Raw genomic sequence first — 114,395 nt, forward strand, 5'->3', positions numbered from 1 at the left:
CAAGACGTTCGGCAAGCATGTCGAGTCGAGACACCTCCGGATGCAAACGTTTACGGGTGGTTTCACTCAGTGCGAGCATATCACGGTCGAGACGTTTGCGTGTATTGTCGATTGCTGCTTGTGGAAGATAGGGGAGACGTGCGCTGATATATGCGAGTTGCTCGCGTGATGCGGAAATCATGGCAGATGCGCTATGGTGTATTTCGGTTGCCAGAGCCTCAAGATGGTCAAGGGCTTCTGTGCCACGTGAAATAAGCCATTCGGCAGCTGCTGTGGGAGTCTTCACACGCATATTTGCAACATAGTCAAGCACAGTCACATCACGTTCATGACCGATACCTATTATAACGGGTAATGGAAACTGGGCTATGTTGGCGGCGAGGTCATAGTTTTCGAATGCGGCAAGATCACTTGTCGCACCTCCTCCTCTAATGATGACAACACCGTCCCAGTCGTCTTCTTCTGCGGCAATGGATTCGAGAGCGGCAATTATTGATCCCGGAGCTTGCTGGCCTTGCATTACAGCGGGAAAAAGCTTTGTCGAAAATCTTAGATGGCGCGGGTTAGTGTAGAGCTGATGGATGAAATCACCGTAGCCTGCCGCGCCGGTAGCGGAAATTACGGCTATGCGGAGAGGGATTTCAGTCCATTCGAGCGAGCGGTTTAGTTCAATGACCCCTTCCTTCTGAAGTTTTGCAAGAATCTCAAGTCGCAGTCTCACAAGGTCGCCCATAGTATACACCGGGTCAATGTCTGTGATATTAAGCGAAAGCCCGTAGGAGGGATGATAGTTGACCGAGACGAGCACTCTGACCTTCATTCCGCTTCCCAGACGGCTGCCTGTAGTCGCCATGAAATCACTTTCGATACGAGCGAGTGCCGAACGCCAGATTGTGGCACGCACACGTGCTATCGGTTCGCCGGTGGCCGGATTTTTCTGGATAAGTTCAAGATAGCAGTGCATGGCACGGCGCACGTCGGATGTCTCGGCGGTTACCCATACGTTGCGTAACGATGGCTCGGATGAGATGAGAGATGACAGGCGTGAAGTGAATTCTTCAAGTGTCAGAGTGTCTGTGGTCATTGGAATTTGGTTTTATCGTGCAAAATTAATGCAAATTTGGTAGGTTTGAAGTTATAAATGGTAAAACATTACACAATCACAAATGTTAATTTTGTAGTTGTGTCCGCAGTGGGCCTTAATATAACTCAGTTTGAATTATAATTTTACATTTATGGAAATAAATCTTAAATCGCTTCATTCTCCTGCTGATATCAAGTCGTTGACAATTGATGAATTAAATGATCTGAGCGGGGAACTGCGTGCAAATCTGTTGAAAAAACTTTCGGCTCACGGCGGTCATGTCGGGCCTAATCTGGGTGTGGTAGAGGCAACCGTAGCCCTTCATTACGTCTTTAATGCTCCGGCTGATAAAATCGTGTTTGATGTCAGTCACCAGAGCTATGTCCACAAGATGTTGACAGGACGAATCGAGGCTTTCATTGATCCGGCTAACTATGATGATGTGACCGGCTATACGTGTCCGAGGGAAAGTGAATATGATCTATTTGAAATCGGCCATACATCTACATCGATTGCACTTGCATGCGGGCTTGCGAAGGCTCGTGATCTTGAAGGTGGTAAAGAAAATGTGGTCGCTTTCATCGGGGATGCATCTCTCGGTGGCGGTGAGGCTCTTGAAGCGCTGGACTTTGCTCCCACGCTGGGGACAAACTTTATTGTGATTCTTAATGACAATCAGATGTCGATTGCCGAGAACCACGGTGCGCTCTATGACCATCTTGCAGAGCTGCGCAAGACAAACGGAACTGCCGCAAACAATATATTCCGTGCGCTTGGCTATCAGTATATATATGTGGAGGAGGGTAATAATATCCAGTCTCTGATAAAGGCATTTAAGGCGGCTCTTGATGCGGATCATGCGGTGCTTATCCATATCAACACCATGAAAGGTGAGGGCTTGCCAGTGGCGGAGGCCAACAAAGAGGCTTTTCACTATACCACACCGTTCAATCTCAAGACAGGTGCTCCACTTGTCGATGATGAAGAGGAGGACTATGGCGAGATTTTCGCCCGTGAGATGCTAATTCGTATGCACGCCGATCCAAAGGTGGTGACTATAACGGCCGGAACTCCCGGTGCGATTAATTTTACACCCGAGCGCCGTATGGCTGTGGGGCGGCAGTTCATAGATGTCGGTATCTGTGAGCAGGCGGCGACAGCCCTTGCAGCCGGACTTGCCAAAGGTGGCTGCCGCCCGGTATTCGGTGTGATGGCGACCTTTCTACAGCGAGCCTACGATCAGCTGTCGCACGGCATTGCCATAAACGGCCTCCCTGCAGTCATAGTCGATTTTGCCGGGGGTGTATGGGGAATCCCGGATATGACCCATCTTGGATTTTTTGATATACCGTTGATCTCCAATATTCCTGATTTTGTCTTTCTCGCCCGGCGTATGCCGAGGAATATGTAGCCATGCTCGACTGGGCAATAAGTCAGACAGAGCATCCGGTGTTACTTAGAACTCCGTCGGGAGCTGTTGTTCATTCCGACCGTTCGGTGAATATGGATTTCTTTAAATATGATGTCGTTGCTGATGGCGATGAGATTGCCGTAATAGGTGCCGGTGATTTCTTCGGCATTGCAAGTGAGGCGGTTGATATTCTTCGTAAAGAAGGGAAAAACCCGACTCTTATAAATCCGCGTAATCTTTCTCAGCTCGACAAGGAGTGTCTTGACCGACTGAAAGACTATAAGACAGTTGTGACTCTTGAGGATGGTATATTGGACGGTGGTTTCGGGCAAAAAGTGGCTACCTATCTTGGCGAATCGCCGGTGAAGGTTGTGACACTCGGTCTGCAGAAGGAATTCCTTGACCGTTACAATGCCGATGAGGTGCTGAAAGCCAATAAATTGACTCCTGCTCAGGTCGCAGAATCGGCAAAGGCTTGATTATTCGATTTTGGCCGTTGAATAGAATAAGATATATATCGCTTATAATCAGTGATATATCCCTTGGTTTGTAAAATAAATTTGGAAATTTAGGTAAAAATATCTATCTTTGCATTCGGAAAATATTATCCGAATGTCGCGCATGTGGCGTAATTGGTAGCCGCGTTAGACTTAGGATCTAATGTCTTAGGACGTGGGGGTTCGAGTCCCTTCATGCGCACGATGCTTAGTCTCTTGATTATTTGATAGTCAGGAGACTAATTTTTTTGCCTGTTTTATTGCGGGTGATGGCGTAAGTATGGATTATTCAGCCTGCTGATGAAGCATACAGGTTTTCAGTTTTAATCTATGTGAGTTTTGGATTAAGAAATCGTGTATGCTTTGGCAGCTCATTAACTGATTGTGGTCTGCACGGCTTTTCTTTTGAATACTTTGTGCTGGACTATTAAGGCTGCGGTCATTACGGTGATGCCAGTGATGGTCCATGATATGGGATAGATGATTAAGAGTCCGTGGAATGAACTGTCGATCCCTCTGAATATGGCTACCCATCCAAGTCGCAGGACACATGTGCCGAACACGGTTAGCAGCATAGGGGTCACGGAGTAACCCAAGGCTCTCATGTAGGAGCCGGGGATTTCATAGAAGCTTGCAAGACACTGGAACACGAGTACCGTGTGGAATCGGATTGTGGCGTAGCGCATCACTTCGGGAGAGCTTGAGAAGATGGAAATACAGGTATCACCATACCATGCGATAAGGAGATTGCACGTCCCGCCGATCACTATGCTGTATAGCATGCATATGCGCAACACCCTCTTGCAGCGGTCGTAGTTGCCTGCTCCGTAGTTTTGTCCCGTAAAAGCTATGACGGCTGCGCAGAATGATGTGATTATGTAATAGCAGTAAGCCTCAAATGTCAGAGCCGCCGACGAGCCAGCTATGGCATCAGCACCGAAACTGTTGATTGCAGATTGGATAAAGATGTTGGAGATTGAAAATACCATGCCTTGCAGCCCTGCAGGTACGCCGATCTGAAGCATCTTTTTAAGGTCTGGTTTAGACAATCGCCATTTTCTCACATTAAGCGACAGCGCTACGGGATCAGACTCTCGGACGAGGAAATAGACGATGATGGCAGCGTTGATGCCTGTGGATATGACCGTGGCCCATGCCACACCGGGACACCGAGATTGAAAACGGCGACAAAGAGCCAGTCGAGGAAGAGGTTGCAAAGTGTAGACACGAGGAGCGAGTAGAACGGGAGACTCGTGTCGCCGACGCTTCGCATTATTGCAGACCCAAAATTATAGATCATCATGAATGGCATGCCGCAAAAAAATATGCGGAGATATTGTTCGGCGAGGTCGATGACATCGTGGGGTGCGCTCATTGCTTCGAGAATCGGGCGGGCGAGCGTGATGCCCAGAAACATAAGCAGGAAGCCCGACACCAGAGAGATAATGGCGACGGTCGAGACCGATTTCCGCACAGAATTGTGGTTCTTCTGACCTAAATATGTTGCTATTACGGCATTGGCTCCCACAGCCACGCCGAGAAAGAGATTGACAAGGATGCTGATTATCGGTCCGTTGCTGCCGACTGCGGCAATGGCCTGGGTGGTTGAATAGTGGCCGATGACGGCAACATCAATAGCGTTGAATGACTGCTGCAATATGCCACTGGCAATCAGTGGTATAGAAAATAAAAGAATCTTTCCGGACAAAGGTCCGTGGATCATATCCACCTGCTTTTTCTCCCGTGAGCGTATTTCCATAATTTACCTTCAAAAACTCGGCGCAAAATTACGAAATTGCAACAAGAAACAAGGCATACATCAGTCTCATTTTGCCAAAATGGCTAATTCCGATTCTGTTTACGACAGATGGAAGAACGCATCATTCGCAAAGCGAACAATGCGCTATCGTGTCATATTCCATATTCTGCGTGGAAATAACTCAATGATATACAATCTTTTCAGATTTTCGATTTCAGGAAGTCGGCGAGGGCGGATGAGTTGAAACGAGGGATGCCGTCGGAATTGATGATCCCCTGTCGATCAATGAAATAGTATGATGGAAATCCGTGGATTTTCAGCGCACCCATAATTCGGTTTGCCATGTCGTCGTCAGGGATAAATATCTGGACGGCATTATGGATTGTCGGAGCAAGCTTCGTCCATGCCTCCATGTCTGATTTTAGCCAGATAATAGCAAAGAGAATGTCGGAATGCTTGAAATGGTCTCTGATGCTTTCGCTTATGGCGATAGACTCCCGACATGGACCGCACCACGTCGCGCTGACATCGAGATATATCGGACGTCCTGAAAATCGACGGGAGAGCCAGTCGATTGGATTTACGCGGTCAAGATCTATAACCGAATCTCCCTCAAGCACACAGATATTTCCGTCCGTTATACCGGATATGTCTAATTCTGCGGGATTTTCTTCGCCGTAGACTCTGTCGAAATACGCGGGATTCGAGAAGTCATCGCGTCGTGGTGCGGTTTCGCTGTCTGATACCACATACATGATGTCTCTGATCACGCCTTTGGGCAGACGGGCGGCATATTCGGGAAAAGACCTGCCTAATGCGCTAAGGTGGTATGGGAATATCATCACCTTGGCATTATCTGGGTTCGTAAGGTCGAAAATCTGGTCGGTGAAGAATGCAAGCTGCTCGTCTGGATTCTTTCCGCGATAGCTGCATGCGAGGTTGGCGATATCGTAGATATTTCCGTTGTAGAGCATTCGTGCGGTTTCCGGTGAAATGGAATTGGCGGCTACGTAGTCGTCAATCAGTTTTCTGCATGAATCTATGGCCGCCTTGAATATGGGCATGTATTCTGCAAGAGCCACTGTATCGGCCGGGAGTTCAACGTTGTAGGAAAACGGTGTCACGTCGGCAAATGCGTGGGCATACTCTTCGTTAAGTTCCGCGCGGTCACCGCTAAGATGAAATTCGAGTGGCGATTTCGAAGCGTCAATCTCGATGAATATTGAATCGCCGGGTTCGGCATAGGCGTTGACAAAGAGGTTGCGCTTATAGTTGAGCGTGAAAGTGTGGCCGAACGACAGAGGGATGCGTTCGCGAAACTCTACTACAGAGTCGAGGTCAACCACACGCCTCTCGCTTTTGGGAGAGATGTCGCATTCGTTTATGATAATGGTTCTCGCGCCTTTAGGTGGAATGTTTATGATTCGTCCGGCAACTGTAATTGAGTCAACCGTTGCGGCTTTCGCGGTGATGGCCGGAGAAATTGTCGCAAACAGGACCATGAAGAGAGGAAATAAACGTGACATTTTTAAATGTGAGAATATCGAATGATGACGTATATTTGACATCCCAATATACGTCATCTGAAATTATTGTCTGAACAGGTTGCCCCACGGGTAACTGCCGGGTTTCATGGTGACATGAGTCCCGTTGTCGGCCTGCATGCGTATCACTCCGGGGGCGATTTCCTCCGTGATGGTAAATGAATTCCAGCCTAATCTGTTGAGAATGGCAAATGCTGTAGCTCCGCCTTCAATGACCAGCTCGGCAGGGCGGTGGCAGCTGACAAGTGCATGGCTTATCCGCGCCATTGTCTCGCGGAGATAGACTGCTATGTGTTTGCCGGTGCGGTGACGATCGCGGACGGCAATAATCATTGCGTGGGAGTCATTATAGTCCTTCACGAGCCGGGCAGTCCAGCCGTCGGCGCTTGTCTTTTCGTCGTAGACCTCGGTCGGCATGTAGGATGTGGCGATTCCGCAGTCAATCGGTTTGCTCTGCGTGCTTCCGCAGATGATGAGGCTGTCGGCAAGATTAAACGCGCACAGACAGTCGGAAGTCTCCCTGCAGGCCGGGAATTTCCGGCGGAGGAAGGCGGTGAACATGTCGGCTGCGCCGGCAAGAAGGATGTCGTCGGCAGCTGTCTCGACGGCCTTTGCGACATCGTTTTCGCTCTCTGCGTCGGCACAGGTGATTTTTTTTTCTTCACACATCGGCAGACGTTCGATGAGCCTCGACGAGAAGGCGGGAAATTCGGGGTCGAATGAAAAGTCGGTCTCGTGGAGGGGCTTCCCGCCGATATAGTAGACTCCGTCACGAATCGTGCGGCCTTTCGACGGGTTGGCAGGTAGATAGAGAGCCTTACGGTAACCGGTGTTGGCAAGAATGGCTTCAAGCTCTGCGACTACGTGTCCGCGCAGGGCGGAGTCGGTTTTCTTGAAGAGCGAGTCAACCTCTGGCATAGCGCCGAGTGCTCCGGCAACCCGAGCGCTTCCGGCTGCCGCCTCTTCCTCGGTCATCGAACGGGTATCGGTAGCTATGACGAGCACATCGCAGTCAGATGCGCTTTCTGGCTGCATGGTCAGTTTTACACGAAGGCCGAGACGGTGGGCTATGCCCGCCATCTCGGCTGCTCCTGTAATGTCGTCGGCAATAACGGCAATCATTGCTGATTATTTATTCCTTTACACCTAAACGATATTTGGCCATGCGGGTCGCATAGTCGATGCTGAGCACCATAGCGTCGTCGCTTGCGAGCCCTTTCCCGGCGACGTCGAAGGCTGTGCCGTGGTCGACGCTGACGCGGATAATCGGCAGGCCGAGGGTGATGTTGACACCGTTGGCGCTTTCCATTTTGCCGGTTTCCTTGTTCCAGTTGAAAGCGCAGACTTTGAGTGGGATATGGCCCTGATCGTGATACATCGCCACACAGCCGTCATATTTGCCGCATTTTGCTTTGGCGAAAATAGAGTCGGGAGGCACAGGTCCGTCGACATTGAATCCACGCGATTTCAGCTCTTCAATAGCCGGGATGATTTCCTCGGCTTCTTCGAAGCCAAACATCCCGTTTTCGCTGCTGTGGGGGTTGAGACCAGCGATGCCGATGTGTGGATTCTCGATTCCGAATTGCTTGCAGGCATCAGAAATAAGTTCGGACACTTCGATGATACGTGCTTTTTTCACGAGGTCGCATGCCTTGCGCAGAGGGACATGGGTCGATACGTGGATCACACGGATATTCTCGTCAGCAAGCATCATGGCATACTTTTTGGTATTGGTGAAAGTTGCATAGAGTTCCGTGTGGCCGTCGTAGTGGTGACCGGCAAGGTTAAGAGCCTCTTTGTTGAGCGGTGCTGTGACAGTTCCGTCAACTTCGTTGGCCATTGCAAGCTCGATGGCTTTTTTGATGCTGACGAATGCCGCATTGCCACATTGTGGCTGCACTTCTCCGAATTTGAACGTGCTCATGTCGACGCAGTGAAGATCGAATACGTCGATAGTGCCGTATTCGAATCTTGCGTCGCTTACTTTGTCGACTGCGTTGATTTTGAAGTCGAATCCGAGAAGTTTTACAGCCTCTTCCATCACAGCGGCGTCGCCTGTGACAATAGGACGGCATTTTTCGTATGTCTCCTTATGGCTGAGGGCGCGCACGACGATTTCCGGCCCGATGCCGGCGGGGTCGCCCATAGTTATAGCTAAAATCGGCTTCATGATCAGTAGAGTGAGATATAGATGTCCTTTGCATCCTGTTCGGTTACTTCGCGTGGATTGTTTTTCAACAGACGCTGTACTTCCATAGCTGCTTTTGCCATTCGGTCAACGGCGCTTTGCGGGATGTTGAGTTCCGACAGCTTCTGTGGTATTCCGACCGCTTTTGACAATTCATAGATGAAATCAACTCCGTTCTGAGCTGTCTCGTCGTCATCCTTGCCTTCCGGCGCGCCACAGGCAATAGCGACTTCGGCATACTTTTTCAGGTTTGCGGAACGGTTGAACTTCATCACCGACGGGAGAAGTATGGCGTTCGACAGTCCGTGTGGAATATGGAATTCGCCACCGAGCGGATAGCTGAGCGCATGGACTGCGGCGGTGTTGACCGGACCGAGTACGAGACCTCCGTAAAGCGAGCCGAGAGCAAGCGCCTCGCGGGCTTCGACATCGTTGCCGTCTTTGACCGCGCGGAGCAGATTGGCTGCAATGAGTCTGATGCCTTGAAGCGCATAGATGTCGGCAGCCGGGTGTGCGAATTTATTTGTGTAGGCCTCAATACAATGTGTCAAGGCATCCATTCCAGTATCGGCTGTGACCTTTGAAGGAACAGTCATGGTGAGCTTTGGATCGACGTATGCGGCATCGGCGAGAAGATATTCGCTTACGATGCCTTTTTTGAGTTTGTCGCGCTCGTCAAGAAGGATGGCATTGGGTGAGACTTCGCTGCCCGTTCCGGCTGTGGTAGGCAGACATGCAAGCCAGAGACCTTTCTTCTTTATAAAGCCTGTCCCGAAGCAGTCTTCCGCAAGCTGGTCGCTGTCGGTGAATGCGGCCACGAGCTTTGCAACGTCAAGGACAGAGCCTCCGCCGATTCCGACAACGCTGTCAGCTCCGAATTCACGGGCGAGCCGGAGGATAGCGTTGAAATCGTTCAGCGAAGGTTCGGCGAGTATATTCTGGAATACTTCCACGCTGACACCGTTCTCTTTAAGCTGTGACAGAGTCGGTTCGATAAGAGGTATGATAGGAGGTGCGGTCAGCACGAAGAGGCGTTTGTGGCCAAGTTTCAGATAATCTTCAACAAATTTTTGAATGCAGTCAGAGCCGAATACTATTTTCTGTGGCTGCAAAAGTGTGATTGGTTTCATATCTATATATAGTGATTGTTTATAGAGTTGGTTCGACATCGAGCTGGGTCTGCTTTTTCTTTTCTTCAAGATAGCCGTAGATGGTCAGCTCCTTGTCGGCCAGCGGTGCTGCGAACAGGTAGCTTGCAAGATAGCCTACGACGAGCACGATGATGTGACTGTAGACTCCAAGCATGTATTTATGATGTGTGAAATTCCACGATCCGAGATCGAGAATTGTTTCCTTGACACCTGTGCCGTGTATGTCGACTTTTGTCGATGTCAGAACTGCGTATGCCGTGAAAATTACGGCGGCGGCGATGCCGACATAAAGTCCCTGTTTGTTGGCACGACGACTGAACAGCCCGAGCAGGAAGATGCCGACTATGCCTGCCGAGAATATGGCGTAGAGCGAGAATAATGCTCCGAGCACACCCTCTCCGCCCCACGAGATATAAAGGATGGCCACACCGACCGCGCCGATGCCTGAAAGCACTACCATAGCGCGTCCGAAGCGAAGCTGCTGTCTGTCGGTCACATTCTTCTTGAAACGGACATAGTAGTCCTGCACGGCGATTGCCGAAAGACAGTTGAGGTCTGTGTCGAGGCTTGAGATTGCGGCGGCGGCAAGGGCTGCGATAATGAGCCCGCGGATGCCGACAGGAAGTTCATTGCTTATGAAGTAGGGGAAGACTTCGTCGCCTTTTATACCGTCGGGCAGAGCCGGTGCGCCGGTTGAGTGGTAGTATGCGAACAGACATGTGCCGATAAACATGAACATGGCCCAGATGGGTACGCTCATGAGCACACCTATATAAGCCGCCTTTTTCGCGTCACTATCGTTTTTGGCTGCGAGATAACGCTGCACGATTGTCTGGTCTGTGCCATATTTCTGAAGGGCATAGAAAATGCCGTTGAGAACCATCACGATGAAGGTAAGTTGTGTAAGATCCCAGTCGTATGGCCCGACATCAATTTTATTGTATTCATTTGCTATGCGTATGACTTCTCCCGGACCTCCTTCCGGTAGGAAGAGCAGCAGCACTACACAGATGAGTCCTCCGCCTATGAGCAGGCCTCCCTGAGCCACGTCCATCCATACGATTGCTTCCATACCCCCAAGGAGGGTGAGAATGATGATGGTTACTCCGAGTATGAGGACGATTGCGTAGATATTGATGTCAAGGAAGGTCGAGAGTGCCATGGAGACGAGGAAGAAGACTGTGCCGGCCTTGGAAAAATGTCCGAGAGTGAATGCAAATGAACTATACATTCGCGCGAACAATCCGAAACGGCGTTCGAAATATTCGTAGGTCGACAGGCGTACGACTTTTCTGAACAGGGGGACAATTATCCCGATAAGGGCAAGTAGGACGAGCGGCACCATCAGTCCCTGTACGAGCAGAATCCAGTTGTCGGCATAAGCTGCGCCGGGATAGGCAAGGAAAGTTACGCTTGATATGAGCGTAGCGAATATCGACATGCCGACAGCCCACGCCGGAATTTTACCGCCGGCGGCAAAATATGTGCTTGTGTCTTTCTGACGGCGGGCAAAGTAGGCACCGACTCCGATCGCCGCTGCTACTGAGCACAGGACAATCGCATAGTCAATCCAGTGGATGTCGTTCATAATTTCGCGATTATGGCTTGTTCTTCGTCAGATGAAAGTCTTGTCAGTGGCATAAGCATCCACGGTTCGCAGAGACCTTTGGTCTGCATCATCACTTTGAGTGCGCTGAGCGACTGGCCGAGAGTGCGTCCTGCCTGATAGATTTTTGCAATCTCGTTTGTTTCGTCCTGCAGACGGTTGGCTGTGTCCATGTCTCCATTGACGGCTGCCTCATAGAGCTGGTTGAACATTTCAGGGACATAGTTGCCTGTGCTCGGGACAATGCCGTCGCCACCGAGTGACAGAGAATATGCCGACTGTGCGGCCCATCCGCAGAAATATGCGAAGTCTTCGCGGTCTTTGGAGATAGCGATACATTGCTTCATGCGTTCAAGATCGCGTTCGGAATCTTTCAGGCCGACGATGTTGGGATGGTCGGCGAGGCGCTTGACGACATCGACAGGGATTGTCATGTGGGTTGTCGCGAGAATATTGTAGAGCATAAGCGGGCCCGAGATATTGTCGGCAAGCGATTTATAATAGCCATACATCTGTTCCTCGGTGAGAGAGTAGTAGGAGGGGAGGGTTGCAACTATAACGTCTGCTCCTGCTTTCATATAGGCTTCAGCCTGTGACAGCTGTTCGGAGAAGCAGTTGCCTGTAAGTCCGGCATAGATCAGGATGCGTCCTTTAGCAGCTTTTACGGCTGTCTCGACGAGGAGCAGTCCGTCGGCGGCTGAGACGCTGTTGCCTTCGCCTGTTGTTCCCATGAGGAGCGGGGCAACATTGTTGGCGGCAAAAAATTCGATTATTCTTTCAACGGCAGGGGTATCGAGTTTCCCTGTTTCTGTGACAGGAGTCACCATAGGCACTACAACGCCACGGTAGTTACAATTTTTCATAAGGTTGTTATGTTTTAGATTTTAGGATTCCGATAGTTAACGTGATTGCCGTAGGTCAGGTCAAAAAAAAGCTTGCCGGCTATCTGTGATGAAGTGTGTGGAACAATATATGGCAAATGTAGTAAAAAAGATTGAGCCATGAAACTATTTGAGCCTCAAAATTTCATGAATTCTTTACGGGTGTAGCTGACGCATGGTAAAATACAATATCCCCCTGTGGAATGATAGGCTGAATAAACAAAAAACTCACCGCTCATTGAGCGGTGAGTCCGGGTAGCCCATAGGAGAATCGAACTCCTCTTTCAAGAATGAAAATCTTGCGTCCTAGCCGATAGACGAATGGGCCGTTCCTTAACCAAGATAGCTTGTCGGGAAAATCTTCAAGAAGCCTTTCGGATTAAGCGGCGAGCTTTGCGATGTGATGAGCAAGCTTGCTCTTAAGGTTTGCGGCTTTGTTCTTAGAGATTGACTTCTTAGATGCAAGACGGTCAAGCATAGCGCTCACTTTGCGGTAAGCTGCTTCAGCTTCAGCCTTGTCAGTAAGTTTGCGAAGATTGCGCACAGCGTTGCGGGCAGTCTTTGCGTAGTAGCGGTTGCGAAGTCTGCGTGATTCGGTTTGACGAATTCTCTTAAGTGATGATTTGTGATTTGCCATCGGTTAATTAATTCTTTGTTTCTTGATTAAGTCTTGTTAGTAGCCCATAGGAGAATCGAACTCCTCTTTCAAGAATGAAAATCTTGCGTCCTAGCCGATAGACGAATGGGCCTTCCCAAAAGCGATTGCAAAGTTACGCACTAAGTTTTAATCAAGCAAATTTTTTAAGATATTTTTAGAATTTAACTTGAAAAAATATCGTGATAGGCATTGGAATCGTCTATATACCTTAATTATATAAGATGATTTTATGGTTTTAGGATCGTTTGTAGCTTCAATCTGACAGCCGTTTTATTGATTTGTGAAGTTTCATGAAATTAAACATTCGATGTTAAAAATATATTGTTTGAAAAATATTATTGCGATTTTATTTGAACAATGTGCAAAAAAAGAATAATTTTGCAAAAAAGTGTAAACATAGTATTCCCGATTATATCGTAGAATCGATGCCTTCAATAACCTTTTATTATCACGTAACAAATAAACAGTAATGATGAAAAAATTATTAGTTGCTTTTGTGCTTGGTCTTGCTGCTTTCGGCACGACTATTTCTGCGGCTGACAATTGCTGCATGGCTCCGGCTCCTGTTCCCGGAGTGAAGTCGACTTTAGGAGTTTTCAACCATCTTGGCCTTGGTGTCGGAGTCGGAACCAACGGTATAAGCGTTGAGGCCGCGACTCCTATTACACGTTTCCTTGCGCTGCGCGCAGGTGTGCATTTCATGCCTGATTTTAAATTTGGCACGGATGTTGATGCGTATTACAATCATCCGGTGACAGGAGAATCGGTGAGTGAGACTATTGATGTTGACTGTGGGCTTGGACGTACACAGGGTTCGGTGATTCTTAATGTGTATCCCATACCTTCAAGTTCGTTTTTTATCGCCGCCGGTGCTTATTTCAGCGGAGACAAGCTTATCAAAATTAAAGGTCACAGCGATGCAATGATGAATTACGGCGGTATGATTGAGGTCGGTGACTACAACATTCCTGTCGATAAAAACGGTGATGTGCGCGGTGGTCTTAAAGTGAAAGGTTTCCGTCCTTATCTTGGTCTTGGCTGGGGACGTTCGATACCAAAGCGTCTGTTGAGCTTTAATTTTGAACTCGGTGTGCAGTTTGAAGGCAAGCCCGAGGTTTATTCTGAGACCGGCGACCTCAAGGAAATTACCGAAAATGAGGCTGCCAATGATTTTCAGGATATCATAAAGCACCTCAAGCTTTATCCGAATCTTACTTTCCGTCTCAGCGGTAAGATATTCTAAAGCCACGGAGAGGATATGAATCTTCACCTTGTGGCATTAAGAACCACAAAGTACAGCGACACTCAGACCATACTTACGGCCTATAGCCGTGAATTGGGCCGGGTGTCGCTTGCTATGCCTGCGGGAAGGGTAAGTCCTCAGCGAGAATGAAGGCGCTTGCCATGCCGTTGAGCGTCATCGAATGCGTCAGTGAGCCTCGACCCGGACGTGAGATTTTGTCTATGCGTCAGGTGCAGCAAGGCGTGGCACTCAAGTCGTTGCATTCCGATCCCATAAAGCAGATGATAGCCATGTTTCTGTCAGAAGTGCTTGCAGTGACGCTTCAGGGTGGCGACCCGGACGAAGCTATGTTTGATTTCCTTGTCGCCTGCATTGAAGTTCTTGATAAAGCCGATGCGGCCGGGACTGCAAATTTCCATATATGCTTCCTTTTTAATCTCGCGCGTCATCTCGGCATAGAGCCGGATGCGTCGACGTATGCGGAAGGTTCCGTCTTTGACATGGCCGACGGGCGTTGGCGGCGCTCAATGCCTCTGCATAGAAATTTCCTTGCCACCGCAGACTCGGAGATTGCCTATCGTCTGTCGCGCATGACATTTTCAAATATGCACCGTTTCCGCTTTAACCGTAGGGAACGAAATGCTATAGTTGACGGCATTCTCGGATATTATTCGCTTCACTATGTGTCGATGCGTCATCTGCGTTCGCTTGATATACTCAGGATGATGCTGTAAGAATCTCTCAAAGCCTATCGTCCGGATATTCTCGGCAAAGAGGCCATGCGTTCATGCCTGAGCGATTCAAGCGCTCTGCGATGGGCGCGATATGTTATGTAGCGGTTGATTAACAGCCCGGTTATTGTGACGATTATTACGAGCAGGACAATTCCGAGCCATAAGAGGAGGGTGCGTTCGTCAAGTGGTGCCATAGTGAAGGGTGTTTTTAAGGATATGGATATTTGGGTTTCTGAAGAGATATTATTAAAACATCATTGGTGTTTTTTAGGTTTACAGAGACCTGATGAAAATTAAGCATATTCTGATGCCGGTTCACATAATACATGGATAATGCTTTTCGGTCGATTGAGCTTGCTTTGTGACGCAGAGTTTTCAGATATGGGTGGAAAGAAGGCTAAATCTCTGTATTAAACCTTGTTTAGATGACTGAAAATGTCATTAAAAATAAAAAATGACATTTTCATGTCTGAAATATCACTTTTTTTTGGAGGTTAAAATAAAAGTTACTACCTTTGTGGTCGCGAAAACGCCATGTTACGCATTTGATTGTTCGGGGTGTAGCACAGTTGGCAGCGCGCCACGTTCGGGACGTGGAGGTCGGAAGTTCGAGTCTTCTCACCCGACAAAATTTTGATAAATGAGTGTAGCTCAGTGAGTTACACTCATTTTGACAAAATAGCCGGGACAAAAACGGGACACGCCGTTTTTTTCGTCCTTAGTATCCACCGACATTTTCGGGTCTGAAAATGTCAAAAAAAATGTGCTCGAAAAATTTTTCCTCGCATAAAAAATCGTACAATAACCCCAATATCACCCTTCATAGCGGTGTTCAGATAGCCTGTCAGTTCACCCTTCCAACATACAGAGAAAACGAAGGCTGTGATTATATCGAGTTCTATGCCTATGACCCGGCTCGGGGTAAAATGCGTCGTAAAAGAATTAAACTAAACCGGATTAAAGGTATAACCAATCGCAGAACGTATGCCCGTGGAGTGATGAAGCGGTTAACGGAACAGTTAAACAAGGGTTGGAATCCGTGGATTGTCAATGACACGAGCGACCTGACTGTATTCGAGGAAGCAGTAAGCCGCTATGAGGCACACATAGAAAAAATGCTGGCGAGCGGTTATTTCCGCAAAGAGACATATAGCGGTTACAAGTCCTATGTCAAGATCATGCGGGAATATATCTCAAAAAAGAACCCGATCTACTATGCCTATCAGTTCGACCGCAAGTTCTGTGTTGACTTTCTTGACTACGTGTTCATAGAACGTGACAACGGAGCGCAGACGCGAAACAACTATCTGAATTTCCTCCGGGTGTTTTGTGGATTTCTTGTAGACAAGGGTTATCTCGACAGTAAACCGACAGATGGAATCTCTCCGATCAGCAAACGGCTCTACAAGAAAGAGCGGGAGTGCATACCTCTTGAGGTGGTAGGGTGTATTGCCGAATATTGCCGGGAGAAAGACCCGGAATTTCTTTTTGCCTGTTATCTGCTGTATTATTGCTTTATCCGGCCAGTAGAAATGACACGTATTAAAGTGAGGCATTTCAACCTTAAAGCCTGTACATTGACAATACCGGGTGAACTGAGCAAGAATAAGGTGACGCAGACAATAACACTTCCAAAGAAGGTCATCCAATATGGAATCGACCTCGGTGTATTCTCCGCACCGATGGAATATTTCATATTCTCGTATAGGCTGAGACCCGGAGAAAAGGAAATCGATCCAAAGCATTTCCGGGATCACTGGGACAATGTGCGCCGTGCCCTGAAACTCAAAAGGGAGTGGAAGTTCTATTCGCTTAAAGATACAGGAATCACGGAAATGTGCGATAAGAATGTAGCGCCCCGGCATGTAAAAGACCAAGCCCGGCACTCGTCATTGGCGATTACGGATATCTATTTACAGAAGAGTGCGAGTAAAGCTCCCGGCAACCGGGACATTATCGGATATAACGGAGCTCTTTAATCATCGATAATGGGATAGAATTCTCCTTTAAGCAGCTGCGACATGCCGTTTTCGGTGAATGTCGCAGTTATTTTTTCGCACAGGTAGCGCCTTCCTTTGATATGGAAAACAGACCTGACGGAAGGCATGGAGGAGGAAATAAATGATATCTTGAGCTTTTCACGTGGATTTATTTTAATGCCGGAAAGATAGGGCGCATATCTGTTGTCCAATGAAAAGCGTTTGTCAACGGCCGGACACAGGTCTGAAGGAGTGAGCCCGGCTTCTTGATCAGATGTGTTTCCATTCCAATAGGCAAGATATATTTTGTCATAATATACCGGGGATGAATCCTGTTCTCCCTTGAGGAGATTACTGTAGGCAACGGGCTGCCGGATGCCATCGGCATCAAGCTCTTCATTTTCGTTAAAGTCTGCCGGTGCGAGAAAGGGGCAATCTCCATGTTCGGAGTCAGTGTAGTCGATACAGGCTGGCACACATTGAAGCTCTATGTCATTGTCGGAATCTGGATCTTGAATGACATTACCGAAGCGATTAAGATCGAGCCATCTATAGAAATACATATTGGGAAATTCTTTTAAGTTAGCGTAAACCACACGCCATATGCCGTAACGGTGCGACTCGACAATGTGTATCAGCATCCCGATATTTTTCCCACGCTCCGTATCCTTACCTGTCGGGGAAGGACCGAGGATTCCAAAAGAGGCCGTGCTCCAATCAAGGAATTCACGTTCAGTCTGAAATTCCTTGTAATATTTGTTTTCAGACCTTATCAGGTCAATGAACCATTGGCACTGTTCGAATTTCCATTTTTCGTCACCACGGTCAGCGTAACTTAGATTTGCCAGACCTTTGAAGGTGCAAAGTCCGTCATTATATGATATTTCAGAGTCGAAGGAATCGACCACCTGATCGATTTTAAATACAGGGAGTGATTCCGTAATAACATTGCAGAATGTCAATCCGATATGCTTAGCCTTATGGTCAATATCGATTTCACACACGAGGATTTTTTCCAACTCCTCGAAGAATTCCGATACAGACCAATGCGGGAGGATACGTCCGTACTGAGGAATGTCCCAAGCTGCCGGGAGTGTATTGCAGATGAGCAGATAAAGCTCCGGGGATGCTTCCCATCCGGAGAAATCATAGGTGTAACCGACTGCCTGACATATACGTGTGGCAATGACAATAAGATATGGCTGAAAAGACAGCTTTCCCGTGTCCTTTGCGGACTGAGCCCAGACGAGGGCACCGCCGGAATCATATATCATTTCATTCTGAATGCTGCCGGATTCATCGTATACCCAAGGCAAGGCGACCTGAGCTGCACCATGTCCGATGTCGTTCAGGTATTCTGACGGAAGGCGTGGCAATGATGAAGCAGGATAGCCACCGAGATCAAGATCGTTTATATAGATTTCATCGAATGTGGTGTTGAAGTTCTGGACACTGCGTCCTTCGAGGAACTGACATTTCACCTCGATATCGGTAGCGCCAACGACGGTGACAACCCCGTTTTTTGAAAATCCGCGGTCAATGACAGATGCCTCAAAAACTATATTACGAGAATCGATGTCCATTCGGTCAATATGTCCGAAAATATCGAGATTTTCGGGACAGTCAGCCAATGGCAATGTTATTGAAAGGGTGTAATCGTCAGCGTCAGAGAAAGAGCGGTTTTCCGAGATATAATCGAAAGAGCTTCCTTTCTTCAATACTGCATTCTTTCCATCAATGATTAGCTGCATTTTTACGGGATTTAGGAGATTTATTGTTTATGAGGCGTGAATATTCGTCCTCTGCCTGTTTTATGCCCTGATCACCTGTGACGGTGTTGACCGTAATAAACGGTTGGTTGAGCCTGTCGGTAAGATTGTCAACAGTGCGTGACATCTGCATGGCAGCGGCCACAATGAGTGCTGGGCTTCCGTCATTTTCGGCAATCCGGACGAGGGAATTGTTTGCGGTGATGGCGCGTGACACATCATCAGGACGGAGTGACCCGACTGTGTTGGTCCGCTGCGCGTAGTCAAGAGCCTCGATCATCGGACGTGCGACGGGACTGGCGAGAAGCTTCTGTGAGGCCACCCATTCACCGGCATGAACGATGCCGGCCGGCTCGTACTTACCTCCGGGCTTTGTGAATCCGCCTTCGGCGTAGCCCTGAGCCTCGGCCGCCTGCCGCTGTTTCTTGATGACTGCAATCTGGGCAAGACCTTGGGCTGTGGCCACAGCGGCGGCCATAGCTCCTACAATCTGGGATGCAGGGAAGGGAAGCACCTGCGCAGATCCGTATGCCTTAAGGGCATTCGCCGCGGTATCGGCAAAGGCCTGAGCGACTTGCATTGCATATTGCTTTTTTGTGACATCATTTTTTATCTTGGCTATTTTTTCCTCTTTTTCCTTCTCAAGCTTCGTGACTTTATATGAATTGCCCTGAGCATTCTCGATTTCCTTTTCGTAACGCTTTTCGATGGTGTTAATCCGGATTTCAGCGTCAGCCTTGGCATATTCAGTGGCGACCTGCATCCCGGCTGTAACGGCGGCGGAGACCGCTGCAGTGCATTGGCCTATACGTTCAAGAGTGCCGGCAAGAGATCCTTCGAGTCCATCAAGCAGGCACTTGAAGGAATCGGCGATGTTATAGAGCATGGCGTTCCATTCTCCTGCGGAGCTGCGGAGTCCGTCAAAGATTGTTTTCCGGGCTTCTTCTCCGATGGAGGCAAGACGGTCATAGAATTCCTCTGAAGAGACCAGTCCTTCAGCGAGCGCATCCTGTAGCTGTTTTTTTTCGGCTTCGTACTTTGCCGCTGCTTCTGCGGCCGAAGCAACAGGAGAAGATCCGGGGAGTTCGGAACTGTATTTATCGGACAGACCCTTGAGATACCTGGCATATTGCTCGGCTGAAACGATGTTGGCTTTCAGCAGGGCGTCAAGAGTGGCCTTTTCAAGCCTGAACCTTTCGGCCGCACTCTTCTTGTCATAAGCCTCACGGAAGGTGCTGACGGCCTTGAAATAGGTTTTGTTCAATGTCAGCTCACGCTCCTTCTCAAGAGACTCGATTTCAAACCGAACGTCGGCATGCTCCTTCGACCCTTCCGTGTAAAGGGCGAGCTTGTCGTCAAGGGCTGTACGACGAATACGGTACAGTTCTGTCTGAAGGGCTATCTCGTCCTGTACCGTAGGATCGGATTTGACATCAAACATGTGTTGCGCATCCTGTTCTTCGGCATTTTTACGACGGTTGATAGACTGTAGTGCGAGGGCGGTACGGTTCTGTTCATATTTCTCGTCGGATTTCTCACGGTCAAGGAGGAGCTTCTGGTAGTCCTTGTCGTCCTGCAGATATGTGTCTTTCTGGTCAGAGAATGTTTTTTGGAAATGCGATATCGAGGAGTCATAATATTTCAGTTCATTCTCGTGCCGGCGACGCAGGAGTTCGTCATATTCGATAACTCCAGATTTGTAAAGTTCGAGCACCTGACGGTCAGAGGCGGAACGCTGGGCCTTGTAAGAGTCAAGCTCGGCCTTGAATTCTTTTTTTGCCTTGGCCGCAGCCCGGCGTTCTTCGGCCTCTTTTTTCTTACGTTCTTTGTCGGCTTGAACCTGCGAGACATAACCTGTAGGGGATGGATTCTCTACAGATTCGGGAGTGAGCCCGGACTGTGGCTTTGATGCGGCAGCAAGAGCGGCAGGACCGAACTTTTGGATCAAGTCCTCATTGGCTTCTTCCAGTGCCCGGCGCTTATCATACAAATCCTGTACTTCATTGCCTTTGTCGATAAGCGCATTTTCGGCCTCTACATACGCGGTCATAGCTTCGGCGTATGCAGCGTGCTGAGCCATGCCTGTAGACATAAGGCCGGTGGCATCGGGTGTTTTATCGACCTTTAATCTGGCAGCGTCCCTCTCTTCAGCCAACCTAATCTGTGTTGTTTCTCCGTCAATGATATTCTGTTCAATTTCAAGTATCTCCTGCTGGTTCTTATACACGAGATCAGCGGCTGCCCTCGCCCTCGCATTTTCGATGATTGAACGGGTTAGTTCATCATATCGGTCCTTTGCGTTGCCGAGCATGATGTCTTCAGCGGATAGGTTCTTAAAATAGTCAGGATAGAGGGAAATCAGTTCTCTCGAAGCTTTTATTCTTTCTTGTTTTGATGTCGCTTCACTCATTGCTGCCCTGTACAGCATGTCAAGACGGCTTTTTTCTTCTTGAGCATACTGTTCCGAAGCCAGAGAGATGTCCGATATGGATTTTTTATAAGCTTCGGCCTCTTTGCGCAGACGGCTCTGTTCTTCAGCAGCTTTCTTTGCCCTTGACGAGTAAGTCCATAACAGACCGATGGCCGTGGTGATTGCCGTTATCATGAGGCCTATAGGGCTTACAGAAATCGAGGCATTCAACAAGCGTTGAGCGACAGCAGCCTTAGTGACATTTTTGGTCAATTTATAATAGGCTAATGATGTGGCAAGGACGAGTGGCCGCACCAAAGCTTTCAGGCGTAAGCCAGTCTGTTCAACTGCATTTTCGATAGCCTTTGCGGCTACGTATGCCTTTACGGTGGCAATGTAGGCAAGGAGTGTAGCCGATAGCGTAAGTATAACCCCCTTGTATTCAAAACAAAATTTAATGAGTGTCAGAAGCCCCCTCGTCATGGCGGAGGTTGACGATATCATGTGAGACATCAGGGGGGAAAGGCGCTGGCCAAGCTCGACGCGTAGTTCGTTCACGGCGTTTTTTGCCTTTTCGAGTGAAGCCTGTACAGTTTCGTTCTGGACTGCAAACTCCTTATCAATGGATGTTCCCTCCGCAAAGGCAACATTTGCGACTTCCTGCTGGGCTTTTACCTGATCAATGTGGGTGGCAAGGGTAGATAAGGCAGCAATGGCACGAGAGCCGTTCTCGCCCATGTCTTTGAACATCGGCGACAGTGTGTCCATACCACCGGCTTTCTGGAGGGTTTCGAGGAAAAGAATCAGGGCGCTGTTGACATCAGTCTTCAGCATCTGTGTGAATTTCTTGACATCGAGGCCTGCGACCTTGGCGTATTTTGCAGGTTCTTGCATCATCCGGACGATGACTTGAGAGAGTGCTGTGGATGAAGCTTCGACCTGTTGGCCATTGCTGTCAAGGACTGCTCCAAAGGCCATTATCTGTGGGATTGTCATATTTGCCTGTGCTCCCACACCTCCCATTCGCGAGGCGAAATCGGCGAGGTAGGGTGCTGATGCCGAACAGTTCTGCGACAGTTCATTTATGACGGAACCCACTTTAAGCAGGGATTGTTCCGTACCGTAACGTGATTCGTCACCGAAAACCCCGGTAAGTTTGGAGAGTTTAAGCGTAGCGTCCGAACCAAGGTCATCAAGTGCGACATTGATTTTATCAGCTGCTTTGACAAAACCGAGGATATCGTCCTTTGAGGTTTTGCCGAGACGGCCGGCTTCCTGTGCGAGTTTGTTAAGATTCTCGCGTGAAGTACGGGTGTCGATTTTCTTGAACTCCACGTTCAGGTCATCGACAGCTTCCGCTGTCATCCCTGTGAATTTGCGGACATTGGCCATTTCCTGATCCATGTCCGCATAGGCATCGACCGCACCACGCATGATGTCGAATGCGTTCCCTCCCCATTGCTGCAATAGGTCAATGGCAGGCCAAGCCCCCAAAGCCCAGTCCTGAAACCGAGACCATGCTGACTGCTGTCCGTCAATCTCATCTTTTAATTCTGCGAGGCGCGCTTTCAGACTCTGAATCTGCTCGACATGTGAATTCCATACTTCCGTGCCCGGAGTCAGCCCCTTTAACTGTTTATTGAGGGTGCGGAGCGCCTTTTCGAGTTGCCGTGGAGTGGCCGTGTCGAGACTGCCGAGGGCTTGGGTAACGCCCTCGGTAGCGGATTTAATTCCTTCAAGCTGTTTTTTGTATGACGACAGTTCTTTCCGGGCCTTTTCCAGTGTCTTAGGCTCGAATTTGTCAAGTTCGGTCTTGGCATCTTTTACCGCACGTTTAAGATGCCCGATTTCAGTAGAATATTTCTTTAGCTGTGATTTAGCGGCCTCCAGTTCCTCAGGTGAAGCACCCGAGGCTTTCATCTCGTTTATCGCGGTTTTTGTCCGGGCTGCATTGTCCATGACAGCCCAAAGGCGTGTGTTGTAATCGTTCAGCTGATTTTGGGCATTCTCAAGAGCCTTGGGGTCTTTTATCTTGTTTTTTAATTCCTCAATCGTCTGTTCTGTGGCCTTGATTTTCGTATCAAGCTCGGACATCATCTGTTTTGCCTGAGCGCCATTAACATTGAGGGTTACAGTAGCAGTTTCGTTTATACCACTCATAGTCGGAGAGATTAATTTCCGACAAAGTAACCGACTGTCAGACGGAGATTAAAAGACACAAAAAAAGCCCTGCCGGATTATGGCGGGGCTTGCAATATAGTAGTCCTGATGATTAGGTATGACAGAGGTTGACCCGGGTTGGCGGGACTCCATCAAGAATATAAAATACTATGATGGAAGCGAAATCGGCCTCTTCTGAGACATTCTGTTCATCCCGGCCTCCGAGGTAGGCTTCGAAGCTGTGGCCTCCATGTATCACCTCAGGCAGACGGGATGATTCAGGTAGAACGGCAGTGGCCACACGCGCAGTTCCGACAGTGACGGTTACGGTGCTGCCATGCAGGTGAAGCCCTACGCGGTCGCCGGGAGTAATGTCAGAAAAAATTCTGACCGACCTACGGCCTTTCACGAAGATATTGAACACTTCGGCCGTACAATCACTATGGGTATTAACGATTTCCTGCACACGTGAGACACAGGGCGGTTGGGATGGCCGAGATGTCCGTATGTGCTTCTTAGGTGCGCGGAAAAGAGACATTATCCCTGCTGCGACGAGGGAAAATAATGTGACACCGGGTGTAGAAAAACGGAAAGGCATATAACAGTAAATTTTATCAGACTTCTTTCATAATCCATCCGCAGATGGCATCTTTGTCCTCATAGTGGGCGCGGAATCCTTTTTGAGCAAGGTAGTCGCAGAGCATGTTCTCGTCGAAACGGCACATAGTACCCATATGTAAAATCATTGTCTGCGTGTCAACGAGTATATGAGCCTCGTGGTCGTAGGTCTCAGCAGGTTCGTAGTTGGCAAGGTAGGCATCGACAACGGCCTTTTGCCCTTCGGATAGTAGGTTTAATTCTCCCATTTTGCTTGATTTAGTTTGGCGTTAAAGGCAGGATATAAAGACGGCTGCCGTATCCCGTCGCCAAACTAAAACAAGACTTGTCTCCGAAGAGCAAAGTTGTAAGGATACAGCAGCCGTCTAAAGCTGTTTTATGTAAGGGCATAAAAAATGCCCGAAGAATGTTCGAGCCGATGACCGAGGCTCTGCGGTAGACATACGTCTTATTTTAGTTGGCATTGCAAATATACGAAATTTTTCCGATACTACAACAAAGCAACATAAGGTTTTTTTGTTGAATTGGATACAGGTAAATGCCTGTATCTTAAAACTGTTATCAACAGATTTCTCCTTGAAAATCTACATTTTTTTGCGTTTTTCCAGTGGTTAAAAATGCAAATATACTATTTTCAAGCAATTAAAGGGGTTAAAAGGGGAAAAATTCCCCTTTTTCCGACGGAAGACCCCCCGCACGCCCTACGGAGCGAGGAGCGCTCTTCCTTTTGATTTTTGCGGAATATGCAGGGAGTGCCGTGCAATCAGCAGAAAAATTTATCCAGCGGAGATATAGTGCGCACGGTAATGAGACCAATGTGTGAGTGCAGCTCACGCTTTGGTATACCGCTCTGCCCCTTGTGGGCGTGATGGCTCGGTGAAGCAGTGAGGGGCGCGAAACGTGATGTGGCCGTAGAAGTGAAATGGAGTAAGGGAGTGAGTAGGCGGTGCATTACAGCATGCCAATAAGGCCGCCTCGCTGCCGGCGATTCCCGAATGGCGATAAAGGCGAAGGACGGAGGCGTGTGCCGATGGGATTTATCGGCAATCGGAGAGCAGCCCGATGAACCCTCGGCATAGGCTTCCGGCTGTAGGCAGCCATGCAGGGATTAGGCGGTAGCGAATGCGAGCGTAATGCTCCGTGCTGTTATCGGGCCAGTGCCGTAGGTGATAAGCCCGATAATGGCAATACTCTATCCCGCAAGGAATATGAACGCTACGGCCAATGGTAGTGATGTGCCCCTATGCGCTTCACCGAGGGGGGAGGGGTGGGCGACTCTTTTATATCAGATCTTCTTGAATAGATATGACAATGGCTTCCGGGATATGTCGGAAGCCATTGTCATTTTAGGATATGTATGGAGATGCGAGGGGCTGTCGCTGTTTAGCGGGAGGCGGGTTATACGGCGGGTATTTCTTCCACGCTGTCATAGCCCTGCCACGGCTTCCAACCACTACGGTACCACACACGGCTATACAAGTTATGTCCACTGGGGGCTTTATAGTGAGGGATGTACAGCTGGGCGATGAAGAGGCTTGCATTCAGCGTTACAAGCACACCATAATCGTAAGCTCCCGAAGGAACACCGACAGAAGCACCACGAACAATAGCATATGTTCCTGATTCAGTCAGCAAATCAATATCAGTTGCTGTTCCACGAAATGTTACCGTGTCCGTCAGATACCTTTTAAAGATAGCATTGGTGGCCTCTACAGTTCTATCGCTCATGCGGCAACCACCTCCTTTCGATATTTCAGACTACGGTTTTCCAAGCTTCCCAGCCATTGACACCACTTTTGACTCTGAAATACAAATGGCCTCCGTCTCCGGCTCGAAAGACAAGCTGATATACATTCAGATGGAGCATTATCATTCCTCCAGCCGTCACCGGCCAATTTGACCCAGTACTGTCTAACCGATATATTCCGCATCCCGTTATATCGTTCAAATCGCCTGACACTAATTCTGAATGAATTTGCAGCATTGCGGCATTTGATTTTTTCAGATCTCCGGATGTGTCCGCGCAAAGGACGGACAGTCCGTCGAGGGTTGCCTGTGCCGGCAGTGACTTCAAGACATCCTTTAGATCGTAAATCCTGTCGTTCATGCCGCACTCCTTTCTCCGCAGATTGCGGGTGAGAAGTGTAACATATTGGGAATGTGGATTTTACCCCCCCCCGATTTTGCGAGAAGGTCGGCCACGTCCTCAGGCGCGGGAGTCCACATCAGGCTGCCGGTCTTACCGCGTTCGACCATCACGCATTTGACCTTGGAGGCCGATGTCACAGCGTTGGGTACGGCGTATATGTGCAGGGCTCCGTCACCGTCGGTTCTGTGTATAATCATCGTTCCGCGATAGATACCATCAGAAATCTTTGACAGACGTGTTGCCCCGCGAGAGCCGTCACCACCATTGTGGATGGCTTGCAGATACTCTTTCTGACTTCCAAGCTCGCCGAAAAGTGTGATTGTGATGATGTCGCCAACGGCGAGTTCTTCGGTGTATTCAAGCAGCGCTAACGTATACTCTGTGGTTTCCTTGTCGGGGTGGCTGTCCTTGACGATGTTCCTTCCGCTGACCACCCCAAGCTCTTTCAGCCGTGCGGTGATTGCGTCGATGTCGCATTTCTTGAGGCTTCCTCCGGCAGAGGTCATTACGAAAGCATCGCCTTTGGCAGTGGCGGAGGGGTTGACTTTTGTCGCGTCGATTGTTCTTTCTGTACTCATCTCTCCTTAGTTTGATTTGTTGTTGTTTGCGTTTGCTGACTCAGGGGAGATGGTGCAGATTTGCAACAATCTATCAACCAATAAATTACCCCCCCCGAAACCTAAATCTTCAGGTGCAGGTGTCCAGTCCGAGGCGATGTTGCCGCGTTCGAGCTTGATGTCGCGGACGCGAAGCTCGCAGAAGTCAGCACAGTTAAGGTATATAAGCTGGTCGCTGATGTCTTCCTGAGTGAAGTTGTTTGTGTGGAGTTCGAAATAAAGCCTCCTGCGTTCGCCTCGGGTCATGGACTGAGACGCTGTCGTGCCTGTCAGAGGGTATTTAGTAGTTCCAAGGCATATCCGCGCGGAGAACCGAAGTTCTGTAAGAGCCTCCACTTCCAAGCTGAGCATATAGACCGAGTTCGGTTCGAGCCTTTTCAAGACAGCTGTCTCCATTTTGTACATCAGAATTTTATACGTTCCCGCTACTGATGCGGAGGTGTCCAAAATTTTCAAGTGCGCTCCGCGTGTTCCGTCAGGCCACACATATCCCTCGCATACCTTTGGATACTCGGTGTTTACCTGCCAGTTGGTAGAGCCTTTATTGGTGTTCCTGAGCAGATTCCTTCCTCCGACCTGCACGGTGGCCCTTAGAAGCTCCATGAACCTTTCGGCCTCCATGCGTTCGAGCACTGTGCCGGACTTGTCGACGAGGAGCAGCTGGCTTCCCTCGGGCAGCTCGGTAATCTTTACCGCGTCATTCGGGGTCTTTGTCCTGTTGTTGTCTGTTGCCATTTTTTTGTTGTCTGTTTTTTGGTTGGTATTGTCGTTGATTATATTTCTGTGCCATGCGGTCAGCCCGTGCGGCATACCTCGATGTCGAAGCCCCCGTAGTTGGGGGATGCGTCGTCGGAGACCCACACGGTGACGAGGAGGTCGCTGCCGGATGCCGCCACTGATTTCAGGGATGGTTTGGCGGGGCATTCCGTTGGCTTGTCGGCCACGCCTCCGTAGCCTGTCAGCCTTATGAGGCTGTTGGCGGGGGTGAGGCCGTAGCTCGCCGGGAATCTCAGCGTGTAGCCGGCTGCGGGGGTTGAGCCTTTTGCCAGCGTGACCCCCGCCGATGTGCCGGGTAGAACCGGGAGGTGAGCGTGGCGGGCACGGATGCGGATGTCGAGCCGTCGGTGACGCGCCCGGCGTAGACCGTGGCGGGCTGCCTTACGCCGTTGACCTCGAGGATGCCTCCGAGAAGGAGGCGCATGCGCTTGGCGGTGCTGTCGTAGAGGGCTATCAGGTAGTTCTCGGTGTCCTTGGTGAGCGCGAACCCGTTGCCGAAGTAGCGGGTCATCATCGCGTCGGCCACGAATGTCGCCTGTGTGAGCTTCACGGTGGCCGAGGCGCTGTCGCCGGTGGCCTGTAGCTCGAAGGAGATCTCATGGCGGCCTTCGGGGACGGCCACGGTATAGGTGCGTGTGGCCGAGCCGGAGTATGAGCCGTCCGCGTTCATGGCGCATGCGGCGACCAGCAGCCGGGAGCTGTCGAGGAGCGCGCCTTTCACGTCATACGTGGCCACGGTGCAGTAGACGTAGGCGGTCTTGAGCATTACGGGAGTCATCTCTGAACCTGCGGCGCGGGGCGAGGCGTCGGGATTCAACTCCGGGCCTGTGATATCAGACTTCATGAACACGTCGGCCGAGACGGTGATCCTTACCGAGCCTATGCCGGTGGCGGTGGAGGCGGAACGCTCCATGACCACCCTCGTGTCGGTGGCCGCAGTGGTGGGGCTGGCCGCCGCGCTCATCGTGACGGCCTTTCCGTCAGGGGCGGGGAGCGTCTGTCCGGCGGCGGGCATGACAGATTCGTAGGTGTAGGAAGAGCCGTCGAGCCTCGCGCACTCGCTTCCGTCGGCATCATAGATGCGGACGGCCTTCCCGTCGGGGTCAAGCAGCACGCGTTTGCCGTGGGGGTCGCCGGCGGAGACGGAGCCGGAGACCCTGACGTTCTCGAATGTGCCGGTGCGGGCGGTGACATGCCCTTCGAACACCTCGAAGAGGACGTTGCCCTCTGCGTCGCGCATCTGTACGTATTCGGCCATGAGGTTGCGCACGTAGGCAAGCTCGGCGAGCAGGAGTTCGGTGGCGATGAACCTCTGCTGTTCGCCTGTCACCCAGTGGTCCTTTCCCGGGCCTCCGGCGGGGAGGGGCGGATAGGTTGTGTTCTTGACGTGGGTCAGCTTGCATGCGCATGCGTAGAGGCGGCCGGAGTTGTCGTCGCGGGCGAGCACGAGGTCGCGCCGCTCCTCGCCGTCCTTTCCCTGCATGAACACGTAGTCATCGGGGTATTCGTCCCACAGCCGGGGAAGGGTACGTAAGGGCCGTTTGTGACGACGGGGATGTCGGCGCGCGCCACTTCCGACGTGCCTTTTGTGACGGAGAACGCGAAGCGCGACGGGCGCACGGGGTAGACGAGCTGCATGGACATGCCGGGGACGTACTGGGCGCGGTTGCCGTCGACGTAGAACCACATGGCGAGTCCGTGGCCGGAGGGGTTGTCAATCTCCGAGACTGCATCGCCGTCATGGCGCATGAGGCGGCAGGAGAGCGCCACGGGGGAGTAGGCACCTGTCATGGTGTCGTATCTCACGGCGGTGACCGAGGGGACGAGCGTCCATGTCACGGAGTCAGCGCCCGGCTCTCCCGGCTGTCCGTCGGATACAAATGGTATTGTAACCGTGTAGACAGTGATTCCTGAAAGAACGAGGTACGCGGTAACTCCGGAGGCTTGTACATTGACGGATATTCCGTCATCGGGGCTATAACTGAAATCCGGCGCGGAATCATTGCCCAGACCGTACGAACAGGTAACGCTTATCCCTTCTGTCCCCCAAGAAGATGGAGGCACGGTGACCGGGGTGTCATCTCCTGTCTGACGGATCACGCGCAGGGTGATTCTATCGATATCCGAGACAAGGCTGCCCCCGCTCCATCTCAGAGGGACAGAGCTGCAGGAGGGGACGAGGCGGTAAGAGACGGCATCCTTTCCGGGGACAGGCGTGCGGTTGAACCGGATTGTGCGTACGGCGGAGGCTTTCATGTGTCAGACGGCGATTATGGTGAGCGATATGTCATTGCCCTGCACGCAGTCAGCACGGGTGACCGTAAAGCTTGAGACCGCCTTGTCCTTGGTGGCCGGATTCAGTATGTTGCCGGCAAAATCGGTCATTATGAACAGGAACTGAGTGCCCGGGATCGGTGATTTTGATTTACGTGTGACGAGCTTAGGGGTGTAGACTACCTGAGAATTCCCGTTTGTGTCCTCGTCGATGGTCTCGTCCTCCGGCACGGGGTAGGGTTCGATGTCGTAGGGGTCGCTGGTGTCCATTACCGATGCCATGTCGGAGATCTTCTCTCCATTTTTCTCAGCTTCGACACGGTACATGGCGGAGGTCTGGACATCGGCTTCGGCAACTGTCAGAGATTCGCCGGTGGCTATCTGGATCCATCCGGGGGTGAGGGATGAACTACTGTCGCTGACATCCATCTTATACCATTTGAAAGTCCATCCCGAGTCAACCGCACCTCCTTTAAGGACCTTTGCCGTCAGACGGCATGATCCACCCTTTTCGGTGATGGCGAAGTTGTCCGGGGAGGCGATGGTGACTTTCGCGCTGTCACCTGACCGCTGCGAGATTGGTATCGGGTATGATGCGCGGATACGGTCAGCGACAGTGCTGTTGGGCGGATTCACTACGGCTACCATATTTATGACAATCGAGGCCCAGCCGGTTAGTTCGGGGAGATTCCGGAGTATCTGCAGTCCATGATATATGTTGCCGCTTCCGGGTGTAATTTTTTTGAACACTCCGGCGTAGTCAGTGTTGAGCGTGCCACCGGCCTGAAGTCCGGATGACAGGCCGTCAGATCCGAAGAGTATGCGGTCATCGCCGATATAATATTCCATGTCGGCGGGTGTGACCGCTCCCTCGCTGCGGGAGTTTGTCAGGAGGAAGTTCAGCTCAGGCCGGTAATAGGGGCTTGTGGTGTCCTCGAAGGACGGCAGGACGGATGTGCCCGCTGTCTGGGAGGCGTATTCCTGAAAGAGATCGCCGGCCGGAGACATTATATTGGCCACGTACGTACCGGACTTCATGTTGAATTTTATGGTACGGGTAGCTGATGCCTTGCTGATCATAGGTCAACCTCGCTTTCTTTGTCATTTGTCACCGTGTCATTGTTACCGGGGACGGCCTTGTCAGTGCCATCCTCTGTGCTGCTGTCGCTGTCCTGATCTTTGTCTTGGATGGATTGCCCTGATCCGTCAGGTTCGTCCGCTCCGTCAGGTTCGTCCGGCATGATGAACCGGTCATCCGTAGCGACAGGGAGGGGTCGGAGCACTGAACCGTCCTGTTCCTGACGCGCTTCCCAAGGCTGAAGGGGGAGCGCGCCGATACGCCCGCAGATCTGAGGAATCTCATAGAGTTTTCCGAAGGCGAGCATGTCTGCCTGCCACAAGAGATAATTCCCGTCAGAGAGTTTCAGACGCAGCCTGTCGACGTTGAGATGGGCTGCGACAAGCGGATTCGCTTTTATGTATAATGCCATATCGAATAGATTGAAATTGTGAATGTAATATCATGTCAGCGGACAAGAAGTATCTTTCCGTCCACGGTGAGTATGCAGCCGTCCACGGTCAGCGCTTTAAGCGGCTGGCGCGGAGTGACATCAAGGGCGAGCACTCCGCCCAATGAGTCCGACATGAGCGATGTGGACAGGCGCGGTGCGATACCTGTGCCTATCTGCTGATATGTCAGGGTGGCGGCGGCCTTGTTGGTGGCCATGAACCAGCATACATCGAAGTTCTCCGAGACCTGCGAATCAGTGAGTATGCTGATTGTGTCACGCACCTCGCAACGTGGAAATATGTACGGAGTGCGCGGGATATTGTAGGGGGCGTCCAGCATGTCGAACCAGTATTCCGGGATGCGGCGTACGAACGTGACTGTACGGACGGGGGTCGAGGGGGTGACGGTCTGCGAGGCCGGATTGCCGGAGGCGTCATACAGCGCCAAGCAGCGGACGGTCAGGGAATCGCAGATGAGGGTTCGGTCAACAGTGAGCTTGGAACCGTCAGCCGAGATTTCACCCCAGTAGTCGAGAAGGCTGTCGCCGACGGCGCTCCATGTGCCGTCATCACGCAGGACTTCCCAGATGAACTTCCGTTGGGAGGCGGGGATGTCTTCCTTCCCGATGCTCAATCTGGCCGTGATGACCTGAAGGGGGTTATGACGTACGGGGTTGTATATGACCTGAGGGGGTGTGTCGATCTCAAAGCGCATGGAGGCCGCTTCCGTGTTGCTGCGCAGGATCTTGGACAGATTGAACCTGAATATCTGGCCTGTACGCGGGTCGACGAACTCTGCCTGAAACGTCAGTGTCAGCGGGAGTGCGGGGTCAATGTTGTGTCTGACCTGTATCTGGCCGGCGTCTGACGATCCTTCCGCCCCTATGATGTAGCCGGGATCTGTGGTGGAGATGATGCTTGTCTTTCCTGCGAGCGTGGCGTACCATCTGATGTTGGCGAGGCGGGAATTGATGTCGCCGGAGGGGATGATTCCGTCAAGGTCAATGACGGAGATATTGGCCCTGACGGTCAGCGGTGTGAGGGTGTAGTCCGGTGTGTATGTACCCGTGTTGGCATCAAATGTCTGTCTGTCCGGGACTGAGCCTGTCACCGTGATGGACTGCGAGGGCTGCAGGGGCTTATAATTGAAGTCGAATCTTCTTGTTACTTTCATGTCGATATTGATGTGCTGTATCAGTATTCAAATGATGTGGATGCGACGGGCTCGGAAGGAGAACCGTCGCGTAACGTGACGGTGGCCGTGAAGCGGAGTGTCTTGGGGGTGTATCCGTTGAAGTCACAGTCGTCGCGCGTGATTGTTATGCTTTTTCCCGCTCCTATGCGTTTTGCCGCCCATGCCGCGTCAGATGCAGGGCGCGGACGGCCTTCCGCGTCCTCGGAATAGCGTGTCCAGACTACATCTGCGTCAAGTATGTCGTCCGTTATGTCCTGATTGTACATCCATGCCACGATTTCCAGCGGGCATTCGAAGGAGTCAGGATCAAAGAGGTAGTCCGTGTCACGGAATTCGACGGTGAAGTAGGGATTGCCTTCAATGAACATCCAGTCCGTTGATGACCATTCAGGAATCTGGCCAGTGCCGGTGACGAGACAGCGGAAACGGCAACTGCCGTACCATACGTCCGATGTCTCGATAACTCCGGTGGCGGGGTTGAGTGTCTGGTAGTAGTATGTGGCCTGAGGGTCATATATGCCACGGTCAACGATCGATACGCGGGAGGCTTCGAGATGCAGCCTGATGGCCTGTTCAAGAATCTCAAGTGCGGTGCGGGCTTTGTTAAGCGCGGTGTCGGCTTCGCGTATGGCCTGTTCGATGTCATCAGTGAGATTGGCCTGATATACCTTGCGCAGCAGCTTCAGCAGCTCTTCAAGGATGATACCGAGGCGCATGGGGGAGATGGAATCCTGAATGATTTCGTTTTTCAGGGATTCTATTTTTGCTTTAAGCGCGGAGACATCGAGCATGGGTGGGAGTTTTTTATGACAAATTTAGCGGGAGGGCGCATGGTGATAAAAGACAAATCACTATGTGTAGCCTTTGCGACGGTAGTAGGCTGTGTCGGCACGGAATTTGTCAGAGTCAAGGGAGGAACAGAACATGCCTTTGAATTCATCGGCAAGGGATTCGGCCATGAAGTCGCGGAGGTTAAGGACGGATGAGTAGTATTTTGTGCTGAACCACCGCCGGGGCTCGCGTGGATGGCCACTCGTCTCGCCTCCACCCCATTTCGGGCCTCGTTTTCTCGGTTCGTCAAGCTTGTGTTCCCTGCGGTAGTCAGCATCAAGGCACTTCACGTCACCGGTATTCCCATGAGGGATTTCGCGTCCTGTGCCGAGATCCTGCCAAAGTCCGTATTCAAGGAAGGTTTGCGACAGTGTGATGTCATAGAACCGGCCGTCAGCCCTGACTTTGAGTGCGAGGGGGGAGCGCCACAGTGAGCCGGTATGATATACGCCCAGCTGTCTTATGCGCTCCTGCCAGATGTCGATCATGGTGCTGTTCCAGCCATTGACGAATTTACGCCTTTCTTCTTCGGCTGTCATTCGGATTCCCATTCGTCAGGATTGTATGTGAGGTCAGTGTATGTGTCGACTGCGATCTGGAAGAAGGCGCAGGCGCAGCCGGTGAAGAAGTAGCGGTCAATCTCGGTGAAGGAGATGCGGGGGTCAATGAATATGCTGTTTTCCTCAAGGCGGATCTTTTCAAGGCATAGGACTGTCATGAACTGCCGGAAGAGCTCGCGCATGCCCTCAAGCATCCGCTCGCGGGCTTTTACGTCGGCGACGGGATGGCGGCGGGCGAGAAAGATGGTTTTGACCCGGCGGGTGTGCGGGGTGTTCTCGATGTCGAGACCTCCCTGAGATTCGTCGCTGACGGCGACGAATGCCTTTGAAGAGTGCATTGTCCCGAGGGCTTCATGGAAGCCTTCGAGGGAGGATACGCGCGCGAAACGGTATTCATGGGCTTTCGCAAGACGGTTTCGGGCGGTGAGACGCTCAAAGAAGGCTGCTGCGTCCCAGTGGAAATTCGAGTCGTTCATTTCTGTACTGGTGTTATTTTTTGTTGTATCTGCGGCGGAGTTCTTCATATTCGCGGGCCTGTGCATCAAGCTCCGTGAGCGCCCTCATTGCGTCAAGGGCGAGGATTTCGCGCTCCTTGGTGATGTCACCCTTGGTGAGTGCCCTGATCTGTGCGTCAATGCCTCGGCGGATTTCGTCATAGGTGGGTGGGAGTGGTTCTTCGTCATTCCCGACTGTCTTAAAGAAGTCCGGGAACTGGACCGATACGAGGTTCTTGACCCCTGCCCACCAGAAAAATATCCCGAGGGTGGCGGCGTCATCCGGGCGGATGTCTTCCTTGCGGTAGAGGATCGCCGCCATCTGTCTCAGCAATGTGTCATCTGGATCGAGCTGGTAGCGCTGCCAGAGTGTTTCGCATGCAAGCCATGAGTCAAATGACAGTCCGGTGGAGAGGTCCGCGGGTATGGCTTCCGCTCCGTCAACGCTGTCGAGCCGGACGGGTTCGAGGGGCGGCAGTCTTATCCAGTCCAAATGCGAGATGGCCGATGCCAGTACGGCTGCAGTGAGTGTGAATTCACGGCCGGCGTGCCGGAAGATGTCGCCGGAGGTGCAGGGGCATACGAGGGTGATGCCTGTCCAGCGGAGGAAACAGAGTGTCTGTACACGCGCTACGGTATTGGCGACGTAGGCTTCACGGGAGGGGAATGCGGTATGGAGGCTGGCGCGGTTGACGGACACCATTGCCGACAGCAGGAAACGGAGCTGTTCCTGTGTCAGCTCAGTCCATGAGCGCGGAACTGTAACGTCGATTGTCATCAGAAGAAGAATCCGCCCTTTACGGTGTTTTTGAATGGTTCGACCCTGAGTTTATCGCCCATTTCAGATTCCCAGATTTCACGGATTTCAGAAGAATATCCGATTTCCCGGATCACGGGTTCGACAAGATGCCATATTTCATGGGGGTCAGGGCAGCGGGTTTTCTGGTCGCGCGAATGGCAGGCAATATACCGCAGCTCGGCACGACGGATCATCTGCCATAGATTCTTTTCGTCAACAGATGCTTCCGGATTATAAATGGCGCCACGAAGCTTAAGCATGAGCTTCCTGCCGAGATATTCATGTTCAAGCTCTGTCTGAAACCTGAGTGCGATGTCACGCATGGCCCGATAGGCGGAGAGCAGGTCCGTATCCCTCTTACAGCTCTGTGCGTCATCGAGCCCGAACAGGAATGTTGCGAGCCAGTAATCCCCCATGGCGGTGTCGCGCCATCCGGGGGTATCGAGAAGCATCATGATCAGGGTCTGGAGGTTTGCGTCAACGGAGGACTTCAGGGAGGCGACGAGGCGTTCGACGCGCTCCTTTGAGGCCGGGGCACGGCCGTCAGTACTTATGACGGCGAAACCTGCGGGGCTGAGTGTGATGTCCAGCGATGGCACCGCCTCGGCGAAGGCTTTGCATACGATTATCTTCTTGGCGAAAATTCCGACCGAAGGGGAAGGTTCATAGCCTTCGCCTATAAAATTGCCGGTGAGCCAAGCTGCGGCGGATTCGAGCCACGGCCTCAGTTTGTCAATGAGCAGATCCTCTCCTTCAACTTCGTGTATGACATTCGGTATCAGGGAGCGTAGCTCGGCATTAGTCATTGTCTGTATCATTGTTTTCAGATTTTGCGGATACTTCTTTTGCGTCGGAGTGTTCGTCAAGAGTGGTCAGCTGCATGAAGGGGCAGTCAACATGCACTCCTTTCCACTTGTTGAAGCGTATTATTATTTCATGTACGAGGAAGAGAATGTCATGATAGGGCTTCTGGAGGGCCTGTGCGATGGTGTAGAGTTCACGTTTGTCCGATCCGGAGTTGTTTGTCTGGGCTTTCCCGGGCACTGAGCCGACGAGGTTCGAGTGGACGCGCATGGTGAAACAGACCATGTTGACGGCTTCGGCGATGTCGCTTTCCCAGTCGCCCCCTTCCTTTGTCCTGCTGTCGATGGAGGTGACGGTTATGTCGGGCGATTCTCCCTTGCCGTCAAGGGAGATGCTTTTCGGTGTGAACAGCACTGCTCCGGTGTTCTCCACGTTGGTGAGGAATTCGAGCATTTCCTGTTTTTTCTCGTTCATCAGTTCTTCCCGCTTCTTGTGGTCGACGATGTGCCGGCTTGTGAAAAGGTTGTCCCAGTAGCGGGGGAGACCTCGATGACGTATTTTATTGGGCGCGGCGTTTTTTAATTTGGATGTCTTGGCTTCTCCGATCAGCCGCTTTATGTTGTACCAGCTTCCTTTGAAAAGGGCTGCGTAGTGGGGGATGGGATAATACATGGAGTCCACGCCCGGAAATTTGGTGAGGATGGCGAATTTACGGACGGAGGTGACTTTATCACCGGCGCTGTTTCCGCGTGTTGCCCGGAGGCCCATGCGCTGCTGGAGATCCTTCCACGGGGAGCGCGGGTCAAGAAGGTCGATTACCTCGACCGTGTCAGATTGCGAGAGATTGCGGAACGGGGCGAACAGTATCTTGGTTATCCGGCCTGTCTTCGGGTCAGCGGGACAGAAGCGGCAGTAACAGGCGGGCTTGCGGTGAAGCTCGACAATCCTGTCGCCGGCATCATTCAGGATTATGACGGTGACGGCGAAGTTGAAGTGTTTGAGGTCCTGACATACGCCGAGGAAGTAGTCAGGCATGGGATTGTCAAGGAGGAAGTCCTCGACTTCCGCCCTGACTGCTTCGGTGGCAGCCCCGGTACAGTATTTAAGGCCGCTGCCATAGCAGACTTCGGCATTGAAGATCTGGCATGTGGAGAGGGTCTCGTCCTTTTCGATAAGGTCAATGAGGTTATAGGGCAGCATGTCATCTGCTCCCCATGTGACGTATTCGATGCCGTCAGGGGTACGGGTGATGTTGCAGTTGTCGGCGTCGCGGAAAACGGCGGCGGTGGAGGTGACGATTGCTGCCCTGACGTTGGTACGGGGGACATGATGGACTGAGAGGGTGTCGAAGCTGTAAGGCTGTGGCCTGTCGGCCGTGTGACTTGTCTTTTTCATTACTGGAGAGAGTGGACTGGGTTTTACAGGTAGACATCGAAGTCATCAATGCCTATGATGCAGACGTCATGGATGGTGCGGATTTCGCCGGACCGTACGGATTTGACTGACCTTGTGCCCTTGTAGCGGTCAAAGCTGAGCGATATGATGTCGCTGAATTCGATAAGGCGGCCTTTAACGGTGACGACCCGGAGCGAGACGCGCTCGCCACGGTCAAGCATGGCGCGTGCCTGTGATATGTGGATGGCTTTTTTCATTGCTGTGGACGGTGGTTTTCTGACTGTGCCGGTGTCAGGTGAATTCGGCTGTAAATTCCTGTGTGAATATGTGTGTGCGACCGGGCATGAGTCCTCCCATTTCATCCAAGGAGAGACGTGGACGCTTCCCGGGAAGCGGAATGTGAATTTGAGGGATGTTAGCGTGTCATCGCTGTTGTCGGCCTCGAGTGTATGGTCAGTTATTATGACGGGACATTCCTCAATGGATGTGCAGAGGCTTATGTCACGCGAGCCGATGAGCTGTTCGATTTCACCGGCCTGTGCGACGGTGAGTGGTGCTGTCTGCACTTCATAGGTGCGCTCGGAGGTGCGGTTATACTGGGTGAACCTGTCGGAACATACGGCTGTCTCCCGGTCAAATATGGTTTTACGGCTGACTGTGCCGACTATATCGAGGTATTCGACGGCGTTGAATATGTTGCGGAAACGGAAGGTGAGATAAAAGGGGTGGTCAACGATGTAGAAGAGTTTCTGCCGGCGGCCATGGCTGACGGTGAAGTAGGCGGCTTTCTCGACGGGGGCGTTGTCACCGGCCGGGGTGGCCGCGGCGAATCCGATGATGTCACTGACGGCGAATGAGAGGTGGTCAGCGCCGGGGGTGCGGGTGAATGTGCGTTCGGCCGAGGTCAGCGATCCCGCTGCGTCAAACCCTACGAGGCGGACACGGTAGGTGGCCGGCCCGTCCGGGAGGTGGGCGAGGGAGACGGCTGATCCGGTATGCACGATGGTGTGCCCTGAGGCGCACAGGAATGACAGCGCGGGGTCAAAGTCAGCGGGAAGTTCGTATTCGCAATGCAGGGCGGTGAAGGTGGCGGCCACGTCATCAAAGCGTATCTCTATGTCATCGGACATGAGGCCGAGGGCGCGGAAGCGCTCCTCGATGAGCGTGCCGATGTCGGTGAATTCGACAATGCCGTCAAAGGGATAGAGCGTGGTGGAGAATATGATGTCATGCGCGGCGGCAGGACTGCGCACAATCTCGACCGTCAGTTTCGGCCTGTCGGTACTGACGCGTAAGGAGTACAAGGCCGATGTAAGGACGGGCAAATCCGGGGACGGGGGGTTGAGTATCACTGTTGACATGATGCAAATTTATTCTGCGTGGGAGCGGGGATAAAAGACAAACAAGGCGAGTGGCACTACCACATATCAGGAGTGCCACTCGCCGGCGCGGGTTTCCCCCTGCGAGGACGTGGTAAATGCGGGAGGGAGATTTATTCCCTCCCGCGTGGAATCATTCAGGCTGTTCGTCATTCAATATGTATCGTGCAGCTTTTTCAGCTCTTGATGCAGCCCATACAATGGCCACAGGGTCATTTTTAAGAGCACGACGCCAGCCTTGTATATATGCCACGGAATTTCTGAAGGCTTTTTCCGTGTCAACGCCTGTGCGGTGGCACAGCATGGCAGCGGAAATCTCGGCTACAAGTTCTTCACGCGAATAATCTTCAGAACCGAAAAACGTTATACCCTGCGACGCTTTCCGATTGCAGCGTGATTCGGTTAGTGTGGAATGGCTTAATTCGTGGAACGTGGTTGAGTAGTATTCGGCGATGTCTGCAAACTGAGACGGATTCGGGACTTTTACGCTATCGTCAAATGGTCTGTAAAACGCTCTGTCAGATGCAGAGTTATCAAAATTTATATTTTCCCGGCTGATATAGGCTGAAATTACGGCTTCCGCTGTATTATCAAGTGTATGCGTGTAACCTGATGTGTCGATTTGCGGGCAATCTATGCCGTTAATATCGCTCTGATGAAATACGCGGTACATTTTCAGCATTGGTATATTTTTTTTCATCGGAGATTCTGCTTCGTTCTCATCTTTCGAACCTATCACTATATTTGAGTCAACAGTGAGTGTCTTATAGAAAAAAATAGCTTCTGATTTTGCGCCCTTACGGATGTGACCGCCTCGCTCTTTCACTTGTTTAAATGTGAAATAGAAACCCGGACGTTGACCGAGAAGAAGCTGATTTAAGAGGGAATAAGGCTTGTTAGTGGCACCGCTACGGCAGGAGAAAGAAGCCGCCCAAGGCTTTTGCCATGAAATTTCGCCCTTATCGAGCATTTCTATGATTTTGGCGGTGACTTGTTCGTATATTTCAGATTTCATTAGGAAGAAAAGTATTGAATTTATAAAAAAGAAAGGAGAATGAGTATGTAGATTATTTTATGGAAACACTGGCCTGTGCCTTTGCCCGATTGCATATTGCGCCTGTGCGCTGTATTTCCCACAGAAGGAGTTCAAAGGCTCTACGCGCTATATAGAGACCATGACGCTTTTGCAAACTAAAAGCATAATCCATGGCATTTGCCGCATTTGAAAAGATTATTGACTCTGTGGTGGTACGCTCGGCCATGTGATAAATACCTACTGACAGGCGACCTGCTACATAAGTGGCATTTATAAAAGATGGTACGATAAAGTTGTTCGGATTCTGGATGGTGTTGGCTGTCTGTTGCATGGTAATCATTATTTTTTCATGTTATTTATTTGTGATGTCAGCATCCGAAGAAGATGCGGAAGAATGCTTTATTGACCTCTACCTCGAAATGAGCGGAGCCGTTATTAGACGTGCGGCCATTTATCGGATTGGAGGAGAGGTGAGCAGCTTTTATAAGCTCTTGGGATTTATTGATTTCAGGCTTCTGTGAGCCAGCGGGCTGTACTTTATTCATGATTTTCTTTTCCATTTTTCGTCCTTGTTATCGAGTTTGATTTAGCTTTTACATTGCAAGGAGAGGGTGGACGAAAGCTCCAGAGGCAAATTTTTGGAGGAAAATACTCTGCCGCAGGGAGGAAGATTTTCAACCAAAGCGAAGCCCAATTTGCATGGTGCGTGTCTGCCCTAACTTCGCGATGTAAATTGCGTCCAAATCAAACCGGATGCAAGGACTCCGGGAAAATGGATAGGAAAACAAAAAAGATGTACAGCCCGCCGGATCACAGAGGCCGGTGCATGCAGAAATCAAGAAATACCAAGAGAAATGAGTCAGGGATAGAAACCGACAGGCCGAGACTCCGGCTCGGTGCAACGCATGATAGCCCGGCCCGCAGGGAGACTCCATGAAAGAAAAAAAGGCCGTCCACCGGCGTGACCGGGAACGACCTGAGGAGAGATTTTTAAGGAGAGAGGAGAACGGTGTGTCAGGAAGGGGGTGAACGTGTCTTGCGCATGGAATAGCCCACTGGAACGGCTATGGCGATAACCAGTATGAACAGGAGATATATAAGGGGGTGTTTAAGGATGATAGCGGAGATCCGCGCGTGTCCCGGGTGTCCTGCTGCATGGCGGATCCGCTACTGGCAGAAAGATCTATGTTATCCTGTACAGAGGCGTTGGAATGCCCGCCGGTGTCAATCGTGGCCGAATCCTTTGTTACGGCATGCCCGACGGTGATTGTCATCGGTGCGGGAGGAAGTCCGGGATGTAATGTGTCCGGGGGATAGAATACGATTTCCAGTCCGGACAGTTCCATTGCGCGGGTGGCTGCGAGCAGGGTGTGGAATCCATTATCAGCACGATAAACATGTGTGGCGTCAAGATCAATCCGTGAGGAGTCCGCATAGTCAGTGCGGGTCTGCCTTGAGGAGTGGCAGGAGCAGAAGGAGAGGAGGAGAATGAGTATCAGGATCGGATACGGGCTGGTCAGAAGTCGCATAGCTTGAAGGATGGACATGCTTTGTTTGCAAATTCGTGGTGACAGTGTATGGTCGCTCCGGGATATCTCAGCTGCAGAGAGGCCACAAGATCATGCAATGATTTTTTCTGAGCCGGTGTGCGGGTGTCCTTGGGTGTCACTCCGTCAGTGGCGCACCCGCCGATGTAGCTGATTCCGATGGAGCATGCGTTCTGGCCGAGGCAGTGCGCTCCGACGACGGATTCCGGGCGGCCGGGATGGACGGTGCCGTCGCGGGAGATGACGTAGTGATAGCCAATGTCACTGAACCCCTGCGCAAGATGCCACTGCCGGATCTGTTCTACTGTAAAGTCCTGACCTTCCGGGGTGGCGGTGCAGTGGAGGATTATTTTGGTGATGCTCCGGCGATAAGGGGCTATTCCTAGCGCCGACCATGTCTTAGGGCCGACGATGCCGTCAGCCTCAAGCCCCTGAGAAAACTGATATGTTCTGACTGCTTCTTCGGTGACCGGGCCGAAAATGCCGTCAGCAATGAGCGCGAGGCTCGATTGCAAGGTGCGGACATCCTGTCCGCGGCTTCCTAAGCGTAGTGTCTGCATGATGGATCGGGTTTTGTACGGTGTTCAAACAGGGTCATTATCACAGGATTTTTTTATTTCGATATTCATAAGCGAGCCGGCTATGGCGATGATTTTGGCGAAGAGGATGAGGGTGACGTTGCTCAGCTGTCCGACGGGAGGGCTGAAGAAATCGTAGAGGATGAGCGCCACGGCCACTATGATCAGTGTGATTCCGAGAATGTGGCGGTGGGTCTGAATGGTGGACTTTTTCATTGCGGAGAGTGATGGATGATTATGGCGCAAAGTTACGCCGGGATGTATTTACGGAAAAAGACAGTACGAGTCACATGACGCCGGATACGTCCATGAATGAGCTGCCGAAGTAGGGGAATTTCTCACAGCCGATGTAGAGGGTGTCGAAGGCGTCGGTGCCATCGGTGCGGAGTTCGAGGCGGTCATCCTCGGTCTCGGCCAGTTTTTCGCCTGATTTGTCCTTATGGAAGCCGTTGCGGCCACGGTGACTCCGGCGGACTGTACGGCGAGGATCAGATCGTCATTGTTCTGGCGGTTGAAATATGGTGTGAGACGGTTTTTGCCGGCAAAGGCGTTGTTGATGAGATGGTATTTTTCCTCGTGGCGCATTGGATTGCCAAGCGGAATTGCCACGATGTGCCATCCGTGTTTTTTGAATTCGTCGATTATGGTGTACCTGAAGTCGACCGAGTTGACCGCATAGTTAGATCCGAGAGCGGTAGTGTCATAATAATAAACCACCGTCTTACATTTGTGATGTGCGTAATACCGGCAGAATTCAGCTATCAGTGCCGGCAGTTTGCGTTCGTATTTAACATAGAACGATTTCAGGATATTCAGGCGGTTCAGGCTCTCGTCAGCCTGTCCGGCTACAATCCAGTTGATGTTGGCATTGTAGTCCATGCCGATGCAGATAGGACGGTAGGGGCGAGGTCGCGGTCAGCACGGCAGTCAAGTGCGTCAGGCTGGAAATCGTAGCCGAGATTGTCGAGATACCCGAAATCGCTGTCGTTGTATTTGTGATCCTCTTTCATGGATGAGTAGAAGCCATCGCGGGCAATGCCTATCTTCCGACACATTATCGAGGTCTGGAAGGTGAGGGGCGTGAGGTCGCGTTTCATATCGCGAAGGTATTGTTCGCCCAGCAGTTCGACGTTTTCGACCGAGGAGTATTCGCGATAATATGTGGCCACTGAGCGGAGCTTGTTGATGTTTGCGTCAAGGCGACGGAGATGGCCACGGAGGTATGCGGGCGGCTCGATGCCTTTTTCCTCATTTCGAGGATTTTCTGTTTAAGCCTCCATTGCTCGTAGACTCCTGCCTCGATGGCTCGGATGATTTCCGGGTTCATCTTCTTTTCGTATTCGAGAAACCATGAGCCTTTTTTACTCTGCGGCATGTCGGAAATAATTAGGACAGCATGGTTGAAAGAATGGCGAGAGAAGTGAGTCTTGATACCACCATTGGCGGGGAATGTTTCCTCATGTAGAGCGACCGGGTCAATGAACTTTGCCTCGTCGATAAGGAGCCAAGAGAGAGTGAGACCGTTTGATGAACCGGCACGGTCCTGAGAAATCATAATGGCTACAGAGCCATTATAGAAAGAGATTACATTTTCCCACTGGTGCGGCTCGATAATAGGAGTGGCGAAGGACTTAGGCGGTCGACGCCCTACAACGTAGTGAACGCCTTTTTTATAGCCCATCTCGCCCATGCGGCAAAAAGAGCCGGAAGTGTGTTTGTGAGGCCATGCTTGAATGTAGGCACGACAATGCCGCCCGAAGACCCGGACATGCGTTGCATCATCTTTAGGGCGTATGGGGCCGCTATGGAGTCGGTTTTACCAGTACGACGCCCGGCGACGATAACAGTAGTTCTCGCAGCTACAAGTTGGGCCATCATCTGCGGGCGGTTGAAGTATGTCGGTTTAGCCTTGGGGTTGGTCAGTTCCATCGGAGAGAGGTGCAAAAAGTTGTTTTTCTTCGAGGTCGGCTTCTTCGAACTCGACATCATCAATGTCACGGAAATCGCGCGACAGCTCCTTGGTGAGCCTTGCGATATAGTTGTAGGCATCGGGGATGGGTTCAAGCCCGAGTACACGGACATCGAGTGTGGCGCAGAAGGGCTGAATGACGATATCGTCATATGGCATTGTCATCTCATCCTCCATGTCGACGCGGTTATATTTGGCGTAAGAGGCTGCGACGCGTTCCATAGTTTTCGTGTCCTTGCGTGCCTTGGCCATTGCATACGTCTCAAGAAACATTTCATTTGCACGCGCCCTGTGGAAATCGCGGGATTTCTGCGAGAGGAGAGGCACGAGCTGATGAATGATATTTATATCAGAATAGGCCGTCGACTGCGAGACATCATATCGAGACATGATGGCGTCGCGCAACTGGCGGTCTTTCATTGACGGATTCGCGAGCCAATAGTTATACATCTCGCGGAGGCGCAGAACGCGCTCAGCGAGGGCGAGCGGGTATTTTTCGCGCAGCTCGTCTTCGGCGGCAAAGAGGTCGACCTTGCAAGCCTCAAGCGGAGAGAGGAGATTGGGCATAAAGGTGTGGGATTTTTGCGCTATTCGTCATCTTCCATATCGAGCAATGCCCGCTCTGACATCTCCAGAGCCACGGGCGAACCGACACGGGCGAGCATGGCCATCTGTTTGCGGTTCTCGATTTTCTGTGAGAGTTTGCCTTTGAAGTAGGCCTTGCGCGCTGGAGAGTCGGCCATTGCGATATCGCTCTTGAATTCCTCTTCGGGAAGGTCAAGGGTGATCGCTATTTCGGTAGGTGTGATGTAGAGTGCCGCCATCTGTTCAATGGTGGTCAACTGTCTGGCTGAATATATCATGGAATGGTACTGATTGGCGGGTTATTACATAATCGAGCTGCTGATACAGGCTGTCAAACACGGCAGTGTCGGTGGTGATGAATCCGGATTCGTAGCGATTGCCACGGGTAAGGTTCTGCGACATGACGACGGCCACTTTCCATTGCTCATTCGATACGAGCAGGATTTTTGAGTGGTTGTCGGCAAGGTGGCATCGTCCGATTGTCTGTGCGATGAACGGCCATAGCTTCAGTGTCTTGTTCGTGGCCTTGAAATCAAGCACGATGTCAAGAGAGCGCACAAGGCCTTCCTTTTCGATGAAAAATATCCGGCGTAGAAATTCTTCAGAAATCGAGAAGGAGGTCATCCGTATGTCCGCCGGGCCTGTCTGGGACAGCGTCCATCTGAGGATGTCGGCTACCTGCAGCGCATTGCTCAGATATGCCTGACAGCCTTTCCGGAGAGCGGTGACAGGATGTCGGCTATTGATTCACGGCGGTTGATCATATCAGTCCGGCTGCTGCCATTTTTTCACGGATGGTGACCGTGGGGGAGTCAATTTTCGCATACGTGGCCCGGATGCGGTCAGCCAGTGCGTCATCGGGATTGGCGGGGTCATATTTCCCGAGGAGCAGATGTATTACGCGCGCGGCATTCCGTGATTCTGAACGCGGATCGGTGACGAGCTGCACTGATGCGGGCGGTGTGCCTTTGATGTAGTGGTCATACCGATTCCAGTTCTCCCGGTAGAGTGTGTCGAGGGCGATGATTTCCTTTGCCCAAGGGTAACGGTCAGAGTCAGGGCATGTGGAGTTCTCGGGCGTGATCATCCGTATCTGCAGATGGCACTCGCGTATTTTGCGGTGAATCTCTGCGTTATCGAGATACAGCTGCCTGATTTCGTCCGGCAGTTCGTCATGGTCAGCCCGTTTGCCTCGCTGCAGCTCTGTCCGTCCGGTCAGCCCTTGAGTATTCCCAAGTCCATGTGCGCGTGCGATGGCGTCAACTTCGGAGAGCATGGAGCTGACCTGACTGTGCGTTATGTCGGCGAGACGGTTTTTGTATATCTTATTCAGGTGATATTCGATAGTGCCGGCATGACGCGCGAGATTGCGGGTGACGTTGGCGTACAGGATTCTGTTCCTTGTGACCCGCAGCAGTAGATCCGCTCCTTCATGGAGGGAACGCTGCGAGGGTTCTGTTTCAAGCCATTCCTTGATTTTAGGGGTGAGTTCGAGGTCGATCATACATTAAATGGTGTTTTTACTTTGGCTCATCCGGCAATGCTCCGGTGGCTCAAAGCTTGTTGTTTATTCCGGCGACAAAGAGTGTGTTCCTGCCGTGTGCCAGTAAAAGTTCGTGCATGCCCCTGAGGGTAGAACCGGTGGTGACAAAGTCATCGAATACAATGACATTAGGCTCTGCCGGGAGTATGTTAAGCGTGAAGACCGCGTTGATTCTCTGCCGTGAACGGCAGATGGCGACATCCTCGTAGAAGGGGATCTGCAACCGTTCGCCGATCTGCCGGCATATAAGGGTGGCAAAGTTGTGCTCCTTGTGGCGGCGTTTGGGTGAGGTGCAGATACACCAGTGGCCGGCGGATATGGCCGTGCCGAGGTAACTGATGAGAAAGTCCGACACGGCTTCCGCGAAATGCGGTATTTCAGCCGGGTCAGACTTTATCTCGGAAAGGGTTCTTCCCATGAGTGACTTTTGCCACAATGACAGAAACCATAGTCCGGCCCGTGGCGTGATTCTCGGGCGAAAGGTGAAATTGCACCTTGCCTCTGTGGTTTTGTCCCATGCCTTGCGCTTGCTGACGGCGAAGATGTCCTTGACGGACGAACGGCCATCGCGGGACGGATCACCGAGGGCCGGCGAGCCGTCAGCCACCTCGAAGTCCGCGAGGATGGAGGTGATGCCGGCCAGCAGCCCTGCGGTGTTCCCGTCAGCGGGTTCAGGCTGCTTCATTGATGATGCCGTCCTCGGTTTCGATAGGACCGGTATAGAAGGGGGTCTCCACGGGGTCATCCGCTTCGACAAGGATTGTCGTGCCGGCTGTGCCGGTGGCGCCCTGTCCGTTGTCACGCGAGGGAGATACGAGCGCTCCGTCATATTTCTCGCAACCGATCACGCGGTATTTGCCCCTCATGTCCTCGACGAGCACGACGATGCGGGTGTTGATGAGCGATGTGGAGGCGCTGGCGGCTTCCTCGTCAATTTTCGGATGAACGAACGAGCCTGTGACCTTGAATGTGCGCGATGGTTCTTCGCCCTGTGGCTCGGATTTGAACTCGGCTTTGCCGGGAAGGTGGTCCAGCGCATGCCATTTCTCGCCTTCGGCGAGCTTGAATGCCCCGGTGTAGACTGATGACGTCGGGCGTTCGTATTCGTCGACGGGGATTTCTGGCCAGCCGACAATCGCGCCGAGGGCTATGTACCAAGCACGGCGCTTAATGCCCGGTGTGACGGGCGCACCCTGACAATATTTCATATCGCGCAGGGTGCTGAAACATTTGTTGTTAGTAGCTTCTGACATAATTCTGCATGATTAGCGGTTAGGCGGCGAGATCGATGAAGCGGAAACGGCGCGGGTCGATGGTGCGGAACTGGAATCCGAGCCACATGTCGGAGGCCATGGAGAGGTCATAGTGGCCTGAGCGCATGATATCGACCGATGTCTGGTCAGCGTCATTGTAGGTGCCGTAAAGAAGGTTTGATGTCTGGGTGACGATTGCCTTGTCTGTGCCGTCAAGTTCGGGTACGGGTATAAGTGTGAGCTTATGGCCGGAACCTTCGACATAGGGCTGGTCATACTGCTTGTTGTAGACGAGGCCGTTGTGCGTGAGAAGATATGATTCGTTATAGGCATCCGCGAATGAGGTGGGGCAGAGCATTACGTTGTTCTCACGGCGGAGGAACTGGTTCGACGAGAATACGATCTCCTTGGCGATGTCACAGGCATTCGCGTTAGTGACGGCCTCCCCGACCTTGTAGAGATTGCCTTTGGCGACGGATATGTTGCCGTCCTCGATTTCCTGCTGGGCGATGGTGAGAAGGCCGTCGCAGAGGTCAAGGGTGGTGTCACCGTCGGGGTCGCGCTTTCCGGTGAAGGCGCACTGTGCGATGTGCTGACCGCGGGCTTTCACGAGCTGTGCGAGCACGAGGAAGGTGGTGCCGGCTTTTTTGATGGCTTCGGTTATTACGGGGTCATGGTAACCGAGGGGGATGTCGAGATAGTCGACGGGTGCGAAGGTCTCGATCACGTTGCCATGAAATGTCTCGATTTCGCGGTAGTCGATGTTTACGGATGCTTTGGATACGCGGTCGCGCTTGAAGGGGGCGAACTGCGATTTGCCTGATATTTCTCCGAAACGGCGTTTGCCACGGAGCTTCTTGACAGGCACGAAATATTTCAGTACGTCAGCGGCAGCACGGATGGGGAGCTGTCGGAGGACGGGATCCCACTGTATGCAGGTGTCCTTATACTGCTGAAGCACTTCGTCTGTGATGACGATTTTTGCTGAGTTGTCTGACATTGTGGAGAGAGATTGAGGTTAGAGGATTAGACGAGTCCGTCGCAGAGGGCGTCGCAGATTTTATCGATGTCGAGGCCGTTGAGAGGATTTGTGTCCTTGGAGGTGTCGGTGACACCGGTGGTGGCAGAGGCGGGCTCTTTGACGAGGTCAGCGATCTTTGCGTTGAGCTGGTTGATGGTGCTGTCTTTCTCGGTGATTTTTGCATTGAGGCCGTTGACGGCGGCTGCATGCCCTGACAGGGCGTTCTCAATGCTGACGGCCTGTTCTTCAGTGATGGTGAGCTTGCCGTCAGCAACAGTGACCGTGACACCGAGAAGGGCGGCGATGGCTGTGAGCGGTTTTGACATTTGATGATCGGTTTGTGCTGCCGGGGGCATTCGTGCCTCGGCAGCGGGTTTGGATTGTTGAGAGGTGAATAACTGCGCGAGACGTTCAAGGAATGATCCTTTCCTGACACCGACCGGGGGCATGGGGATTCCCTCTTTTGCGAACGCGTCAGCCACAACATCGGTGATTTCGGGGGCTGCGTCCTCCGGATCATCGGTGATTTCATCGACAAAGCCCCATTCGAGCGCCTGTCTGGCGGTGAGCCATGCGCCTTCTTTCATGAGGGCGAGCAGCTCGTCCTTTGGCTTTTTGCAGCGCGAGGCGTACATGCCGGCTATACAGCCGTCGATGGTGTCATTGTCCTTTCTGAGTTTTTCGAGGTCGGCGATATGGGCGGCGAGTTCGTCGGCGTTCATATAGTCCCACTCGAAAACCACACTCATGCACTTGTGCACGAGGAAGAGGGCGTTTGCGTCGATGGAAACGTGCTTGGCCCCATCGAGGCGATGGTGGCTGCGGAGGCGTTCATGCCGACGTAGTGGCAGTGGACGTTGCCATGTAGCTTGAAGAGAGAGGAAATCGAGAGGGCTGTGTTGACACGCGCTCCGGTGGAGTCAATCAATACGCAGACCTCTTTGTCCTTGTGTCTGTCAAGGACGGCGTTGACCATGTCGGCGGAGAAATCCCAGTCGCCGACATAGCCCTTGAGGTAGAGATTGTAATTTTTTGGCATAGCGGTTGATTGTCTATGCCGCAAAATTATGTGGCGCGGGCTGCGTGGTAAAAGACTATAAAGGCTGTCAGATGATGCAGGGGAGCACTGATTTCTGTGCGATGTGGGTGACATTGTAGGTGCGGACTGCGGGGCTGCCTCCCGGCTCGCCTGTGGTGTCCGAATAGTTCATCACCGGGAACCGTCCTTCGCGTGTGCCTACGAGATATTGTTTTCCTCCCGCACCCGTGACCACGAAGGCGATGTGCTCGCCTTCGGGCAAAGGGTGGACAGTAGTGAATTCCAGTGTCGATTTTTCCTGTCGTGAGCCATTGACCTTTGTGCCTTCCCAACGGAGGGTCGGGCGGCCGACGAATGCGACCTGTTCCGACGGGGCTGCGATGGCGATCATGCAGCCGCAGATGGATTGCAGCATCAGTCCTGAAGGAAGGTCAGTGCAGCGGACAATCTGAATTTTTCTGATTCCGGGAAGGGTGTGGAAACTCATGGCTACGGGTGTTTCGGGTGGATTGGACGGGATGTGCGTTCTGGTAATTATCGCTTTTGAAGTCAATGGGTATTAACATATTTTAACTGCGATGCGCTTGACTTTTTTTCCGCATGCGTGAGTACATCTGGCGGATGGTCTCCCAATTGCGTTCGGAGCGGTCAATGCCGTGGCGGTCCATGAAGTCATAGATGATGTCGGTGATCTGGACATCGTGGCTGAACAGTTCGTGGAGCTCGTTGAAGAGCGTGGCCTGAAAGAGTTTCTTACAGGCGGAGATCAAGGCTGACTGTCCTGTCGGAGAGAGGTAGTTGAACGTGGCGGGATTCAGCCCCTTGAATGTCGGTACTTCCACTGGTAGTGATGAGTGGCCGTGGTCATGCTGACTGTGGCCGGGTGACTTGCGTAGTAACGAGGCGAGGACGGCGCGGGGGCTGAACCCCTTGGAAACACTACTCTCCCCGATTCTGAATCCCAGAAATCATGACGAAGCCACTGTTCAAGATATTCAGGCGGATTGATGTAGACTGAAAATTGCGACATGTGATAATATACTATGGTTTATGTTAACTGATTATATATGCAAATTTATAAAAATTCGATAATTAATTAAATTACATTCTCAAACAGTTAAATATAAAACCGGGATTTCCATGCGGTCAGGTGCGATTTTGCTGTGCATTCGTGCGCTTTCGTGCATTTGTCAGTATCCCAATACATTACGGGCGTACTTTTTTGTGCGGAATGTGCTGCGGAAGTGTACCTTCCAAAGTGTGATTTGTACATCAGTGCAATCGTGCGCAAAAGTGCAAAAATCGTGCGCTATCTAAGTGGCTGATTTACAAATGTAAACACCTATTCTGTACGAATGTACTCTTTTTTACTCTTACAATAGGCGGGAGAAAAAAATAATTATAAGGATTGTTCGCTATGAATGTAAAATGGTTTATAACAGCTCGTTGCATCCAATGTCCTTTGCGGGCGGTACGTGGCATGCGACGGCTGCCGGGTGATACGCGCCTCCCCGCACCCCTCCGCACGGAAGCCGGGACTATGTGCGCCTGTGCCATTTCCGCACGTGTGCACAATGGTTTCCAAAATCCTGCCTCCGGGGGTGCGGGGGCGGCGGAGTATCATTAAAACAGATGTTGCTAACTCGATTACAGAATGTTTGTCTATTCAGCAGAGAATGTCTAATTTTGTGCCTATAATGGGCTTTTAATGCGTTTACGTGATACGTGAAAATGTATTATATATGGGAATACCGACGGCCTGAAAAAAGAATACCTCGGCCTGAAAAGAGAATACCCCAGCCTGAAAAAAGAATACCGAATCTGATAGGTAATCGCCGTCTATATATTGTACTTTAGATTTCAACCCATCCCTATTATTCCAACAAGAAAGGAGCGCGGCACATCGTTGTGAAACGATGTGCCGCTTGTCATGAGGGGGAATGGATGAATGTTCAGGTGTTCCGGCGTTCGAGCAGCCATCCGGCTTTGCCGTCATGAATTATGGTGCGGTAACCGAGATACATCATGGCTTCGGCTACGTCATTAAGCTCCATGTCGACCATATCTGCGAGATCAAGGATTATTTCCTGTGAGGTCATGACCCGGAAGCGTGTGCGTTCAGTGGGGTCAAAGGCGCGGGTCGGACGGTACTGCGTGTTGATGAAGCCTTCGATCACGCCGAGAAACCGGGGCTTGCGTGAGGCGTTCTTCTTAACCTGCCGGGATTTGTTATTTCCTTCTGTATTCATAGGTACGGATTTTGTAGTTTGTTTTCGGTTATATAACTGTCGATGGCATTGCGGAGCCTGAATAAGTCACCGGCATAATCGAGGGTGATAATTCCATTGCATTCAATGTGGCTGGTGACTTCGATTTCATATTGCCCGTAATCCGGTTCTCCGGACTCTGTGTAATGGGTGCGTTTGCCGATGGTGATGTCCGGCATGGGGGTGGTGCGGCTCATAGCCCTCCTCCTTTCCCTATCGTGTAGTCCTTCATTACCGGGGTGAGATGGATGGTGAATGGCCGATTGTCGGTGAATGCCTTTGCTCCTGCTTCGGTGACAACATATATCTGCGATGAAGCTCCCATGTTGAGCTTGCCGGCGGTAAATCCGGATGTACGGACGGTCATCGGCTTCAGACGCTTGTTTTCCGTGCAGAGGGATTTCATTTCCTCTGTCAGATACTGCGGAATCCGGGATGCCTCGCCGTAATGGACAAGGGCATTGTTATAACGACGAAAAACGGAATCAGCGAGCAGCCGTCCGAGCTTTGTGGTGGACTGGAGTATGTTGACCGTAACAAAGTATTTCATGCCTGACCTCCTTCCTCGCTATCGACAGGGTGTAGGATGTAGTTGAATACGGTAGTGACGCAGACCGGGCATACTTTGCCACGCTCGACGAGATAGTTGTCGAGATCGGCTGTTGTGAGGCCGGATTTACGGACGCGATTTGCGAAATAGGCGACATTGCCGTCCAAGCGCTCCCAGTTCTCAACGATATGGCTTGTAACCGCGAACAGCAGGTCATCTGTAAATCCCATCATTTGTCACCTCCTTTCCCGGCAGAGGATATGAATGCTCCGATTATGGACAGGGGTAGCCCTATGAGTGTAATGACGGCAAGAAGAATTCGTGAGTTGTCAGATCCGGTGGCTGCCGTGTGCATTCCGGCGAATATTGCCGAAATGGCGCATAGGACGCATATACCGGTAACGAGGCGGGACGGGTACAAGCGCACTTCACCGATTCCCATGCCATCGAGAGGGTGCGGGAGAGGCGGGCAGTGATAGGGGTGGAATACCGGGCGCTGATAGTAGGGCCTGTTAGGATTACGAGGGGCGAGCTTGATGGTTTGCCCGGAACCTTGAAAAGAATGGATTGTTGCATAACTTCGACGTTATGGGTTATAGCATATAGGCAGACTAAAAAACGGCTACCTTTCCGTTGCTATAACCCATAACGTCAGTCCCCGGAGGGCGATATTAAGTGTTCGGAAAGGTAGCCGTAGAGCTACTTATGTGAATTGCTACCGACGCGAATGTCGGGAGCAAGAGGGCATAAAAAATGCCCGAAGTTATGTCGAGCGTCTAAACCTCCGCTCCGGGTAACGGACAAACCGTTATGGATTATAGCACTGCAAAATTACTATAAGAAATTTACAATGGCAAATTTTATAGGAGAAAAATTTGAATTCAAATCAATTATTGAAGTTCTTGGATATTTATAGTAATGTCAACGGTGTCTCCGTCTTTCATTGTGCTGAACAGATGTTCACTCATCGTGTATGGCGTTTCTCCATTCAGTGAACTGAATGTGAGAACCACGGGTTCCTCGCTATCAATACGATAGAACATATTGAGAGGATATTCCTTTTGAGTGCCTCTTAGTTTACCTTTAAGCTTAGTCCAAGAATTAAGGCTCAGAGCTTCGATTATAGGAGTGGATTTGAGCGGTATGTCAAGTGCCCCGTCGATTATGGAACATGGGAGATAATTCTGAAAGACAGTATCAAAAGAACGAACTACTACAGATTTGGAGATCATGTTATTCCGGACTTTTACACCTACAAGAACTACCTCCGGGGAGAAGAGCGAAACCGTGTATGGGATAAATAAGGAGGCATGGTGGCAGTAGATTTCTCCGAAAGCCTTAGCCCAGGTGATTCGCAATGAAGTATTCATTTCCATAATGGCGTTTTTATGAGAGAATAGATAGCAACTCTGGTTCATATATGACACGTATGTCAAAACCATCAGTGCGAAGTTCTTCTATTTTTCGCAGTTTTGATGGACCTGCGCCACTACCGACGATCACGATGTTTGTTTTCCTAGATATGGATGTATTTATATCTGCTCCTAACGCCTGGAGAATCTTTCCCAGTTCATCGCGGTTAGGATAGGCCGAGAATATTCCGGTGATTACAGTACGGGCGTGGAAGAAAGGGGTGTCTTTGTTCTCAATCAAAGAGTCATCAATAGCATCAAGAGTGTTTCGCTCATATTTCTTGGCTTTCATCTGGGCTCTTGCCGCAGTGATTCCGCCCTTAAAAGTACTTGTCTGCATTGAGCCATTCTCTGCGAGCATGATTTTAGCACAAGCCAAAGCATCATCGAGGGCATCATGGTGGCACCCCATTTCTATATTATGCTTTGCACATGCGTCTTCAAGCGAAAGACCAGTCATTTGGTAGGTACAGAAAAAACGGAATTTTGATGGATCTGTAACACAACAATATCGATTCATTTGCTCGTCCCAAACGGAGCTGTCGAATTCTGCATTGTGGCAAACTAACACATCATTGCCTATAATTTTCTTAATTGTAGGCCATAGCTCCTGAAAAGTTGGGGCGACGGCTACCATTTCGCGAGTGATACCATTGACCGCAGAGTTGTCCTTATCTCTGTGATCCGGTATGGGATTAATCATGGAATAGAATTTCTGGACGATGTGTCCTGCTACGACTTTAACAAGACCAATAGCACATGCGCTCGAACGTTCCGCTGTGAATGTCTCAAAGTCCAGTGCGGTAAAGGAGTGTAATTTTAGCATATAAGAATGGATTGGGTTCGCAAATATACAATAAAAAGGAAACAATGCAAAACACCCCCGCCGGAATTGGCGAGGGTGTGTGTCCGGCCTTGACGGACATTGTCAAATTAAACAAGGCTGAATTAGATAGAGTCGGCAGCTCGACGGATGCGGTCCGATAAATCGCAGAGTGCCTCTTTGAGCTGCATGGCTTCATCAGTGGTAAATCCACCGGCGCCACCGTTACCGTCGATTCCATCGAGTTTGTGATACAGCCACGAACTCGACTTGCCGAAATAAGTTCTTGCAATCTCGCGCCATGAAATAGCTACGAGGATGTCGGACATTTTACTTTTTACGTCCGAAATCAGTGTTTTTGTTTGGATGACTGTTTCCATATCGTTTTATTTTTAAGCCCTCCCCCTCGATGAGAGGGAGGGCGGTTTGTCAGGGAAGGTCTGTCAGTTCATCGACGAGTTGCTGAATGTAGTAGAGCAGTTGGGGATAACCGTTTGGGAAACTCTTTTGATAGTTTCGGATGGCTCTTATCAGCTCCTCCTCTTTTTCTGTCAGTTCGATTTTTTCTTTTCGTATTCTCATTGTGATTACTTGTTTAATTTGACACCACAAAATTACTACGAATTTTCGTATTAAACAAATTTGAAGGTCAAAAAGATTACGAAAATTCGTATTTTTTCATACGCCCCGTTTGCAATCGTTGAGAGGAGTTTTCACAGGGGAAATTGGGGGGTCGAGTGTCCCGCAGAAAGTTCATCGGGCGTCGGATACTTGGCTACCAACAACGACAATTCAAGGCGATACCGCTCAAATCCGGAATTGCCGTAGGCGTGATACACCTCCCTTGGAGAAAGTAACCCGCGGCGTTTCATCTCCTCGAGGGTACTTTTCTGAATGGCCTTCTCAGTTTCGCGGAGTAGAGCGCATTTGAGGTCATGATGAGCGAGCGGAGGAATATCGACCTCACGAGCGATTTGCAGCCGTAGAGGTTCGACGGAGAATTCTCGCAGACGAATCCCGGCAACATTGTTGTCGGGTGCAAAAATTCTGGGCCGGAACAACCATTTTGTCAAATAGCTGCCTATAATAAACCCTATTGCGAGAGCGCCGATTATACTGAGAATCGTGGTAATCATGAGAACAGTGTCGGTTGTGGGTTAAGACGCTCATCTTGCAGCTTTGCAAGCTGTTCATCAACTTTACGGATTCGGACATTGGCGGTGTTGATACACTCTTTGGACTTGGAGATTACCCGAAGGCATTGTGCCTTTTCGTCGAGTAGAGCTTTCTCTGCGCGGTTCTGCTCTTGCTGACGCCGGGCAGATTCGTTGAAATGTACATAGTCTACAGCCAAGACTCTGCAAAAGTGGAGTGGTTGTCGCGCAGAACCATTTGGGTCAACGGCAAGGAAAAAGACTTTGAAAATCATAATATCCAAGGTGTTATATTTTAATTACATTCAGATATGTAAGTTCTCCTTTGTAGGAGAAGCCTCTGTTTTTAAGTTCTTCTGCAAGCTCACGCATGGCGGCTATGAGCTGAAGTGGTTGTTGGCCTTCGAATTTTGGATTGTAAGCCTTAAATGCAGAGGGGGGGTAACTGGCGGAGACTCTTTTCCCGATGGAAATCCTTGATTTCTGACAGGTTTTGCAGATTGAAAGATGTCCGGACTTGGAGCGAGAGTTGCGGGAAAACTCGGAAAGAGGCTTGAGTTCGTTGCATGATGAGCAACAAATAAGATCATTGGAATTCATTTTGTGGTATTGTTAAGTGAATATATATAATCGTTTTCGTGATCGAACACCTGATTGCCGATGATCGAGGCGTATTCATCGCCGCGCTCATGGGTGATATCGAGGCAAAGGTCGACGCGGTCAAATTCGCCATTGAATGTATCGGCGATTGAGCGGATCGTGGCAGCTGAGGCACGTTCCGCGGAGGCAAGACGAATGAAATATCCGTCGGGGTGCTGCTCGATGACGGAGAACCCGGCAGGGATTGACTCAGAGGCGACGGCTGCATGAGGCTGAGCCGATGAACCCGAAAGCTCGTTAGACTGAGAGCAGCCTACCAGAGCGAGGGCAAGTAGAATGGAAAGTTTTTGTACCATGGTTGATGATTTAGAATAGTTCTGCTTGAAGGAGCGACGCTTCTCCACTACGGAGGTCGATGCGTGTATCTTCTATGAAATAATCAAGATATAGAAGCATAAAGCCGATTGCATACAGCTTTGCATCGCGCTGAGAACGGAATCTTCCGAGGGCTGCGGTAGGCTGCTGTACGGATGTCCGGCCATTTGCCCAGTTGACGGCATAACCATAGACCCACGAGCCGTCAGGGAGCAACGATGAGAAGATTGTGACGGATTCCCGGCGGGCTTTAGTGACGCGCCATGTCGATTGTGCCTCTACCGGGCTGACATCTTCGAGAAAGTCGATTTTAAGATACTCGTAACGATTTTTGGTGCTCATACATTTCGGAGATTTTGTTGAACTTGGCACGGAATATCTTTGAAAGACGCAGTGAGGCGATTGCATTGTGCCTTGATTTGAGGATTGCGCAACGGCCACGGTTAAGCATCCATGAAATAGTTTCATCAGTAGCTCCTTCATGATACAGAAGGAGGATTACAAACTGTCTGGCCTCGACTGCGGGCCATTTGCGCGTACCGGATAGGATTGTCGATTTTGCCACGCCCGTAAATTTACTTACGACGGAGATGGCGATTTCTTTGTTGTCCATATATAAGTATTTAGAATGGTTTGGATTCCTTTTCTTTGGCTGGAGAGAATACCTTGAAGTATTCTGCCCCTCCGGATTTATCATCCGAACCGATGAAAGATTCTTCGGGGTGTAGCGGTTTCCAGTCTGAGTAATAGACTTTCTCGGCATTAGGACGGTCAATGTTAAAATCGTAGCCCTTGAATTTGCAATATGCTTGGATTTTCCCCTTGAAGTTTGTACGGGTAACGCCATGCCCGGCAGGGCCACCGGCGTACTCGAAGAAAGAGGCGACGAGGTCAGCGCGTTTAATACGGTCGTTGAGATGAGAGCCTGACGGGTCGAAATATTCCTCGGCCCACTGATAGAGGACTTCCGACATCTCCTGTCGGAGAGTGCGTAGCTCGATATTCTTCATGGGCGGAGGAACAGCCCCGGCGCCCTCACGCGCCCAGCAGTTCTCGAAGGAGCGGAAATAGAACATGACACATTCGGCCATCAGATTGTCAAAAAGATTCCATTGTTCTTCGTCCCAGTCGTCGAAAAACATGTGATGGAAGTCATCAACGAGAGTATGATCGGGATTGTACCATGTTGAAAACTCCATGTAGATGATACGGCGCTTTGTGGCCGCCTCGTTTGCTTTGTTGATAGCGTGGTTTGTTGTAATCAAAATTTTCGGGGAGTCCTCAAGCGGTATGCAATATCTGTCTTTGCCTTTGGGGTTGACATACATTGGGCCGGTAACCATTGCGAAAAGGTTTTCAAAGGCAAAGTTTGTCTTAACGTCATCGAGGAAGATATTGCGAGTGGCTTTGGTTACGCCAGACAGAAGGAACTCGTCATCGCGTTTCATCTGCTTGCCGTCTATGAAGAACTGCGAGACAACATGGCCGATAGCGTTTCCGACTATCGACTTACCGGCGCCGCCGTGGCTCTGGCCGACCTCAGACATGAGGTGATCCTGAATTACTACGGCCTTACGCTCGGAGGCGTATTTATAATCACAGAGCAAGAAGCCGAGCGTCGTGATTTTATTGACGATATGATGAATCCACTCGAAGGTTTCATCGTCGGAGAGTTCCCGGGGCGCGTCATAGGAGAAGAAGTTATTTGATGTGTTGACAAGGAACTGCAGGAACTCGCAGTTGGCCGCCTCGGGGGTATATTCGATATAGAATTTGTCGCCTATCTTTTGGATATCCTTAATGATTGGCACTCGACGGAAACGGCGGGGGACAATTCGGCTTCGCCACACTTGGCTGATTGGCTTGTTGGGCGTGATGTCATTGGCGGTAATCTCGACCTGACCGTTGTTGTAGTATGTGCGCTGAACGCCCGACGTGAAATTATTGAAATCGTCGGAGATGATGTCGAGTTCTTCAAGCTGCTTGTCCGACATAATGGTCGACAGCTTCTTCTTGAAGAACAACAGGACTAAATCAGACTTACAGTTGGCCGTTATATAGCTGCGGATAAAGTCGCGCACCTCATAGGGTGCGACGCGGTCAATAATGCCGTCATCGATACGGATAAAGTCGTAACCGGTGGCCGCTTCATCGCTGTTTCGCAGTCGACGGAAGCCGTTTGCCGAGAGGAAGCGGAACGCCTCGACATCGTTAAACTCGACTTTGTCCTCGCCTTTTGAGGTCTGAGTGATGGAATAAATATCCGAGGAAGAAGAATAACGGCTAACAGGTACGAGAGAGCCGTTTTCGGCCTTATATCTGATATTGCCGATTTTGAAGGTGTCAACGCCGGTCAATCGGTCCTTATGTATTTCATAGAATGCCTGAACGTCATTCAGCGACCAGAAATCACGGATTTTCGTGTCTGACTCCTCGGTGATCTTGTGGATATTGAGCCATGTGCCTTTCCCGTCATGGGAGTTCATTGTGCGTTCAACGTCCGCCATAAGCTCAGACTCCCGGCCGTTCAGAGATCCGCAAAGGAGGTCATCGACTCCTTTGTCACCGTGTCCGTTCTCGTTCACATGTCCCCACCAGATATTTACGGACAGACCAATGATGTTGAATGTCTTCATGTACTGCCGGTACTTGATGACTGCCTTAGAGAATGAATTGGGGCGTTTGTCGGCTCTGTCACCGACGATGATATCCCGGTGGAGGTCATTCCAGTCCGAGTCCATGACGAGGACGATATTCGCTATCGAGCAGACTTTGGCGAGGTCTTGAATATCTTGCAAAAGACCTTCCTGTTGAGAGCCAAAGTTGTTTATGCCCTGTATGCCTATAGACAGCATACCATGCTTACATGCTTTCTCGGCTTTCTTTTCACCTTCCTGAAGAAACAGTGTGTCAATGTGTGTCCGGCTTTTATACAGACGGCGGATCTTTTCCGGGATATATACCCGGCATGAAGCTCCGGAGGGTGTCTGATACTTCATTTCCTTGCCGTCGGATGCCCTGTGAAGAGCTGGGTTAGACCAACGGACACGGACATACTGCCGGGGCTTGGAAGAGCCTTTGGCCGTATACATCATCGGGCGTCCGTTAAGGTCATAATAGTAAATGAGCATTTCGTCGCCGGCTTCGTCCGGAATGAATGACTCGTTTACACGACCTTTGCGGAATGGGGAGCGGAACAGCTCCTGTCCCCCTCGATAATAGATGCCATGACATCGGCCTCGGTTAATCCTGAAGCTTCGAGCTGCTGACGTAAAAAGGAGGATTGATTGGATTTGACGGCGGCGGCAATAGATAGGTCGCGCTGTCGTTCAATTGGGGTTATGACGATACCTCCCTGTCGGGCGGTCTCTTCAAGAGCATGCAACCAATCGGTGTCAAGATTTATATTGGCGTAGTGTGCGACGGCTGCAATAGGGCCGGAGAACCCATTGCCACAACTCCAGCATTTGGCATAATTAGCTCCTTCTATGTTGTATTCCAAAATTCTCGTTGAGATTTAGAAAAGATTAACGTTAAAAATCAATTGCTTATGTTTCTGTGCCAATTGTGTAGGCACAAAAGAGTCATGATCGAGGCCTCTGCCCCAATCAAATAACCGGCAATCGGTTAGAGCCCGAAATGCCTTGTAGTTAAAAAAGTCCTATCAGGCAAACTTCTATCAGTCACGCCCCATCGGGCTGACAGTTTACTTATTCAGCATAATAGGAAAGACGCCACAACCTTTCTTTTAGATGCAGCCAAGGCTCATCAAGGAGGCGAGAGTAGCCGTCTTACTGTATTTGCCTATAAGACTTTTGAGTGTCGCATTATCTAACGGCATTCATATCTGCGGTTTGATTTCAGTACGGAAAATATTATGTTGGAGAGCTTGCGGGCTATCCGGATTATGGCTTCCTGCGACTTCATTCCGCGGGTGCACAATGCGCCGAACTTTGCGGAGAGTTCCGCGTCGTGCCGTATGGCTATCCATGAGGCCTCGACTATTTTTGGACCGAGGAATTTGTTTCCCCGGAAAGTCTTCTCACCGACGTATTCCTTGTCGCCGCTTGACGACATCATCGGCACGAGTCCGAGGAACGATGCGAACTGGCGCTGGTTACTGAAGCGACCGATGTCGTCAATCTCGGTAAGCAGGCTCATGGCAATTGTCGAACCAATGCCTGGAACCGACATCAGGATGCCGTATTTCTCGGCATACCTGTCGCTGCGCGCCAGCGAGCGCAATCTGCGGTTCACATCAAGGAGGCGTTCCCTGTAATGGAGTACCTCGGCAATGAGCAGGTCAAGCGAGACCCGTGTGTCGGAGAGCAACCGCACGTCATTCTGCAACCACGTTATGAAACTTCTTGTCCAGTGGCGGTTGCTTCGGAAATATTCTTCGGGGTACTCCACGCCGTTGTTGTACAGCAGATGCTTGATTCTGGATTTTATGCCGCCGGAAAGCTTCACAATAGTGGCGCGGTGGCGTACCAGCGCACGGTCATCGAGGCTGTCCTTCGAGTGAATGTACACACTGCCGAGCTCACCGCGCATAAGGGCTTTGGCCAGCTTTTTTGAATCCACCGGGTCTGACTTCGAGACCTTTTCCTTCTGGGTGGTCGGAACGTCAGCCGCATGTACCACGGTGCATTTTATACCAAGCTCAGTCAGGGCATAATAGGTCGAGAAGCCCGAAAACCCCGTCTCGTAGGCTGCATGGTAGCTACCGTTAGGATAATGCTTGTTCAAATGTTCAAAGAGCTCTTTGGCCGAAGCCTTTTGAGTATGAGTGCGCATAAAACCAGAGGGGGTGAGCACCGTGACACTCCATGTTCTCAGATGGACGTCGATACCAATAGAGATATTTTGTCCGCTGAAATCTTTTTTGTTACTTTGTACCATAGACGTATCGGTTTTGCTGTTAATGTATTTTGCTTTTACAAATTTACATGCAATTGCCCTTACGTCTATCTTTTCTCCTCACTCCTCTCGGGGGAAGCCTTAGCGGCAAGGGGGCAGACAGCCCCCGTTGAGCGCCCCGTCAGCTAATCTGATGCAAACATAGTGACTTTCTTGCTGTTGATGCCAAATTTCATCTTACCGCAGAAAGGGCATTCTATGTCCTGTGTAGCCTTTCGAGGATTGCAGCCGGGAATGAACATACGAATGTCAAGATTCTTGACACGCTGTACTTCCAAATTACTGTATTTAAGATTGTCAATGCTCATGAAAACAGATTGTTTTGAGAGGCATACCGAACGAATTCGGCTCTTGAGTGAATGTCGAGGCGTTCGTATGCGTTGCGAATATGATTGTGGACGGTGTGTGGAGAGAGGTGCAACCTGTCTGCGATAAGCTCATAAGAAAGACCGGTGAACCATAGCCGGAGAACCGGAATCTCGGCTGCTGAGAGTTTGCTGTTGAATTCCGGACGGCATATAACATTTTCATATCGACATTCCCCACGGAGAGGACACGGGACATACTCAAAAGAACAGTGGCATGTGTCAGAGAAATCCGGGATATGGTCGAATATGGCTAAGTTGCACCTGATAAAGCGGGCGGCAATTCGATAGCGGTAGTATAATGTGTTTGATGCGCAGCCACGATATTCTGCATGAAGTGCGTCATGTGCCTTTGGGAAAAACGATGCGATGTGTTCAATAAGTTCGTCAATAAGGTCACAATCCAGCTCACACAACTTCTCGATTGACGGGTGCTCATGACGTTTAAACCAAATGTCACCTTCATTGGTAAAAAATTCTATATTTGATAATAGCCTTTCCATGTCAATTTAATCAATTTGTGATGTCTTTGAAGATATTTTCGCCGATAGCTTCCGTAATTTTGCCATATAAAAACCAAGGAATCGCAGTGCGGCCACATCGCCAGTTGCTAAGAATGAACGTTGATACCCGGCAAAAACATCGAATATCACGTGATTTAGCTATCCGAACTTTAGGATCGAGTGAACTTAGATATTTGTCAAGAGCTTCATTTGCGTTCATATTCTTGTCGGTTTTGATTATTTGTAGTATTTTTACAACGACAAAGTAACAAAGAATAATCAATAGTTAATCTATTTGAGAATGTTATTCTTTGATTGTTTAATTATATTTAACATTTATGGAATATGAAGCATCTCGGTCAGTTGCTTAAAAAGCATATAGAAACCAACCATATAAAGAAACGTGACGTGGCAGGTGCTGCGGATATTTCGTATAACTATTTGTCAACCTTGTTTAACAAAGAAACAATGGATTGTGCGTTATGGGAGAAACTTTGCGCCGGAGCAGGGTTGAATCCGGCAATTGCATTTGATATTCCGGATAAAGGAAATAAAAGTTATTCCGATATACAGGCGCACACTGTGGTAGGCTCGGCTACTGTTATGATTGGAGCAGAACAAAAAACGCTCCTCGATCTTCTTGCAGAAAAGGAACGTTTGATTCAGGTATTGATTGCCGCGTCCGGTTTGAATATCGGGACAACAAAGGGACAAGACCAGTAAAAAATAACATATAATTATCTATTATATAGACTCGGAGGTGCTACTAAGTGAGGGCTTTTAGTCTTCTCACCCCGACAAAAATAAGGAATCAACAATTCGAATTGTTGATTCCTTATTTTTTGTGCTTGAATTCCTGTGGTTGTGTAATAATGACAGCCGCGAGCGAGTGTGGATGCTTTATGACTCGGAAATTTTATTGCGGGAGGATGCGAGTTTTTCTAATTGTTGAGGGGTGAGTACCGTGTGTTTTTGTGAGAAACGGAGCTGATTCATCTCTCTTGCGCTTAAACGGACGGCGCTTTTCAATTGTGGCCGGATTATCTTTTTCATCTGAAACTGTTGTTGAGGGGATTTGGCATTGATAATTTAGTCTGATAACAGGACGAGGCCGGCATGTCAGTTGTGATGGATATTATCCGCATCGCCGTCGTCGTGGCTGTCAGATTTATCAATCAACGGCAAAAGGCGGTTGAGACCGAGAAGAACGGTGAGATACGTGAGGCCAAGGACAAAAAATTCAATCCTAAGCGGGAGTATGCCCTTGAACCATCCTCCGCCCAGATAGCAGAAAAACAGTAGCCAGAGGGATGCCTGTACGCTGACACAAAGCGTACACCAGACCTTGGCACGGAATTTCTGATACCAGATGCTCCAGAATGTAAACGGCAAACAGCAGGCGTTGCATAAGGCAAGGTAACATATCCACCGAGGGAACATCAGCAACGTCAGCAGACTGACTGAGAAATAAGAGAAACCGACTTCGCTCCAGCCGAATATGCCGAAAAACTTTGAGGCTTTCATTTCCAGCACGTTGTCGCATCCTCCGGCCTGAAGAACGCCACACACCTTGTCGGCAGCCGAATTCTTGATCCTGACCGATTTTTGGACGAGCATGTATGTAAGCCATAACCCTAAGATGTCAATGGCGGCAATCAGCCATGTCGAGACTGACAGATAAAGCCCGTTGGCGATGAACAGATAGACAGTAAGTGCTACAGCTCCTGCGATAAGGACACCGGTCTTGGCTTTAGTGATAAATCTATCACGGGCGTGTATGACATAGTCCGGCTCGATTGATTTTTCATTTGGATAGGCCATTAGGACGTTTCCGGACCATGCTTTTTGAAATTCACCAAGAGGCATGGTCTCGGAGACGCCTTGTGTAATATATGAAATCGCATTTTTGTCAACATCTGTGACTATGACGAAACCAGCCGGCGTATGAGCCAGAAATGGAACCGGCAGGAGAGTGATTTCACTCTTATCGTCGATGCGCAGCGCTTCATTGCCGATGCCGTAGCTGTCAAGCACCTTCGAGATCCCGAAGAGCGACTTGAACGGCATGGCGGCAAACTGACGTGCTGAATAGTCGGCAGTGTGTTTCACTCCGAGCTGCTCAAGAAAATCGCCCAGCAAGTTTCCTTCCGCATCCATGACAATACCGATGGCTACATATTAGAGAAACGATTCGACTTTGGTCAGGAGTATGTCACCGTCGATTTCGCCGCTGTGACGCCAAGCTTCCTTTCCGTCGACATAGATGAGGAAAGTGGGGATCGATTTCACTCCGGCCTCGTCGGCTGCGTCATTGTTCTCGTCAATGTCATATTGATATACGGGAGCTCTGCCGTCGAGAAGTTCCTTGACTTGTGCAACAACAGGCATCATGCGCTGGCAGTGGGGACACCACGAGGCATAGAATTCAACCAGAACTACACGTGAGTTAATTATTGCTTTATCGAAATTCATAATAATAGCGTTTTAGATACTGGATTAGTAAATTTTGTATCTAAAACGCTACAATATGACCTTGGGTTGAGGCTTTTTAAATTATTAACAGCTTACGGCTATGCCGTATAAGCCTGAAATCGGCAATCGTCATACGGATCTCAGATGTTTGACAGCCTTTATAAGCGCGCGCGTGGTCGCAGATTCGATAATCCGCTGCCGTGTGCCTGCAAAGTGGAATGTCTCGGCTCTGCTGAGGGTGCCTTTAGTGGTAATTACCGATGTGGAGATGCACACGGTGCCGACAGGCTTGGCCTCACTGCCACCTCTGGGCCCGGCTATGCCGCTGGTTGCTATTGCAACCTTTGCTCCTGTGACGCGCAAAGCACCCGCCGACATTTCGCGGACTACTGGGAGGCTGACCGCTCCGTTGTCGTTCAATGTTTTGGCGCTGACACCAAGAACTCCTGTCTTTATGCCATTGCTGTAGCTCACGACAGAACCGACAAACACATCAGACGAACCGGGTACAAGAGTGATTTCATGAGCGATGTTGCCTCCCGTACAGCTTTCGGCTGTAGCGAGTGTAAGGCCGCGTTTTCTGCATTCCTGAAGTAGAATCTGAGCCGGGGTAAGATCCTCGGTAGCGAGGATGGCATCGCCCAATATTCTTTTAAGTTCAGCGGTTGCCCTTCTTACCTCGGAGATGATGAAATTCTTATCATTGTGCGCACCGTCGATGCGGAGACGTATGAGTCCCGGCTTCGGGAGATAGGCGAGATGGAGGTAGGGTGGGAGTGAATCTTCCCACGGAGCTAATTTCTCGGCAAGCCCGCTCTCTGTGTAGTCGGTCACCATCAATACGGCATGTTCGATGTCAACGTCGGTGTTGAATTTTTCGCGCAACTGCGGGAACACCTCGCTCTGAAACATCTCGCGGGTCTCGAACGGCACTCCGGGCATTGCGACAAGCACTTTGCCGTCGCGCTCAAACCACATTATCGGGGCTGTCCCGACGCGGTTCTGTATCACGCGGCATGATGTCGGTACGATTGCCTGCGCAGCTGTGAGTTTGTTGAGTTTGAAGCCTTTGGCGTTTATGACCTTCATGACGTTTTCGAGGACGGAATGGTCTTCGACGAGTTCGCCCCCGAAGTAGTCGCACAACACTCGTTTGGTTATATCGTCTTTTGTCGGTCCGAGACCGCCTGTGGTCAGGATCACATCTGTCAGTTCAAAGGCTCTGTCGATAGCGCGGCGTATTTCGTGAGCTTCGTCGCCTACGGTCTGGACATCGTTGACTTCCCAGCCGTAGGGCGCTATGTGGCGGGCGATTTCTCCTGAATTTGTGTCGGTAACCTGTCCGAGCAGGAGTTCATCGCCGATAACGATTACTGATACTTGCATTCTTTATGATTGAGGATGAGGTTTAAAAGACAAAATAAAAGATTAAAGATTAAGGAGCAACGGTTAAAAAAGTTTGCCTCTTATACTTGAACACGAGCGTAGGGCACGGCGTCATATCGGCAGAAATCCCTGTCGAGATATTTATAGTAGGCGGCGATTGCGACCATTGCGGCATTGTCGGTGGTGAATACGCGTGGTGGTATGAATGCGGTCAGACCGTTGCGCGAGCAATAGTCGGCGACCGCATCGCGGACGCCTGAATTTGCCGAGACTCCGCCTCCGATTGCCACCGTCTTGACCCCTGTCTGCTTTACGGCTTTATCAAGTTTGTGCATCAGGATGTCAATGATGGTCTTTTGGAGCGAGGCTGCAAGGTCGGCTTTGTTTTCCTCGATGAATCCGGGGTCGTTCTTAAGCTCGTCGCGAAGTGTGTAGAGAAACGAAGTCTTCAATCCGCTGAAGCTGTAGTCAAGACCGGGAATGTGTGGTTTGGCAAACTTGAAACGGCCGGCGTCACCCTCGGCTGCGAGCCTGTCGATGTGTGGTCCGCCGGGATAAGGCAATCCCATCACTTTCGCACACTTGTCGAACGCCTCGCCGGCGGCATCATCGATTGTCTGCCCGAGGATTTCCATGTCATTGTAGTTTCTGACGAGGATTATCTGGCTATTGCCCCCGGAGACGAGAAGGCATATAAACGGGTAGGCGGGGACAGCGTCTTCCTCCGTGCGCCGGATGAAATGGGAGAGCACGTGGCCGTGGAGATGGTTGACATCGACAATGGGGATGCGCAGTCCGAGCGACATGCCTTTGGCAAAGCTTGTCCCGACAAGCAATGACCCAAGCAGACCCGGTCCGCGTGTGAAGCCGATTGCAGTCAGGTCCGATTTGCTTATCCCGGCGCGTTTCAGGGCGGTGTCGACCACCGGGACTATGTTTTGCTGATGGGCGCGTGAAGCCAGTTCGGGGACAACTCCGCCAAACTCTGCATGCACTTCCTGAGATGCTATGACGTTGCTGAGCAACACACCGTCACGGATAACGGCCGCCGATGTGTCGTCGCACGATGATTCAATTCCTAATATTACGATACTCATGGAGTAAAATTTCTAAAAATTCAGCTGCAAAATTAGCAAATTCCACTGACAGAAAAAAGGATAGCTCTAAAATGAACTGTATTGCATGTGACTGTCGGATGGAAATGTGATGAAATGTTGTCGGCGGTGATAAATTAAACGCCCCGGAAAGCCTTGATGGCAATCCGGGGCGCAAACGTCAATTATTGTTTTTTAGAATAGAAAAAACTCAAATTTAGTTTTTTGCGGACTGACTTCCGTTCCGGCGATATCTTCAGTGGCGACTCTTCGCCAATTGGACTCCGCCTCTGCGGACTGTGATATCTGTTATTGCAGCATTCGGACAACTCTTTGCCTCCTGACTCTGTGTGCCTCTGCACATCTGCGCTGTCAATGCCGGTCGGCGGGGATGTCAGTTGGGGTTTATTCGGGGATAGCGAAGATTACGATACGATTCCAGTCGTTGGTGTCGTAAACCTGAGTGTTGCTGCCTGCAGCTTCGAGGACGAGGCGGTTTGCATTGATGCCGTAGTCACCGGTGAGGATGTCAGCGACAGCCTGAGCACGGCGTTCTGAAAGCTTCATGTTGTATTCAGATGTGCCGGTATCCTTGTCGGCATAGCCACGGATGACGATAGTTGCATTTGGGTTGGCCTTCATGTATTCAGCCATGTTGTAGACATTGACCATTTCCTCTGAAGATACGTAGGCTGAGTTGAGCTTGAAGCGGACAGTCGGGAGGATGGTGGTTGAAGATTCTACGACAGTTTCTGATACTTCGGGGCAGGGGAGCTGTGCTTCAGCTGCGGCAAGCGCTGCGGAAGTTGTTGCGAGAGCTCCGCGGAGGTCGTTGATCTGTGCGTTGGCGTTGTTGAGATAGTTCACGTAGTCACACGGGTTGTAGCGTTTGAACTTCGAACCTGTGAAGTAGAAAGTGAAACCGCCGATTGCCGAGAGATCGATGTCGATAGGACGGCCGAAAGCTTCGTTGTTGTAGTTGTCGCCGTAGAACTGAGCGCGTCCTTCTGCGAAGAAGTCAACATAGTTGCTGAGGCGGAAGCGGAGCTGCAAGCCGGCTGAAACCGGGAGAAGCCACTGGTTTTTCTTGATTGAACCGTCGTGGTCCTTGATATCGCCGAGTGACGGCTTGAAGTCATAGACGAATGTGCCGCCGAGTCCGATGAAGGGGACGATAGAGAAGACTCTGTCAGGATTGTAACCTCCGATGGAGTTGAACATATCCCACATGAAGTCTACGTTGAGGTTGGCGACACGGGCCTTGGCTGTCACGCCCTGATTCCAGTGCATCGCGCCATAGTAGGCCGAGAAGCGGAAGCCTAAATAGGGTGAGATCCATCGGCCGACACCGAGATTATAGATTGCGGTGATACGACGGGCGTCGTCGCCCTTTACCTTTGAGTTCTCCATGAAGGGAGAACGGATACCGGCGCCAAGCTGGATAAACCAGTTGTCTTTCCATGAACCGGGGGTGTAGTGGTCCTTGCACTCGACATCCTGTACGAGCACCGGAGTCTCTTCGACTACAACACCTGACACTGTTTCCTGTGCCTTTGCGTCGTTTGCGCTCCAGAGCATACCGCCTAAAGCCGCTACGATTAACAAATTTCTTTTCATTCTCTCATAAATTAAAAATGAAACACGTTTTTTAGTAAACTCTTTTTCTTTTTTTTGATTAAATTTTTTGTGCTTTTTGATTTTTGTCAGAATACCCGTTTTTCCGTGACTCTTCACGACGGGAGTCCTGTTCCCTGTGTGTTGTTTCACCTTGATTTTACGGTAGGTTTGTTAACTGTCCCGATCTTAGTGAATGTGTTTTGAAGCGTTTTGATTTTATAACATTAATATATTTTTATTTGTTCATAGACCCTCTTTTTACAATTGAATTTTAACATTTGAGGGTTAAAACAGTTAATTGAGCCATGATGGAGGGAAAATATATGAAATGTTAAAAACAGCGTATTAGGCTGTTGGTGTCAGCCTTGTGCGGTTAAGTGCCGTGTCGGTAGGCATTGCGGCTGCACATGGCGGATGAGGGGGGATACGTGGTGGAGGATAGCCCTTCGTGGAAATAATCGGAATAGATGGAATAAGAATGTCTGATGTAATTGATAGCAATATGACTAATTAAGGATTAGGGTGTTATCTGCGGTTTTAAATCACACCGGCTGAAAAATTATTTATTTTTTTACTTTCCGTTATAGAACATATATATTTGATGAGTCATACCAATATAAAAGACTAATAATTAGAATTTTACGATTATAATACAACTCTTGTGATTCATGGGTACGGTACTAATTTGCGACAAAATTATTAAATTTTTCATAAAGTGCAAAGGTTTCTAAATATTTTAACTAAATAAATGAAACTGAGGCGTTAAGCTAACTGCTTTTTAGTTAAAATCGGGTTGATACAAGAAGGCATGTGTTAAAATATGCTCATTATTGCCCTAAAAACAGAGAGTTGTAGCCATTAACAGATATAATTGTACTATTCAGATAAATACATTTTCTATAACGCGAAGTAGAAAAAAGAATAGAAAATAGCATGAAAGAAATCTTATTTATCATTTAACACAAACATGAAAGACTTAATCTCAAGTCGTAGTCAATGGCTGCGGCACTTTTTCTTTGCGACGCACTGGAAAACAATGCTACTCCTGTTGGTGCTTTGTGTCGGCTTCAATGCCAATGCACAGAATCTCACTGTCTCAGGAACAGTGGTCGACGGCACCGATGAACCAATGATCGGCGCGACCGTACAGGTCGATGGTACTAAGAACATCGTTGTCACCGACATCGATGGAAACTTCACCCTTAAGAATGTAGCCAAAAATGCCACCCTCGTAGTGTCGTATATCGGCTATAAGACAGAAAAAATCGCAGTTGACGGCCAGACCAACATCCGCGTAGTGCTTTCGGAAGACTCTGAATCGCTCGACGAAGTTGTTGTGATCGGTTATGGTGGCACCCGCGCCCGCCGCGACCTCACAGGCTCTGTCGGCTCAGTTTCAGGCGCTAAACTCGCCGCAGTCCCCGTGACCTCTGCCGCAGTCGCCCTTCAGGGTAAGGTTGCCGGCGTGCAGGTTACCACAGTCGACGGTCAGCCCGGTGCTGATATCAACATCCGTGTGCGTGGTGCGACATCGGTGACACAGTCAAACGACCCCCTCTACATCGTCGACGGTTTCCAGGTTGAAAACATCAACGACATCCCCCGAGCGATATCCAGAGCATCGACATCCTCAAGGATGCCTCGCTCACCGCTATCTATGGTGCGAAGGGTGGTAACGGTGTTGTCATCGTGACAACCAAATCGGCAGCTGAAGGCAAGACCCAGGTCAATGTAAATTTTCAGGGATCAGTCTCTCATATATCAAAGAAGCTTGACCTGATGGACGCATATGGTTTCGTTGATTATCAGTGGGACTTTGCTACAGGACGCTCGAAATCATCATCGGCAGCAAAGCTTTTCCGCTATAATTTCGGTAACATCAGAGACCTTGACCTCTATCGTTCTGCTCCTACTCACGACTGGCAGGATGAGGTTATGGGAAATGATCCGTTCTCATACTCGACCAACGTATCGGTTGGCGGTGGTAATGACAAGACTCGCTATAATATTTCGTTCACACAGTCTGATGACCGTGGTATCATAATGGGATCTGGCGTACGCCGTACAAACATCCACACAAAACTTCAGACCAAGATTCTACCGAATCTTACCCTTCAGTACAATCCTAAGATTTCATATCGCCGTGATGAAGGCGCAGGAGGTGACAATGTCGGTACTGGCGGCATTATTGACGTGCTCCGCTACCGTCCCTCAAATGGTATCAGAGAACTTGGAAACATCTTCTGGACACCCGGTGCGGCAGACCCGGATCAGGAGGCTCTCTTCCAGTATACCAATCCGGTCAACGATATTAAGACCAATGTCCGTAAGAAGCATTCATACTCAATTGCAAATCAGGCATCACTTGAATACAAGCCTATCGAAGGACTGACACTTCGCACAGAAGGCAACTATACATTCTCGTTCAATGACGACAACCGTTTCTGGGGGCCCCTTACAGATGATGGTATCAAAAATAACCACCAGCCTGTTGCTCAAGTAAAGAAGACCCAGACCAATCAGTACACATGGACCACCACAGCCTCTTATGATTGGAGCATCAAGGAAAAAAATAATTTCTATGCCCTTGTCGGTTTCGAGCTTTATCACAAGCAATCAGAAAATACCGAACAGAAAAACCGCTATTTCCCGCGTGAAATTTCAGCTGACGATGCCATCCATAATCTTGGTCGAGGTAAGCCTTGGGTGTCAACTTCATCTCTCGGCACTGCTGACCGCACCACTTCTTACTTCGGTCAGATTAGCTACAACTATGACCACAAGTACCTGTTGTCCGGTACATTCCGTGCCGATGGTTCTACAATGTTTGCTCCCGGCCACCAGTGGGGCTACTTCCCCTCGATTTCAGGTGCATGGGTTATGTCAAGCGAGGACTTCATGAAGGATATCACATGGCTTGACGAACTTAAAATCCGTGCCGCCATCGGTAAGGCCGGTAACAACCGTATCAAGGCCGACATGTGGCGCTACCTTTACACCACCAATTCATCCGGCGGCCCGAACTTCGGCGAAAGTTCAGAGAACCCCGATGGAGAACTCTACTACGACACTTCAAATTATCTTCCCAACCCCGATATCAAGTGGGAGACTACCCTCACCCGCAACTTCGCGCTTGACCTTTCATTTTTTAACGGTCGTCTGCGTATTTCCCCCGAATATTACTGGAACACGACATCCGACCTTATCTACGAAGCCGACGTGCTGACCACCATCGGTTACGGTAAGCAGTTCCAGAACATCGGTCAGGTGACCAACCGTGGTTTTGAAATCTCCATCAACGGAGACATCCTCCGTGGCAAGGACTATGTTCTTTCTGCCAATTTCAACCTTGGCGCCAACAAAATGAAAGTCGATAAGCTTACGGGCGACGAGGACTTCCTCGAAATCCGTCACACCCGTGCAAAAACAGACGCAGGTAACAACTACCGTCTTGAGGTCGGCGGAGAAGTAGGTCTTATCTACGGTTATGTCTATGATGGTCTTTACGGTTTTGATGAGTTCACATATAATAGCGTTAAGAACGTCTATGATCCACATCCACAGGTGTTTGATGAAAACGGGAAGCTGATTTCGGGCACTGTGTTGATGGACAACATGTATAATTCTAACGATCAAGGTACACAGACCCAGCCCGGTAAGCCTAAATTTAAGGATCTCAACGGCGACGGTGTGATTGACCAGAACGATAAGACTATTATTGGCCGCACAACCCCTAAACTTCAGGGCGGTTTCGGTCTCAACGGTCAGTGGAAGGGTTTTGACTTCACAGCCAACTTCACTTTCTTCCTTGACTTCGACGTTTACAACGCGACTGCCTATCGCCTCTCGTCTTCGATGGATAACAAGAACAACTTCTACAATGTCCTCTCATCGTTCAACAAGGGAAACCGCTGGACATACACAGATGTTGAAAGACGTTGGGAGCATATGCTTGGCAATACTCAGACCACATGGACAAACTTCGAAGGTTCAGGTGTCCCGATGGATGTGAAAGCTGAACTCGACGGTTACCAGATGTATGAATACATCAACCGTAACCGCACAGAGTGGAATCCTTCTGATGTCACCAAAGAATATACTATCTCACGCTTTGTAGAGGACGGTTCATTCCTTCGTTGCACCGACATTACCCTCGGATACTCGCTTCCGACCAATATCATCCAGAAACTCGGCATGAGCAAGTGCCGTTTCTACGGTTCTGTCACCAATCCCTTCATCATCACCAAATATTCAGGTTTTGACCCCGAAGTTGATGTGCAGAGTGGTCTGACACCTTCATATGATATGAACCGTTATCCTCGCTCACGCAGCTACGTGTTCGGCATCAATCTGTCATTCTAACCCAATTTTAATACCAATTACGGAATAAACACAATGAAATTTCGCAATATATTCATAGCAGGTCTCTCAGTTATGGCTTTAGCCTCCTGCTCCGACTATCTGGAAGTTGATGCTCCTTCGCAGAACGACCCGGACTATGTCTTTTCGGACAAGACTGAGATGAACAACGCGCTCAATGGCATCTATGCCTCAATGATGAGCGGTGACACATATGGCGACAAGATGTTCTCGACCTATGTCATGAACACCGATGTCGACTTCAAGACCAATTCAAGCCGCTTCCTGTCAGGAGCGAACTGGTCTCGCTACGATGCCGATCCCGATGGAGGAGCTATCAATTCGACATGGAAACAGCAATATACCACTATCGAGCTCGCCAACCTTTTCATAGAGGGAGCGGAGTCATCTCAACTTTACAATCCCGAAAAAGAGGAAGACTATAAGGACATGCGCCAGATGATTGGTGAGGCCAAAGTGATGCGAGCAATTGTTTACCACGATCTCACATGGATGTTCGGTGATCCAGCATTCTCGTTCAATTCATCGCGCACTGCTACTGTAAAGATTTATCCTCTGACCGACCGTGCGGAGATACTCGACAAGCTTATCGCTGATCTCAAAGAAGTGGCCGATGACATGAAGTCGACCAGTGAGCTCGGAACAGTAGAGCGCATATCCAAAGAAATGGCTTGGGCCATGATTGCACGTATTGCTCAGACTGCTGCCGGCTATACTCTCCGTCCAGATGGCGAAAGTTATGGAAAGATGGAGCGTATGAACGAAAACTATCTGGACTATTATGCAATCGCCCGCGATTATACCCAGAAAGTAATTGATTCACAGACACATCGCCTCGGCAAGCCTTTCTATCAGGTGTTTTTTGATGAGTGTAAGAATGTGGCCACGCCCGGCGATGATGTCATATGGGAAATTCCATTTGCAAAAACTGCAAACGGCAAGGTTGGTTACTCGCACGGTATAAAACTCGATTCGTATCAGAGTGAAACCCCCCACGTTTATGGTGAGGCAAAGTCTGATGTCCGTCTTAACGGGGTTTATCGTTACCTGTTCAACGAGAACGATGTTCGTCGTGACTATGTCAACCAGCTCACAAAATATGACGCACCCGCAGGCGATGCCATGTTTGACAATAACTATACAGTGTCAAACGGTAAATGGTCAAAACTCTGGGTTCCCGGTGGTCTCGGAAATCAGACCACAGACAAGACCGGTATCAATTTCCCTATCATGCGCTACACTGATGTGCTGCTTATGTATGCCGAAGCTATCAATGAAATCGAGCATGGAGTAAGTGGCCCTAACGGAGCGAAAGCGGTTGAGGCTCTTGCTCAGGTACGTCGCCGTGCATTCCCTAACAACGCAGAGCTTGTTGAGCCATATATCGCAGCGCGCAGCTCTGAGGAGGCATTCCGTAAGGCCGTCCTTGACGAACGCAAATTTGAATTCGCCGGTGAAAACATGCGCTGGCGCGACCTCGTCCGTCACAATCTCCTTGCTGAAAATGTCTACTGGACATTCTACCGTTATCTCTCGCTTGCTGAAAGTTCGGAAACTACTTCCACTAACCTTTCTTCTGTGTCGGCCTACGATTTTGATGGCAATGATGAGGCATACGATAAAGTGCCATTCACTATCCGCAACATCCGTTCTGTTGACAATACAATGAAGGACGAAGCAGGAAACGATGTGCCTATCTATCCCGAGAATGTATTCCCGAACCAGAGCGTGAAGGTGTGTCGTATCCTCAACCCCTACAGAACAATGTCATCAGCCGAGGCCAACGCATTGGGTCTGAGCAATGTTCGCGAGGACATTATCGAATGGTCAAAAGAAGGTGTCATCCGTAACGAGATTCGCTTCTCGCTCCGTGGCTACATCTATATGACACCTGAAGAAGGTGACGAGAATGGTCCCGGCGGTGTAGTGGTAGTCAACGACAATGGTCGTTACTCACTCGATTCACGTGACCTCTCAACCTTCCCCAGCAGCAAGAATCTTCCTGTAATCCGCTATATTCTCCCCATCCCGCGTGCGGTTATCAGCCGTGCTCAGGGGCAATATGAGAATAAGTATGGTTACAAGTAATTATAATCAAATGTAACTATCCGAAAACGCAATGAAAAAATTCATATATGCTATTGCATGTATCCTCGCACTTGGAATTACATCCTGTAGCGATGATGATACCAATTTCAGCCCGGCAGACCTTGATCGCATGCCAAGAACTATGTTTCGCAGCGAAAACACCACTAATGTCAAGCCTGAAAACGATGATTATGCCTCAAAGGTCAAACCTTTGACACGCAACACCGTTCAGCTTCATTGGTATGGTATCGAAGGTGCGGCAGGCTACGAAATCCGCTATGCCGAAAATCTTAATACCGGTCTTATTGAAGACTGGAGTGATCCCACAAAAATTGTCGAGTCGTTCATTGTAGGGCCTGAAGTGACCCATGTGGACATACCTAATCTCAATTATGGTACTGACTACCGTTTCATAATTCGTACACTTTCACCAAAGGGAGAAGGGCATCACTCTGAATGGTATGGTCTCGGTGGCGGTCGTGAATGGGAGGATTTTCTTGGAATTAAGACTGATGACCGCTACACAACTCCCGGTATCTGCGGTCAAAAGAACAAAGGCTACAATGAGGTGACACTGACTTTCCAGCTTCCGTTCGTGGAAAGTGACTATTCAAAGTCTGACCTTACAGAAACTCTTGAAGACGGTACTCCTAACCCGGACTTTATCAAAACACGCTTTGACGTTGATAATAATGGCAATTTCGTTGCTACAACTATTGTCTGCAAACCAGCGCCCTTCAATCCGACTGCCAAGATGCCTGACGGCTTTGTCAACGGCATCCGTGCTCTTACCGATGAAGAAAAAGCGGCCGGTGAAGTTCATATCACAGGTCTTGACGAAAATTCAGGCTACTATATCACACTGCGCAACGACGCACGCATGTTCACTTATACAAACATGTCGGGCGAAGTTGTAAGCACTGATATTGATGCTGAATACAATCAGGTGTTTGTCCGTACCAAGGGTGATCCCGGTGAGCCTATAATCATCGAGCCTATAGTCGATCCGAACGACACTATTCCCGGTGCTGTGGAATATAATGCAACACGCATTGATACCATCATAACCAACTTTGTCAACTCTAACGAAATCGCCGAAGGCCAGGTTTACTATCTCCGTGGTGGTCATAATTACTACACAACAGGCAATCCTCTAGTACAGAAAGGTTTCACTCTGGCCACACATCCCGATGACCTCGCTCAGGGCAAACGTGCGGTTGTGTTCCTCGGCGGTATTTCGCTCAAGGGTGATGCTCCTGTCACCGGCAACTGGGTGCTCGGTAAGAACAAAGAAGCTGGCGACGTTGACGCTCCGATTGAAATTGGCGACGTTATCTTCGAAGGTATTGACTTCCAGTGCCCTCTTGCGCGTAACTTCGGTGAAGGAGGTGCGACAGGCAACTATTTTGCCAATATGTACTCAGGTGGTCTGGCTGTATCGTTTGAATCATTCCAGCTTAAGAACTGTACGTTCCAAGGCTTTATCCGTGGTTTCATACGTGTACAGGGCCCTCGCTACAAAGTGTTCAAGAAGATGGTTATCGAAGACTGTCTCTTCTATAATCAGGGTTATTACGACAATAACGGTCGTGGTTACTCATGGTTTGCAGGTGACGGTAACAATGCTAAGTCGAATCTTTACAATGACTTCCAGATGCGTCGTTGTACATTCTATGACTCGCCGCGTCATGCTCTCCTTTCTGACAACAACAAAGACCTCCTTTGGGGGGATGACATCCACTTCAATATCGCGATTGAAAACTGTACGTTCATCAACTTCTCTACTCGTTCTGGCAGCCGTTATCTTTTTGAATTCCGCTTCATGCCCAATGACTCTAAGATTACGTTCAAGAATAACCTTATCGTTCTTGCCGCCGATTCCAAGGATTCACGTGATCTCAACATGTCGGCCTGCGACTTCCGAAATATTGCTGGAGAAGCCCGCGTGACATGGGATTTCAAGGACAACTACTCGCTCGGTAGCCGCGACGCACATATGAAGGATGATGGAATCTTCTCTTCAGCTGCTTTCTCAGCAAAGAAGAACTCTGTAGGCGATAAGTGGGACTGGGCTCCGGGTCTTGTTTCAGGCGATGTCAATGACCTCGTTGTCAAGACCGGTGCAACTCCGCTCCGCGCCGATGAGTTCTTCACCGCTCCCAATCCACGCTATGTTGATTTCAACAAGGCTACTCCCAATAAGCTTGACCACGCAGCGCCCGAAAATATCTTCGAGGCTCTCAAGGTCAAGAATGATGTAAAGGTAACCTCTCATGAAATCTATCAAAAGCGAATCGGTGACCCGCGCTGGTATTAATCAGAATAGATCTCTAAAGAAGTCCGCTTGACTTTGCAGATTTCGTCATAATGGCCGCAGGCCTGCTTTGTTTAGAAGCAGGTCTGCGGCGCTTTTTGTTGATCTCCATCATTGATATGTGTCAGGATGTATATGGTAAAGTATATTGATTTTCATGAATGATTTCGATTACATACTTAAGGATTATGAATTATTAAAATATTTTTCTTAATTTTGCACCGACTAATACCAATTTCAAAACTTATAATGAGCCAGCTTATCACCATTTCACCATCGCCCCATGCGCAGACTCCTGTCACGGTGACGAAGCTGATGACCCATGTCATCATTGCTTTGCTTCCCGCTGTAGCACTTGCGCTCTATTGCTTCGGCATCGGCGCGGCAATCGTAATAGTTACAGCCATTGCCGGATGTGTAGTCACCGAATATCTGATTTCGCGTTTCATGCTCGGTCAGCGTCCGAGCATCGGAAATATGTCAGCCGTACTGACAGGTCTGCTTCTCGCGCTCAACCTCCCGTCAAATCTTCCCGTGTGGACAGTCCTCATCGGCTGTGTCATCGCCATTGGCATCGGCAAGATGACATTCGGAGGTCTCGGTTGCAACATCTTCAACCCCGCGCTTGTCGGCCGTGTATTCCTCCTGCTTTCATTCCCAGTGCAGATGACCACATGGCCCCTCCCGATGGAAAACCGCATGAACTATCTCGATGCCACCACCGGCGCGACAACCCTCGGTCAGCTCAAGATGGACCAGATAACAGGCGCTGATGTCGACCTGCTGAATCAGGCGCTCGGATTCACCGGCGGCTCGATGGGTGAGATCGGAGCCATAGCCCTGCTGATAGGCTTTGTTTATCTGCTTTGCACACGTGTCATCACATGGCACATCCCTGTCGCCATACTCGCTACAGTCGCCCTCTTTTCGCTCTGCATCGGCGCTAACGTCGGTGTCCAGCTCCTTACGGGCGGACTCATGCTCGGCGCAATCTTCATGGCCACCGATTATGTGACCTCGCCGATGAGCCACGCAGGCATGATAATCTACGGAGTCATGATCGGCATCATCACCGTTGTCATCCGCCAGTGGGGCGCATATCCCGAAGGTGTATCTTTCGCCATCCTGATAATGAACGGTGTGACACCGCTCATCAACCGCTATGTCAAACCACGTAAGTTCGGAGAAAGGAAGGTTGCAGCATGAAATCATCACTCGTAAACATGGTGCTCTCGCTGGGCATCATCACAGTAGTCGCCGCCGCTGCTCTTGCCGGAGTCTACACAGCTACCAAAGAACCTATCGCACAGGCCAAGGCTGAAAAGCAGAAATCAGCCATAGGGCAGGTGCTCCCCGAAATACATTTCAACAACAATCCTGCCGACGAGGCTGCCGAAGTGACAGTCGATGGTGAGACCGTCACCGTATTCCCCGCACGTCAGGACGGAGAACTCGTCGGAATGGCCGTCGAAAGCCACGATGCCAACGGCTTCTCGGGTCTCACCACGGTAATGTATGGTTTTGACCCTTCGGGCAACATCACAGGCTTTGCGGTGATGCAGCATGCCGAAACTCCCGGACTCGGATCGAAGATGGACGAATGGTTCAGCAATCCGGCCCATACGGTCATCGGCCTCAATGCCAACAGCGCAAATCTCACAGTGAGCAAGGACGGCGGCGATGTCGATGCCATCACGGCCGCCACAATCTCATCGCGAGCTTTTCTCCGGGCTCTCACACTAGCCAATCAGGCATCACAACAATTCGCCTCACGCCAATAATCCCCACCACATCAAGCCATGAATGATAAACTAAGAATACTTTTCAACGGTATTATCGCCGAAAACCCGACATTCGTCCTGATGCTGGGTATGTGTCCCACTCTCGGCACAACCGGCAGCGCCATAAACGGAATGAGTATGGGACTCGCCACAATGGCCGTGCTCATATGCTCTAATGTGGTGATATCTCTTATCAAGAACTTCGTGCCGTCAAAGGTGCGTATCCCCGCCTATATCGTGGTCATCGCAGCCTTCGTGTCGGTTCTCCAGCTTGTGATGGAAGCCTATGTGCCGTCGCTCTACGCCACACTCGGTATCTTTATCCCCCTTATCGTGGTCAACTGTATCGTGCTCGGCCGTGCAGAAGCCTTCGCCTCGCGCCACAGCGTGTTCGACAGCTGTCTTGACGGTATAGGCATCGGTCTCGGATTCACAATCGCCCTCACCCTTCTCGGCGCAGTGCGCGAGTTTCTGGGAACAGGCAAGATTTTTGATCTCACCATCTATCCCGAACAGTTCGGCTCACTCGTGTTCGTGCTCGCCCCGGGCGCATTCATCGCCCTCGGCCTGCTCATCGCCCTTTTCACCAAGCTTCGTGCGAAGTCATGCTGAGCCCCACCGCCACACTTCATCCTTAATCCTTAAGACTTAATACTTCATTACAGATGCTCGAATATATTTCCATCATCATAACGGCGATATTTGTCAACAACATCGTCTTTGCCCAGTTCCTCGGAATCTGTCCATTCATCGGAGTGTCGCGCAAACTCTCAAGCGCAGTCGGCATGGGTGCGGCCGTGACATTTGTCATGCTTCTCGCCACTGTCATCACATGGCTTCTTCAGGATCTTGTCCTCACGCCTTTCGGCCTTGGGTTCATGCAGACAATTGTCTTCATTCTAGTCATCGCCGCATTGGTACAGATGCTTGAGATTGTGCTCAAGAAGATAGCTCCGGTGCTCTATAGTGCCCTCGGCGTGTTCCTGCCGCTCATCACTACAAACTGTGCCGTCCTCGGTGTAGCAATCACAGTTGTCCAGAAAGGTATGAATCTCGGCGAAAGCGTTGTCTATGCCTTTGCAACTGCGGTCGGCTTCACAATGGCTATCGCTATTTTTGCCGGTATCCGCGAGCAGCTTGCCATGACAAACGTGCCTAAGTCAATGCGCGGTGTGCCTATCGCCATGATTTGCGCAGGTCTTCTTGCAATGGCCTTCATGGGCTTCTCAGGCATCAAAATCGGCTAAAATGACTTGAAACAGACAGTCGGACGGACTGTCGCATAAAATAACGCAGAGCCATTCGACATGTTCTTCGGACAATCGGATGGCTCTGCGTCTGTTAGAATAGCTTATATTATCGCGATTCCGGCCTGTAGGTCGCGCATCCTGACTTAGAATGATAAATAACCCATTTCAAAAACGAGATTATTGATGGACTCTGAAAAAGACAAAATGCTCCGTGGCGAAATCTACGATGCCAACTGTGATCCACAGCTGATCGAGGAGCGCATGAAATGCAAACTTCTATGCCGTAAGTACAACGACCTGATGCCTGACAGACTTGAGGAACGCAAGTCGCTACTGAAGACACTCCTTGGCCGTGTGGGCGAGAACTACTATATCGAACAGCCGTTTTATTGCGATTATGGCTACAATATCTCTGTCGGCGATAATTTCTATTCCAACGTCAATCTCGTCATTCTCGATGGCGCTAAAGTGACGTTTGGCGACAATGTCTTCATTGCTCCGGACTGCGGTTTCCATACAGCCGGACATCCTCTTGATGTCAGGCGCCGCAACATGGGGCTTGAATACGCCCGTCCGATTACGGTCGGAAACAACGTATGGATAGGGGCTGGTGTGCATGTCCTTCCGGGAGTGACAATCGGCGACAACTGTGTCATCGGTGCAGGCAGTGTGGTCAACCGCGATATTCCTGCCAACTCATTGGCTGTCGGCAATCCTTGCCGGGTGATCCGTTCACTCGAAGGAATCAATGCTGCCGACTGACTCTGACGGCAACAAAAAATCATAAAAAGCAAACCCCACCATGCCTGACAGAAAAGCGGGCATGGTGGGGTTGGGTGTTCTATTTACTTTTTGTTCTATTCGATATGTGTGTTATCAGTGGATAAACAGTGTCTCGACGGCATAGGTGGCGATACCGGCTATATAGCCGATAAAAGCAATCCATGTGAATTTTTTAAGATACCATCCGAAGCTGATTTTTTCAAGGCCCATTACGACGACACCGGCTGCAGAACCGATGATAAGCATTGAGCCTCCGACACCGGCACAGTAGGCGAGAAGCTGCCAGAAAAGACCGTCGACACCATAGTCGCCGGAGGGAGCGATTGCATACATGTCCATACAGCCTGCGACGAGGGGCACATTGTCGACGATGCTCGAAACCACGCCGATCACGCCTGTCACGAGGTAATGGTTGCCGTGTGAGGCTTCGTTAAGCCAGATGCCGAACGAGTTCAGCACTCCTGTTTCCTGAAGCGTGGCCACGGCCATAAGGATACCGAGGAAGAAGAGTATGGTTGCCATGTCGATTCGCGCGAGGAGCGACGTGACCTTGAGGTTAGAGTTATCGCAGAACAGTGCGTTGCGGTTGCAGCGATATTCACTGACAAGCCAGAGGATGCCGAGCGCGAGAAGTATGCCCATGAAAGGAGCGAGACCTGTCAGCATTCTGAAAATAGGCACGAAGATGAGACCGCCTACGCCAAGGCAAAGGATGAGAGTGCGGTCGCCCGGAGTCTGGCCGGCCGGGAGTGACTCTTCCGTATGGTTGACAGCCGGGAGCGAGCCTTTGAGATAGTATTGGGCTGCAAATCCTGATACGAGCACTGCGATGAGCGAGGGTAGGAACAGTTCGGTGATGACTCCGCCTGTGGTGATCATGCCGCGTATCCAGAGCATGATGGTCGTGACGTCGCCTATTGGCGAGAACGCGCCGCCGGCATTGGCTGCTATGATAATCATGCCTCCGTAGATCATGCGGTCGTTATGGTCGTCGACGAGCTTGCGTAGCACCATGACCATGACTATCGAGGTTGTGAGATTGTCGAGTATTGCCGAAAGGACAAATGCCATGAACGTGATGCGCCAGAGCAGTTTGCGTTTGCTTGTGGTGGCAAGTGCGTCCTTTACGAAGAAAAATCCTCCGTTTGCATCCACAATCTCCACGATTGTCATTGCGCCCATCAGGAAGAACAGGATTTCACAAGTGTCGCCGAGGTGTTCGAGAAGTTGCGCTGATGTGTCGGCGCCGTGTTCGGGCGCATAACCGCAGGCGTAGAGAGTCCAGCAGACAACGCACATGAGAAGTGCGGGAACAGCTTTGTTGATTTTAAGCACGCTTTCAAGAGCGATGCACAGATAACCGAGAATAAAAAACGTGACGATAGCAGTTGTCATTTTCCTAAAAATTTAAACAGATTTCATGGTTTTAATTAGAGTTGATTTAATGATACCGAAGACAGCTCACGCCATATCAGCGACCTCCTTGTAAGAAAGTCCAATTTGACGCAAAGGTCGTAATTATCCATCGTAATGCAAAATTTACAATAATGAAATATTTCTTTAATTAGCTTATCTGCAAATCGGTAGAGAACTTTGCTTTAATCATGACAGTCAGGCGAGGCCACGTCTCATTCGTGTCCCGCCTTGACCGCTAAAATTTAGAACGATGGATATATAGAGGTTAGATTTTGATTTGTCGACTGATGAGCGTATTATTCTTCTTCTCGATGTTCCGCTGCTTATGTCACAAAAACGGACTAAGGAGGGTGTGTTTACCGCCGAACTGTCCGATGATATGCCGGATGATTGACCTGACTCAACCTGACATCCGGTTGCCGGACAGCCTCAAAAAAGCTGTTTATGGAATAAGGATAGAGTTAAGACATAAGTGAATTTTATGCCTTAACTCTAAAGTGGTGTTTAAGAATCGAGCCTGTCGTTATTGTTGGATTTATTTGAATTAATTGAACGACATGCGCGATATGTCCCGATTGACCCTATGATAATAAGAAGGAATATAAAAACTACTGATGTCCATTCTGAATTAATTATCAAAGTGTAGACAGGATATACTAAAAGGATGATTGAAACAATAAGTATTCCGATATAGTTTGATTTGCTCATATATATTGATTTATGTTTAGCAGAATTCAGCAATTCCAACCAATGCACCGCTCCATCCACCAACAGCACCACCGCTAACAGTTCCGACAACAGGAAGAGTGACTGTTCCAACGCCAGCACCTGCAAGAAATCCGAGGCCAGCTGAACCGGCAGTACCTGCTATACATTTTACAGCTGAAAGAATTGAATCTCCAATACCTCTTGATACTGGTTGGTTTTGGAGTTCTACAGCATATTGCATACCTAATATTGCGATATCTATTGATTCAATAAGACTATCATATTCTGTAACAGTAAGAGATTCTTTGTGATTATCCACTACTGAAATAAGTTTGCTACGGATAGACTCATAGTTATCACTGCTATTAAAATCAAGGGATTGATATCCTGCGACTACTGAGTAAACAGCATCTAAAATTGGAGCTGCACTGGTGCTTCTTGATTGTATAGTATTGTCCTCAAGAGTTTCAGCTTTTTCAATTGCTTGTTCGATTGAAGAATAGTTGAGGCTTTGGAAATATGTAAATAACTTCTGCCCATCAGTTTCTTCATCGTATGATTCGACTGTTGTGTTGTTGTCGAGTGGAGATTCATTGCTACAGCTATGAGTGATTAGCATAGTCGCTAGTACCATTACAATACTTGAGATCCCCATGATTACATTTTTTAGATCTTTCATTTTACAATGATTCGGTAAAATTTGAGGTTGTTCAGCCTAGGCTAAGCCGCTAACTGAGCCAACCGATGATTTATTTTCTGAATTATTTTGAGATGCGGAGATTTTCCGCAAGTCGAAATAATTGTTGAGGCGAGATAAGATTCAAACATAAGCCGTTTGAACTGTGCTAACGAAAGATCCGGATAATCCTTCCTTATGACCTCCTTGCAGACATTGAGTGCAGTGAAGGAAAGATTGAATGCGAAGTCAAGCCGGTCTTTGTCGCGTGTCTGTTGCGACTGGAGTCCTGTAAACTGTTTGGCATCGCGTATGCCGAACTCAATCTGAAAGCGGGTGCGGTAGAAACCGATGATCTTTTCAGGCCTCATGTCGGTATCGGTAGAGAAGTAAAGAAGAGGCTCTGCGTTTTCAACCGGACAGACCACGATACGGATGTCGCGTCTCAATGCCCTCGAATGTACGACCGCCGTGTGACATCGGTTTTTGTTTCCTTTGGAATCCTCATATATGAATGAAGTGAACACGGACATGTCAAGGTTGGAGAAATCCACTTTCTCTCCATACTTTTTCTTTCTGCCGCGTCTTCGCGGGGCGGAGGAATCCGGTATGGCCAGATACCTCAGATATGAGTTGGCACGTAATCTCCCGACAAATCGAAATCCCATGCCAATCACTTCATTTACAAACTCATATTTGGAGAAAAAGGCATCGGCAACCAGAATATCCGTCAGTGAGAGCAGCTCTGTCGCCTTTGACCTGACAAGTGCCACATACCAGTCAAGCATTGACATTTGTTTCTCGGATTCAAGAGTCCTGAAGTTCGGTGACTGGACAGCACCGAGCATCACGCATGTATGTTTACTCAGACTTATTGCCCCGATCGCCATTATCTCCAGACCGCGTTTGACACGTTGTGCCACCCCAGACCAGAAACGGCCTATGCCATACGTCAGTCTGCCTGCTTTTGAAATGAACGACGGATCGATTGCCACTGCCATGTCATCGGCCGGCCCAAAACAATCCTGCGCCATACCTATGTTGACTTTCATCCAGTCTACGGATGTCTTGAAATTGGAGGCAAAGGTCTTGGCTGTACGACCGCCATAGCGCGACAGCCGGGTAAAATTGACTTTGCCCGGAATCAACGCTACAGTGCGTATTGTTAAAATCAGCCAGTTGAGGAACCTTTTGCTCATCTTGGTTGTAGTATTTTCAAATACCGACTTACACCGAAAGGTGAAGTCTTTGAGAATCGCCAATACGTTCATGGTATAAGTGTTTTATAATGAACGCTTTGGCGATTCATTTGTATTTGACAATTCGACATATTAACTTAAGTTTCAACTACTTCGGTAATTTTTACCGAATCATTGTAAAATCAATAGTTCGGTAAAATTTGCATATTCAATTGGATATCAATAAGATACAACAACAATTCAATATCAATGCAAACTATTGTGTATCAGTGCGATACAGCTATGCCTGCTCAAAAATTACCGAACTGTTGTTGGCTGACTTTTGAATCCTAAAAAAGTTGCTGCCTTACAAATGCCGAGTAAGGAAATACCTTCTGTTGTGGCATGACAGAAAGTTGATATAAATCCATTAGAATAGTGCTGTCCATAGTAAGTACAAATCATTTGCAGACATGCAATACCACATTGCATTGAATCTTCTTGCTTGATGAATGGAAATCGGCTGGCCATAATATGAATATAATGATTTATACGCGTTATCAAATTTATGATATAATATGTTAAAAAATCATCTATAATATTGGATAGTATGGGATTCCCTAAATTACCTTCCGTTTACTGTGGAATGATTTACATTGGCATCTGCATTTACAAGTTTACTTGTTCCTCGTTTCTGCCGACCCCATTGAAGATTGTAACTGACAGATATATATGGCATACGCATATTGAGTCGCATGTGTTGCTCGTTAGTATTCCATTTGCTTAATGATTTGGAACCTTGATCATATTTTCCGAACGGCATTATTACGCCTGCTCCGAATTCCCAATCTTTCCAATTATAGGATAAATCTATTATGGAGATGTCTTCGCCCCATGAGATTTTTTCACCCCACAAGTCTCGCTGTGCCCTTTTGTACTGTACTCCTAAGGTAAAGCCCCAGTGAGAGAGCAGCGCATTTATATCTCCGCTCCAACAATGATTATAGAGCTTGTAATTATTGCCCTTCATACGTTCCGCAGTATATTGCAATGTCCCGGATACAGTCATCCATGTCGGAATAACTTCAATCTGCGGAGCTATCCAGAAACTTATGTTGTCTAATCCTTTGCTGTTTTCGTAAGAAGTTATAAGCCTATCATTGTTCCAGTAAAGATAAGGCGTGATTGCATTTGGGCTTGAAAAGGCTCTGGCACCAAACGAACCTGAAACATGGGGTAGGTTGTAACTGTATCTTAATGAAAGCATGTATGATGATGAGGTTTGCAAATCGGGATTTCCGATTCTCCATTGGAAGCCATCAAGTTGTTGCGGTGCAATATTGGTAGCGGCAAGAGAGGGAGCCGATTGCCATGATGTGAAACTGAGACGGAACTGATGATTTAGGTTAGGTGAATAAGTTAAGGTAGCTTGTGGTCGGAGATTCCAGGAATGATTGCCTTGATTGGTTTCTTTGAAAAGGAACGAGGTATATTGCACACCAAGTCCTCCTGTTAAAGAAACTTTGTTAATACGGTGAAAATATTCGGTAAAGAAATATGCCTTGTCTTGATGTTGATGGAATATTTCCCCGTCAAGATTCTTGTATGTTGAGCGATTGCGGTTTGCTGTGTAAGACGCTCCGGCGGTAAAGCGCGAGTTTCTCCATTGCTTTATATAGTTTGTCTCAACGCCATACGCCTGATTCCAATCTTTTATATAAGTATGGACATCATTTATAAGTTGCGACGAACCTGATGTTTTCTCAACATAATCAGAATATGAGTGTCCGGAATATAATGACGCGCTGAAATCTACAACCAAAGTCTGTCTGTTTGAAAAATGTTGCTCAAGATAGGCAGAAAACGAGGGTGTTGTGCCTGTATTTCCATGAGAATCCGTGAGATTAATATCGTTTTCGCCATTACTGAGGCTCAACAATCCATTATATAGCCATTTATCAGTAAAACTGCGGTTGGCCTGAAGAGCCACATAAAACACAGTTGTGTCCGGCTTAATGTAGTTATAAGACATCCACGTTGCGCCTTGACTGTTGTCAAGTTCTCCACCTAACGGTGTTTCCGTTCTTGTCAATGATTCCCCATTGGGATAAGTAAATGTTTCCTTATATTCGCGGTATGCTTTCATGTCATCGGTCAGTTTGAAATATCCACCGACACTCCATTGCGACCTACCAACATTGAACTTTGCATCCGTCCGGTTATATCCCCATTTTTCATTGATCGCCTGTTTTCCCTCCAACATTAAAGAACCGCCGAGGGTAGGATTGATAACGATAAAGTTGAGCACATAGTTAGCTCCGTTATAACGCAGTCCCGGATTATCGATCCATTCAACACGCTTTATCGTTTCCGGCAGAAGTGCTTTAATTTGCTCGATGGTCGTAACCCTGCCGTTGATTCTTACCTGCACCGACTGTCCTGCAGCGCTTATTGAACCCAAGGCATCGTTTACTATAAGAGTAGGTATCATCAGATTGCGGAGTAATTGCATGCCATTTTTTGAGTTGTCAACCGCGCTTTTCGAAGGATGGTAAACTTCCATATCAGATTTTCGGATGACTTTTGGTGCTTGCACAACAATTTCATCCAACGATGTAGACACAATAGTGTCTGAGATCTGAGCAAATGACATCAAACCACAGATGTTGCATAATATGAAGATGTAAAGGCGGAATAATTTCATAATTAAGATTTTGTGATTTTGTTATAGTAGGCTTCAAGGCAATTATTAAGGAGGTCTGGTGCTTTTTGCATACACTGACATAGATTATATTTGCCTCCATGAAATAAATTACGTTCTCCATACCATGCACATTTCCCATTACATATAGGTAGAAAGAAACAATCTCTACATTCTTTATCATTATACCACGCACATGCGGTATGATAACGATAAAAAATTTGTGGGTTTTTAATTTTTGGATCGTTAATATACCCTACAATCTTTGTTTCATCTGATACATCATTCCAACATTTATATATTTCCCCATATGGACCAATGATAAAAGAATTGACACACATAGCGCAGCATGTTTTAGCCTTATGGAGGGTAGGATATATACTGCCGTTCAAATCCCCATTAGAAAAAAGATTGAAAAGAAGCTCTGCTGTCTCCCATCGGCTAAAGGATGGCTCTACGAGATTTGTTTTAGAATCATTTTCTAATCTAATAATACCCGGGTAAACAATTATATTTGAACTACCAACTTCTGTTTCTATAAATTTTTTAACTATAAAGAAGTCGTCTAAGTTCGTTTTATCAATATTTACACGTATGTGGATTTTAGTTGTAGTAAGTTCTCTAACAATATTTTTTATGTTAGATACAATAATATCGAACGTCGGCTTTAGCGATTTTTTTAGTGACCGCAGGTGATTATGTCTTTCTTTTTGACCATCTAAAGTGATTTGAATTATATCTAATGGATACTTTTTTATTGCTGTCCGATAAAACTTTTTGAGGCAAAACAAAATTAGGACTGGCACCTATTGCAGGAGTCAGTCCTTTTAGTTTAGTTTGTGTTGGTCAAAACATATTCTAAACTATGCCCAAAAGTAGTCATTTTAGCGGACAGCCGCTCTATGGTCAGGTAATAAAACTGCTTGACAAGTCGAAAATTCTTCAGTTTAGCCGCGAATACGGAGGAGAGAGATATACCAAACGGTTTAACTGCTGGATTCATCTGGTGGTAATGCTCTATGCGGTGATAATGCGATTCGACTCATTGCGTGAGATAACAGCCAGTTTGCTTGCCGAGACGCGTAAACTGTCTCATATAGGTATTACATTCAAAATCGGGCGCAGCACACTCGCGGATGCCAACAAGAGGCGCCCCGAAGCTATATTTGAGGCTATATATCGCGATTTATATGCCACTTACCGCCACGTTCTTTCCTCGGACAGCCACAGCCGCAAGACTCCAAAATGGATGAAACGGCTGCAGATTATCGACTCCACGACTATTACTCTGTTCTCCAACCTGCTGTTCAAGGGAGTCGGACGCCATCCAAAGACCGGAAAAAAGAAAGGCGGAATCAAGGTTCATACCGTCATACATGCCAACGAAGGTGTGCCGTCGGATATAAAGTTCACATCAGCGGCTACAAACGACTCATTCATGCTCAAGCCAACAACATTGAGTAAAGGCGACATAATGGCAATGGACCGCGCATACATCGATTATGAGAAGTTCCAGCAACTGACGGAGCGTGGCGTAACATACGTCACCAAGATGAAGAAGAACCTGAAATACAGCATATTGTCGGACACTATGTATCAGACTCCTGACGGACTGATGGAGGTCAGGATACAGCAAGTGGAGTTTGTAAAGCAGGTTAAAGGCGGAGAGGTCATTCGACATAAATCACGCATAATCACTTATGTGGATGTCAAGAAGCGTAAACTGATATCGCTGCTGACCAACGATATGGAGTCCGACCCGGAGGAAATCATCGCGATATACCGACAGAGATGGGTAATTGAGCTGCTGTTCAAGCAGATGAAACAAAACTTTCCACTTAAATACTTCTATGGCGAGAGCGCCAATGCCATCAAGATCCAGATCTGGATCACACTAATCGCCAATCTACTGCTGATGGTGATGCAGAAGGGGCTGAAACGCCAGTGGAGCTTCTCCGGGCTGGCAACAATGGTCAGAATTACCCTGATGTACTACGTTGACTTCAACAGCCTGTTTAACAACCCGGAAAAAGAGTGGGAAATCATCCTTTCCGAGGCCTCCGGAGCGCCTCCCGAACCGACACTGTTTGACTGAGGGGGCTTGTAAAGTAAAAAAGAAGACTCGAACACCGTAAAATCAGCGTTCGAGCCATACTTTATTGCGCTATTTGAGTTTTATCGGACAGCAATAATACTTTTTAAATAATGATATTGCCTCCTCATTAAAAAGATATCCATTAGTTATTATGGAATGTTTTTGAATTTTTACATCTTTTTCGATATTCAGTCGGTCTAATATTGAATTTATAACTGAAAGAGACATAAGGGGTTCTCCTCCATCCCATTTGAGATCAATATTAGATTTACCTTCATTGTCTCGAATAAAACTAATTAATTTCTCGACAACAGAGGGTGTCATATACCGTGCTCTCTTATCTGTCTCAAAGCAATAAGGACAAGCGAAATTACAATTTAGGCTCGGTACCAACACTAAATTCAATTTAGATTTATTGTGTTGAACAGCTTGAGTGATGAATTGGCTTTCATGTATGAAATCTTCATCAGACGTTACACTTCCAATAAATCCCTGAGATGTAAGAATATTCGAAGATTCTTCATCTAAAATAGCCAGATTTAGAGGAGTTTTACTTTGAGAAACATCTTTCAGATGGTTGAATACATGAGGAGTAAGTTCAATAAAGGAGTTTGTTCTGGAAGAATATCCTAAATTGACTCCCGTTGAACTAGTGAAGAAATAGCAATATCGAGATAATACCATAGTCTTTCAGGATTGATTTATTGTTATGCGGAGATTTCAAAATCTCCGCATAACAATAAAAATAGAGATTAGTTACTCTTTATCGGTTTTTCGGGTTTCTCGGGCTTTTCGGGCTGAGTGGTATTGCTGTTGCCAATCCAGCAATCACAAGTACATTCCTGTGCGGTGTCATTGACCTGGTTGCTTACACCGCCCTTTACATTTACATCATCCTATTCTGAGAGGAGTTCACTGGGCTTAATGATACGAGTTTCCATATTGGAAAAAATTTTAATAAGTGTCTACTCTATTCGCTTTTCGACTTCTGCGCTCCTATCCGGAGAGGATTTGCTTTGAGCAACTATAGTTGAATATATCCTTGAGCAATCCAAGTCTCTCCGATAATCTCTATTTTATAGAGACCGGGAATTGAAATTTGGAATGAGGTATTTATCTCGGAGTCATATTCGATGATGTTATTGTTTAGGTAGAGGAAAACTTCTCCGGTAGCATCTCCATCATATAAAATATTAATGGAATTACTTTCTGCATTGTACCATGCCTCTATATTATCCATGCGCATAGGAGCGCGATGCCTTCCTGATGTTTCGGTGTATTGAGAATATTCCAATACAATTCCTTTAGAAGAGGTGTCTTCATTTGACCCTTGTGCTATAGCATGTAGTGCAAATGTCATAATTACAAGAATGAGGGTAAAAATCTTTTTCATGTCTATATGTGTTTTGATTGATTTTGATGTTGTAAAATTACAATGGCAAACATTCATGCTCCAAAACAAAACTTTCATATTAGAAAGATTTTTATTTGAGTAATGCGCAGTAAATTAAGAAAATATAAAATTGAGAAATTGATTATTTTGGAACATTATTATTTAAACTTTCAGAAGTGCTGTCTTCTGAAAGTTTTTGGAGGAATTTTCTGAGGTTTGTAGTCTTTGGCCGCATCCCTATTTTCTGTCGGATTGACCAACTAAGGTTATATTGGCTCTTAAATCTGGTTATAAGTTCATATTCTTTTCCAGATAGTCCACAAAACATTGCGCACATATAGCGAAGCTCTTGTGCCGAGAACGTATTTGCCTCTATGAACTTTCTTAAAAATGGATTATTATTTGCGATAGCATCAAGTATTCTTTCCCATTTAATATCTGCGATATTAAATGGATCTTTTTTTGAATCAGACTCAACTTCGTTTTGCATTAATGATGCGTTTAGAACTTTTTGATGGATATCCTTTAGCTCTTCTGAGTTGATTGAATTGTCTGTAATGGCATACAACAATTTGGAGAGAACTTTCAATGTTAGCCCCCTCTTTGATAGGATTGAGACGCTTTGTCGAGTCATTTTTTATTACAAAAATAGCATATAAATCATTCATTTAGAAAATAAAAGTTTCATATGCTGTTTTTGTAATCCAATGATAACTAAATAAATATGCTAAATAAAAGTGCTGATTTTTGGGCGAAATTTGTCATGCTTTCATTTGTTGGAATATGTCATAAATTTTTTAGAAGTTTACGCACGTAAATTCCAATGTTTGTCTCGTGCTTGTCTATGCCGAGTTTTTTGCGTATGCCACTGCTGATGTTTACATGGCTACGTTTCTTCATGTAGTTACCGACTTCCTTTCCTCGTAAGCCAATTGCGTAAAGACAAACATAGTTGATTTCGCTGACGGTCAGGTCATGCTCCTCGAAATACTGGATAAATCGTGGATGGGAGGCCTGAAATGCCAGACGGTTACTGTTCATAAACTCCTCGGTATTGTCAGTGAGTTCTTTGATCCATGACTCGTAAGGCTTTTCGTATTGGTCATTATCGGTTATATAACCTGCCATTAGGGCATTCAGCATTTCGATGCGCACTTTTATGGCCTGTTGAACTTCAGAAGGCAGTTCCTCCTGTGAGTCTATCAGTTCTTTCAGACTCGCGCTCTCATTTTCGAGAGTCTCGACGCGGTGAGCCAGATTTTCAGCCTCCAATGCTTTTTTATCCCTTTCCAGCTGAAGATTTTTATTTTCGAGAGACAGTTTCTCTCGTTCAGATTTCAGCCTTTCATTTTCCAATTCGGTGATTTTAGATTGTTGGATAGCTTTATCCTTTTCAGCTTTGAGACTCTCATTTTCAAGTTCAGTCGTCTTTGCTCGTTCAAGAGCTAACTTTTTTTGAGCCTTATTGCTGTAGAAAAGTAAGTATAAGATAATAATCACTAATATTAGAAATATAATCCGCCGATACTTCTCCAAATAATTTTGGCATTTTCCCGTGCATAATGTTGGGCTTTGAGTTCGATTTGATGTTTTTCTTCGATAGATTTTACCTGTTTTTCAAATTTCTGTAAATTTATTGAATCTTGTTTATGACAGAATCGTTTGTATTTATCCAAAGCATCTTTGTAACACCCAGTACCTTCAAGTGCAGGAATAGATATAGATAAATATCTAATAGTGTCATAGGGTTGCCCACTTGTTATAACGTAATCAAGTGCGCTGTTGGCTTTTTCGTAATTTCCTGTTTGGGTATAAGCAAGAGCAAGATTGAGAATATCATTTTGAGAACTTATATTTTCTTCTTGTATGTGAATTAGATCCCTTATTTCATCTTCAGATCCAAATTTTAAAGCGTAGGATAATTGTTGTCTTTGAATTCTATGTCTCTGGGTTAGATTCAGCATATTGAATTTAGTTAGTAAGTTCAATATGCTATCACATTGATGCTGATTCTCTAAAAGAATAGACCCATTTAGTGCGTTGAGAAGACAATCTAATTCAGAATCTTTAAGAGATAGGCCATTGTATATATCTGCCGCTTTCAAATATAGTTTTATATAATTGTCAAACTCGTAAAATTCATAATATAATCCACCTTGAGCAACTAAAAGTCTTGCGATTGTTAAATTGTTAAAGAATCCTCACTTTCATTAGCGATGTGAATTCCTTTAGCGAATGAATTCAACGCATTGTCACGATCTCTCTTATTTAGAAAGATGACTCCTTGATAGTAATATGTCCTGAGTTTTTCATCAGGAGTTCCCTTTTTGAGATAATAGTCTATGGCCGGTTGGAGGACGTCAAAAGCTGTGGTGTCGATATAGTTCTTATCGAGAGCCATAGACATGAGGAGGGCATATCGGGCCTGTTCTTTTTTTGAACCAAGCTCCGATTTTTCAATTTCATTAAGAATGATCAAAGCTGAATCAGGATGAGCCTCCATTAGGTATTCTGCACGGTCAAGAGCCTCCTTCTGCTTGTGATTAGAGCAGGAAGCAGTGCAACAAGCTAACAATAGTAGCATAAGGAGATGACGTATTGATCTCATGATATCAGTGAAGTTACTATGCGACGAATTTGTTGAATCAGGATTGGTGATTGACAAATATAGCATTAATTATTGATATAAAAAAGTCAATCAAATCATTTAAGAGAGTAGCGGCATAGGGGGATTGCCGCACAGGTCTTATTAAAACTGATATGGAAAAATGGGGTCAAGAATGGGCGGGAAGCCTCTCGCTGCGCCTTCTATTCTTTAATTGGAGAATGGGGTCGTGTCGGATAAAGGCGCTGCACTTTTCAAAAGTGTAGCAGAAAATTCATTGATAATATATCCCCGCCTGACATGATCTAATCTTTCTGTCAGGGCTTCATTATGTCGCGTATTGCGAGTGAGGCGAGGGTGATTCCGAAAATTGCGGTTATGTGCATCATCGCTCCGTTGGTTGCGACTTTATTATAGGTCATGGCTCCCGAACGGTCGGCCATTTCCTTTGCGTCGGGATGATTGGCAACAAGCTCGTCGGAGTAGACGCATTTGAATTTATTAGCCGGAAAAAGTCCGCTTTTTTTGAATTTCCGTCGTAGAGCGGCCGCGAGCGGACATCCCTTGACTTTCCAGAACTCAGCCACGGCTATGCGTGAGGGGTCGGTCTTCAGTGCCGCACCCATTGACGAGTAGAAGTGCAGCCTGCGGTCGCTCCCTGCCGTCTCTGCCATAGCTTTCGTTGCGTTGAGGATAAGCCGGGCCTTGTCTGAGAGAGAGTCTATGGCATCAATGACCACGTCGTAGTCCGTCAGGACATAATTGTCCTGCGTGGCTTCATTGTAGAAATCATGTATCGCCACGATTCGGGCATCGGGATTTATTTCAAGCAGCCTCTGTTTCATGGCCTCCACCTTGACTTCCCCGACGGTTTTTGTGGTAGCAGGAAGCTGGCGGTTTATGTTTGACATGGCAATGCGGTCGGCGTCAACGAGCGTCAGATTTGCGAAACCGCTTCTGACAAGAGTTTCTGCCGCCCAGCTGCCGACGCCTCCAATGCCGAATATGATAACCCTTGTCTGGCCAAACGATTCAAGATTCCGGCGGCCTGTGAGCAGGGCGGTACGGTTAAAGATTTCTTCGCGGTTCACTGATGGTGATAGTAAATGATTAGCAGATGTGGGTCATCTCGATTCGCTGGCGGTGTCGCGCTTTTTTGCAAGCGACATTTTGAGGCGCGACCATACGGATGGCTCATCCATGCGCCGGTGGACGTTGACATCTGAATTGTGTTTGTTGAGGAAGATCATGGAGTTGCGCAACACTATGGCCAGACATGTCTCGAATTCGAGAATCTCATGAATGTGGCGCAGAGGGATAGCTGCAAACGGTGATCGCGGATCGACGCTGCCTATATAAAGGTCGTTTTCGTCAATAACGATTCCATGATTTTCAAGCGCATGGGTGAAGAGAAGTCCGAGATTGAGTTCATCGGGCGAGGCAGGGGGACGCTTATACAGCTTATAGATTTTGTCGATGACTTGTTTTGTTACCATATCGTCTAAATATTCGTTAGCTTATGCCCTTAGTGGCAGGCAATCGGATTGTAGGGCGTTCACTGTGAGGTAGGAAAAAGTCTGTGATGAATTTTAGCTGCGCAAGTGAATGTCTGCACCTTTAAAACAACGATTTCGTGCCTTGTGTTTATGGAACGAGTGTTAAAATTGAGAATTTATGGTATCTGATAATCGAATTCTTCCGGCTTTCAGTCGGTAAAGATTCTATTGATGTGGATATTGAGGGCTGTTACTATTGTCGGTTATTAAAAAGCGCAGGAGCATAATTAATTCCGGAAGTAATTAAAATTATGCCCCTGCGCGGGTGACGAAGTTAATCGTAAGCTTACATCATGCGAGGAATCCGAGAAGGACACCGGCGGCCACGGCCGAACCGATCACACCTGCTACATTCGGGCCCATAGCGTGCATGAGCAGGTAGTTGCTGGGATCGTATTCAAGACCGAGGTTATTGGAAATGCGGGCAGACATCGGGACGGCCGAAACGCCGGCATTGCCGATAAGCGGATTGATCTTCTTTGATTTCGGCAGGAAGAGGTTGAAGAGCTTCACGAAGAGAACACCGCTGGCCGATGCGATCACGAAGGCCATGAAACCGAGAAGGAAGATGCGGATGGTCTCGGAGGTGAGGAACTCGGAAGCCTGTGTCGATGCGCCGACTGTCATGCCGAGGAGGATGGTGACAATGTCGGTGAGGGCATTGCTTGCGGTCTTGGCAAGACGGTTGGTCACGCCGCACTCACGCAGCAGGTTGCCGAAGAAGAGCATGCCGAGCAGTGGCAGACCTGACGGAACGACGAAGCAGGTGAGAATCATACCGACGATCGGGAAGATGATTTTCTCGTTCTGCGACACGGCGCGGGCGGGCTTCATCTTGATGATTCGCTCGTTTTTGGTGGTGAGCAGACGCATCAGCGGTGGCTGGATCACAGGCACGAGAGCCATGTAAGAGTAAGCCGATACGGCAATCGCACCCATGAGGTTAGGCGCGAGTTTCGACGAAAGGAAGATAGCCGTAGGGCCGTCGGCACCGCCGATGATAGCAATCGCACCGGCCTGATCGGGAGCGAAGCCGAGCAGCAGGGCCACCATGTATGCTCCGAAGATACCGAACTGGGCGGCGGCACCGATGAGCATGAGTTTCGGGTTTGCGATAAGAGCTGAGAAGTCGGTCATAGCTCCGATTCCGAGGAAAATCAGCGGGGGATACCATCCGGCGCTTACACCATTGTAAAGAATATTGAGCACCGAGCCCTCTTCATAGATACCGATTTCAAGACCGGCGGTGGTGTTGAAGGGGACGTTGCCGATAAGTATACCGAAGCCGATGGGCACAAGGAGCATCGGTTCGAAATTCTTCTTAATAGCGAGCCAGATGAAGAACAAGCCGACCAGCAGCATCACCAGATGCTGCCATGTGGCGTTGTAAAAACCTGTCAGATGCCAGAACTCCTGAAGGTTTTGAAGTAAGAATTCGCTAAACATAATGTTTGATAATTACTTAGATGTGAGGTTTTCAAAAAGTGTGATGCTTTGTAGACACTCACTCTATTTATTCGAGGGTAATGAGGGCTGTACCCTGAAGCACTGAGTCGCCGGCGTTGACGTTGATTGCTGCAACCTTGCCGTCTTGGCCTGCATGGATGGCGTTTTCCATCTTCATCGCTTCAAGCACGGCTACGGTGTCAGACGAGCTGACCGTATCGCCTACTTTCACGTTGACGGATATTACCACGCCGGGGAGGGGGGCTTCAACAGTGTAGCCGCCGGCTTTGACCTTAGGTTTGTTGATGACCTTCGCTCCGCTTTCGGTGCGCGGTGCGGCAGAGGGGCGGGGTGCGGTAACGATGTTGACAGGCTTTTCGGTCTTCTGAAGCTCCACTTTGTAGGGAACACCGTTGACCTCAACCTTAGCGAGATTGTTGTCGATATCGCCGATTTTCACCGTGTAGAGGTTACCGTTGATTCTATATTTATACTCTTTCATTTCTGTTTTAGATGTTTCAGTGTTTGAATACTGTGAAATTAAAATTAACGATGCGGAAGCTCGCGGAGACTGTAGATCTTCGAGCTCCATGGTGAATATGCTCGGCGTACCTTATTGATGGTAAGGATTGTGCTTTCGCGGTCGTGAGCATCAAGATGTTCGGCAAGCGCGGCTGAGATTGCCGCGATGACTTCGCCGGAATCCTGTTCGTGGTGGTGGTCCTCGATTTCGTTTTCATCGCTGGCAAGAGCTTTCACTTTGCGTTTGCGTGAGATTGAAGCTCCGATGCTGTTGATGATATAGAAACAGATTGAGAGGATCACGAGTGCCGAGAACACGATACACATGGCCATGACTGCCATTGCGAATCCGTGGGGGTCATGCTCAGCGAAGCTGTCCACCTTGTTGTTGGTGCTCTTGATGATGTTGTTGCTCGACGGAGTGATGTAGTGTGATTCAGAACCGTCGCGCACTTCCCAGTCATCAGGGTTGTTGATTCCGCCTTCACCGTCGGCCTTGCGGGCATACGACTGACCCGGCAGCAGTGTTCCCGGGACAACGATTTCGTCAATGAGACTGAGTCCGTTGGCATCATAGATGGCAATGTAGTTGTCTTCGCCGGGAGTGAAGGTGAAATTGGTGTGGAACGTACCCTTGTTGGGTTCGCCGTCAGCCCAGAAAAGCACGTGCTGACGCGCGGGAATATCGGTGTTCACGTCACCGAGGGGAACGGGGTAAAGCGTATTGTTGCTGCGGTCGTTGGTCAGAAAGACACTTGAGATTTCGAGCGGAGCGAAGGTCGAGTTATAAAGCTCGATCCACGCCGAGTAGCGTCCGAAATCGTCGACCACGCTTGTGGAGTCGTTGACGATCATAACCTCGTTGATGCGCAGGCCGCGACGCCCTTGGGCGGATATGGCTGATACGCATGCGAGAGTCACCAACAGCAGCGTTAAAAGTCTTTTTTTCATAACTTTTGTTGAGATGATTAGTAAGATTTACAGGCTGTCCGCACCACGTATGGAAGATTGATGTCTGCCACACGGATGCGAGAAAGTGACCCTCTCAGAGAGGTATGTTGCCGTGTTTCTTGGCAGGGTTGACAACCTTCTTGGTAGCGAGCTGCTGAAGGGCGCGGATGATGCGGAAACGGGTGTTGCGCGGTTCGATCACATCGTCGATATAGCCGTAGCGGGCTGCGTTGTAGGGGTTGCAGAAGAGTTTGTTGTATTCGTCTTCTTTCTCGCGGAGCACCTTGGCGGGATCGTCGGATGCCTTTGCTTCCTTGGCATAGAGAACCTCGACAGCGCCGGCGCCGCCCATCACGGCGATTTCTGCGGTAGGCCATGCGTAGTTCATGTCGCCTCTGAGCTGCTTGCATGACATCACGATGTGTGAGCCGCCGTAGCTCTTGCGGAGTGTGACAGTCACCTTGGGCACTGTCGCCTCGCCGTAGGCATAGAGAAGTTTCGCGCCGTGGAGAATCACACCGTTGTATTCCTGACCTGTTCCGGGGAGGAAGCCGGGTACGTCGACAAGTGTCACCAGAGGAATGTTGAACGCGTCGCAGAAACGGACGAAGCGTGCGCCCTTGCGCGATGCGTTGCTGTCGAGCACACCTGCAAGATGTTTGGGTTGGTTGGCCACAACTCCGACTGCCTGGCCGTTGAAACGGGCGAAACCGATGATGATGTTCTTGGCAAACTCACGCTGGATTTCAAGGAACTCTCCGTTGTCGACAATCGCGTTGATGACCTCATACATGTCGTATGGACGGTTGGCCGAGTCGGGGATGATTTCATTGAGAGAATCTTCGAGACGGTCGATGGGGTCGTTACATTCAACCAGCGGCGGTTCTTCGAGATTGTTCTGTGGGATGTAGCTGAAAAGCTTGCGGATGATGCGGAGTGTTTCTTCTCCGTCTTCTGCCGCGAAGTGGGCGACACCGCTCTTCTGGGAGTGTACGGTTGCGCCGCCGAGTGCTTCTTGGCTGACATCTTCGCCGGTCACGGTCTTGACCACCTTCGGACCAGTAAGGAACATGTAGCTGATGCCCTTGGTCATGATGGTGAAGTCGGTGAGCGCGGGTGAGTATACAGCACCGCCGGCACACGGACCAAGGATGCCTGAAATCTGAGGAATCACACCCGATGCAAGTATGTTGCGCTGGAAAATTTCAGCATAGCCTGCGAGAGCGTTGATGCCTTCCTGGATACGTGCGCCGCCCGAGTCGTTAAGACCGATGACGGGAGCGCCCATCTTCATGGCCATGTCCATGATTTTGCAGATCTTCAGAGCCATGGTCTCGCTGAGCGAGCCGCCGAACACTGTGAAGTCCTGAGCGAATACATAAACGAGGCGGCCGTCGATTGTACCGTAGCCGGTCACGACGCCGTCGCCGAGATAACTTTTCTTTTCCTGACCGAAGTTGTAGCAACGGTGGCGGACAAACATGTCGATTTCTTCAAAAGAACCTTCGTCGAGAAGCTGGGCAATACGCTCGCGAGCTGTGTATTTACCTCTTTCATGCTGTTTCTGGATAGCTTTTTCGCCACCACCCAGACGAGCTTCTTCGCGAAGGGCGATAAGCTCTTTTACTTTTTCAAGCTGGTTACTCATCTGTTATGAGATTATGTAAAAGTGTTTTGAAAATTATGGTTTAAGTATGAGTTTGCGTGGATTCTCTTACTTTTTTGCCGGATCTTCGCAAAGTTCAATGAGAGTGCCGCAGGTCGATTTCGGGTGGAGGAAGGCGATGTTGAGACCTTCAGCGCCTTTGCGGGGTGCTTTGTCGATGAGGGCGCAGCCTTTTTCCGATACTTCAGCGAGAGCGTTGGCAACACCATCCTCGATAGCGAATGCGATGTGCTGGATGCCTCCGCGGCCACCGTTCTTTTCGATGAACTTTGAGATGGCGCTGTCAGGCGAAGTGCCTTCGAGAAGCTCGATTTTGGTCTGTCCGACCTTAAAGAATGCTGTGCGCACCTTCTGATCCTCTACTTCTTCGATTGCGAAGCATTTGAGCCCGAGGGTGTTTTCGTAGAATGCGATTGCTGCCTTGAGATCGGGCACTGCGATACCCACGTGTTCGATGTGTGAAATATCCATGATAGTGATGGTTAGAATTGGGGTTTTCAGTAATACATTTTTTGTTGGTGTCGGCATGCCTTCATAGAGTTGCAAGGAGCTTTCACCGTTGCAAATTTAAGTATAAAAATCGGTGATAACAAACTTATAATTACCCAATAATTCCGCAATCCTCCATAAATTCAGAAAGAAAAATGAAAATATCCCCCTGTCAGGCTGAAAACCCATCATCTCCTGCAACAATAGTCTTCAGAAACAGTGTCTTGATGGATCTATAGGTACAAAAGATGCAGAAATAACAAAAATAACATATCGCTGATAATATTGATACATCAGGAGTTGAAAGATGTCCTTGTCAACATTCCGTCAGTAGACCAAGATATGTTATTTTTGTTGTTTCTGCATTTATCTACTCCAAAGCAGGAGGAGTAGGAATGGGTGATTTCAGGCGTTATGCCTTGGCCTCGGTTGCCGCGCGTTCGATTGCGAGACCACGTTTGTAGTTCTCAAGATAGGCGTTGAAACCTGCCACGTCCTCAGGGGTGGGGGCGATTTCAGTGCCTGCGTCTCCGAGGAACACGCGGTCGTTGAGGTATCCTGCGAGCGATTGTCCCTTGATGTTGTTGACAAGGAAGGAAGCAAGGAGTGCTATGCCCCATGCTCCGCCTTCGCCGGCGGTTTCCATGACGGAAATCGGAGAGTTGAGAGCTGACGCGAGTATGCGCTGGCCGACTCCGGGAGTCTTGAACAGACCTCCGTGGCCTGTGATTCGGTCGACCTCCACTTTCTCGTCATTGAACAGGATGTCATTGCCGATTTTCAACACGCATACCGACGCATAGAGATTGGCGCGCATGAAGTTCGCAAGATTGAATTTGTCGGATGCCGAGCGCACGAACAGCGGGCGTCCTTCCTCAAGGCCGGTGATAGGCTCTCCTGAATAATAGTTGTAGGAGATGAGACCTCCGCAGTCTGTGTCGCCGTTGAGGGCGTTGTTGTAGAGAAGTCCGAACACCTGATTCATGTTGACGGGGATTCCGAGCAGTTCCTGATACTCCTTGAAGAGATTGACCCATGCGTTGAGATCGGAAGTGCAGTTGTTGCAGTGGACCATTGCGACGAGACTGCCGTCGGGGGTAGTCACCATGTCAATCATCTCGTAGGGCTTCGAAAGTTCCTTTTCAAGCACTATCATTGAGAATGATGATGTTCCGGCCGATACGTTTCCTGTGCGCTGGAGCACGGCGTTGGTCGCAACCATACCTGTTCCGGCGTCACCTTCGGGCGGACAGAAGGGTATGCCCGGTTTCAGATGCCCTGAAACGTCGAGACGCATAGCGCCTTCGGCTGTGAGCTTTCCTGATTCTTCACCGGCCACGAGCACTTTAGGCATGATGTCGAGCAGTTTCCACGGGAATCCCTTGGGCGCTACAAGATTGTCGAACTTTTCAACCATTTCGGCTGAATAGTCCTTGGTAGCAGGGTCGATGGGAAGCATGCCTGAAGCGTCGCCGACACCGAGGACTTTTTCGCCTGTCAGCTGCCAGTGGATATAACCGGCAAGAGTGGTGAGGTAGTCGATGTTCTTGACGTGTGGCTCTTCGTTAAGAATGGCCTGATAGAGATGCGAAATGCTCCATCTCAGCGGGATATTGTAGACGAAGAGCTCTGACAGCTCGGCAGCTGCCTTGCCGGTGTTGGTGTTGCGCCATGTGCGGAACGGGACAAGTATGTCGGCATCTTTGCCGAATGGCATATAGCCGTGCATCATTGCGCTGATTCCGATTGCGGCAAGATTCTCGATCTCGATGTCGTATTCCTTGCGGACATTTGCACGCAGGTCGGCATAGCAGTCCTGAAGACCATACCAGATGGCTTCGGTGCTGTAGGTCCAGAGTCCGTCGGAAAGCTGGTTTTCCCATTCGTGCGAACCTTGGGCAATGGGCTTGTTTTCCTCGTCGATAAGGACGGCCTTGATTCTTGTCGAACCGAACTCGATGCCGAGGATGGCCTTGCCTTGGGCAATGGTTGATTTAGGATCTGAATTCATATCTCAGTCTATCGCTGTGATTAGAGGTAGAGTGATTTGTTGAGCATGTAGTAGACTTCACCCATGCGGAGTGAGTTCTTGAAATTCTCGATGGTGGTATCCTTGTCGATATGTACCATTTCGATTCCTGCGATTTCTGCGTAATCTTCCCAGAATTCGGGTGTGACAGCATACGAGAAACATGAATGGTGTGTGCCGCCGGCAAGAATCCATGCGGTTGCGCCTGTTTCGAAGTCGGGCTGCGGAATCCAGAGAGCCGATGCCACGGGGAGCTTGGGCAGCGGTTTTGACTTGATGCAGTCAACATCGTTGACGATGAGGCGGAAGCGGTTGCCCATGTCGACGACGGTAGCTGTCACGCCCTTGCCCGGCTTGGAAGTGAAGACGAGACGTGCGGTCTGCGATTTGCGTATACCGATGCCGAGGAAGTGGACTTCCAGACGGGGACGCTCTTCGGCGATGAGGGGACACACTTCAAGCATGTGGGCCTGAAGGATCGAGCTTTCTTTGCCGTTGAAATTGAGAGTGTAGTCTTCGAGGAATGAGCATCCGCCTTCCATTCCGCGTGTCATTACCCAGAGTGTGCGGTAGAGTGCTGCTGATTTCCAGTCGCCTTCCGCACCGAAACCATAGCCTTCGGCCATGAGTCGCTGTGATGCGAGACCGGGAATCTGGTCAAAGCCACGGCCTGTCACATCGATATTTGCATCGCCGAGGTCGTCGAAGTTGGTTGTGAAACCCTTGGCGCCTTTGTCCTTGAGCATGGCGCGGAGAGTGAGTTCGGCCTTGGCTGCGTTCCATACCTTTGTATATCCTTCGGTGTTCTTGTCTTCAAGAGAGGCATCGTGGGCATAGAGGCTGAAATATTCGGCTACGAGGGCGTCGACATCCGCGTCTTTCACTTCGTCGAAATACTTCATGAGCGAGCTGAAAGGCATGTAGTCCACATGGTAGCCGAGACGGATTTCAGCTTCAACCTTATCGCCGTCGGTAACGGCAACGTTGTTCATCTGGTCGCCGAGACGGATGATGAGCATGTCCTGAGCGTCGGCCCAGCCGATGCAGACGCGCTGCCATACGGCGATGCGTTCGAGAGTCTTCGGGTCTTTCCAGTAGCCGGTGACAACCTTGCGGCGTACACGCATGCGGGCGCAGATGTGTCCGAACTCACGGTCGCCGTGGGCACTCTGGTTAAGGTTCATGAAGTCCATGTCCATTGTGTCCCAAGGTATTTCGGCATTATACTGGGTGTGGAAGTGGAGCAGGGGTTTGGAAAGAACCTTGAGTCCGTGGATCCACATCTTGGCTGGAGAGAAGGTGTGCATCCATGTGATGATGCCGGCACAACGGGGATCGTTGTTGGCTGCCTTCATGATATCCTCGACTTCGTGCGAGGAGTTGGCTGTGCCCTTATATACGACTTTGACAGGCAGGAGTCCTGAATTGTTTAGACCGTCGACCATTTCTTTTGAATGTGCGTCGACACTGACAACGGCATCGCCTCCGTAAAGGAGCTGTGCGCCGGTTACCCACCATATTTCATAGTTTGAATACATAGCTGTAATGGTTTTTAGAGAGTTGTTTATTATTGGATTTGTTAGATTTTAAATTGGGGATGGGAGAGATAGACGTGGTCGTTGAAGCGGTAGAGCGAAGCTCCGCGTCGCGAACCGGTTTTGTCGATATATTCGGTCTTTTCGATGCAATGTGTCTCGGCCACGCGCTTGCGGAAGTTGCGTTTGTCGAGCGGTTCGCCGAGTATGGTCTCATAGAGCGACTGGAGCTGCGTTAATGTGAACATGGCCGGAAGCAGGTTGAACCCGATGGGTTCGTGTGAGCATTTGGCGCGTATGAGTTCGAGCGTCTTTTTGACCATTTCGGGGTGGTCGAAGCCGAGGGGTGGCAATTTGTCGATTTCGATCCAGACGGCCTCGTGCTTTTCAAGAAGTTCGAGGTTGTATTCATCCGGACCGAGCAGAGCGTAATATGCGACCGAGATTACACGTTCGCCCGGATCACGGTTGATTGCTCCGAACGCATGGACCTGTTCCATGTAGATGTCTTCGAGACCTGTCAGATGACGGAGGACACGTCGGGCAGCGTCGTCGACGCTTTCGTCTTCCTGTACGAATCCGCCCATGACTGACCATTTGCCCTTTTCAGGTTCAAAACGGCGCTTGGTGAGCAGTAGGCACAGTTTCCCGTTGACCAGACCGAATATAATGCAGTCGACAGAGACAAAAAAGCGTGGGTTGTTTGAGTAGAACATCTTGGGAACGTGTATTAAAAGGAAGAGTCTTGGAAATGTGTGCCGGAGAAAAGTTTCCGGCACACTTCCATGTTTCAATTTTTATTACCAGAAATAGATGTAGAATGCGACTGTGATGCCGAGGATGATTATTGAGTTGATAACATCCCATTGGTTCCAGCTTGCACGTGTAGCGGCACGCTGTTCGGGGGTTGATGTACCGAACACGAGTCCTTGGATTTTTTCAGGTTCAGGCGCTTTGGTGCAGAGTGAAACGATGACACCTACGCCAAGGCAGAATACGAGCATCCATCCGCAGAAGAAGAGCCAGTTGCAGTCATAGAACAGATATTGGAACCAGCTGCCTTCGCTTCCGGGGATTATATCGGCATTGCTGTAGTAGACCTTAGCGCCGAGGCGGGTAAGACCGATGATGAGGCCCGAAAGAAGTGCCCACATGCCGCCGAGGGCTGAAGCGCGTTTCCAGAGGATACCGATGAGGAATGCGGCTGCTATACCCGGGGCAAGCACCGACTGCACGTCTTGGAGGTAGAGATAGAGCACGTCGCCTACCGAGCGCATCACGGGAATCCAGAGAATGCCGAGGATAACGATTACCACAGTGGCAGCCTGACCGATACGGACGAGTTTCTTAGGATCTGTGTTGGGGCGGAAACGCTGGTAGAAGTCTATGGTGAAAAGTGCGGCCGATGAGTTGAAGAGCGATGCGAGCGACGACATGAGCGCAGCGAGGATACCACACACGATGAGACCTTTCACACCTGCGGGGAGAAGCTTGGCTACGAGGGTGGGGAAGGCTGCGTCGGAGTTCACATTGCCGTTGGCAAGCATGGGGAGGAAGCCTTCGCCTCCGGCTGCGATTGAGTTCTGGTGGATTGCGAAGGCAATCATGCCGGGGATGAGGAACAGGAAAACGGGGAGTAGTTTGAGGTATGCTCCGAAGATTGTACCGCGACGGGCTTCCTTTTCATCTTTACCGGAGAGAACGCGCTGTACGATGAACTGGTCGGTACACCAGTACCAGAAACCGATTACGGCCGAGCCGATGAGTGCGCCGAGCCAAGGATACTGGCTGTCGTTGTTGTCACGGATGAGGTTGACCATAGTGTCGCCGTATTCATTTACCTTCACGCTCGAACAGATTCTCATCATTTCGTCCCATCCGCCGAGTTCCTTAAGACCGAGGACAAGGATGATGAGTGAACCGAGAAGGAGAATCGGGGTCTGGAGCACGGATGTGTAGAGCACAGATTTCATACCGCCGAAGATTGTATAGAGGGCTGTGATCAGGACGAGGCCGATGGCTGCAATCCAGAAGAAGTCGATTCCCCACAACTCTTCAATGCCAAAGACCTGCTGGAACACAAGACCGCCTGCATAGACTGTCACGGCTACTTTGGTGAGCACGTAGCTGATGAGCGAGATGGTCGCAAGGATTGTGCGCGACTGTGGATTGAAACGCTTTTCAAGGAACTCAGGCATGGTATAAACCATCGAACGGGTGTAGAAGGGCACGAATACCCAGCCGAGGAGAAGAATCATCCAGCCCTGTATTTCCCAGTGGGCCATAGCCATACCGGACGAAGCGCCTGAACCGGCGAGACCGATAAGATGTTCAGAACCGATGTTTGAAGCGAAGATCGAGGCACCGATTGCAATCCATGTTGCGTCTTTGCCTCCAAGGAAGTAGTCAGCGGCATTGTTTTGCTTCTGTCGCATCACCCACACGATGACGCCGACAAGAGCCAAGGCGAAAATACCGATGACAATCCAGTCAAGTAATGCCATAGTTTTCTAAGATATTAAGTTTGTTAAATTAAAGTAAGTCTGAATTGATGACAGAGACCGTTATTTCTTGTCGGTTGAAAACGCGAATACGGTGTGGCTCTTGTATGTCTCGCCGGGACGGAGGACTGTCGACGGCCATTCGGGTTTGTTGGGGCTGTCGGGATAGTGCTGGGTCTCAAGGCAGATGCCTGTGCGCTGGTTATAGACTTTGTTGTTCTTGCCTGTGACGGTGCCGTCAAGGAAGTTGCCGGAGTAGACTTGAATGCCGGGCTCATCGGTGTAGACATCAAGCACGATGCCTGTCGAGGGCGACTGGAGAGTGGCGGCGGGAACATTGATGTCGTTTTTAGTGTCGAGCACCCAGTTATGGTCATAGCCGTTGCCGTTGCGGATCTGTTCGAAGTCGGTTTCGTTGATTCGTTCGCCGATGACGCGCAGCGATGTGAAGTCCATCGGGGTTCCGGCCACGGGCAGGATTTCACCTGTTGTCATATAGGTGGAGTCGACAGGTGTATAAGTGGAGGCGTTCACGTAGAGTTCGTTGTCTGTAATGGACTGCAAGGGATCGCCGTTGAGGTTGAAGTAGGCGTGGTTTGTCATGTTGATGACCGTAGGTTTATCGGTCACGGCCTCGTAGGCGATGTCGAGACGGTTGTCGGATGTCAGAGTGTAGGTGACTTTGGCAGTGACGTTTCCCGGGAAGTTGTTGTCACCGTCAGGCGAGTGCATGGTGAGGACTACTGTCGAGTCGTTGGGCTGTTCGGCATCATAGACCTGATATTGCCATCCGGTCGGACCGCCGTGCAGGCAGTGGCCGAAATTATTGGTCGGAAGCTGGATTGTGTCACCGTCGATTACGAAACGGCCCTGATTGATGCGGTTGGCATAGCGGCCGATGGCTGCGCTGAAGTCAGTCTGGTTGTTTTCGGGAAAGTAGGCTGCGATGCTGTCGAATCCGAGAACGACATCGCGCGGTTGGCCGTCGCGGTCGGGTACCATCAGCGATACTATGCGGCCGCCGAAGTTTGTGATGCAGGCTTCCATGCCGTTTGAATTGGCAAGTGTGTAGAGTGCGGTAGGTTTGCCGTTGTATTCTCCGGCGAATTTCGCAGGGTCGAGACCCGATTCCGTGAGTGTGGCTTCATTCTGACGGCTGCATGAGCCGGCGATGATCATAAGCCCTGCGCCTAAGGCCGCAACGTGAGGTAACATCCGTTTCATGGTGTGTTAATTGAGAGTTTTTTGATAGTTTTATGTTGTCTAAGTGTTTGGTTCATGGTTAAAACCGAATAAGTGTAAAAATCACACTTATTTTCGTCTACAAATATACAACCACTCTGCAATGTGACAAAAAAAATACTTATGTTCTACAACATAAAAACCTCCGTATCCCTGTCGGGACTACGGAGGTTGGTGTTTTTTAATTGAATTTTTTTACAAATATTGAAGATGTTAGTCTTCCTTGGATCGGTTCTTGGCTTTGGATTTGGATTTTGTTGCCGATGAATCCATGTCTTTTTCTTCCTGAAGGTCGATTTCGTTTCTGTCACGGTCGACGACACGATATTGGAGGTAGGCCAGTGATTCGTCCGGGATAATACGGAAGTTGAATCCGAATTCAAGCTGCCAGCGACGGTAGAGCGACGGGAATCCTTTTTTCAGATATGCGGAAACGAAAGGATGTACGTAGAGTATGAAATGCTTTACCTTTAGGGTTTTGACAAGGTAGTCGAGCTTCTCGTGGAGGGTGTCGGTGAACAGTAGCGACGGGCGGACTTTGCCTTTTCCGTGGCATGACGGACACTCTTCGGTCGTGTCGATGTCGAGAGCCGGACGCACTCGCTGGCGTGTGATCTGCATCAAGCCGAATTTGCTCAGTGGCAGGATGTTGTGGCGCGCACGGTCATTGGCCATCACTTCGCGCATGTGTTCATAGAGCTTCTGGCGGTGTTCGGCCTTGTTCATGTCGATGAAGTCGATGACAATGATGCCTCCCATGTCGCGGAGGCGGAGCTGACGGGCTATTTCGTCGGCGGCGCGGAGATTGACTTCAAGTGCGTTGCTTTCCTGATCGGGTGCGGCCTTTGAGCGGTTGCCGGAGTTCACGTCGATGACATGGAGGGCTTCAGTATGTTCGATGATTACGTAGGCACCCGATTTGAATGAAACGGTTTTGCCGAACGACGATTTGATCTGGCGCGTGATGTTGAAGTGGTCGAAGATAGGGGCGCTGTCTTCATACAGCTTTACGATATCCTTGCTTTCCGGCGAGATCAGATTGACGTATTTTGATATTTGGCTGAAGATTTCCTTGTCGTTGACATGGATGCTTTCGAACGTGGGGCTGAACACATCTCGCAGCATCCCGACTATTCGGCTCTCCTCTTCGAAGATTAGGGCGGGGGCGGTTGCCGACCGGGCTTTGGCGACGGTTTCATCCCAGCAACGGAGCAGAGTTTTAAGCTCATGGTGGAGTTCACGCACGCTTTTGCCTTCGGCTGAAGTGCGGATTATGACTCCGAAATTTTTGGGCTTGATGCTCTCGATGAGCTGGCGCAGACGGAGTTTCTCCTCCGTAGTCTTGATTTTCTGAGAGATTGAGATTTTATCGCCGAATGGAATCAGCACCATGTATCGTCCCGTGAAGGTGATTTCCGTTGTCAGTCGCGGGCCTTTTGATGATATTGGCTCTTTGACAATCTGCACCATCAGTTCCTGCCCCGGCTGAAGCACGTTGGTGATTGAACCGTGTTTGTCGATATCGGGCAGACGTTTGATTTTTGGGACGGTGATGTCGTTTTTTTTGTCGACGATTGCGTCTTTCAGGAATGAGGAATAGGTAGAGAATTGGGAACCGAGATCCAAGTAATGAAGAAAAGCATCTTTTTCGTAGCCTACGTTGACGAATGCGGCGTTCAGACCCGGCATCAGTTTCTTTACTTTTGCCAGATAGATGTCTCCGACAGCGTAGGCGATGTTGCGCGACTCCTTTTGCAGGGAGACGAGCCTTGAGTCCTCAAGCAAGGCAATGGATACCTCGCTGGGCTGGACGTCTACGATAAGTTCACTCTTCATTAGTCGGTTGTGATCTGTAGATAGATTAATTGTATGTTTCAGAGGGGAGTAGAGACACCGGAGAAATCCGGCGGTGGAGCTGTGGAGATACGACAAACAACGCAAAGAACAAACCTTGTTTGAGGGCTTTGTAGTTGAACGCGCCTGTCAAGAGTTTGTCCTTTGTGTTATTTACGCAGCTACGCAAGAAGTTGCAGGTCAAGCCTGCTTATTTCTTCTTGTGACGGTTTTTGCGAAGGCGTTTTTTACGCTTGTGGGTGGCCATCTTGTGGCCTTTTCTTTTCTTTCCGCTGGGCATAGTAGGGAGGTATTATGTATTGTTAGACAATAGTTTTTTATTATTTCAGATCCTTTACCTCTTCCATGAACACCTTTGCGGGCTTGAAAGCGGGGATGCGGTGTTCGGGGATGATAATGGTGGTGTTTTTGGAAATGTTGCGGGCTGTCTTTTCTGAACGAACCTTGGTGATGAAGCTACCGAATCCGCGAAGATATACGTTCTCGCCGTGTGAAAGAGACTCTTTCACTGTTTCCATGAACTTTTCAATGGTTTCGAGTACGTTGGCTTTGTCGATGCCGGTAGATTTCGAAATCTCGTTGACAATGTCAGCTTTAGTCATTACAATATTAATTTATAATTGGTTAATATCTTTGACGTTGCGCTTAAAGAGTGCGCACGTTTTTTGCAAGTGCAAATATCGGAACTTTTTTTGAATTATCAGCTATATTTCTACTAAAAAATTTGCTTAAAATTCACTTCCTCACCACGTTAGAGGCTAAAGACGGCAATGTAGGCCTAAAAAAGCTCTTTCAGGAGGTCAAGACGAGGGGTTATTGTCACTTTGCCGTCGACTTTCAGCGCGTCCGCTCCGGCATCTAAAAGTATCGGTCTCCATCCGGCTGCCAGCGCCCCGGCTATGTCGGTGTCGCGGTTATCGCCAATCATGACATGGAGCGAGGGGTCTGTGGCCGCTGCCTGCTGCATCGCATGGAGGTAGAGCCGAGGATCGGGTTTGTTGATGCCAATGTCGTCGCTCAGCACCATCAGGTCGACAAACCGGTCGAGGCCGGTATTGGAAAGTTTGCGGTGCTGGACATCTTTGAAACCGTTGCTCAGTACACCTATATTATAAGCGTGCGCGCGCAGGTACGCGAGGATTTCGCATGCTCCTTCGATGAGCGCAGTCTGCTCGGCCAGACGTGTGAGGTAGAGTGGGTCGAGCTGTCGGGAGAAATCTTTGAGTGAGTCTTCGTCGCCGCTCCAATGAGGGCGCAGCGGCGTGGCGAAACGGTCGAGGCGCAGAAAATCCTGTGTGATTTCCGCGCGGCTGTAACGCTCCCATAACGTGAGGTTATGACTTTCGTAGGTGTCGGTCCATTCATCGGGCGACCGGAAGAAGCGCTCAAGACCGCATTCGTCATATATGACACGTAGCGCCATGTGCGAATTCGTGTGGAAGTCGATGAGCGTGTCGTCGAGGTCAAACCATATCCATTTATATTTCATTGATTTTCCACCATTTGTATGACATGCCCGGAGTGTCGGTGACATCGCCGCCCTCATGGTCGCGCAGCAGTTTAACGGCACGCAGGGTGACCGGAGAATGAGAATCTCGTAGAATGTTTTCAGGAAAGTCTGCGTGACAATCAGAAGCCCGATTTCGTTCCATGAAAGGACTCCTGCGAAGGCTATCGGGAAAAATATGACTGAATCGACACCCTCGCCCCACAGTGACGACACTATGGCGCGGAGCGAGAAGCGGCGTCCGCCGGATGCGATTTTCATTCGCGACATGACATAGGCGTTGACCATCGAGCCGCAGAGAAATGCGATGAAACTTGCGGCGAAAATGCGTGGGACTGCGCCGAAAACAGTAGCCATAGCCTCCTGTCCGGTCCACGAATCTGCTCCGGGCAGCCAGACTCCGAGTTGAAGCAGCAGGGAGACGAGCATGTTCATGCCGAATCCGAGCCAGATGACAAGACGGGCTTTGTTGAAGCCATAGACCTCTACGATGCAGTCGTTGAGTATGTATGATATAGGGAAGACGACGATTCCGGCTGTGATGGTGAGAGGCCCGAGGTCGACAGTCTTTATTTCCATGAGGTTGCTGACGATCAGACACACACAGAATGTGACTGCGAGCAGCATGAAAGTGACAGATATTTTTACTTTGCTCATTTTCGGGTGTTTTCTTGATTGTTTATTTCTTTTAAGATAAGGTTTGCAAATTCTCTGACACAGCCTTCCCCTCCTTTGAGGTTCATGACGATGATCGAGGGGATTGACCTGACTTCTTCGACAGCGTCGGCAGGACAAGCACGGAGCCCCACGGCGCTGAGAAGGTCGAAGCAGTTTATATCGTCGCCGATATATGCCACTTCATTAAGGCTGATTGACAGGCTTTCACAGATGTCGGCACATGCTGAGAGCTTACCGCCGTCGCGCTTGCCCTGAACCAGAAAATCGACTCCGAGTTTTTCGGCTCTGCGGCTTACGAGACTGGTGCTTTCACTTGTGATTATGCCCACTTTGATGCCGGCTTTCTGGAGGAGCTGAAGACCCATGCCGTCGCGTGCGTTGAATTTTTTCATAACGTCTCCGTCAGCTGTGTAATACATGCCTCCATCTGTGAGAGTACCGTCGACATCGGTTAGAAACATACGTATATTTTTCATAAACTATAAAAACTGGATATCCGGGCTTTTTTAACAGCCTTCTGTCAATGAAGTAGTCCTGAAGGTAGGTCAACTTCAATTCAGGGTTGCAAATTTACGAAAAAATAATTACATCTGCCTAAAAATCAGCAGAGGTAGCGAAAAGTCCGATTGTTGTTCCCGTGAATCCTCCTGCCGAGGACGAGGTGAATGATGCGCTGATGCCGGATGCGAGTGTGTGGATTTGTCCGTCGGCAATACGGAAGTCAAATGTGTATTTGCCGTCTTTGCATATCACTTTCAGCCCGACCGGTTTGCCGGCTGTATCGGCATTTGTCTCCGACAGAATTTTTCCTCCCGGTTGCATGAGGCGTATATGACCTGGGCTGACTGCGAAGAATATCTGACGCTGTTCGGTCTTGACTATCAGAATTCCGGCTGCGTCGTTTGCCGTCGCATTACCGGGAATGGTGACCGTTGTGGAGGCTTCGAAATCATGATGCTGGATTCGGCGGCCGATATAGGCCGGAGTTTTGCCGGAACGGCTGTCGATTGGAGAGCATGTGAGCGTAAGGCCGTTGCCTGTGACAGCCTGTTCGGCAGGACTTCCCCAGAGTGACATCCATTCCGGGCGGAGTGTGACTGATGAAAAATCATCGCTCCAGTTGAAGTTTCCGGAATTGACAGCCTGTTGTGTCCCTATGCCGGGATGTTTTACAGTCGAGGCGACAGTGTCGAGGTTCTGTGTGATATAAGGGAATCCGTCGCGACTCCATCTGACCGGCAGCATGAAGGTCTCGCGACCGAGCTGTTCAGACCCGTTCATCCACGGGCGGCATCCGAGAAATACAGCCCACCATTTGCCGTCGTTGTCCTGAAATATGTCGGCATGGCCTGTGCATGTCACCGGTGTGGTTCGGTTTGGTTTCTGCAGACGTTGTGTCAGCATCGGGTTGCGGCTCCAGCGGCGGTATGGCCCCCATACGTTGTCGGCCTTGTAGCACACTTCGGAATGACACCAGCTTGTGCCCCCTTCAGCGGCAAGAAGATAGTAATTGCCGTCGATTTTATAGATGTGTGCTCCTTCGTTTCGTTCGAGCTGTTCTTCAGGGCCGACACCTTCTTCGCGGAATTTGCGTGGCTCTCCGATTGTCTTGCCTGTTTTAGTGTCAAACTCAATGATTGCAAGCGCGCGGTTGTTGCTCCATTTTACAGGGCTGTGTTCCTCTGCCTTGTGGACAATGTAGGCTTTGCCGTTATCGTCAAAGAAAAAGGACGGGTCTATGCCGTCGACATCTTCGAGCACGACAGGTTCGCTCCAAGGTCCTCTGGGATCTTTGGCCGTCACATAGAAATTTATAGAGCCTTTCTTGGTGACGCATGTGGTTATTACATAGAAAGTGTCGTTTTGTGGATTATAGCTTATGGCCGGGGCGTAGATTCCTCCTTTTCCGAGCGACTGCCCTTCGAGCCAAGGGAGCTGGGAGGGACGGGAAAGCACATTGCCGGCCTGTGTCCATGTCACAAGGTCTGTCGAATGGTAGACAGGGACGCCGGGAAAATAACCGAATGTCGATGTGACAAGCCAATAGTCATTCCCTTTTTTAGCTACAGAGGGGTCTGAGGCCCATCCGCTTATGACGGGGTTGAAGTAGCCTCCGTCTGCCGGAAGTTTTGAAGGATTGTAATACTCGTCACGTCCGCTGTAATCGAAACGTTCGAAACGGGCTTTGGTCTGTGATGTGGCGTTGAACGCCATGGAAAACAACAATAATGCAGCTGCTATATTCTTCATCGATGGTGAATATGGTGAAATTCGAGGTTAATCGTCGCGCACAAATGGCTACAGTTTACAAAATTACTCAAAAAACGCCATACAATCATTCGAGTAAATAGAATAATTCTGCTTTACGATTGTGAATCAATCACAATTATTGTTAGAGAAGCGGCTGTGCAGGCCGGATATGGCCGACGACGTAATGATGGCTGCCGTATTACCGTTCAGTGGGCGG

Annotated in this window: 119 protein-coding genes, 4 tRNA genes and 2 pseudogenes (1 of these 125 cut by a window edge); 18 read left to right on the plus strand and 107 right to left on the minus strand. The window is 49.4% G+C overall.

The window, feature by feature from the left end; all coding sequences use genetic code 11:
* Positions 1-1,084: the 5' portion of an exodeoxyribonuclease VII large subunit gene (xseA, locus tag E7747_RS07520; RefSeq protein WP_136415120.1), read on the minus strand. The gene continues 215 nt to the left of window position 1, outside the view; the window shows 1,084 of its 1,299 coding nt (coding positions 1-1,084); its start codon is at positions 1,082-1,084; the stop codon falls past the left edge of the window.
* Between the two features lie 157 nt (positions 1,085-1,241).
* Here xseA and E7747_RS07525 point away from each other — a divergent pair.
* Together E7747_RS07525 and E7747_RS07530 are read left to right on the plus strand one after the other, a co-directional pair.
* Positions 1,242-2,974, plus strand: a pseudogene (locus E7747_RS07525) (1-deoxy-D-xylulose-5-phosphate synthase).
* A 138-nt stretch (positions 2,975-3,112) separates the two neighbouring features.
* Positions 3,113-3,194 (plus strand) — tRNA-Leu (locus E7747_RS07530).
* Positions 3,195-3,366: 172 nt separating this feature from the next.
* Here E7747_RS07530 and E7747_RS16955 read toward each other — a convergent pair.
* The 11 genes from E7747_RS16955 to E7747_RS07580 form a co-directional block, all read right to left on the minus strand.
* Positions 3,367-4,152, minus strand: a complete 786-nt coding sequence (locus E7747_RS16955) for an MATE family efflux transporter (RefSeq protein ID WP_228449286.1) — start codon at positions 4,150-4,152, stop codon at positions 3,367-3,369.
* Complete coding sequence (locus E7747_RS16960; protein ID WP_228449287.1) at positions 4,071-4,751, minus strand: MATE family efflux transporter; 681 nt, start codon at positions 4,749-4,751, stop codon at positions 4,071-4,073. Before E7747_RS16960 ends, E7747_RS16955 begins: the two co-directional genes overlap by 82 nt.
* Before the next feature lie 200 nt (positions 4,752-4,951).
* The gene (locus tag E7747_RS07540; protein WP_136415122.1) at positions 4,952-6,277 is read right to left on the minus strand and encodes a TlpA family protein disulfide reductase; all 1,326 of its coding nucleotides are present in this window, start codon (positions 6,275-6,277) and stop codon (positions 4,952-4,954) included.
* Between the two features lie 63 nt (positions 6,278-6,340).
* Positions 6,341-7,417, minus strand: coding sequence for a four-carbon acid sugar kinase family protein (locus E7747_RS07545; protein ID WP_136415124.1), 1,077 nt, complete (start codon positions 7,415-7,417; stop codon positions 6,341-6,343).
* 10 nt (positions 7,418-7,427) lie between these two features.
* Positions 7,428-8,465, minus strand: coding sequence for a 4-hydroxythreonine-4-phosphate dehydrogenase PdxA (gene pdxA / locus E7747_RS07550; protein ID WP_228449288.1), 1,038 nt, complete (start codon positions 8,463-8,465; stop codon positions 7,428-7,430).
* 2 nt (positions 8,466-8,467) lie between these two features.
* Positions 8,468-9,613 (minus strand): iron-containing alcohol dehydrogenase, encoded by a 1,146-nt coding sequence (locus E7747_RS07555; RefSeq protein WP_136415128.1) that lies wholly within the window; start codon positions 9,611-9,613, stop codon positions 8,468-8,470.
* A 19-nt stretch (positions 9,614-9,632) separates the two neighbouring features.
* The gene (locus E7747_RS07560) at positions 9,633-11,222 is read right to left on the minus strand and encodes a sodium:solute symporter (RefSeq protein WP_136415130.1); all 1,590 of its coding nucleotides are present in this window, start codon (positions 11,220-11,222) and stop codon (positions 9,633-9,635) included.
* A complete protein-coding gene (locus tag E7747_RS07565) occupies positions 11,219-12,103 on the minus strand; it encodes a dihydrodipicolinate synthase family protein (protein WP_136415132.1) in 885 nt (294 codons plus the stop codon). The genes E7747_RS07560 and E7747_RS07565 overlap by 4 nt, the downstream gene beginning before the upstream one ends.
* A gap of 274 nt (positions 12,104-12,377) precedes the next feature.
* Positions 12,378-12,449, minus strand: a tRNA-Glu gene (locus tag E7747_RS07570).
* A 51-nt stretch (positions 12,450-12,500) separates the two neighbouring features.
* On the minus strand, positions 12,501-12,758 hold the full coding sequence (gene rpsT, locus E7747_RS07575) for a 30S ribosomal protein S20 (RefSeq protein WP_123613379.1): 258 nt from the start codon (positions 12,756-12,758) through the stop codon (positions 12,501-12,503).
* Between the two features lie 40 nt (positions 12,759-12,798).
* Positions 12,799-12,870: transfer RNA gene (locus tag E7747_RS07580), tRNA-Glu, on the minus strand.
* 378 nt (positions 12,871-13,248) lie between these two features.
* On the opposite strand from E7747_RS07580, the gene E7747_RS07585 reads away from it, so the two are divergent.
* Positions 13,249-14,022 (plus strand): hypothetical protein, encoded by a 774-nt coding sequence (locus E7747_RS07585; RefSeq protein WP_228449289.1) that lies wholly within the window; start codon positions 13,249-13,251, stop codon positions 14,020-14,022.
* A 146-nt stretch (positions 14,023-14,168) separates the two neighbouring features.
* Positions 14,169-14,756 carry a DNA repair protein RecO gene (gene recO, locus E7747_RS07595; RefSeq protein ID WP_136415135.1) on the plus strand — a complete coding sequence of 196 codons (588 nt, stop codon included), beginning with the start codon at positions 14,169-14,171 and terminating at the stop codon, positions 14,754-14,756.
* Positions 14,757-14,770: 14 nt separating this feature from the next.
* On the opposite strand, the gene E7747_RS07600 is transcribed toward recO, so the two are convergent.
* Positions 14,771-14,950, minus strand: coding sequence for a hypothetical protein (locus E7747_RS07600; RefSeq protein WP_136415137.1), 180 nt, complete (start codon positions 14,948-14,950; stop codon positions 14,771-14,773).
* A 360-nt stretch (positions 14,951-15,310) separates the two neighbouring features.
* Here E7747_RS07600 and E7747_RS07605 point away from each other — a divergent pair.
* Positions 15,311-15,382 (plus strand) — tRNA-Pro (locus E7747_RS07605).
* Between the two features lie 123 nt (positions 15,383-15,505).
* Complete coding sequence (locus tag E7747_RS07610) at positions 15,506-16,735, plus strand: tyrosine-type recombinase/integrase (RefSeq protein WP_136415139.1); 1,230 nt, start codon at positions 15,506-15,508, stop codon at positions 16,733-16,735.
* On the opposite strand, the gene E7747_RS07615 is transcribed toward E7747_RS07610, so the two are convergent.
* The 8 genes from E7747_RS07615 to E7747_RS07650 all read right to left on the minus strand — a co-directional run bounded on the left by E7747_RS07615 (position 16,732) and on the right by E7747_RS07650 (position 28,718).
* Positions 16,732-18,486, minus strand: a complete 1,755-nt coding sequence (locus E7747_RS07615) for a hypothetical protein (protein ID WP_136415141.1) — start codon at positions 18,484-18,486, stop codon at positions 16,732-16,734. The genes E7747_RS07610 and E7747_RS07615 overlap by 4 nt on opposite strands.
* Complete coding sequence (locus tag E7747_RS07620; RefSeq protein WP_136415143.1) at positions 18,470-23,074, minus strand: phage tail tape measure protein; 4,605 nt, start codon at positions 23,072-23,074, stop codon at positions 18,470-18,472. Before E7747_RS07620 ends, E7747_RS07615 begins: the two co-directional genes overlap by 17 nt.
* 112 nt (positions 23,075-23,186) lie before the next feature.
* The gene (locus tag E7747_RS07625; RefSeq protein WP_136415145.1) at positions 23,187-23,672 is read right to left on the minus strand and encodes a hypothetical protein; all 486 of its coding nucleotides are present in this window, start codon (positions 23,670-23,672) and stop codon (positions 23,187-23,189) included.
* A 16-nt stretch (positions 23,673-23,688) separates the two neighbouring features.
* On the minus strand, positions 23,689-23,940 hold the full coding sequence (locus tag E7747_RS07630) for a hypothetical protein (protein ID WP_136415147.1): 252 nt from the start codon (positions 23,938-23,940) through the stop codon (positions 23,689-23,691).
* A gap of 1,150 nt (positions 23,941-25,090) precedes the next feature.
* Positions 25,091-25,420 (minus strand): pyocin knob domain-containing protein, encoded by a 330-nt coding sequence (locus E7747_RS07635; RefSeq protein ID WP_136415149.1) that lies wholly within the window; start codon positions 25,418-25,420, stop codon positions 25,091-25,093.
* Between the two features lie 375 nt (positions 25,421-25,795).
* Positions 25,796-26,419, minus strand: a complete 624-nt coding sequence (locus tag E7747_RS07640) for a hypothetical protein (protein WP_136415150.1) — start codon at positions 26,417-26,419, stop codon at positions 25,796-25,798.
* 6 nt (positions 26,420-26,425) lie between these two features.
* The gene (locus E7747_RS07645) at positions 26,426-27,382 is read right to left on the minus strand and encodes a hypothetical protein (RefSeq protein ID WP_136415152.1); all 957 of its coding nucleotides are present in this window, start codon (positions 27,380-27,382) and stop codon (positions 26,426-26,428) included.
* An 85-nt stretch (positions 27,383-27,467) separates the two neighbouring features.
* Complete coding sequence (locus E7747_RS07650) at positions 27,468-28,718, minus strand: hypothetical protein (protein WP_136415153.1); 1,251 nt, start codon at positions 28,716-28,718, stop codon at positions 27,468-27,470.
* A 257-nt stretch (positions 28,719-28,975) separates the two neighbouring features.
* Here E7747_RS07650 and E7747_RS07655 point away from each other — a divergent pair, with 257 nt between their 5' ends.
* Positions 28,976-29,149 carry a hypothetical protein gene (locus E7747_RS07655; RefSeq protein WP_228449290.1) on the plus strand — a complete coding sequence of 58 codons (174 nt, stop codon included), beginning with the start codon at positions 28,976-28,978 and terminating at the stop codon, positions 29,147-29,149.
* A gap of 345 nt (positions 29,150-29,494) precedes the next feature.
* Here E7747_RS07655 and E7747_RS07660 read toward each other — a convergent pair whose 3' ends face one another.
* From E7747_RS07660 to E7747_RS07885, 51 genes are all read right to left on the minus strand, one after another.
* A complete protein-coding gene (locus E7747_RS07660; RefSeq protein ID WP_168185279.1) occupies positions 29,495-30,547 on the minus strand; it encodes a hypothetical protein in 1,053 nt (350 codons plus the stop codon).
* A 38-nt stretch (positions 30,548-30,585) separates the two neighbouring features.
* Complete coding sequence (locus tag E7747_RS07665) at positions 30,586-30,999, minus strand: hypothetical protein (protein ID WP_136415159.1); 414 nt, start codon at positions 30,997-30,999, stop codon at positions 30,586-30,588.
* A 35-nt stretch (positions 31,000-31,034) separates the two neighbouring features.
* Entirely contained in the window at positions 31,035-32,192 is a 1,158-nt protein-coding gene (locus E7747_RS07670) for a hypothetical protein (RefSeq protein WP_136415161.1), read from the minus strand.
* Between the two features lie 20 nt (positions 32,193-32,212).
* Positions 32,213-33,004, minus strand: a complete 792-nt coding sequence (locus E7747_RS07675) for a hypothetical protein (protein WP_136415163.1) — start codon at positions 33,002-33,004, stop codon at positions 32,213-32,215.
* A gap of 60 nt (positions 33,005-33,064) precedes the next feature.
* Positions 33,065-33,595, minus strand: a complete 531-nt coding sequence (locus tag E7747_RS07680) for a hypothetical protein (RefSeq protein WP_136415165.1) — start codon at positions 33,593-33,595, stop codon at positions 33,065-33,067.
* Positions 33,580-34,080: a hypothetical protein gene (locus E7747_RS07685; RefSeq protein ID WP_136415166.1), complete on the minus strand. Its 501-nt coding sequence runs from the start codon at positions 34,078-34,080 to the stop codon at positions 33,580-33,582. The genes E7747_RS07680 and E7747_RS07685 overlap by 16 nt, the downstream gene beginning before the upstream one ends.
* Before the next feature lie 13 nt (positions 34,081-34,093).
* On the minus strand, positions 34,094-34,876 hold the full coding sequence (locus tag E7747_RS07690) for a hypothetical protein (RefSeq protein WP_136415168.1): 783 nt from the start codon (positions 34,874-34,876) through the stop codon (positions 34,094-34,096).
* On the minus strand, positions 34,876-35,715 hold the full coding sequence (locus E7747_RS07695) for a DUF6712 family protein (protein WP_136415170.1): 840 nt from the start codon (positions 35,713-35,715) through the stop codon (positions 34,876-34,878). Before E7747_RS07695 ends, E7747_RS07690 begins: the two co-directional genes overlap by 1 nt.
* Positions 35,696-37,096, minus strand: a complete 1,401-nt coding sequence (locus E7747_RS07700) for a hypothetical protein (RefSeq protein ID WP_228449291.1) — start codon at positions 37,094-37,096, stop codon at positions 35,696-35,698. The genes E7747_RS07695 and E7747_RS07700 overlap by 20 nt, the downstream gene beginning before the upstream one ends.
* A 23-nt stretch (positions 37,097-37,119) precedes the next feature.
* Positions 37,120-38,457, minus strand: coding sequence for a hypothetical protein (locus E7747_RS07705; protein ID WP_136415172.1), 1,338 nt, complete (start codon positions 38,455-38,457; stop codon positions 37,120-37,122).
* A gap of 151 nt (positions 38,458-38,608) precedes the next feature.
* Positions 38,609-39,490 carry an ArdC family protein gene (locus E7747_RS07710; protein ID WP_136415174.1) on the minus strand — a complete coding sequence of 294 codons (882 nt, stop codon included), beginning with the start codon at positions 39,488-39,490 and terminating at the stop codon, positions 38,609-38,611.
* Between the two features lie 52 nt (positions 39,491-39,542).
* A complete protein-coding gene (locus E7747_RS07715) occupies positions 39,543-39,842 on the minus strand; it encodes a hypothetical protein (RefSeq protein WP_136415176.1) in 300 nt (99 codons plus the stop codon).
* Between the two features lie 37 nt (positions 39,843-39,879).
* A complete protein-coding gene (locus tag E7747_RS16545; RefSeq protein WP_168185280.1) occupies positions 39,880-40,056 on the minus strand; it encodes a hypothetical protein in 177 nt (58 codons plus the stop codon).
* 519 nt (positions 40,057-40,575) lie between these two features.
* Positions 40,576-41,040: a hypothetical protein gene (locus E7747_RS07720; RefSeq protein ID WP_136415178.1), complete on the minus strand. Its 465-nt coding sequence runs from the start codon at positions 41,038-41,040 to the stop codon at positions 40,576-40,578.
* Complete coding sequence (locus tag E7747_RS07725; RefSeq protein WP_136415180.1) at positions 41,028-41,618, minus strand: peptidoglycan recognition protein family protein; 591 nt, start codon at positions 41,616-41,618, stop codon at positions 41,028-41,030. Before E7747_RS07725 ends, E7747_RS07720 begins: the two co-directional genes overlap by 13 nt.
* Before the next feature lie 24 nt (positions 41,619-41,642).
* Positions 41,643-41,852, minus strand: coding sequence for a hypothetical protein (locus tag E7747_RS07730; RefSeq protein ID WP_136415182.1), 210 nt, complete (start codon positions 41,850-41,852; stop codon positions 41,643-41,645).
* 48 nt (positions 41,853-41,900) lie between these two features.
* A complete protein-coding gene (locus E7747_RS16965; protein ID WP_228449292.1) occupies positions 41,901-42,515 on the minus strand; it encodes a hypothetical protein in 615 nt (204 codons plus the stop codon).
* Positions 42,482-42,733: a hypothetical protein gene (locus tag E7747_RS16970; protein ID WP_228449293.1), complete on the minus strand. Its 252-nt coding sequence runs from the start codon at positions 42,731-42,733 to the stop codon at positions 42,482-42,484. Before E7747_RS16970 ends, E7747_RS16965 begins: the two co-directional genes overlap by 34 nt.
* Positions 42,730-43,317 carry a hypothetical protein gene (locus E7747_RS16975; RefSeq protein ID WP_228449294.1) on the minus strand — a complete coding sequence of 196 codons (588 nt, stop codon included), beginning with the start codon at positions 43,315-43,317 and terminating at the stop codon, positions 42,730-42,732. Before E7747_RS16975 ends, E7747_RS16970 begins: the two co-directional genes overlap by 4 nt.
* The gene (locus tag E7747_RS16980; RefSeq protein WP_228449295.1) at positions 43,284-43,565 is read right to left on the minus strand and encodes a hypothetical protein; all 282 of its coding nucleotides are present in this window, start codon (positions 43,563-43,565) and stop codon (positions 43,284-43,286) included. Before E7747_RS16980 ends, E7747_RS16975 begins: the two co-directional genes overlap by 34 nt.
* Positions 43,540-44,172 carry a hypothetical protein gene (locus tag E7747_RS07740; RefSeq protein ID WP_136415183.1) on the minus strand — a complete coding sequence of 211 codons (633 nt, stop codon included), beginning with the start codon at positions 44,170-44,172 and terminating at the stop codon, positions 43,540-43,542. Before E7747_RS07740 ends, E7747_RS16980 begins: the two co-directional genes overlap by 26 nt.
* Before the next feature lie 20 nt (positions 44,173-44,192).
* Positions 44,193-44,447 (minus strand): hypothetical protein, encoded by a 255-nt coding sequence (locus tag E7747_RS07745; RefSeq protein ID WP_136415185.1) that lies wholly within the window; start codon positions 44,445-44,447, stop codon positions 44,193-44,195.
* The gene (locus tag E7747_RS07750; RefSeq protein WP_136415187.1) at positions 44,434-44,814 is read right to left on the minus strand and encodes a hypothetical protein; all 381 of its coding nucleotides are present in this window, start codon (positions 44,812-44,814) and stop codon (positions 44,434-44,436) included. The genes E7747_RS07745 and E7747_RS07750 overlap by 14 nt, the downstream gene beginning before the upstream one ends.
* 136 nt (positions 44,815-44,950) lie before the next feature.
* Positions 44,951-45,694 (minus strand): hypothetical protein, encoded by a 744-nt coding sequence (locus tag E7747_RS07755; RefSeq protein ID WP_136415189.1) that lies wholly within the window; start codon positions 45,692-45,694, stop codon positions 44,951-44,953.
* 49 nt (positions 45,695-45,743) lie between these two features.
* Positions 45,744-46,418, minus strand: a complete 675-nt coding sequence (locus E7747_RS07760) for a hypothetical protein (RefSeq protein WP_136415190.1) — start codon at positions 46,416-46,418, stop codon at positions 45,744-45,746.
* Complete coding sequence (locus E7747_RS07765) at positions 46,405-46,986, minus strand: hypothetical protein (RefSeq protein WP_136415192.1); 582 nt, start codon at positions 46,984-46,986, stop codon at positions 46,405-46,407. Before E7747_RS07765 ends, E7747_RS07760 begins: the two co-directional genes overlap by 14 nt.
* Positions 46,987-47,005: 19 nt before the next feature.
* Positions 47,006-47,986: a hypothetical protein gene (locus E7747_RS07770; protein ID WP_136415194.1), complete on the minus strand. Its 981-nt coding sequence runs from the start codon at positions 47,984-47,986 to the stop codon at positions 47,006-47,008.
* 26 nt (positions 47,987-48,012) lie between these two features.
* Positions 48,013-48,756, minus strand: a complete 744-nt coding sequence (locus tag E7747_RS07775; RefSeq protein ID WP_136415196.1) for an ATP-dependent Clp protease proteolytic subunit — start codon at positions 48,754-48,756, stop codon at positions 48,013-48,015.
* Entirely contained in the window at positions 48,753-49,046 is a 294-nt protein-coding gene (locus E7747_RS07780) for a hypothetical protein (RefSeq protein ID WP_136415198.1), read from the minus strand. The genes E7747_RS07775 and E7747_RS07780 overlap by 4 nt, the downstream gene beginning before the upstream one ends.
* Before the next feature lie 67 nt (positions 49,047-49,113).
* Entirely contained in the window at positions 49,114-49,533 is a 420-nt protein-coding gene (locus E7747_RS07785) for a hypothetical protein (protein ID WP_136415200.1), read from the minus strand.
* Between the two features lie 82 nt (positions 49,534-49,615).
* On the minus strand, positions 49,616-49,888 hold the full coding sequence (locus E7747_RS07790) for a hypothetical protein (RefSeq protein ID WP_136415202.1): 273 nt from the start codon (positions 49,886-49,888) through the stop codon (positions 49,616-49,618).
* Positions 49,889-50,998: 1,110 nt separating this feature from the next.
* Positions 50,999-51,295, minus strand: coding sequence for a hypothetical protein (locus E7747_RS07795; protein WP_136415204.1), 297 nt, complete (start codon positions 51,293-51,295; stop codon positions 50,999-51,001).
* Positions 51,292-51,510: a hypothetical protein gene (locus E7747_RS07800; protein WP_136415206.1), complete on the minus strand. Its 219-nt coding sequence runs from the start codon at positions 51,508-51,510 to the stop codon at positions 51,292-51,294. Before E7747_RS07800 ends, E7747_RS07795 begins: the two co-directional genes overlap by 4 nt.
* Positions 51,507-51,863, minus strand: coding sequence for a hypothetical protein (locus tag E7747_RS07805; protein ID WP_136415208.1), 357 nt, complete (start codon positions 51,861-51,863; stop codon positions 51,507-51,509). Before E7747_RS07805 ends, E7747_RS07800 begins: the two co-directional genes overlap by 4 nt.
* Positions 51,860-52,096, minus strand: a complete 237-nt coding sequence (locus E7747_RS07810; protein WP_136415210.1) for a hypothetical protein — start codon at positions 52,094-52,096, stop codon at positions 51,860-51,862. Before E7747_RS07810 ends, E7747_RS07805 begins: the two co-directional genes overlap by 4 nt.
* A 58-nt stretch (positions 52,097-52,154) precedes the next feature.
* The gene (locus tag E7747_RS16985; protein WP_136415212.1) at positions 52,155-52,439 is read right to left on the minus strand and encodes a hypothetical protein; all 285 of its coding nucleotides are present in this window, start codon (positions 52,437-52,439) and stop codon (positions 52,155-52,157) included.
* A gap of 314 nt (positions 52,440-52,753) precedes the next feature.
* Positions 52,754-53,095 carry a hypothetical protein gene (locus E7747_RS07820; RefSeq protein WP_136415214.1) on the minus strand — a complete coding sequence of 114 codons (342 nt, stop codon included), beginning with the start codon at positions 53,093-53,095 and terminating at the stop codon, positions 52,754-52,756.
* A 154-nt stretch (positions 53,096-53,249) separates the two neighbouring features.
* A complete protein-coding gene (locus E7747_RS07825) occupies positions 53,250-54,101 on the minus strand; it encodes an exonuclease domain-containing protein (protein WP_136415216.1) in 852 nt (283 codons plus the stop codon).
* A gap of 122 nt (positions 54,102-54,223) precedes the next feature.
* Positions 54,224-54,478: a DUF5053 domain-containing protein gene (locus E7747_RS07830; protein ID WP_136415218.1), complete on the minus strand. Its 255-nt coding sequence runs from the start codon at positions 54,476-54,478 to the stop codon at positions 54,224-54,226.
* Between the two features lie 49 nt (positions 54,479-54,527).
* The gene (locus tag E7747_RS16560; protein ID WP_168185282.1) at positions 54,528-54,680 is read right to left on the minus strand and encodes a hypothetical protein; all 153 of its coding nucleotides are present in this window, start codon (positions 54,678-54,680) and stop codon (positions 54,528-54,530) included.
* 131 nt (positions 54,681-54,811) lie between these two features.
* A complete protein-coding gene (locus E7747_RS07835; protein WP_136415220.1) occupies positions 54,812-55,234 on the minus strand; it encodes a hypothetical protein in 423 nt (140 codons plus the stop codon).
* Positions 55,231-55,452: a hypothetical protein gene (locus E7747_RS07840; protein WP_228449296.1), complete on the minus strand. Its 222-nt coding sequence runs from the start codon at positions 55,450-55,452 to the stop codon at positions 55,231-55,233. Before E7747_RS07840 ends, E7747_RS07835 begins: the two co-directional genes overlap by 4 nt.
* 88 nt (positions 55,453-55,540) lie before the next feature.
* On the minus strand, positions 55,541-55,852 hold the full coding sequence (locus E7747_RS07845) for a hypothetical protein (protein ID WP_136415223.1): 312 nt from the start codon (positions 55,850-55,852) through the stop codon (positions 55,541-55,543).
* On the minus strand, positions 55,849-56,208 hold the full coding sequence (locus E7747_RS07850; protein ID WP_136415225.1) for a hypothetical protein: 360 nt from the start codon (positions 56,206-56,208) through the stop codon (positions 55,849-55,851). The genes E7747_RS07845 and E7747_RS07850 overlap by 4 nt, the downstream gene beginning before the upstream one ends.
* 10 nt (positions 56,209-56,218) lie before the next feature.
* Entirely contained in the window at positions 56,219-56,569 is a 351-nt protein-coding gene (locus E7747_RS07855; protein WP_136415227.1) for a hypothetical protein, read from the minus strand.
* Positions 56,538-56,840 (minus strand): hypothetical protein, encoded by a 303-nt coding sequence (locus E7747_RS07860; RefSeq protein WP_136415229.1) that lies wholly within the window; start codon positions 56,838-56,840, stop codon positions 56,538-56,540. Before E7747_RS07860 ends, E7747_RS07855 begins: the two co-directional genes overlap by 32 nt.
* 10 nt (positions 56,841-56,850) lie before the next feature.
* The gene (locus E7747_RS07865; protein ID WP_136415231.1) at positions 56,851-59,358 is read right to left on the minus strand and encodes a primase-helicase family protein; all 2,508 of its coding nucleotides are present in this window, start codon (positions 59,356-59,358) and stop codon (positions 56,851-56,853) included.
* A 35-nt stretch (positions 59,359-59,393) separates the two neighbouring features.
* Positions 59,394-59,729 carry a hypothetical protein gene (locus E7747_RS07870; RefSeq protein ID WP_136415233.1) on the minus strand — a complete coding sequence of 112 codons (336 nt, stop codon included), beginning with the start codon at positions 59,727-59,729 and terminating at the stop codon, positions 59,394-59,396.
* Positions 59,730-60,058: 329 nt separating this feature from the next.
* Positions 60,059-61,129: an IS110 family RNA-guided transposase gene (locus E7747_RS07875; RefSeq protein WP_055301324.1), complete on the minus strand. Its 1,071-nt coding sequence runs from the start codon at positions 61,127-61,129 to the stop codon at positions 60,059-60,061.
* Positions 61,130-61,272: 143 nt separating this feature from the next.
* The gene (locus tag E7747_RS07880; RefSeq protein WP_136415234.1) at positions 61,273-61,455 is read right to left on the minus strand and encodes a hypothetical protein; all 183 of its coding nucleotides are present in this window, start codon (positions 61,453-61,455) and stop codon (positions 61,273-61,275) included.
* Positions 61,452-62,015: a helix-turn-helix domain-containing protein gene (locus E7747_RS07885; RefSeq protein WP_136415236.1), complete on the minus strand. Its 564-nt coding sequence runs from the start codon at positions 62,013-62,015 to the stop codon at positions 61,452-61,454. Before E7747_RS07885 ends, E7747_RS07880 begins: the two co-directional genes overlap by 4 nt.
* 345 nt (positions 62,016-62,360) lie before the next feature.
* Here E7747_RS07885 and E7747_RS07890 point away from each other — a divergent pair, with 345 nt between their 5' ends.
* A complete protein-coding gene (locus tag E7747_RS07890) occupies positions 62,361-62,738 on the plus strand; it encodes a hypothetical protein (protein WP_136415238.1) in 378 nt (125 codons plus the stop codon).
* 396 nt (positions 62,739-63,134) lie between these two features.
* On the opposite strand, the gene E7747_RS07895 is transcribed toward E7747_RS07890, so the two are convergent.
* From E7747_RS07895 to E7747_RS07915, 5 genes are all read right to left on the minus strand, one after another.
* Positions 63,135-64,172 carry a vitamin K epoxide reductase family protein gene (locus tag E7747_RS07895; protein ID WP_136415251.1) on the minus strand — a complete coding sequence of 346 codons (1,038 nt, stop codon included), beginning with the start codon at positions 64,170-64,172 and terminating at the stop codon, positions 63,135-63,137.
* Positions 64,173-64,193: 21 nt separating this feature from the next.
* On the minus strand, positions 64,194-64,487 hold the full coding sequence (locus tag E7747_RS07900; protein WP_136415253.1) for a thioredoxin family protein: 294 nt from the start codon (positions 64,485-64,487) through the stop codon (positions 64,194-64,196).
* A 129-nt stretch (positions 64,488-64,616) separates the two neighbouring features.
* On the minus strand, positions 64,617-65,873 hold the full coding sequence (locus E7747_RS07905) for a CinA family nicotinamide mononucleotide deamidase-related protein (RefSeq protein WP_136415255.1): 1,257 nt from the start codon (positions 65,871-65,873) through the stop codon (positions 64,617-64,619).
* 80 nt (positions 65,874-65,953) lie between these two features.
* Positions 65,954-66,970, minus strand: coding sequence for a tRNA (adenosine(37)-N6)-threonylcarbamoyltransferase complex transferase subunit TsaD (gene tsaD / locus E7747_RS07910; RefSeq protein ID WP_123613373.1), 1,017 nt, complete (start codon positions 66,968-66,970; stop codon positions 65,954-65,956).
* A gap of 402 nt (positions 66,971-67,372) precedes the next feature.
* Positions 67,373-68,584 (minus strand): OmpA family protein, encoded by a 1,212-nt coding sequence (locus E7747_RS07915; RefSeq protein WP_136415257.1) that lies wholly within the window; start codon positions 68,582-68,584, stop codon positions 67,373-67,375.
* A gap of 967 nt (positions 68,585-69,551) precedes the next feature.
* On the opposite strand from E7747_RS07915, the gene E7747_RS17485 reads away from it, so the two are divergent.
* The 9 genes from E7747_RS17485 to E7747_RS07955 all read left to right on the plus strand — a co-directional run bounded on the left by E7747_RS17485 (position 69,552) and on the right by E7747_RS07955 (position 81,159).
* On the plus strand, positions 69,552-70,277 hold the full coding sequence (locus E7747_RS17485; RefSeq protein WP_394366306.1) for a carboxypeptidase-like regulatory domain-containing protein: 726 nt from the start codon (positions 69,552-69,554) through the stop codon (positions 70,275-70,277).
* Positions 70,211-72,946, plus strand: coding sequence for a SusC/RagA family TonB-linked outer membrane protein (locus E7747_RS07920; RefSeq protein ID WP_394366330.1), 2,736 nt, complete (start codon positions 70,211-70,213; stop codon positions 72,944-72,946). The genes E7747_RS17485 and E7747_RS07920 overlap by 67 nt, the downstream gene beginning before the upstream one ends.
* A 33-nt stretch (positions 72,947-72,979) precedes the next feature.
* On the plus strand, positions 72,980-75,052 hold the full coding sequence (locus tag E7747_RS07925; RefSeq protein WP_123613370.1) for a RagB/SusD family nutrient uptake outer membrane protein: 2,073 nt from the start codon (positions 72,980-72,982) through the stop codon (positions 75,050-75,052).
* Positions 75,053-75,083: 31 nt separating this feature from the next.
* Entirely contained in the window at positions 75,084-77,369 is a 2,286-nt protein-coding gene (locus tag E7747_RS07930; protein ID WP_136415259.1) for a fibronectin type III domain-containing protein, read from the plus strand.
* A 246-nt stretch (positions 77,370-77,615) separates the two neighbouring features.
* The gene (locus tag E7747_RS07935) at positions 77,616-78,572 is read left to right on the plus strand and encodes an RnfABCDGE type electron transport complex subunit D (RefSeq protein ID WP_136415261.1); all 957 of its coding nucleotides are present in this window, start codon (positions 77,616-77,618) and stop codon (positions 78,570-78,572) included.
* The gene (locus E7747_RS07940; protein ID WP_136415263.1) at positions 78,569-79,147 is read left to right on the plus strand and encodes an RnfABCDGE type electron transport complex subunit G; all 579 of its coding nucleotides are present in this window, start codon (positions 78,569-78,571) and stop codon (positions 79,145-79,147) included. Before E7747_RS07935 ends, E7747_RS07940 begins: the two co-directional genes overlap by 4 nt.
* Positions 79,148-79,165: 18 nt before the next feature.
* Positions 79,166-79,759, plus strand: coding sequence for an RnfABCDGE type electron transport complex subunit E (locus tag E7747_RS07945; RefSeq protein ID WP_123613366.1), 594 nt, complete (start codon positions 79,166-79,168; stop codon positions 79,757-79,759).
* Positions 79,760-79,812: 53 nt separating this feature from the next.
* Complete coding sequence (locus tag E7747_RS07950) at positions 79,813-80,394, plus strand: electron transport complex protein RnfA (protein WP_123613365.1); 582 nt, start codon at positions 79,813-79,815, stop codon at positions 80,392-80,394.
* Between the two features lie 186 nt (positions 80,395-80,580).
* The gene (locus tag E7747_RS07955; protein ID WP_136415265.1) at positions 80,581-81,159 is read left to right on the plus strand and encodes a sugar O-acetyltransferase; all 579 of its coding nucleotides are present in this window, start codon (positions 80,581-80,583) and stop codon (positions 81,157-81,159) included.
* Positions 81,160-81,273: 114 nt separating this feature from the next.
* On the opposite strand, the gene nhaD is transcribed toward E7747_RS07955, so the two are convergent.
* From nhaD to E7747_RS07985, 6 genes are all read right to left on the minus strand, one after another.
* Positions 81,274-82,575, minus strand: a complete 1,302-nt coding sequence (gene nhaD, locus E7747_RS07960) for a sodium:proton antiporter NhaD (protein ID WP_136415267.1) — start codon at positions 82,573-82,575, stop codon at positions 81,274-81,276.
* A 745-nt stretch (positions 82,576-83,320) separates the two neighbouring features.
* On the minus strand, positions 83,321-83,983 hold the full coding sequence (locus tag E7747_RS16990) for a bacteriocin class II family protein (RefSeq protein WP_228449110.1): 663 nt from the start codon (positions 83,981-83,983) through the stop codon (positions 83,321-83,323).
* A gap of 41 nt (positions 83,984-84,024) precedes the next feature.
* The gene (locus E7747_RS07970) at positions 84,025-85,251 is read right to left on the minus strand and encodes a transposase (RefSeq protein WP_136415269.1); all 1,227 of its coding nucleotides are present in this window, start codon (positions 85,249-85,251) and stop codon (positions 84,025-84,027) included.
* Between the two features lie 225 nt (positions 85,252-85,476).
* On the minus strand, positions 85,477-85,689 hold the full coding sequence (locus E7747_RS07975; RefSeq protein ID WP_136415271.1) for a cysteine peptidase family C39 domain-containing protein: 213 nt from the start codon (positions 85,687-85,689) through the stop codon (positions 85,477-85,479).
* Positions 85,690-85,783: 94 nt separating this feature from the next.
* A complete protein-coding gene (locus tag E7747_RS07980) occupies positions 85,784-87,862 on the minus strand; it encodes an outer membrane beta-barrel protein (protein WP_136415273.1) in 2,079 nt (692 codons plus the stop codon).
* 2 nt (positions 87,863-87,864) lie between these two features.
* On the minus strand, positions 87,865-88,665 hold the full coding sequence (locus E7747_RS07985; RefSeq protein WP_136415275.1) for an SPASM domain-containing protein: 801 nt from the start codon (positions 88,663-88,665) through the stop codon (positions 87,865-87,867).
* A gap of 59 nt (positions 88,666-88,724) precedes the next feature.
* Between E7747_RS07985 and E7747_RS07990 the strand changes: the two genes are divergently transcribed.
* Complete coding sequence (locus E7747_RS07990) at positions 88,725-89,954, plus strand: IS4 family transposase (RefSeq protein ID WP_136415277.1); 1,230 nt, start codon at positions 88,725-88,727, stop codon at positions 89,952-89,954.
* 69 nt (positions 89,955-90,023) lie between these two features.
* On the opposite strand, the gene E7747_RS07995 is transcribed toward E7747_RS07990, so the two are convergent.
* The 24 genes and pseudogenes from E7747_RS07995 to E7747_RS08110 all read right to left on the minus strand — a co-directional run bounded on the left by E7747_RS07995 (position 90,024) and on the right by E7747_RS08110 (position 114,178).
* Positions 90,024-90,638, minus strand: a complete 615-nt coding sequence (locus tag E7747_RS07995) for a radical SAM protein (RefSeq protein WP_136415279.1) — start codon at positions 90,636-90,638, stop codon at positions 90,024-90,026.
* A gap of 340 nt (positions 90,639-90,978) precedes the next feature.
* Positions 90,979-91,347 (minus strand): hypothetical protein, encoded by a 369-nt coding sequence (locus E7747_RS08000; protein WP_123615190.1) that lies wholly within the window; start codon positions 91,345-91,347, stop codon positions 90,979-90,981.
* A 142-nt stretch (positions 91,348-91,489) separates the two neighbouring features.
* Positions 91,490-91,981 (minus strand): hypothetical protein, encoded by a 492-nt coding sequence (locus E7747_RS08005; protein ID WP_136415281.1) that lies wholly within the window; start codon positions 91,979-91,981, stop codon positions 91,490-91,492.
* Positions 91,982-92,133: 152 nt separating this feature from the next.
* On the minus strand, positions 92,134-92,703 hold the full coding sequence (locus tag E7747_RS08010; protein WP_136415283.1) for a hypothetical protein: 570 nt from the start codon (positions 92,701-92,703) through the stop codon (positions 92,134-92,136).
* Positions 92,704-92,852: 149 nt separating this feature from the next.
* Entirely contained in the window at positions 92,853-93,452 is a 600-nt protein-coding gene (locus tag E7747_RS08015) for a hypothetical protein (protein ID WP_136415285.1), read from the minus strand.
* A gap of 77 nt (positions 93,453-93,529) precedes the next feature.
* Entirely contained in the window at positions 93,530-93,931 is a 402-nt protein-coding gene (locus tag E7747_RS08020; RefSeq protein ID WP_136415287.1) for a hypothetical protein, read from the minus strand.
* 338 nt (positions 93,932-94,269) lie between these two features.
* Entirely contained in the window at positions 94,270-95,043 is a 774-nt protein-coding gene (locus E7747_RS08025; RefSeq protein ID WP_136415289.1) for a tRNA threonylcarbamoyladenosine dehydratase, read from the minus strand.
* 33 nt (positions 95,044-95,076) lie between these two features.
* Complete coding sequence (locus tag E7747_RS08030; RefSeq protein WP_136415291.1) at positions 95,077-95,448, minus strand: hypothetical protein; 372 nt, start codon at positions 95,446-95,448, stop codon at positions 95,077-95,079.
* 351 nt (positions 95,449-95,799) lie between these two features.
* On the minus strand, positions 95,800-96,954 hold the full coding sequence (locus tag E7747_RS08035; protein WP_123615185.1) for a sodium ion-translocating decarboxylase subunit beta: 1,155 nt from the start codon (positions 96,952-96,954) through the stop codon (positions 95,800-95,802).
* 67 nt (positions 96,955-97,021) lie between these two features.
* Complete coding sequence (locus E7747_RS08040; RefSeq protein WP_136415293.1) at positions 97,022-97,456, minus strand: biotin/lipoyl-containing protein; 435 nt, start codon at positions 97,454-97,456, stop codon at positions 97,022-97,024.
* Positions 97,457-97,500: 44 nt separating this feature from the next.
* Positions 97,501-98,427 carry an OadG family transporter subunit gene (locus E7747_RS08045; protein WP_123615183.1) on the minus strand — a complete coding sequence of 309 codons (927 nt, stop codon included), beginning with the start codon at positions 98,425-98,427 and terminating at the stop codon, positions 97,501-97,503.
* Between the two features lie 94 nt (positions 98,428-98,521).
* Positions 98,522-100,075 (minus strand): acyl-CoA carboxylase subunit beta, encoded by a 1,554-nt coding sequence (locus E7747_RS08050; RefSeq protein WP_123615182.1) that lies wholly within the window; start codon positions 100,073-100,075, stop codon positions 98,522-98,524.
* A 66-nt stretch (positions 100,076-100,141) separates the two neighbouring features.
* Positions 100,142-100,564 carry a methylmalonyl-CoA epimerase gene (gene mce / locus E7747_RS08055; protein ID WP_123615181.1) on the minus strand — a complete coding sequence of 141 codons (423 nt, stop codon included), beginning with the start codon at positions 100,562-100,564 and terminating at the stop codon, positions 100,142-100,144.
* A gap of 430 nt (positions 100,565-100,994) precedes the next feature.
* Positions 100,995-102,593: a xylulokinase gene (locus E7747_RS08060; protein WP_136415295.1), complete on the minus strand. Its 1,599-nt coding sequence runs from the start codon at positions 102,591-102,593 to the stop codon at positions 100,995-100,997.
* A gap of 20 nt (positions 102,594-102,613) precedes the next feature.
* Positions 102,614-104,149: an L-arabinose isomerase gene (gene araA, locus E7747_RS08065; protein WP_136415297.1), complete on the minus strand. Its 1,536-nt coding sequence runs from the start codon at positions 104,147-104,149 to the stop codon at positions 102,614-102,616.
* 41 nt (positions 104,150-104,190) lie between these two features.
* Positions 104,191-104,862 (minus strand): NUDIX hydrolase, encoded by a 672-nt coding sequence (locus E7747_RS08070; RefSeq protein ID WP_123615178.1) that lies wholly within the window; start codon positions 104,860-104,862, stop codon positions 104,191-104,193.
* A gap of 84 nt (positions 104,863-104,946) precedes the next feature.
* Positions 104,947-106,650, minus strand: coding sequence for a sodium:solute symporter (locus E7747_RS08075; protein WP_123615177.1), 1,704 nt, complete (start codon positions 106,648-106,650; stop codon positions 104,947-104,949).
* A gap of 60 nt (positions 106,651-106,710) precedes the next feature.
* On the minus strand, positions 106,711-107,862 hold the full coding sequence (locus E7747_RS08080; protein WP_228449311.1) for an aldose epimerase family protein: 1,152 nt from the start codon (positions 107,860-107,862) through the stop codon (positions 106,711-106,713).
* A gap of 240 nt (positions 107,863-108,102) precedes the next feature.
* Positions 108,103-109,725, minus strand: coding sequence for an Rne/Rng family ribonuclease (locus E7747_RS08085; protein WP_136415301.1), 1,623 nt, complete (start codon positions 109,723-109,725; stop codon positions 108,103-108,105).
* Positions 109,726-110,063: 338 nt separating this feature from the next.
* Positions 110,064-110,345: an HU family DNA-binding protein gene (locus tag E7747_RS08090; RefSeq protein WP_107032403.1), complete on the minus strand. Its 282-nt coding sequence runs from the start codon at positions 110,343-110,345 to the stop codon at positions 110,064-110,066.
* A gap of 176 nt (positions 110,346-110,521) precedes the next feature.
* Positions 110,522-111,289: an HAD family hydrolase gene (locus E7747_RS08095; protein WP_136415303.1), complete on the minus strand. Its 768-nt coding sequence runs from the start codon at positions 111,287-111,289 to the stop codon at positions 110,522-110,524.
* Positions 111,222-111,907: pseudogene (locus E7747_RS08100) on the minus strand (queuosine precursor transporter). Before E7747_RS08100 ends, E7747_RS08095 begins: the two are co-directional and overlap by 68 nt.
* Positions 111,904-112,404, minus strand: a complete 501-nt coding sequence (locus tag E7747_RS08105) for a KdsC family phosphatase (RefSeq protein ID WP_136415305.1) — start codon at positions 112,402-112,404, stop codon at positions 111,904-111,906. The pseudogene E7747_RS08100 and the gene E7747_RS08105 overlap by 4 nt, the downstream one beginning before the upstream one ends.
* Positions 112,405-112,522: 118 nt before the next feature.
* Entirely contained in the window at positions 112,523-114,178 is a 1,656-nt protein-coding gene (locus E7747_RS08110; RefSeq protein ID WP_123615171.1) for a glycoside hydrolase family 43 protein, read from the minus strand.
* Positions 114,179-114,395: the final 217 nt, after the last annotated feature.

Origin of the sequence: Duncaniella dubosii (assembly GCF_004803915.1) — a bacterium.
Lineage (GTDB): Bacteria > Bacteroidota > Bacteroidia > Bacteroidales > Muribaculaceae > Duncaniella > Duncaniella dubosii.

What these genes read in the sequence shown, in the direction of transcription:
- E7747_RS07785 (WP_136415200.1), bottom strand. Translation starts at nt 49,533, where the DNA reads ATGAGTTTCCACACCCTTCCCGGAATCAGAAAAATTCAGATTGTCCGC.
- E7747_RS08035 (WP_123615185.1), bottom strand. Translation starts at nt 96,954, where the DNA reads ATGTTTAGCGAATTCTTACTTCAAAACCTTCAGGAGTTCTGGCATCTG.
- E7747_RS07780 (WP_136415198.1), bottom strand. Translation starts at nt 49,046, where the DNA reads ATGCCAAAAAATTACAATCTCTACCTCAAGGGCTATGTCGGCGACTGG.
- E7747_RS07875 (WP_055301324.1), bottom strand. Translation starts at nt 61,129, where the DNA reads ATGGTACAAAGTAACAAAAAAGATTTCAGCGGACAAAATATCTCTATT.
- rpsT (WP_123613379.1), bottom strand. Translation starts at nt 12,758, where the DNA reads ATGGCAAATCACAAATCATCACTTAAGAGAATTCGTCAAACCGAATCA.
- E7747_RS07905 (WP_136415255.1), bottom strand. Translation starts at nt 65,873, where the DNA reads ATGCAAGTATCAGTAATCGTTATCGGCGATGAACTCCTGCTCGGACAG.
- E7747_RS08050 (WP_123615182.1), bottom strand. Translation starts at nt 100,075, where the DNA reads ATGAGTAACCAGCTTGAAAAAGTAAAAGAGCTTATCGCCCTTCGCGAA.
- E7747_RS16980 (WP_228449295.1), bottom strand. Translation starts at nt 43,565, where the DNA reads ATGGAACTGACCAACCCCAAGGCTAAACCGACATACTTCAACCGCCCG.
- tsaD (WP_123613373.1), bottom strand. Translation starts at nt 66,970, where the DNA reads ATGAGTATCGTAATATTAGGAATTGAATCATCGTGCGACGACACATCG.
- E7747_RS07610 (WP_136415139.1), top strand. Translation starts at nt 15,506, where the DNA reads ATGTCAAAAAAAATGTGCTCGAAAAATTTTTCCTCGCATAAAAAATCG.
- E7747_RS07670 (WP_136415161.1), bottom strand. Translation starts at nt 32,192, where the DNA reads ATGAAAGTAACAAGAAGATTCGACTTCAATTATAAGCCCCTGCAGCCC.
- E7747_RS07860 (WP_136415229.1), bottom strand. Translation starts at nt 56,840, where the DNA reads ATGGACAACAAAGAAATCGCCATCTCCGTCGTAAGTAAATTTACGGGC.
- E7747_RS16560 (WP_168185282.1), bottom strand. Translation starts at nt 54,680, where the DNA reads ATGAGAATACGAAAAGAAAAAATCGAACTGACAGAAAAAGAGGAGGAG.
- E7747_RS07565 (WP_136415132.1), bottom strand. Translation starts at nt 12,103, where the DNA reads ATGAAAAATTGTAACTACCGTGGCGTTGTAGTGCCTATGGTGACTCCT.
- E7747_RS07995 (WP_136415279.1), bottom strand. Translation starts at nt 90,638, where the DNA reads ATGGTATTATCTCGATATTGCTATTTCTTCACTAGTTCAACGGGAGTC.
- E7747_RS08070 (WP_123615178.1), bottom strand. Translation starts at nt 104,862, where the DNA reads ATGTTCTACTCAAACAACCCACGCTTTTTTGTCTCTGTCGACTGCATT.
- E7747_RS07980 (WP_136415273.1), bottom strand. Translation starts at nt 87,862, where the DNA reads ATGAAATTATTCCGCCTTTACATCTTCATATTATGCAACATCTGTGGT.
- E7747_RS07900 (WP_136415253.1), bottom strand. Translation starts at nt 64,487, where the DNA reads ATGAATTTCGATAAAGCAATAATTAACTCACGTGTAGTTCTGGTTGAA.
- E7747_RS07730 (WP_136415182.1), bottom strand. Translation starts at nt 41,852, where the DNA reads ATGAAAAAGTCCACCATTCAGACCCACCGCCACATTCTCGGAATCACA.
- E7747_RS07885 (WP_136415236.1), bottom strand. Translation starts at nt 62,015, where the DNA reads ATGGAAAGGCTATTATCAAATATAGAATTTTTTACCAATGAAGGTGAC.
- nhaD (WP_136415267.1), bottom strand. Translation starts at nt 82,575, where the DNA reads ATGACAACTGCTATCGTCACGTTTTTTATTCTCGGTTATCTGTGCATC.
- E7747_RS07630 (WP_136415147.1), bottom strand. Translation starts at nt 23,940, where the DNA reads ATGGGAGAATTAAACCTACTATCCGAAGGGCAAAAGGCCGTTGTCGAT.
- E7747_RS07850 (WP_136415225.1), bottom strand. Translation starts at nt 56,208, where the DNA reads ATGGTACAAAAACTTTCCATTCTACTTGCCCTCGCTCTGGTAGGCTGC.
- E7747_RS07620 (WP_136415143.1), bottom strand. Translation starts at nt 23,074, where the DNA reads ATGAGTGGTATAAACGAAACTGCTACTGTAACCCTCAATGTTAATGGC.
- E7747_RS07890 (WP_136415238.1), top strand. Translation starts at nt 62,361, where the DNA reads ATGAAGCATCTCGGTCAGTTGCTTAAAAAGCATATAGAAACCAACCAT.
- E7747_RS07680 (WP_136415165.1), bottom strand. Translation starts at nt 33,595, where the DNA reads ATGGGAATCCGAATGACAGCCGAAGAAGAAAGGCGTAAATTCGTCAAT.
- E7747_RS08000 (WP_123615190.1), bottom strand. Translation starts at nt 91,347, where the DNA reads ATGAAAAAGATTTTTACCCTCATTCTTGTAATTATGACATTTGCACTA.
- E7747_RS07760 (WP_136415190.1), bottom strand. Translation starts at nt 46,418, where the DNA reads ATGAAGCAGCCTGAACCCGCTGACGGGAACACCGCAGGGCTGCTGGCC.
- E7747_RS07800 (WP_136415206.1), bottom strand. Translation starts at nt 51,510, where the DNA reads ATGAGCCGCACCACCCCCATGCCGGACATCACCATCGGCAAACGCACC.
- E7747_RS07545 (WP_136415124.1), bottom strand. Translation starts at nt 7,417, where the DNA reads ATGATTGCCGTTATTGCCGACGACATTACAGGAGCAGCCGAGATGGCG.
- E7747_RS07855 (WP_136415227.1), bottom strand. Translation starts at nt 56,569, where the DNA reads ATGAGCACCAAAAATCGTTACGAGTATCTTAAAATCGACTTTCTCGAA.
- E7747_RS16960 (WP_228449287.1), bottom strand. Translation starts at nt 4,751, where the DNA reads ATGGAAATACGCTCACGGGAGAAAAAGCAGGTGGATATGATCCACGGA.
- E7747_RS07725 (WP_136415180.1), bottom strand. Translation starts at nt 41,618, where the DNA reads ATGCAGACACTACGCTTAGGAAGCCGCGGACAGGATGTCCGCACCTTG.
- E7747_RS08105 (WP_136415305.1), bottom strand. Translation starts at nt 112,404, where the DNA reads ATGAAAAATATACGTATGTTTCTAACCGATGTCGACGGTACTCTCACA.
- E7747_RS08110 (WP_123615171.1), bottom strand. Translation starts at nt 114,178, where the DNA reads ATGAAGAATATAGCAGCTGCATTATTGTTGTTTTCCATGGCGTTCAAC.
- E7747_RS07775 (WP_136415196.1), bottom strand. Translation starts at nt 48,756, where the DNA reads ATGAGTGTGGTTTTCGAGTGGGACTATATGAACGCCGACGAACTCGCC.
- E7747_RS16985 (WP_136415212.1), bottom strand. Translation starts at nt 52,439, where the DNA reads ATGCAACAATCCATTCTTTTCAAGGTTCCGGGCAAACCATCAAGCTCG.
- E7747_RS07720 (WP_136415178.1), bottom strand. Translation starts at nt 41,040, where the DNA reads ATGCGACTTCTGACCAGCCCGTATCCGATCCTGATACTCATTCTCCTC.
- E7747_RS07770 (WP_136415194.1), bottom strand. Translation starts at nt 47,986, where the DNA reads ATGTCAGACAACTCAGCAAAAATCGTCATCACAGACGAAGTGCTTCAG.
- E7747_RS07645 (WP_136415152.1), bottom strand. Translation starts at nt 27,382, where the DNA reads ATGCCCCGCCAAACCATCCCTGAAATCAGTGGCGGCATCCGGCAGCGA.
- E7747_RS08005 (WP_136415281.1), bottom strand. Translation starts at nt 91,981, where the DNA reads ATGACTCGACAAAGCGTCTCAATCCTATCAAAGAGGGGGCTAACATTG.
- E7747_RS08060 (WP_136415295.1), bottom strand. Translation starts at nt 102,593, where the DNA reads ATGAATTCAGATCCTAAATCAACCATTGCCCAAGGCAAGGCCATCCTC.
- E7747_RS07715 (WP_136415176.1), bottom strand. Translation starts at nt 39,842, where the DNA reads ATGCAACAGACAGCCAACACCATCCAGAATCCGAACAACTTTATCGTA.
- E7747_RS07695 (WP_136415170.1), bottom strand. Translation starts at nt 35,715, where the DNA reads ATGATACAGACAATGACTAATGCCGAGCTACGCTCCCTGATACCGAAT.
- E7747_RS07585 (WP_228449289.1), top strand. Translation starts at nt 13,249, where the DNA reads ATGATGAAAAAATTATTAGTTGCTTTTGTGCTTGGTCTTGCTGCTTTC.
- E7747_RS08080 (WP_228449311.1), bottom strand. Translation starts at nt 107,862, where the DNA reads ATGTTACCTCACGTTGCGGCCTTAGGCGCAGGGCTTATGATCATCGCC.
- E7747_RS07940 (WP_136415263.1), top strand. Translation starts at nt 78,569, where the DNA reads ATGAAATCATCACTCGTAAACATGGTGCTCTCGCTGGGCATCATCACA.
- E7747_RS07675 (WP_136415163.1), bottom strand. Translation starts at nt 33,004, where the DNA reads ATGCTCGATGTCTCCGCGCTTAAAGCAAAAATAGAATCCCTGAAAAAC.
- E7747_RS07705 (WP_136415172.1), bottom strand. Translation starts at nt 38,457, where the DNA reads ATGTCAACAGTGATACTCAACCCCCCGTCCCCGGATTTGCCCGTCCTT.
- mce (WP_123615181.1), bottom strand. Translation starts at nt 100,564, where the DNA reads ATGGATATTTCACACATCGAACACGTGGGTATCGCAGTGCCCGATCTC.
- E7747_RS08040 (WP_136415293.1), bottom strand. Translation starts at nt 97,456, where the DNA reads ATGAAAGAGTATAAATATAGAATCAACGGTAACCTCTACACGGTGAAA.
- E7747_RS07655 (WP_228449290.1), top strand. Translation starts at nt 28,976, where the DNA reads ATGGCGCATGAGGCGGCAGGAGAGCGCCACGGGGGAGTAGGCACCTGT.
- E7747_RS07975 (WP_136415271.1), bottom strand. Translation starts at nt 85,689, where the DNA reads ATGGCCAGCCGATTTCCATTCATCAAGCAAGAAGATTCAATGCAATGT.
- E7747_RS07865 (WP_136415231.1), bottom strand. Translation starts at nt 59,358, where the DNA reads ATGCTCATTTACTATTATGACCTTAACGGACGCCCGATGATGTATACG.
- E7747_RS07635 (WP_136415149.1), bottom strand. Translation starts at nt 25,420, where the DNA reads ATGAGCGATAGAACTGTAGAGGCCACCAATGCTATCTTTAAAAGGTAT.
- E7747_RS16975 (WP_228449294.1), bottom strand. Translation starts at nt 43,317, where the DNA reads ATGGGCTATAAAAAAGGCGTTCACTACGTTGTAGGGCGTCGACCGCCT.
- E7747_RS07825 (WP_136415216.1), bottom strand. Translation starts at nt 54,101, where the DNA reads ATGCTAAAATTACACTCCTTTACCGCACTGGACTTTGAGACATTCACA.
- E7747_RS08095 (WP_136415303.1), bottom strand. Translation starts at nt 111,289, where the DNA reads ATGAGGGCGGCGATGTCACCGACACTCCGGGCATGTCATACAAATGGT.
- E7747_RS07765 (WP_136415192.1), bottom strand. Translation starts at nt 46,986, where the DNA reads ATGTCAGAAGCTACTAACAACAAATGTTTCAGCACCCTGCGCGATATG.
- E7747_RS07820 (WP_136415214.1), bottom strand. Translation starts at nt 53,095, where the DNA reads ATGATCTCCAAATCTGTAGTAGTTCGTTCTTTTGATACTGTCTTTCAG.
- E7747_RS07970 (WP_136415269.1), bottom strand. Translation starts at nt 85,251, where the DNA reads ATGAACGTATTGGCGATTCTCAAAGACTTCACCTTTCGGTGTAAGTCG.
- E7747_RS07650 (WP_136415153.1), bottom strand. Translation starts at nt 28,718, where the DNA reads ATGCAGGGAAAGGACGGCGAGGAGCGGCGCGACCTCGTGCTCGCCCGC.
- E7747_RS07710 (WP_136415174.1), bottom strand. Translation starts at nt 39,490, where the DNA reads ATGAAATCTGAAATATACGAACAAGTCACCGCCAAAATCATAGAAATG.
- E7747_RS07795 (WP_136415204.1), bottom strand. Translation starts at nt 51,295, where the DNA reads ATGAATACAGAAGGAAATAACAAATCCCGGCAGGTTAAGAAGAACGCC.
- E7747_RS07925 (WP_123613370.1), top strand. Translation starts at nt 72,980, where the DNA reads ATGAAATTTCGCAATATATTCATAGCAGGTCTCTCAGTTATGGCTTTA.
- E7747_RS07600 (WP_136415137.1), bottom strand. Translation starts at nt 14,950, where the DNA reads ATGGCACCACTTGACGAACGCACCCTCCTCTTATGGCTCGGAATTGTC.
- E7747_RS07935 (WP_136415261.1), top strand. Translation starts at nt 77,616, where the DNA reads ATGAGCCAGCTTATCACCATTTCACCATCGCCCCATGCGCAGACTCCT.
- E7747_RS07945 (WP_123613366.1), top strand. Translation starts at nt 79,166, where the DNA reads ATGAATGATAAACTAAGAATACTTTTCAACGGTATTATCGCCGAAAAC.
- recO (WP_136415135.1), top strand. Translation starts at nt 14,169, where the DNA reads ATGAAGGCGCTTGCCATGCCGTTGAGCGTCATCGAATGCGTCAGTGAG.
- araA (WP_136415297.1), bottom strand. Translation starts at nt 104,149, where the DNA reads ATGTATTCAAACTATGAAATATGGTGGGTAACCGGCGCACAGCTCCTT.
- E7747_RS08020 (WP_136415287.1), bottom strand. Translation starts at nt 93,931, where the DNA reads ATGCTACTATTGTTAGCTTGTTGCACTGCTTCCTGCTCTAATCACAAG.
- E7747_RS07950 (WP_123613365.1), top strand. Translation starts at nt 79,813, where the DNA reads ATGCTCGAATATATTTCCATCATCATAACGGCGATATTTGTCAACAAC.
- E7747_RS07640 (WP_136415150.1), bottom strand. Translation starts at nt 26,419, where the DNA reads ATGAGTACAGAAAGAACAATCGACGCGACAAAAGTCAACCCCTCCGCC.
- E7747_RS08090 (WP_107032403.1), bottom strand. Translation starts at nt 110,345, where the DNA reads ATGACTAAAGCTGACATTGTCAACGAGATTTCGAAATCTACCGGCATC.
- E7747_RS07660 (WP_168185279.1), bottom strand. Translation starts at nt 30,547, where the DNA reads ATGAAGTCCGGTACGTACGTGGCCAATATAATGTCTCCGGCCGGCGAT.
- E7747_RS16990 (WP_228449110.1), bottom strand. Translation starts at nt 83,983, where the DNA reads ATGAAAGATCTAAAAAATGTAATCATGGGGATCTCAAGTATTGTAATG.
- E7747_RS08045 (WP_123615183.1), bottom strand. Translation starts at nt 98,427, where the DNA reads ATGAAAAAAAGACTTTTAACGCTGCTGTTGGTGACTCTCGCATGCGTA.
- E7747_RS07690 (WP_136415168.1), bottom strand. Translation starts at nt 34,876, where the DNA reads ATGACAATCGACGTTACAGTTCCGCGCTCATGGACTGAGCTGACACAG.
- E7747_RS17485 (WP_394366306.1), top strand. Translation starts at nt 69,552, where the DNA reads ATGAAAGACTTAATCTCAAGTCGTAGTCAATGGCTGCGGCACTTTTTC.
- E7747_RS07755 (WP_136415189.1), bottom strand. Translation starts at nt 45,694, where the DNA reads ATGATCGACCTCGAACTCACCCCTAAAATCAAGGAATGGCTTGAAACA.
- E7747_RS07560 (WP_136415130.1), bottom strand. Translation starts at nt 11,222, where the DNA reads ATGAACGACATCCACTGGATTGACTATGCGATTGTCCTGTGCTCAGTA.
- E7747_RS07810 (WP_136415210.1), bottom strand. Translation starts at nt 52,096, where the DNA reads ATGATGGGATTTACAGATGACCTGCTGTTCGCGGTTACAAGCCATATC.
- E7747_RS07895 (WP_136415251.1), bottom strand. Translation starts at nt 64,172, where the DNA reads ATGGATGCGGAAGGAAACTTGCTGGGCGATTTTCTTGAGCAGCTCGGA.
- E7747_RS07740 (WP_136415183.1), bottom strand. Translation starts at nt 44,172, where the DNA reads ATGCCCAATCTCCTCTCTCCGCTTGAGGCTTGCAAGGTCGACCTCTTT.
- E7747_RS07750 (WP_136415187.1), bottom strand. Translation starts at nt 44,814, where the DNA reads ATGACCTCCTTCTCGATTTCTGAAGAATTTCTACGCCGGATATTTTTC.
- E7747_RS07880 (WP_136415234.1), bottom strand. Translation starts at nt 61,455, where the DNA reads ATGAGCATTGACAATCTTAAATACAGTAATTTGGAAGTACAGCGTGTC.
- E7747_RS07665 (WP_136415159.1), bottom strand. Translation starts at nt 30,999, where the DNA reads ATGGCATTATACATAAAAGCGAATCCGCTTGTCGCAGCCCATCTCAAC.
- E7747_RS07540 (WP_136415122.1), bottom strand. Translation starts at nt 6,277, where the DNA reads ATGTCACGTTTATTTCCTCTCTTCATGGTCCTGTTTGCGACAATTTCT.
- E7747_RS08075 (WP_123615177.1), bottom strand. Translation starts at nt 106,650, where the DNA reads ATGGCATTACTTGACTGGATTGTCATCGGTATTTTCGCCTTGGCTCTT.
- E7747_RS07625 (WP_136415145.1), bottom strand. Translation starts at nt 23,672, where the DNA reads ATGCCTTTCCGTTTTTCTACACCCGGTGTCACATTATTTTCCCTCGTC.
- E7747_RS07615 (WP_136415141.1), bottom strand. Translation starts at nt 18,486, where the DNA reads ATGCAGCTAATCATTGATGGAAAGAATGCAGTATTGAAGAAAGGAAGC.
- E7747_RS07990 (WP_136415277.1), top strand. Translation starts at nt 88,725, where the DNA reads ATGCCCAAAAGTAGTCATTTTAGCGGACAGCCGCTCTATGGTCAGGTA.
- E7747_RS07835 (WP_136415220.1), bottom strand. Translation starts at nt 55,234, where the DNA reads ATGATTACCACGATTCTCAGTATAATCGGCGCTCTCGCAATAGGGTTT.
- E7747_RS07685 (WP_136415166.1), bottom strand. Translation starts at nt 34,080, where the DNA reads ATGAACGACTCGAATTTCCACTGGGACGCAGCAGCCTTCTTTGAGCGT.
- E7747_RS07930 (WP_136415259.1), top strand. Translation starts at nt 75,084, where the DNA reads ATGAAAAAATTCATATATGCTATTGCATGTATCCTCGCACTTGGAATT.
- E7747_RS16545 (WP_168185280.1), bottom strand. Translation starts at nt 40,056, where the DNA reads ATGAATAAAGTACAGCCCGCTGGCTCACAGAAGCCTGAAATCAATAAA.
- E7747_RS07805 (WP_136415208.1), bottom strand. Translation starts at nt 51,863, where the DNA reads ATGAAATACTTTGTTACGGTCAACATACTCCAGTCCACCACAAAGCTC.
- E7747_RS16965 (WP_228449292.1), bottom strand. Translation starts at nt 42,515, where the DNA reads ATGGACTACAATGCCAACATCAACTGGATTGTAGCCGGACAGGCTGAC.
- E7747_RS08085 (WP_136415301.1), bottom strand. Translation starts at nt 109,725, where the DNA reads ATGAAGAGTGAACTTATCGTAGACGTCCAGCCCAGCGAGGTATCCATT.
- E7747_RS07955 (WP_136415265.1), top strand. Translation starts at nt 80,581, where the DNA reads ATGGACTCTGAAAAAGACAAAATGCTCCGTGGCGAAATCTACGATGCC.
- E7747_RS16970 (WP_228449293.1), bottom strand. Translation starts at nt 42,733, where the DNA reads ATGAAACGCGACCTCACGCCCCTCACCTTCCAGACCTCGATAATGTGT.
- E7747_RS07845 (WP_136415223.1), bottom strand. Translation starts at nt 55,852, where the DNA reads ATGAATTCCAATGATCTTATTTGTTGCTCATCATGCAACGAACTCAAG.
- E7747_RS08030 (WP_136415291.1), bottom strand. Translation starts at nt 95,448, where the DNA reads ATGGTAACAAAACAAGTCATCGACAAAATCTATAAGCTGTATAAGCGT.
- E7747_RS07915 (WP_136415257.1), bottom strand. Translation starts at nt 68,584, where the DNA reads ATGAAAAGAAATTTGTTAATCGTAGCGGCTTTAGGCGGTATGCTCTGG.
- E7747_RS07700 (WP_228449291.1), bottom strand. Translation starts at nt 37,096, where the DNA reads ATGAAAAAGACAAGTCACACGGCCGACAGGCCACAGCCTTACAGCTTC.
- E7747_RS07830 (WP_136415218.1), bottom strand. Translation starts at nt 54,478, where the DNA reads ATGGAAACAGTCATCCAAACAAAAACACTGATTTCGGACGTAAAAAGT.
- E7747_RS07555 (WP_136415128.1), bottom strand. Translation starts at nt 9,613, where the DNA reads ATGAAACCAATCACACTTTTGCAGCCACAGAAAATAGTATTCGGCTCT.
- pdxA (WP_228449288.1), bottom strand. Translation starts at nt 8,465, where the DNA reads ATGAAGCCGATTTTAGCTATAACTATGGGCGACCCCGCCGGCATCGGG.